Origin of the sequence: Planktothricoides sp. SR001 (assembly GCF_001276715.1) — a bacterium.
Lineage (GTDB): Bacteria > Cyanobacteriota > Cyanobacteriia > Cyanobacteriales > Laspinemataceae > Planktothricoides > Planktothricoides raciborskii.
The window spans coordinates 1-115,343 of sequence record NZ_LIUQ01000017.1; the positions used below are offsets into that span (position 1 = coordinate 1).

General features: G+C 43.2%; 104 protein-coding genes and 2 tRNA genes (1 of these 106 running past the window's edge). 57 read left to right on the forward strand and 49 right to left on the reverse strand.

Annotation, left to right across the window (positions count from 1 at the left end; all coding sequences use genetic code 11):
• Positions 1-785 precede the first annotated feature (785 nt).
• From AM228_RS11975 to AM228_RS11985, 4 genes are all read left to right on the forward strand, one after another.
• A complete protein-coding gene (locus AM228_RS11975) occupies positions 786-1,016 on the forward strand; it encodes a hypothetical protein (RefSeq protein ID WP_054466350.1) in 231 nt (76 codons plus the stop codon).
• A gap of 106 nt (positions 1,017-1,122) precedes the next feature.
• Positions 1,123-1,266, forward strand: a complete 144-nt coding sequence (locus tag AM228_RS34180) for a hypothetical protein (protein WP_190877992.1) — start codon at positions 1,123-1,125, stop codon at positions 1,264-1,266.
• Complete coding sequence (locus tag AM228_RS11980) at positions 1,266-1,718, forward strand: PIN domain-containing protein (RefSeq protein ID WP_054466431.1); 453 nt, start codon at positions 1,266-1,268, stop codon at positions 1,716-1,718. The genes AM228_RS34180 and AM228_RS11980 overlap by 1 nt, the downstream gene beginning before the upstream one ends.
• 13 nt (positions 1,719-1,731) lie before the next feature.
• A complete protein-coding gene (locus tag AM228_RS11985; protein ID WP_082348856.1) occupies positions 1,732-1,929 on the forward strand; it encodes a hypothetical protein in 198 nt (65 codons plus the stop codon).
• A gap of 132 nt (positions 1,930-2,061) precedes the next feature.
• Here the strand turns inward: AM228_RS11985 and AM228_RS11990 are convergent, their stop codons facing one another.
• Both AM228_RS11990 and AM228_RS11995 read right to left on the reverse strand, forming a co-directional pair.
• Complete coding sequence (locus AM228_RS11990) at positions 2,062-2,550, reverse strand: DUF3368 domain-containing protein (protein ID WP_054466352.1); 489 nt, start codon at positions 2,548-2,550, stop codon at positions 2,062-2,064.
• Complete coding sequence (locus AM228_RS11995) at positions 2,547-2,798, reverse strand: UPF0175 family protein (protein ID WP_054466432.1); 252 nt, start codon at positions 2,796-2,798, stop codon at positions 2,547-2,549. The genes AM228_RS11990 and AM228_RS11995 overlap by 4 nt, the downstream gene beginning before the upstream one ends.
• A gap of 213 nt (positions 2,799-3,011) precedes the next feature.
• Between AM228_RS11995 and AM228_RS35210 the strand changes: the two genes are divergently transcribed.
• From AM228_RS35210 to AM228_RS12020, 5 genes are all read left to right on the forward strand, one after another.
• Entirely contained in the window at positions 3,012-6,863 is a 3,852-nt protein-coding gene (locus AM228_RS35210; protein ID WP_231636763.1) for a CHAT domain-containing protein, read from the forward strand.
• Between the two features lie 27 nt (positions 6,864-6,890).
• Positions 6,891-7,241 carry a hypothetical protein gene (locus tag AM228_RS12005; RefSeq protein ID WP_054466353.1) on the forward strand — a complete coding sequence of 117 codons (351 nt, stop codon included), beginning with the start codon at positions 6,891-6,893 and terminating at the stop codon, positions 7,239-7,241.
• A 111-nt stretch (positions 7,242-7,352) separates the two neighbouring features.
• A complete protein-coding gene (locus AM228_RS12010) occupies positions 7,353-7,676 on the forward strand; it encodes a nucleotidyltransferase family protein (RefSeq protein ID WP_054466354.1) in 324 nt (107 codons plus the stop codon).
• Positions 7,673-8,050: a HEPN domain-containing protein gene (locus AM228_RS12015; protein WP_072160746.1), complete on the forward strand. Its 378-nt coding sequence runs from the start codon at positions 7,673-7,675 to the stop codon at positions 8,048-8,050. The genes AM228_RS12010 and AM228_RS12015 overlap by 4 nt, the downstream gene beginning before the upstream one ends.
• Positions 8,051-8,083: 33 nt before the next feature.
• Complete coding sequence (locus AM228_RS12020; RefSeq protein WP_369817716.1) at positions 8,084-9,628, forward strand: hypothetical protein; 1,545 nt, start codon at positions 8,084-8,086, stop codon at positions 9,626-9,628.
• A 280-nt stretch (positions 9,629-9,908) separates the two neighbouring features.
• Here the strand turns inward: AM228_RS12020 and AM228_RS12025 are convergent, their stop codons facing one another.
• Together AM228_RS12025 and AM228_RS12030 are read right to left on the reverse strand one after the other, a co-directional pair.
• Positions 9,909-10,394: a type II toxin-antitoxin system VapC family toxin gene (locus tag AM228_RS12025; RefSeq protein ID WP_054466356.1), complete on the reverse strand. Its 486-nt coding sequence runs from the start codon at positions 10,392-10,394 to the stop codon at positions 9,909-9,911.
• Positions 10,387-10,596, reverse strand: coding sequence for a hypothetical protein (locus AM228_RS12030; RefSeq protein WP_054466357.1), 210 nt, complete (start codon positions 10,594-10,596; stop codon positions 10,387-10,389). Before AM228_RS12030 ends, AM228_RS12025 begins: the two co-directional genes overlap by 8 nt.
• Positions 10,597-10,955: 359 nt before the next feature.
• Between AM228_RS12030 and AM228_RS12035 the strand changes: the two genes are divergently transcribed.
• Positions 10,956-11,171: a transcriptional regulator gene (locus AM228_RS12035; RefSeq protein WP_054466358.1), complete on the forward strand. Its 216-nt coding sequence runs from the start codon at positions 10,956-10,958 to the stop codon at positions 11,169-11,171.
• Positions 11,168-11,401: a hypothetical protein gene (locus AM228_RS35215; protein WP_231636764.1), complete on the forward strand. Its 234-nt coding sequence runs from the start codon at positions 11,168-11,170 to the stop codon at positions 11,399-11,401. Before AM228_RS12035 ends, AM228_RS35215 begins: the two co-directional genes overlap by 4 nt.
• 266 nt (positions 11,402-11,667) lie before the next feature.
• Here AM228_RS35215 and AM228_RS12045 read toward each other — a convergent pair whose 3' ends face one another.
• From AM228_RS12045 to AM228_RS12060, 3 genes are all read right to left on the reverse strand, one after another.
• Complete coding sequence (locus tag AM228_RS12045; RefSeq protein WP_054466359.1) at positions 11,668-13,395, reverse strand: succinate dehydrogenase/fumarate reductase flavoprotein subunit; 1,728 nt, start codon at positions 13,393-13,395, stop codon at positions 11,668-11,670.
• Positions 13,396-13,652: 257 nt separating this feature from the next.
• Positions 13,653-13,970 carry a hypothetical protein gene (locus AM228_RS12050; RefSeq protein WP_054466360.1) on the reverse strand — a complete coding sequence of 106 codons (318 nt, stop codon included), beginning with the start codon at positions 13,968-13,970 and terminating at the stop codon, positions 13,653-13,655.
• 298 nt (positions 13,971-14,268) lie between these two features.
• Positions 14,269-15,312, reverse strand: coding sequence for an NADP-dependent oxidoreductase (locus AM228_RS12060; RefSeq protein ID WP_054466362.1), 1,044 nt, complete (start codon positions 15,310-15,312; stop codon positions 14,269-14,271).
• A 440-nt stretch (positions 15,313-15,752) separates the two neighbouring features.
• Between AM228_RS12060 and AM228_RS12065 the strand changes: the two genes are divergently transcribed.
• Both AM228_RS12065 and AM228_RS12070 read left to right on the forward strand, forming a co-directional pair.
• Complete coding sequence (locus AM228_RS12065; protein ID WP_054466363.1) at positions 15,753-16,106, forward strand: hypothetical protein; 354 nt, start codon at positions 15,753-15,755, stop codon at positions 16,104-16,106.
• A 15-nt stretch (positions 16,107-16,121) separates the two neighbouring features.
• Complete coding sequence (locus tag AM228_RS12070; RefSeq protein WP_054466364.1) at positions 16,122-16,547, forward strand: HNH endonuclease; 426 nt, start codon at positions 16,122-16,124, stop codon at positions 16,545-16,547.
• A gap of 260 nt (positions 16,548-16,807) precedes the next feature.
• Here AM228_RS12070 and AM228_RS12075 read toward each other — a convergent pair whose 3' ends face one another.
• The gene (locus AM228_RS12075) at positions 16,808-19,720 is read right to left on the reverse strand and encodes a zinc-dependent metalloprotease (protein WP_054466365.1); all 2,913 of its coding nucleotides are present in this window, start codon (positions 19,718-19,720) and stop codon (positions 16,808-16,810) included.
• Between the two features lie 591 nt (positions 19,721-20,311).
• Between AM228_RS12075 and AM228_RS32430 the strand changes: the two genes are divergently transcribed.
• Both AM228_RS32430 and ftsH3 read left to right on the forward strand, forming a co-directional pair.
• Positions 20,312-20,458, forward strand: coding sequence for a hypothetical protein (locus AM228_RS32430; protein ID WP_156331714.1), 147 nt, complete (start codon positions 20,312-20,314; stop codon positions 20,456-20,458).
• Positions 20,459-20,691: 233 nt separating this feature from the next.
• Positions 20,692-22,539 (forward strand): ATP-dependent zinc metalloprotease FtsH3, encoded by a 1,848-nt coding sequence (ftsH3, locus tag AM228_RS12080; RefSeq protein ID WP_054466366.1) that lies wholly within the window; start codon positions 20,692-20,694, stop codon positions 22,537-22,539.
• 713 nt (positions 22,540-23,252) lie between these two features.
• On the opposite strand, the gene AM228_RS12085 is transcribed toward ftsH3, so the two are convergent.
• The gene (locus tag AM228_RS12085; protein WP_054466367.1) at positions 23,253-24,122 is read right to left on the reverse strand and encodes a fructosamine kinase family protein; all 870 of its coding nucleotides are present in this window, start codon (positions 24,120-24,122) and stop codon (positions 23,253-23,255) included.
• Positions 24,123-24,290: 168 nt separating this feature from the next.
• Complete coding sequence (leuB, locus tag AM228_RS12090; RefSeq protein WP_054466368.1) at positions 24,291-25,376, reverse strand: 3-isopropylmalate dehydrogenase; 1,086 nt, start codon at positions 25,374-25,376, stop codon at positions 24,291-24,293.
• A gap of 369 nt (positions 25,377-25,745) precedes the next feature.
• On the opposite strand from leuB, the gene AM228_RS12095 reads away from it, so the two are divergent.
• The 3 genes from AM228_RS12095 to AM228_RS12105 all read left to right on the forward strand — a co-directional run bounded on the left by AM228_RS12095 (position 25,746) and on the right by AM228_RS12105 (position 29,517).
• Positions 25,746-26,645 (forward strand): mechanosensitive ion channel family protein, encoded by a 900-nt coding sequence (locus tag AM228_RS12095; protein WP_054466369.1) that lies wholly within the window; start codon positions 25,746-25,748, stop codon positions 26,643-26,645.
• 397 nt (positions 26,646-27,042) lie between these two features.
• Positions 27,043-27,939 (forward strand): hypothetical protein, encoded by an 897-nt coding sequence (locus AM228_RS12100; RefSeq protein WP_054466370.1) that lies wholly within the window; start codon positions 27,043-27,045, stop codon positions 27,937-27,939.
• A 93-nt stretch (positions 27,940-28,032) separates the two neighbouring features.
• Positions 28,033-29,517: an asparagine synthetase B gene (locus tag AM228_RS12105; protein ID WP_231636765.1), complete on the forward strand. Its 1,485-nt coding sequence runs from the start codon at positions 28,033-28,035 to the stop codon at positions 29,515-29,517.
• Positions 29,518-29,763: 246 nt separating this feature from the next.
• On the opposite strand, the gene AM228_RS12110 is transcribed toward AM228_RS12105, so the two are convergent.
• The 3 genes from AM228_RS12110 to AM228_RS32435 form a co-directional block, all read right to left on the reverse strand.
• A complete protein-coding gene (locus AM228_RS12110) occupies positions 29,764-32,280 on the reverse strand; it encodes an NACHT domain-containing NTPase (RefSeq protein WP_054466372.1) in 2,517 nt (838 codons plus the stop codon).
• On the reverse strand, positions 32,267-32,389 hold the full coding sequence (locus AM228_RS36180) for a hypothetical protein (protein WP_255353190.1): 123 nt from the start codon (positions 32,387-32,389) through the stop codon (positions 32,267-32,269). The genes AM228_RS12110 and AM228_RS36180 overlap by 14 nt, the downstream gene beginning before the upstream one ends.
• A gap of 120 nt (positions 32,390-32,509) precedes the next feature.
• Entirely contained in the window at positions 32,510-32,677 is a 168-nt protein-coding gene (locus tag AM228_RS32435; protein WP_156331715.1) for a hypothetical protein, read from the reverse strand.
• A 47-nt stretch (positions 32,678-32,724) separates the two neighbouring features.
• Between AM228_RS32435 and AM228_RS12115 the strand changes: the two genes are divergently transcribed.
• The 11 genes from AM228_RS12115 (at position 32,725) to AM228_RS12165 (ending at position 50,764) form a co-directional block, all read left to right on the forward strand.
• Entirely contained in the window at positions 32,725-33,603 is an 879-nt protein-coding gene (locus tag AM228_RS12115) for an ABC transporter permease (RefSeq protein ID WP_231636766.1), read from the forward strand.
• Positions 33,604-33,669: 66 nt separating this feature from the next.
• Entirely contained in the window at positions 33,670-34,530 is an 861-nt protein-coding gene (locus AM228_RS12120) for an STM4011 family radical SAM protein (protein ID WP_054466373.1), read from the forward strand.
• A gap of 495 nt (positions 34,531-35,025) precedes the next feature.
• Positions 35,026-41,613: a PAS domain S-box protein gene (locus AM228_RS12125; protein WP_054466374.1), complete on the forward strand. Its 6,588-nt coding sequence runs from the start codon at positions 35,026-35,028 to the stop codon at positions 41,611-41,613.
• On the forward strand, positions 41,606-42,817 hold the full coding sequence (locus AM228_RS12130; protein WP_054466375.1) for a response regulator: 1,212 nt from the start codon (positions 41,606-41,608) through the stop codon (positions 42,815-42,817). Before AM228_RS12125 ends, AM228_RS12130 begins: the two co-directional genes overlap by 8 nt.
• A 211-nt stretch (positions 42,818-43,028) precedes the next feature.
• Positions 43,029-43,283 (forward strand): hypothetical protein, encoded by a 255-nt coding sequence (locus tag AM228_RS12135; RefSeq protein ID WP_156331716.1) that lies wholly within the window; start codon positions 43,029-43,031, stop codon positions 43,281-43,283.
• Positions 43,280-44,599 carry an AI-2E family transporter gene (locus AM228_RS12140; RefSeq protein ID WP_072160747.1) on the forward strand — a complete coding sequence of 440 codons (1,320 nt, stop codon included), beginning with the start codon at positions 43,280-43,282 and terminating at the stop codon, positions 44,597-44,599. The genes AM228_RS12135 and AM228_RS12140 overlap by 4 nt, the downstream gene beginning before the upstream one ends.
• A 64-nt stretch (positions 44,600-44,663) precedes the next feature.
• Positions 44,664-45,839 (forward strand): homocysteine biosynthesis protein, encoded by a 1,176-nt coding sequence (locus AM228_RS12145; RefSeq protein WP_054466377.1) that lies wholly within the window; start codon positions 44,664-44,666, stop codon positions 45,837-45,839.
• A gap of 118 nt (positions 45,840-45,957) precedes the next feature.
• Positions 45,958-47,052: an amino acid ABC transporter substrate-binding protein gene (locus AM228_RS12150; RefSeq protein ID WP_054466378.1), complete on the forward strand. Its 1,095-nt coding sequence runs from the start codon at positions 45,958-45,960 to the stop codon at positions 47,050-47,052.
• A gap of 297 nt (positions 47,053-47,349) precedes the next feature.
• Complete coding sequence (locus AM228_RS12155; protein ID WP_054466379.1) at positions 47,350-48,513, forward strand: amino acid ABC transporter permease; 1,164 nt, start codon at positions 47,350-47,352, stop codon at positions 48,511-48,513.
• A gap of 179 nt (positions 48,514-48,692) precedes the next feature.
• On the forward strand, positions 48,693-49,910 hold the full coding sequence (locus tag AM228_RS12160) for an amino acid ABC transporter permease (RefSeq protein ID WP_054466380.1): 1,218 nt from the start codon (positions 48,693-48,695) through the stop codon (positions 49,908-49,910).
• Positions 49,911-49,984: 74 nt separating this feature from the next.
• The gene (locus AM228_RS12165) at positions 49,985-50,764 is read left to right on the forward strand and encodes an amino acid ABC transporter ATP-binding protein (RefSeq protein WP_054466381.1); all 780 of its coding nucleotides are present in this window, start codon (positions 49,985-49,987) and stop codon (positions 50,762-50,764) included.
• Between the two features lie 559 nt (positions 50,765-51,323).
• Here AM228_RS12165 and AM228_RS12170 read toward each other — a convergent pair.
• Both AM228_RS12170 and AM228_RS32440 read right to left on the reverse strand, forming a co-directional pair.
• The gene (locus AM228_RS12170) at positions 51,324-52,391 is read right to left on the reverse strand and encodes a hypothetical protein (RefSeq protein WP_072160748.1); all 1,068 of its coding nucleotides are present in this window, start codon (positions 52,389-52,391) and stop codon (positions 51,324-51,326) included.
• A 63-nt stretch (positions 52,392-52,454) separates the two neighbouring features.
• Positions 52,455-52,673, reverse strand: coding sequence for a hypothetical protein (locus AM228_RS32440; protein WP_156331717.1), 219 nt, complete (start codon positions 52,671-52,673; stop codon positions 52,455-52,457).
• 777 nt (positions 52,674-53,450) lie between these two features.
• On the opposite strand from AM228_RS32440, the gene AM228_RS12180 reads away from it, so the two are divergent.
• A complete protein-coding gene (locus tag AM228_RS12180) occupies positions 53,451-54,386 on the forward strand; it encodes a lipopolysaccharide assembly protein LapB (RefSeq protein ID WP_054466384.1) in 936 nt (311 codons plus the stop codon).
• 397 nt (positions 54,387-54,783) lie between these two features.
• On the opposite strand, the gene AM228_RS12185 is transcribed toward AM228_RS12180, so the two are convergent.
• Entirely contained in the window at positions 54,784-55,599 is an 816-nt protein-coding gene (locus AM228_RS12185) for an alpha/beta hydrolase (protein WP_054466385.1), read from the reverse strand.
• Positions 55,600-55,872: 273 nt separating this feature from the next.
• Here AM228_RS12185 and gcvH point away from each other — a divergent pair, with 273 nt between their 5' ends.
• Positions 55,873-56,265, forward strand: a complete 393-nt coding sequence (gcvH, locus tag AM228_RS12190; protein WP_054466386.1) for a glycine cleavage system protein GcvH — start codon at positions 55,873-55,875, stop codon at positions 56,263-56,265.
• A 281-nt stretch (positions 56,266-56,546) separates the two neighbouring features.
• On the opposite strand, the gene AM228_RS12195 is transcribed toward gcvH, so the two are convergent.
• Positions 56,547-57,386, reverse strand: a complete 840-nt coding sequence (locus tag AM228_RS12195) for a prohibitin family protein (protein ID WP_054466436.1) — start codon at positions 57,384-57,386, stop codon at positions 56,547-56,549.
• A gap of 225 nt (positions 57,387-57,611) precedes the next feature.
• On the opposite strand from AM228_RS12195, the gene AM228_RS32445 reads away from it, so the two are divergent.
• On the forward strand, positions 57,612-57,824 hold the full coding sequence (locus AM228_RS32445) for a hypothetical protein (RefSeq protein ID WP_156331718.1): 213 nt from the start codon (positions 57,612-57,614) through the stop codon (positions 57,822-57,824).
• A 71-nt stretch (positions 57,825-57,895) separates the two neighbouring features.
• On the opposite strand, the gene guaA is transcribed toward AM228_RS32445, so the two are convergent.
• The gene (guaA, locus tag AM228_RS12200) at positions 57,896-59,527 is read right to left on the reverse strand and encodes a glutamine-hydrolyzing GMP synthase (RefSeq protein WP_369817717.1); all 1,632 of its coding nucleotides are present in this window, start codon (positions 59,525-59,527) and stop codon (positions 57,896-57,898) included.
• A 438-nt stretch (positions 59,528-59,965) separates the two neighbouring features.
• Positions 59,966-60,163, reverse strand: coding sequence for a hypothetical protein (locus AM228_RS12205; protein ID WP_054466388.1), 198 nt, complete (start codon positions 60,161-60,163; stop codon positions 59,966-59,968).
• Positions 60,164-60,413: 250 nt separating this feature from the next.
• Here AM228_RS12205 and AM228_RS12210 point away from each other — a divergent pair, with 250 nt between their 5' ends.
• A complete protein-coding gene (locus AM228_RS12210; protein ID WP_054466389.1) occupies positions 60,414-61,556 on the forward strand; it encodes a glycoside hydrolase family 10 protein in 1,143 nt (380 codons plus the stop codon).
• 37 nt (positions 61,557-61,593) lie between these two features.
• Here AM228_RS12210 and AM228_RS12215 read toward each other — a convergent pair whose 3' ends face one another.
• Entirely contained in the window at positions 61,594-62,670 is a 1,077-nt protein-coding gene (locus AM228_RS12215) for an acyltransferase (protein ID WP_054466390.1), read from the reverse strand.
• A gap of 146 nt (positions 62,671-62,816) precedes the next feature.
• Entirely contained in the window at positions 62,817-64,196 is a 1,380-nt protein-coding gene (locus AM228_RS12220; protein ID WP_054466391.1) for an ankyrin repeat domain-containing protein, read from the reverse strand.
• 320 nt (positions 64,197-64,516) lie between these two features.
• Between AM228_RS12220 and AM228_RS12225 the strand changes: the two genes are divergently transcribed.
• The gene (locus AM228_RS12225; RefSeq protein WP_054466392.1) at positions 64,517-64,993 is read left to right on the forward strand and encodes a DUF4079 domain-containing protein; all 477 of its coding nucleotides are present in this window, start codon (positions 64,517-64,519) and stop codon (positions 64,991-64,993) included.
• A gap of 207 nt (positions 64,994-65,200) precedes the next feature.
• Here AM228_RS12225 and AM228_RS12230 read toward each other — a convergent pair whose 3' ends face one another.
• Entirely contained in the window at positions 65,201-65,899 is a 699-nt protein-coding gene (locus AM228_RS12230) for a DUF1997 domain-containing protein (protein WP_231636767.1), read from the reverse strand.
• Positions 65,900-66,100: 201 nt separating this feature from the next.
• Here AM228_RS12230 and AM228_RS12235 point away from each other — a divergent pair, with 201 nt between their 5' ends.
• From AM228_RS12235 to AM228_RS12245, 4 genes are all read left to right on the forward strand, one after another.
• On the forward strand, positions 66,101-66,760 hold the full coding sequence (locus AM228_RS12235) for an SDR family oxidoreductase (protein WP_054466393.1): 660 nt from the start codon (positions 66,101-66,103) through the stop codon (positions 66,758-66,760).
• A 190-nt stretch (positions 66,761-66,950) separates the two neighbouring features.
• Positions 66,951-67,139, forward strand: coding sequence for a hypothetical protein (locus AM228_RS34185; protein WP_197285283.1), 189 nt, complete (start codon positions 66,951-66,953; stop codon positions 67,137-67,139).
• Between the two features lie 102 nt (positions 67,140-67,241).
• Complete coding sequence (locus AM228_RS12240) at positions 67,242-67,895, forward strand: glycoside hydrolase family protein (RefSeq protein WP_054466394.1); 654 nt, start codon at positions 67,242-67,244, stop codon at positions 67,893-67,895.
• A 147-nt stretch (positions 67,896-68,042) separates the two neighbouring features.
• Complete coding sequence (locus AM228_RS12245) at positions 68,043-69,110, forward strand: ABC transporter permease (RefSeq protein ID WP_054466395.1); 1,068 nt, start codon at positions 68,043-68,045, stop codon at positions 69,108-69,110.
• Positions 69,111-69,282: 172 nt separating this feature from the next.
• Here AM228_RS12245 and AM228_RS12250 read toward each other — a convergent pair whose 3' ends face one another.
• From AM228_RS12250 to AM228_RS12265, 4 genes are all read right to left on the reverse strand, one after another.
• Positions 69,283-69,825, reverse strand: a complete 543-nt coding sequence (locus AM228_RS12250) for a late competence development ComFB family protein (RefSeq protein ID WP_054466396.1) — start codon at positions 69,823-69,825, stop codon at positions 69,283-69,285.
• 154 nt (positions 69,826-69,979) lie between these two features.
• Positions 69,980-70,930, reverse strand: a complete 951-nt coding sequence (locus AM228_RS12255; RefSeq protein ID WP_231636768.1) for a M23 family metallopeptidase — start codon at positions 70,928-70,930, stop codon at positions 69,980-69,982.
• A gap of 519 nt (positions 70,931-71,449) precedes the next feature.
• Positions 71,450-72,634, reverse strand: coding sequence for a histidine kinase (locus AM228_RS12260; protein WP_054466397.1), 1,185 nt, complete (start codon positions 72,632-72,634; stop codon positions 71,450-71,452).
• Positions 72,635-72,925: 291 nt separating this feature from the next.
• On the reverse strand, positions 72,926-73,615 hold the full coding sequence (locus AM228_RS12265) for a vancomycin high temperature exclusion protein (RefSeq protein WP_054466398.1): 690 nt from the start codon (positions 73,613-73,615) through the stop codon (positions 72,926-72,928).
• 398 nt (positions 73,616-74,013) lie between these two features.
• On the opposite strand from AM228_RS12265, the gene AM228_RS12270 reads away from it, so the two are divergent.
• The 4 genes from AM228_RS12270 to AM228_RS12285 all read left to right on the forward strand — a co-directional run bounded on the left by AM228_RS12270 (position 74,014) and on the right by AM228_RS12285 (position 78,689).
• A complete protein-coding gene (locus AM228_RS12270) occupies positions 74,014-75,279 on the forward strand; it encodes an ATP/GTP-binding protein (protein ID WP_054466399.1) in 1,266 nt (421 codons plus the stop codon).
• Entirely contained in the window at positions 75,279-75,500 is a 222-nt protein-coding gene (locus tag AM228_RS12275) for an RloB domain-containing protein (protein ID WP_054466400.1), read from the forward strand. Before AM228_RS12270 ends, AM228_RS12275 begins: the two co-directional genes overlap by 1 nt.
• 220 nt (positions 75,501-75,720) lie before the next feature.
• Positions 75,721-76,608, forward strand: coding sequence for a glutaminyl-peptide cyclotransferase (locus AM228_RS12280; RefSeq protein ID WP_082348859.1), 888 nt, complete (start codon positions 75,721-75,723; stop codon positions 76,606-76,608).
• Positions 76,609-77,063: 455 nt separating this feature from the next.
• Positions 77,064-78,689, forward strand: a complete 1,626-nt coding sequence (locus AM228_RS12285) for an alpha-keto acid decarboxylase family protein (protein ID WP_054466401.1) — start codon at positions 77,064-77,066, stop codon at positions 78,687-78,689.
• Positions 78,690-78,989: 300 nt separating this feature from the next.
• Here AM228_RS12285 and AM228_RS12290 read toward each other — a convergent pair whose 3' ends face one another.
• The 10 genes from AM228_RS12290 to AM228_RS32460 form a co-directional block, all read right to left on the reverse strand.
• The gene (locus AM228_RS12290) at positions 78,990-79,445 is read right to left on the reverse strand and encodes an HNH endonuclease signature motif containing protein (RefSeq protein WP_054466402.1); all 456 of its coding nucleotides are present in this window, start codon (positions 79,443-79,445) and stop codon (positions 78,990-78,992) included.
• The gene (locus AM228_RS12295; RefSeq protein ID WP_054466403.1) at positions 79,442-79,678 is read right to left on the reverse strand and encodes a hypothetical protein; all 237 of its coding nucleotides are present in this window, start codon (positions 79,676-79,678) and stop codon (positions 79,442-79,444) included. The genes AM228_RS12290 and AM228_RS12295 overlap by 4 nt, the downstream gene beginning before the upstream one ends.
• 282 nt (positions 79,679-79,960) lie before the next feature.
• Positions 79,961-80,854, reverse strand: a complete 894-nt coding sequence (locus AM228_RS12300) for a hypothetical protein (protein WP_054466440.1) — start codon at positions 80,852-80,854, stop codon at positions 79,961-79,963.
• Between the two features lie 573 nt (positions 80,855-81,427).
• On the reverse strand, positions 81,428-81,838 hold the full coding sequence (locus AM228_RS12305; protein ID WP_054466404.1) for a hypothetical protein: 411 nt from the start codon (positions 81,836-81,838) through the stop codon (positions 81,428-81,430).
• A gap of 120 nt (positions 81,839-81,958) precedes the next feature.
• Positions 81,959-82,798, reverse strand: a complete 840-nt coding sequence (locus AM228_RS12310) for a hypothetical protein (RefSeq protein WP_054466405.1) — start codon at positions 82,796-82,798, stop codon at positions 81,959-81,961.
• A gap of 46 nt (positions 82,799-82,844) precedes the next feature.
• Positions 82,845-83,267 (reverse strand): glycosyltransferase family 9 protein, encoded by a 423-nt coding sequence (locus AM228_RS12315; protein WP_082348860.1) that lies wholly within the window; start codon positions 83,265-83,267, stop codon positions 82,845-82,847.
• 212 nt (positions 83,268-83,479) lie between these two features.
• Positions 83,480-84,724 (reverse strand): HEXXH motif-containing putative peptide modification protein, encoded by a 1,245-nt coding sequence (locus AM228_RS12320; RefSeq protein ID WP_054466407.1) that lies wholly within the window; start codon positions 84,722-84,724, stop codon positions 83,480-83,482.
• 12 nt (positions 84,725-84,736) lie between these two features.
• Positions 84,737-85,957: a radical SAM protein gene (locus AM228_RS12325; protein ID WP_054466408.1), complete on the reverse strand. Its 1,221-nt coding sequence runs from the start codon at positions 85,955-85,957 to the stop codon at positions 84,737-84,739.
• A 50-nt stretch (positions 85,958-86,007) separates the two neighbouring features.
• Positions 86,008-86,184 carry a hypothetical protein gene (locus AM228_RS32455; protein WP_156331719.1) on the reverse strand — a complete coding sequence of 59 codons (177 nt, stop codon included), beginning with the start codon at positions 86,182-86,184 and terminating at the stop codon, positions 86,008-86,010.
• A 167-nt stretch (positions 86,185-86,351) separates the two neighbouring features.
• On the reverse strand, positions 86,352-86,528 hold the full coding sequence (locus AM228_RS32460; protein WP_156331720.1) for a hypothetical protein: 177 nt from the start codon (positions 86,526-86,528) through the stop codon (positions 86,352-86,354).
• Positions 86,529-86,743: 215 nt separating this feature from the next.
• Here AM228_RS32460 and AM228_RS12330 point away from each other — a divergent pair, with 215 nt between their 5' ends.
• Positions 86,744-88,129, forward strand: a complete 1,386-nt coding sequence (locus AM228_RS12330) for an NB-ARC domain-containing protein (protein WP_197285285.1) — start codon at positions 86,744-86,746, stop codon at positions 88,127-88,129.
• 122 nt (positions 88,130-88,251) lie between these two features.
• Here AM228_RS12330 and AM228_RS12335 read toward each other — a convergent pair whose 3' ends face one another.
• The 3 genes from AM228_RS12335 to AM228_RS12345 all read right to left on the reverse strand — a co-directional run bounded on the left by AM228_RS12335 (position 88,252) and on the right by AM228_RS12345 (position 90,466).
• The gene (locus AM228_RS12335) at positions 88,252-88,668 is read right to left on the reverse strand and encodes a putative toxin-antitoxin system toxin component, PIN family (protein ID WP_054466409.1); all 417 of its coding nucleotides are present in this window, start codon (positions 88,666-88,668) and stop codon (positions 88,252-88,254) included.
• On the reverse strand, positions 88,665-89,030 hold the full coding sequence (locus tag AM228_RS12340; RefSeq protein ID WP_054466410.1) for a hypothetical protein: 366 nt from the start codon (positions 89,028-89,030) through the stop codon (positions 88,665-88,667). Before AM228_RS12340 ends, AM228_RS12335 begins: the two co-directional genes overlap by 4 nt.
• Before the next feature lie 410 nt (positions 89,031-89,440).
• A complete protein-coding gene (locus AM228_RS12345; RefSeq protein WP_054466411.1) occupies positions 89,441-90,466 on the reverse strand; it encodes an NAD(P)-dependent alcohol dehydrogenase in 1,026 nt (341 codons plus the stop codon).
• Positions 90,467-90,718: 252 nt separating this feature from the next.
• On the opposite strand from AM228_RS12345, the gene AM228_RS12350 reads away from it, so the two are divergent.
• Together AM228_RS12350 and AM228_RS12355 are read left to right on the forward strand one after the other, a co-directional pair.
• Positions 90,719-92,449, forward strand: a complete 1,731-nt coding sequence (locus AM228_RS12350) for a sialate O-acetylesterase (RefSeq protein ID WP_054466412.1) — start codon at positions 90,719-90,721, stop codon at positions 92,447-92,449.
• 164 nt (positions 92,450-92,613) lie between these two features.
• Positions 92,614-94,776 (forward strand): pentapeptide repeat-containing protein, encoded by a 2,163-nt coding sequence (locus tag AM228_RS12355; RefSeq protein ID WP_231636770.1) that lies wholly within the window; start codon positions 92,614-92,616, stop codon positions 94,774-94,776.
• A 562-nt stretch (positions 94,777-95,338) separates the two neighbouring features.
• Here AM228_RS12355 and AM228_RS12360 read toward each other — a convergent pair.
• Positions 95,339-96,841: an NAD(P)/FAD-dependent oxidoreductase gene (locus AM228_RS12360; RefSeq protein ID WP_054466413.1), complete on the reverse strand. Its 1,503-nt coding sequence runs from the start codon at positions 96,839-96,841 to the stop codon at positions 95,339-95,341.
• A gap of 1,055 nt (positions 96,842-97,896) precedes the next feature.
• Positions 97,897-98,553 carry a hypothetical protein gene (locus AM228_RS12370; RefSeq protein WP_231636771.1) on the reverse strand — a complete coding sequence of 219 codons (657 nt, stop codon included), beginning with the start codon at positions 98,551-98,553 and terminating at the stop codon, positions 97,897-97,899.
• A gap of 700 nt (positions 98,554-99,253) precedes the next feature.
• Between AM228_RS12370 and AM228_RS12375 the strand changes: the two genes are divergently transcribed.
• On the forward strand, positions 99,254-100,630 hold the full coding sequence (locus tag AM228_RS12375; protein ID WP_054466415.1) for a DUF4041 domain-containing protein: 1,377 nt from the start codon (positions 99,254-99,256) through the stop codon (positions 100,628-100,630).
• 563 nt (positions 100,631-101,193) lie between these two features.
• Here the strand turns inward: AM228_RS12375 and AM228_RS12380 are convergent.
• The 3 genes from AM228_RS12380 to AM228_RS12390 all read right to left on the reverse strand — a co-directional run bounded on the left by AM228_RS12380 (position 101,194) and on the right by AM228_RS12390 (position 103,575).
• Positions 101,194-101,724: a helix-turn-helix transcriptional regulator gene (locus tag AM228_RS12380; RefSeq protein WP_054466416.1), complete on the reverse strand. Its 531-nt coding sequence runs from the start codon at positions 101,722-101,724 to the stop codon at positions 101,194-101,196.
• Between the two features lie 37 nt (positions 101,725-101,761).
• Positions 101,762-102,172, reverse strand: a complete 411-nt coding sequence (locus tag AM228_RS12385) for a DUF6932 family protein (protein WP_231636772.1) — start codon at positions 102,170-102,172, stop codon at positions 101,762-101,764.
• A 659-nt stretch (positions 102,173-102,831) separates the two neighbouring features.
• Entirely contained in the window at positions 102,832-103,575 is a 744-nt protein-coding gene (locus AM228_RS12390; RefSeq protein ID WP_054466417.1) for a DUF3386 domain-containing protein, read from the reverse strand.
• A 65-nt stretch (positions 103,576-103,640) separates the two neighbouring features.
• On the opposite strand from AM228_RS12390, the gene AM228_RS12395 reads away from it, so the two are divergent.
• Positions 103,641-104,348 (forward strand): cyclase family protein, encoded by a 708-nt coding sequence (locus AM228_RS12395; protein WP_054466418.1) that lies wholly within the window; start codon positions 103,641-103,643, stop codon positions 104,346-104,348.
• Between the two features lie 245 nt (positions 104,349-104,593).
• On the opposite strand, the gene AM228_RS12400 is transcribed toward AM228_RS12395, so the two are convergent.
• Positions 104,594-104,794, reverse strand: a complete 201-nt coding sequence (locus AM228_RS12400) for a hypothetical protein (RefSeq protein WP_054466444.1) — start codon at positions 104,792-104,794, stop codon at positions 104,594-104,596.
• 149 nt (positions 104,795-104,943) lie between these two features.
• Positions 104,944-105,093 carry a hypothetical protein gene (locus AM228_RS32470; RefSeq protein ID WP_156331723.1) on the reverse strand — a complete coding sequence of 50 codons (150 nt, stop codon included), beginning with the start codon at positions 105,091-105,093 and terminating at the stop codon, positions 104,944-104,946.
• A 365-nt stretch (positions 105,094-105,458) separates the two neighbouring features.
• On the opposite strand from AM228_RS32470, the gene AM228_RS12405 reads away from it, so the two are divergent.
• Positions 105,459-106,850 (forward strand): malic enzyme-like NAD(P)-binding protein, encoded by a 1,392-nt coding sequence (locus AM228_RS12405; RefSeq protein ID WP_054466419.1) that lies wholly within the window; start codon positions 105,459-105,461, stop codon positions 106,848-106,850.
• Between the two features lie 247 nt (positions 106,851-107,097).
• Positions 107,098-107,170 (forward strand) — tRNA-Arg (locus tag AM228_RS12410).
• Positions 107,171-107,324: 154 nt separating this feature from the next.
• Here AM228_RS12410 and AM228_RS12415 read toward each other — a convergent pair.
• Positions 107,325-107,396: transfer RNA gene (locus AM228_RS12415), tRNA-Thr, on the reverse strand.
• Between the two features lie 231 nt (positions 107,397-107,627).
• Between AM228_RS12415 and folB the strand changes: the two genes are divergently transcribed.
• The 5 genes from folB (at position 107,628) to AM228_RS12440 (ending at position 112,115) form a co-directional block, all read left to right on the forward strand.
• Positions 107,628-107,996: a dihydroneopterin aldolase gene (gene folB / locus AM228_RS12420; RefSeq protein WP_054466445.1), complete on the forward strand. Its 369-nt coding sequence runs from the start codon at positions 107,628-107,630 to the stop codon at positions 107,994-107,996.
• Between the two features lie 222 nt (positions 107,997-108,218).
• Positions 108,219-108,968: a class I SAM-dependent methyltransferase gene (locus AM228_RS12425; RefSeq protein ID WP_054466420.1), complete on the forward strand. Its 750-nt coding sequence runs from the start codon at positions 108,219-108,221 to the stop codon at positions 108,966-108,968.
• A 36-nt stretch (positions 108,969-109,004) separates the two neighbouring features.
• On the forward strand, positions 109,005-110,105 hold the full coding sequence (locus AM228_RS12430) for an ABC transporter substrate-binding protein (RefSeq protein ID WP_054466421.1): 1,101 nt from the start codon (positions 109,005-109,007) through the stop codon (positions 110,103-110,105).
• Entirely contained in the window at positions 110,102-111,043 is a 942-nt protein-coding gene (locus AM228_RS12435) for a glycosyltransferase family 2 protein (RefSeq protein ID WP_197285286.1), read from the forward strand. Before AM228_RS12430 ends, AM228_RS12435 begins: the two co-directional genes overlap by 4 nt.
• A gap of 10 nt (positions 111,044-111,053) precedes the next feature.
• The gene (locus AM228_RS12440; protein WP_054466422.1) at positions 111,054-112,115 is read left to right on the forward strand and encodes a glycosyltransferase family 4 protein; all 1,062 of its coding nucleotides are present in this window, start codon (positions 111,054-111,056) and stop codon (positions 112,113-112,115) included.
• Positions 112,116-112,196: 81 nt separating this feature from the next.
• Here the strand turns inward: AM228_RS12440 and AM228_RS12445 are convergent, their stop codons facing one another.
• Positions 112,197-112,949, reverse strand: a complete 753-nt coding sequence (locus tag AM228_RS12445; RefSeq protein ID WP_054466423.1) for an SDR family oxidoreductase — start codon at positions 112,947-112,949, stop codon at positions 112,197-112,199.
• A 111-nt stretch (positions 112,950-113,060) separates the two neighbouring features.
• On the opposite strand from AM228_RS12445, the gene folK reads away from it, so the two are divergent.
• On the forward strand, positions 113,061-113,636 hold the full coding sequence (folK, locus tag AM228_RS12450) for a 2-amino-4-hydroxy-6-hydroxymethyldihydropteridine diphosphokinase (protein ID WP_082348863.1): 576 nt from the start codon (positions 113,061-113,063) through the stop codon (positions 113,634-113,636).
• Here folK and AM228_RS12455 read toward each other — a convergent pair.
• The gene (locus AM228_RS12455) at positions 113,566-113,997 is read right to left on the reverse strand and encodes an NUDIX domain-containing protein (RefSeq protein WP_054466424.1); all 432 of its coding nucleotides are present in this window, start codon (positions 113,995-113,997) and stop codon (positions 113,566-113,568) included. The two genes, folK and AM228_RS12455, sit on opposite strands and share 71 nt — an antisense overlap.
• A gap of 41 nt (positions 113,998-114,038) precedes the next feature.
• Here AM228_RS12455 and AM228_RS32475 point away from each other — a divergent pair, with 41 nt between their 5' ends.
• Together AM228_RS32475 and AM228_RS12460 are read left to right on the forward strand one after the other, a co-directional pair.
• The gene (locus tag AM228_RS32475; RefSeq protein WP_156331724.1) at positions 114,039-114,194 is read left to right on the forward strand and encodes a hypothetical protein; all 156 of its coding nucleotides are present in this window, start codon (positions 114,039-114,041) and stop codon (positions 114,192-114,194) included.
• A 272-nt stretch (positions 114,195-114,466) separates the two neighbouring features.
• On the forward strand, positions 114,467-115,343 hold the 5' portion of the coding sequence (locus AM228_RS12460; protein WP_054466425.1) for an ABC transporter substrate-binding protein. The gene runs 170 nt beyond the window's last position; 877 of the gene's 1,047 nt are visible here — the first part of the coding sequence; it begins with the start codon at positions 114,467-114,469; its stop codon lies beyond the right edge, outside the window.

Genomic DNA, 115,343 nt, shown 5'->3' on the forward strand with positions numbered 1-115,343 from the left:
AAACCCCTACAAGATTAGCTTGGCAAGGGGAGGGTTAGGGTGGGGTTCTTCTTCAGGTAAAATGTTGGGAGGACTCCGGTCCCCTCCCCTTGGCAAGGGGAGGGTTAGGGTGGGGTTCTTCTTCAGGTAAAATGTTGGGAGGACTCCGGTCCCCTCCCCTTAGCAAGACCCACTAGCAGCATCTCTATTGCTTCACAAACATTTAAGAAATCAACCCGGTTTCTGAGTCGGGGGGATGGGTAAAATCGGGATGGTGTTCCCAAGCCATCAAACAGGGAATGATGCAGGAATTATTAACCGGGAGAACTCGCCTAATATGAGCGATCGCCTCAGAATTTACTTAGATGCTTGCTGTCTCAATCGTCCATTTGATAATCAAAACCAGCCGAGAATCGCCTTAGAAACTCAAGCAATCCTCACTATTATAAACCAATGTGAATTAGGACAGTGGAAACTTATCGCTCCTTGCAGCCTTAGACGCAGAACTTGCTCAAACTCCCGATATTGAAAGACTGAAAAATATACAATCAATCCTGAGTCTTGCTAAAATTAGGGTAAACAGTAGCGAATTTATAGAAACCCGTTCTCAAGAACTTGTAAAAATAGGATTTTCTGGATATGATGCCACCCATATTGCTAGTGCAGAGCGAAGTAATGCCGATGTATTTTTATCCACAGACGATCGGCTAATAAACAGAGCAAACCGAAATCTTAAAACGATAAATGTTGCCATTAACAATCCCGTACAATGGCTAATGACTGTCAACCTAAAATAAAAAGCAATTATGAGCAAGACACAACAAGAAATCATCAAACAAGGCTATCAAGTCCTAATCAATTCCTTGGGAGTTGTTGATGCAATCCGGTTTATTCAATACTTTACTCCTGGTCAAGGCGACTATACCGAAGAACGCCATCAGTTTCTCGACCAAACATCCTTAGATGAGATTCTGCTGACCATGAAAAAACAGCCAACAGACAACAGCACCCAATACGACGAAATAATTGATAATTGATAATTGGGTGTTCTGGCAAAAGAAACCGGGTTTCTGGCAGCATCTCTGTTGCTTCACCAAAATTTAATAAATTAACCCCGTTTCTGAGTCTCTGGAATGGGGTAAAATGGGAGTGCTATACCCTACCCGGTGCGCGGCTATGGATGAAGAGCGATCGCAGGCTTATCTCTCCCTAATTCAAGAACTCCTTACCTCTCCTGGGGAGGCAAACAAATGCGAGTTGGTAGCGGCTCAGTTGCCGGGGGTGTGATGGTTGCGGTATATTTAGATGTGTGTTGTCTCAATCGCCCCTTTGATGACTGGGTGCAGGAGCGGGTTCGGCTAGAGGGAGACTCAGTTTTAAGTGTTTTGGAACGGGTTCGCACGGGAGAATGGCAACTGATTTCCAGTGAAGCCATTCTCGTAGAACTGGAAAAAATGCGGAATCTGGAGAAAAAAACCAGCATCTTTAATCTCTTGGCATTAGCAACACGAATGCAGGAAATTAATCAGGCAGTTGAGGACCGTTCACGACAACTAGAAGGTCTGGGGTTTGGGCTTTTTGATTCTTTTCATCTGGCTTGTGCAGAAGCGTCTGGGGCGGATATTTTTCTTTCTACGGACGATCGCCTGCTCAAGACGGCTCGCAGGCATGAACTACAATTAAAGGTGGCTATTAGTAATCCGGTGGTGTGGCTGATTTCGGTTTTACAGGAGCAGTAAAAAGGAGTCGTTGATGATGAACGCACTAGAGTTAAGAGACAAGGGTTATCAGATTTTAGTCAATCATTTGGGACAGTCTGATGCGATTCGCTTTTTGCAACAAATGGGTTGGGGACAGGGAGATTATACCCAGGAACGGCGCGAGGTTTTAGAGTCGGTGACGCGGGAGGAGTTTTTGGAGGAGTTACGCAAAGTTAGGAATCTTTATTAATCGGTTTTCTGGGTAGTCGGGCAAAAGAAACCGGGTTTCTAGCAGTCTCTCTATTGCTTCACAAAAATTTAACAAAGAAACCCGGTTTCTGAGGTTTGGGAATGGGGTGATGGGTGGAAAAAACCAGGCTTTTTATTCTTCTTTTGCCAAGGCCAAAATCTCCTGATAGAGTTGCGAACTAACTCGAAAATTCGCATCACGGATGAGGCTATTCATCACGGGTTTAACCTCTCCAATTAGTTGTCTTTGTTTAGCCCGGATTAAGATTCCCAGGATGCCAATGATAGGAATTCCTAATTTTTGGGCTTCTCTCCGTCCTAAACGCTCATCAATTAGCAAGGTATCGGCTTTCAGTTCAACCGCTAGGGCGATCGCATAAGATTCACCCGGATCGAGTCCTTGGGTGCGCTGTAATTGTTCGGCTAGAGAGGAATCCTGGAGGGATTTCTTTTGAATCCATTGCTGGGATAAAATATGGGTGATTCTGGAGTCAGGGGCGATCGCCAACTCGTCCGCCACAACCGGGGGAATGATTACCATCTGATAGAGTTGCGCTAACAGATTCAGATGGTTAACTAGGGCAAGATTACACAGAGATGATGTATCGCTAACGACAATCATAACCAACCCTGCTGGCGCAGATATTCGATGTCTTCCTGAAAGTCTTCAACATCGTAGTGAATACAGATGCCACGACTAGCAATTAGTTTTTGAAACTCTATCACATGAAGTCCAGCGATTTTGCTGGCGCGACCGAGGGAAATGCGTTCTTGTTGAAACAAAGCGATCGCAATTTCTCGCAACCAGTCCGATTCGGTAAACTGGCTAGTTTCCGTGAGGTCATCTGGAATCTCAAGGGTCAGTTGCATAAAGTAATGGGTTAGGCATGGATTTACCACCACCATTGTAGCGAGGTGCAAGTCACCCGGCTTCTCAATTTGAGTTGTGGCGGTTGGGGGCAAAAGAAACCGGGTTTTTGGCAGCATCTCGATTCCTTCACAAAGATTTAAGAAATTAACCCGGTTTCTGAGACTGGGACACGGGGTAAAATCGGGGTGCTATCCCCTACCCGGTGCTAGGTTATGGATGAACAACGAGTGCAGGCTTATTTATCCCTAATTCGAGAACTCCTCGACTGTCCCAGTGAGGCAAATGATATCCTCAACCGTCATCTGGAGTTGGTGGATGAGGGGTTTGTGCAGGTGTGTGAGTTGGTGGCAGCACAGTTGCAGGAAGCTGGACAAGACGACGAGGCGGAGTTTTTGCGGAATGTGACGCAGCAGGTGGGGGCATTTTTGGCGGAGCAGGGGACTGGGGAGAATCAGCAAGCGGTATTACTGGAATTTTGGCTACAACTACTGCAAGCGGAAATGCAGGGCGGCACAACAGCAGTGCATCAAGTGATGCGGCCATATATGGGGTTAATTGTTCCCACCTTGGGGGATACGATTGTCCAGTGGGTTCAGGGATTCCTCGCCCAACACCCCGACCAAGCTGAAGGGGTAGCAGGCTTAGTAGAAGATACCTGCACCAGTATCTGGCAATTCCCCTATGGCAGATATGCAGAAGTACAAGAAATTGCCATCCAGGGCTATGATGTGGTGCTGGAACTGCGGGCGGATAACCCCCCAAAACGGGCGCAAACCCTGACTAACCTCGGAATTGCCCGCAGCACCCAAGCCGAGATGGGCATCAACCCCACGGCCAATCTGGAAAGTGCCATCACTGCCTACGATGAAGCAGCAGGGATTATGCGGCGGTTGGAGTTAGACACAAACCTCTCCACTACCCTGACTAACCTCGGTTCTGCCCGCCTTACCCAAGCCCAGATGGGCATCAACCCGGCAGCCAATCTGGAAAGTGCGATCGCCGCCTACGATGAAGCCGCCCGGATTCGGCGGCAGTTGGGGTTAGACAAAGACCTCTCCGCTACCCTGAATAACCTGGGAGTTGCCCGCCTCACCCAAGCCCAGATGGGCATCAACCCCACGGCCAATCTGGAAAGTGCCATCACTGCCTACGATGAAGCAGCAGGGATTATGCGGCAGTTGAAGTTAGAAAAAGACCTCTCCCAAACCCTGAATAACCTCGGAGTTGCCCGCCAAACCCAAGCCTCTATGGGCATCAACCCCACGGCTAATCTGGAAAGTGCCATCACTGCCTACGATGAAGCCGCCGGGATTCGGCGGCGGTTAGGGTTAGACAAAGACCTCTCCGCTACCCTGACTAACCTGGGTTCTGCCCGCAACACCCAAGCCGAGATGGGCATCAACCCCACCGCCAATCTGGAAACTGCCATCACTGTCTTCAATGAAGCTGCCAGGATTATGCGGCAGTTGGGGTTAGACAAAGACCTCTCCGCTACCCTGAATAACCTCGGAGTTGCCCGCCTCACCCAAGCCCAGATGGGCATCAACCCCGCCGCCAATCTGGAAAGTGCGATCGCTGCCTACAATGAAGCCGCCGGGATGCGGCGGCAGTTGGGATTAGACAAAGACCTATCGGATACGCTGACGGGCCTCGGTTTTGCCCGCAGCACCCAAGCCCAGATGGGCATCAACCCCACCGCCAATCTGGAAAGTGCGATCGCCGCTTACGATGAAGCCGCCAGGATTCTGCGGCAGTTGGGGCTGGACAAAAACCTCTCCGATACCCTAACTAACCTCGGAGTTGCCCGCTTCACCCAAGCCCAGATGGGCATCAACCCCACGGCCAATCTGGAAAGTGCCATCGCCGCCTACGATGAAGCCGCCGGGATTCGGCGGCGGTTGGAGTTAGACAGAGACCTCTCCCAAGCCCTGGCTAACCTCGGTTCTGCCCGCAGCACCCAAGTCTCTATGGGTATCAACCCCACGGCCAATCTGGAAAGGGCAATTACTGCCTACGATGAAGCCGCCGGGATTATGCGGCAGTTGGAGTTAGACAAAGACCTCTCCGGAACCCTGAATAACCTCGGAGTTGCCCGCCTCACCCAAGCCTCTATGGGCATCAACCCCACCGCCAATCTCGAAAGTGCGATCGCTGCCTACGGTGAAGCAGCAGCGATTATGCGGCGGTTGGAGTTAGACAAAGACCTCTCTGGAACCCTGACTAACCTCGGAAATGCCCGCCTCACCCAAGCCTCTATGGGCATCAACCCCACGGCCAATCTCGAAAGTGCGATCGCCGCCTACGATGAAGCCGCCGGGATTCGGCGGCGGTTGGAGTTAGCCCGCGACTTAGCAACAACCCTGAATAACTTTGGTTTTGCCTACCAAGCTCAATCACGCCTCGCTGGGAACAGTTTCACCCAGACACAACAAGCCCTAGAAAATGCCTACCGTAGCTTCCAGGAAGCCCTAGACCAGGTGGAATATCTCCGGGGTGAAATTAAAGCCGATAGTGAGGGCTATAAACGCAACTTTAATGAAGAATGGAATAAAGTTCATCTCGGCATGGTGGAAGTGTGCCTAGAATTGGGCAGATATCAGGATGCCATTGAATATGCAGACCGCAGTAAAGCCCGCAACCTAACAGAACTCATCGCCACCCGTGACGCATACCCAGGGGGAGAACTCCCTGCCGAAGTCCGCCAACGGTTGCAAGAACTCCGTCAAGCGATTTCTGAAGAAGACCGCCGCCTGCAACAAGACCCCAACCCCGACTATACCCACATCAGTCAACTGCGGGAAGAATTTCAAGCCAAATATCCCTATAAACCCTTGAAATTCTCGGATATTCAATCTTTACTTGACGGTGAAACCGTCATCTTAGAATGGTATGTCCTGGATCACAAGTTCCTCACATTCACCCTCACTAAGCAAAACCTTCACCTCTGGACATCTTCGGAGGAAGACCGACAAAATCTCATCGACTGGACAGTTGCCTATATTGAATACTATATGGGCAACAGCAGCCAATGGCGAGATATTCTCCCCCAACACCTCGAACAACTCCCCAAAATCCTGCATTTGGATGAAATCCTGCAAAATCTGTGGAAACAATTCCCCAACTGCCAAAAACTCATCCTCATCCCTCACCGCTTCCTGCACTTGTTCCCCCTCCATGCCTTACCCGTTACCACAGAAGACGGTAAGACCTACCTACAAGACCTCTTCCCCAAAGGCGTGGGCTATGCCCCCAACTGCCAAGTCCTGCAACAAGCCCAAAACCGACAACGCCCCGACTTTAACCGCCTCTTCGCCATCCAAAACCCCACCCAAGACCTCCAATTCACGGATATGGAAGTGGAAGCTATCCAATCCCTGTTTAACCCCCACCAAGTCCTCAAACATGACCAAGCCGAAAAAGCCGCCATTGATGCGGAAACCCTGAAAAAAGCCCACTGTACCCACTTCTCCTGTCACGGCTACTTCAACTTTGAAGATGCCCTCAAATCCGCCCTCATCCTGGCTAAAAGCGAATTTACCCCCCCGCCGCCAACCGATGACCCCAGCCGCTATCTGCCCCTGAAAGACAACAAACTCCTGGACCTGCAAAAATGTCTCACCTTAGAGGATATCTTGCGCCTAGACCTGACCAACTGCCGTCTCGTCACCCTCTCCGCCTGCGAAACGGGTATCACCGACATCACCTCCACCAGTGATGAATATATCGGTTTACCCAGTGGCTTCATTTTCGCGGGTTCTCCCAATGTGGTCAGTACCCTTTGGGCGGTCGCGGATATCTCTACGGCCATTTTTATGATTCAGTTCTATCAAACTCTCCAGCAGTCTGACCTGTCCGTGGTTTTGGCGTTGCGACAGACTCAGACTTGGTTGCGGGAAGCCAGGGTGCAAGATTTGTTAAACTGGGTGGATAGCTGTGCGGTGATTAGTGAGGAACGGCGAGGGCAAATGAAATTTACCTTACAATGGGGGAAGACCGCCGAAAGTAAGCCCTTTTCATCTCCTTACTTCTGGGCTGCATTTTGCGCCATTGGACAGATAAATTGACCTGTATTGTATTAGGAAGAATCCCCAATGAATCCCCAAGATTTAATTGCTGCGTTTCTGGAAGTTTGGGACAGTAACCCGGATAATATTTGGCAAAGCTCAGGCGCTATCCAAGGCTTAGATCAGCTTAACGATAGTTTAGCAGCTTGTCAAGATAAGTCGGATTTGGAATTGGCGAATGAACTGGGGAAATGGTGTGCTTCCTATCCTCAACTGACTCAAAAAGTGATGGATAAGTTGGGGGAAAGGAAGCTAAAAGGTTCTGATAATGATTCCCCCAACACCGAGGACACGGCTTATAAAAATATCTATCCGAAAATTCCCGAAATTCTGCTAACCCGCGCTCCGAAAATGGGCAAAAAAGAGGAGAAATCTTGATGGTTGATTAACTGTAGGGGCGATGTTTTTTACTGGCGGCAGAGCCGCATAAAGGCGTGTCCCGGCAGAGCCGTGGCACGAGAGTAACGCAGTTTATTGCACATTAATAAAATGAAACATCAAAAACTACCAGAAATTATAGAATTAATTAAACATTGGTTTAAGACGCATTATTCTGAGCAAGTTGTGCAAATCATTTTATATGGCTCTCAAGCTAGGGCAGAAGCTAAAACAGATTCAGATATTGACTTCCTGATTGTAATGAAATCTGATTTTAATTATGCTGATGAAATTGAGAAAACCAGTGATTTTATTCAGGATTTGTCTTTAAAATATGATACGGTTATTTCCCGTGCTTTTGTCTCTGACCAGCGTTTCAATCAAGAAAAAAGTCCATTTATTTTGAATGTTCAACGAGAAGGAATTGTTCTATGATTGAGGAGCAAAAATTACTCCTAGAAAAAGCTAAACGTAGTCTAATCGGTGCAGATTTATTAGTCGAGAATAATTTAGCCGAACTAGCAATGTCCCGTGCTTACTATGCAATGTTTTATATTGCTTCTGCCTTTTTACTGGCAAAAAACTTAAGTTTTTCCAGCCATTCTGCTGTGATTGGTGCATTCGGTCGAGAATTTGCCAAGGATAATCAAAAATTCCGAGAATTTCACAAGGCTTTAATTGATGCACAGGATTTGCGAAACCGTAGTGACTATGATTTAGATGTTAATATTACCGCATCTGAAGCCAGAAAACAAATTGATATAGCGAAACAATTTATGAATTTTTGGGAAAATTATCAGGAAAATTAAATAGATGTCCTCCTCAATGGATTACAATCAGTTATGATGAACATTTTCGCCCCCAACCTCTATTTATGTGCTTATCATCTCCGGGAAGATGACACCGAGGGAGACAGTCACCCCCTGTGGAAAAATTGCGATCGCCTCCTATCTCCCCTCACCGACACCCGACTAATACCCCATCTTCACCACAGTAAAAATCGCATTCTCCTTCCCCCACCCCAAACGGAGATTTGCTTCAGCCTCCCCAACTTTTCAAATATGAAAGGCTTTATCCAACCTGTCCAAATTCCCGAAGACAGTTATGGGGTATTTTTCAACATTGGCTATGATGATAGCAACCCCGCGAACACTGTAGAAATTCCGGTTCTGGAACTGTTTAACACCCAGCAGATTTTACCCTTTGTCCCAAGCCAATATTTTCTCGGACAAACTCTGCTATTAACCCTCAATTTAACCCCAGAAAATCAAGACTTAAAAGGCGCTAAATTAACCGAACTTGCCAATCAATGCTATCAGGCTTTATTCAGTCAAAATAATTCCCCCTCTCGATTGGGAGAATTATTTGGTAGCCCGATTTTTGAATATGGCAACCCCCGCGACCCCGATAAGTCGCCCCATATTCTCATATGGCTATTCCGAGATAAAATAGCAGATATAAATCTAGGTAAATCTTTTCGACAAACCTTTGACCTATTTTTCTATCGCCATAAAATCACCAAAGCCTTTGAAGATAGCCGGGGAATTTCCCAGCAACTCAAACAATATTATCTCAGCCTCGACCCCACCTTAGACCAAATTCAAGCCCAAATTGACAACGCTCAACCTGACCCCCAAAATGACGACTATCTCCGGGCATTAAAAGAACAGTTAAAACAACTAGCGACTGATTCTTTAATTTACGATCGCCTCCTGCGGAAAATGAAAGATTTTTTCAACACAATTACCATAAATCTTAACAATTATAATGACACAATTGAAGGGATTTGTGCTATACTAGGAACCGATAAGGAAGAACTATACTTCTGGCGGTATTTCGGGGAACAAACCGCACCCCAATTCCGGAGTCAAATTGAAGCGGATTTAAGTTATTTTGAACAGGGAACGGGGTTAATTTCCCAGGCAGTAGCATCGATTCGCGCCATTGTGGAAATTGACCAAGCGCAGTGCGATCGCACCTGGCAACAACAAGAGAAAGAACAAGAAGAACAACTGCAAGAACAACTACGCCAACAAGAACATAATTTTTTAGAACAGCTACATCAACAAGACCAACAGTTTCAAAAACAAATGGAAGCTAATCGAGAACAAGAGGAAAAAGAAAATCAAGAGTTACAAGACCAAATTCAAGCCGTTGGTGTGGGAATTGCAGCAGGCGCAATTATGGCTTCCAGTTCCGGTTTAATTACTCAACCTTGGAGTTTTCCCAGTCGCGATCGCCTCTTACTTCCCCCTCATCCATTTATTATTGCTTTAGCGATTAGTTCTTTATTTTCTGTTGGGGCGTGGTGGCTGACCAAGAAAAAGATTGAAAGGAAAAGAAACCAGGATTCTTCTTTGCCGAAGTCAATTAACCCCAAAACCTAGGTCTACAAACCTGAAGCGATTAGAAACCGAGTCCCTAGAAACCGGGTTTCTTCTTTGCCGCAGATTACTAAACCACGATCGGGCGAAGCATTCCGGTCTTTAGATTAATATTCTAAGCAGTAGGGGCGTGATCTTTCCGGCAGTCAAGTTAATATTCTAAGCATCGAGCTTCTGCCGGAAAGATCACGCCCGTACACTGCCGGAATGCTTCGCCCCTACAGATATTTGTGGTTTACTCGCGGAGAAAATTGCTGTAATACCGCTGATTTCTACCCTGTAGTTAAATTCTCAATGAATCGTTCCCCGAAAAAACGGAGTCAGGACCGACAATTCTAATCCCATAGGGCTGAAATAACCGCCAATCTTCAGGATCGTATGTATAAACTTTATATACCCCCGCAGCTAAAGCGGTAGCAGCGTGTCTGGCATCGTGAATTCTACGGGCTGTAAGCTGTTGAGCAGCGGCAATTTCTAGCATTTTCATGCTGGCTGTAAAGTTAGTTTCTAAAACTACAATTTGAGAAGGTTCATCAACCAAAGGACGAACGGCTTCACTAGCGATTTTTGGGGTTTGAGGAGGTTGAGATCCAGTCCAAGTTAAAGCTGCATAAACTTCACTCAATACTCCAACAGAAGTACAGGCAAGCAGGGTTCCGCATCGCGCCGCTTCAACGATAGGACGAGCTTCTGAATGACGCGGATCTTGACTGAGCAAAGCCCCAATAAAAATTCCCGCATCCAAAAACACTAAATCTGTTTTACTCATGGTAGATAGCGTCTTTCCATCCTTGGGGTACATACCCATCAAGTTTCGGTAAAGGTAGCAGTTCTAAGCTGGCTTTAATTTTCACCACTTCACTGCTAGAAACTTGCACAACCAGAGTTTCTTTTTGTCTTAATAAGTTCAAAAAATCCTCAACAGAAAGGTTTTTGATAGTTTCGAGTGCGATTTGGCTTGTGGACTCCATTTAAGTGGCCTCACCTGAGTGGCGGCATAACTGGGGTTTCTCCGATTATAACATATAAATATTTTCCTCACCTAATTAATAAGCAAGAACCTAAAAAAACGGGTTTCTGCCTTAACTTTTGCCTAACCCCAGAAACCTGGTTTCTTGTCCCTGGGGTTCAAAAACCTGAAGCGGTTAGAAACCGGGTTGCTTTATTTTTTGCTTGAATGGCAAAAGTTAACCCAGAAACCCGGTTTCTTGTCCCTGGGGTTTATAAACCCTGTTCCTGACACCGGGTTTGTGAAAGTTTCTGTGTTATGATTAGGTTGTATTTTGGTCATCAGTTGATAAAATATTCTCTCATAATTGTCTCATAAATTATGTTAAACACTGAAACAGAAATATTAGAAATCATTAGAAAATTACCCCAACCTGCTCTAGCAGAAGTAAAAGTTTTCTTAGACTTCTTAACCTGGCGATATCAAGGAGAACAAACTCAATCCAAAGGAGTTACCCTCATTGCTGCCATGCGAGGCAAAGCAACTACAGACATGACCACTAATGAAATTCTCGACTTAACCAGGGGTGAAGAATGACAAATGTGTTAGTGGATAGCAATGTGATTCTGGATGTACTTACGGAAGATCCCCATTGGTTTGACTGGTCTGCTGCTCAATTGGCTGCCTGTGCCGAAACCGGAACATTACTGATTAATCCGATTATTTATGCAGAAATTTCCATTGGCTTTCAAGACCAAGCGGAACTTGATGCCGCCTTGCCCCCGGCTTTTTTTCAGCGTGAGGCATTGCCATTGCAGCATTTCTAGCGGGTAAAGCATTTCTACGCTATCGTCAAAGTGGTGGAGTGAGGCGATCGCCCTTGCCAGATTTCTATATCGGCGCTCATGCGATGGTTTGCGGCTATACCCTCCTCAGTCGAGATGCAACCCGCTACCAAACCTATTTTCCAGAGCTAAATTTGATTGTCCCTTAACCTCCTAAAAAACTACAAACCTGAAGCGGTTAGAAACCAGGTTTCTTTATTTTTTGCTTGGGTGGCAAAAGTTAACCCAGAAACCCGGTTTCTTGTCCCTTAATACTTCCGTTCCTGGGGTTCAAACATACCCATCGCTACGGAACGATAAGCAATATCAATCCCCATTGGCGAATAATAAGATAAGGTATGTTTGAGGAATTGCTCATCATTACGCTGGGGATAATCTTCGCGAGAATGTGCCCCCCGACTTTCCTTGCGGGTAATAGCTGAACCTAAAATTAACTTGGCAACTACAATCAGATTTCGCAATTCCAAAGCTTCGATAATTTCTGTATTCCAAAGCTTACCTTTGTCATCCAGATAAACCTCTTGATATTGTTCCTGAAATTGATCTAATTTGGTGAAGCCTTCTTGCATCACTTCTTCGGTGCGAAATACCCCACAATGTTCGCTCATGGCATCTTGTAATTGTTGACGCACTTCCCCAATGCGGTATTTTCCGGGTTTGTCCAGGAGGCTTTGAATCGAAGCGGCAGCTTCTTCTAAGTACCGTTGTTCATCTACTTCGGGCAGTTTGCGGTTTTGCACATAAGGCGCGATCGCAGCCCCGGTAATCTTGCCATAGACCACACATTCTAATAGGGAATTACTGCCCAAACGATTAGCCCCATGTACGGACACACAAGCGCATTCCCCGGCGGCAAAAAAGCCCTCGATCAACCCATCGGGGCCGCTGCGGACTTGGCCGTCGATATTCACCGGAATGCCTCCCATAGAATAGTGGGCCGTGGGTCGCACTGGCATCGGTTCTTCTACGGCATCGATACCTAACAAGCGGTGTGCCTCTTCCCAGCAGAAGGGAATCCGACTCATAATCTTATCTCGACCCAGATGGCGCAAATCCAAATGGACATAAGGCCCACCGGCTGTCCCATCAGGATGAATCCCCCGACCGGCGCGAATTTCCAAAGTAATCGCCCGAGAAGTAATATCGCGGGGGGCTAACTCCATTTTGCTGGGAGCATAATTAGCCATGAAGCGATCGCCCTCGCTATTGCGTAAATAAGCCCCTTCACCGCGAACTGCCTCGGAAATCAGCACTCCCACAGGATACAACCCGGTAGGATGGAACTGGACAAACTCCATATCTTGCAGGGGGACTCCTGCCAAAGCGGACAAAGCCAAGCCATCCCCCGTAGAAGCATAGTCATTGGACGTAGTATTAAACACCCGACCATAACCGCCCGTGGCAAACATCACCGCTTTTGCCCGCACCACTTGCAGATGACCATCTTTAATGCGATACATAACCACCCCTTTGGCGCATCCATCCTCCAGGATTAACCGCATCACATACCACTCATCGTAAATCGTCACCCCGTAACGGCGTAAATTATTCACCAGTTCGTGCAAAATCGCATGGCCGGTTTTATCTGCCGCATAGCAAGCGCGGTTGTGACTATGGCCGCCAAAAGCTCGCTGGGCAATCCGACCATCGGGTAAACGGGAGAACAACACTCCCATGTGTTCTAAATCAATCACCACATTAGGCGCTTCTTGGGTCAATCGGGCCACTGCATCTTGGTCAGCCAGATAGTCAGAACCTTTTACGGTGTCAAAAGCATGGGCTTCCCAGCTATCCGTAGAATCGACGTTTTTTAAAGTGGCAGCGATTCCTCCTTGAGCGGCGACGGAGTGAGAACGAATTGGATGAGTTTTCGCCACCACTGCCACATTTAATTTAGGATCAATTCGGCTAATTTCTACAGCAGCGCGGCAACCAGCTAAACCACCGCCAACGATGATCACGTCGTGTTCTAGCATATTTTTCCCTCTAATTTTCTGATATAGGGGCGAAACATGATGTTGTTTCCTCTCGCTCTCCTCGCGTTTTCCTCTGCCTGGGAATGCCAGTCTAGAGGCGGGGAATAATTTATGGTTGAAAACAAGAAATTTATCGATCCATCATGGTGCGCCCAATATCTATAGTCACCTAAAAAAAGATTCCCCACGAATTCGTAGGGAATTTCTTTAGAAAGATTCTAGATTTCCCCGCATGATGGGGAAAAACCATCACGGTTTTAGCCCGCTGCTTGCGCCGGTTTCTGGCCACTGGGCTTCTTGGCGCTGATGCTGCCTTTTTTCTCCGTGGCTGGGTCTACCTCGATCAGTTCGATATGGTTGAGCAGGGTGGTGACAAAGGCAAACAGCAGAAAAGGAATGGACAGCACTAGGATCAAACCCACGGTCATTAGGGCATAGATTTCGCGAGTGCTACTCCACAACGCCAGGGTTGATGCCAAGCTGATGAAAATAACGATTAACCAAATGATGATTTGTCCGTAAATATCTCCAAAGGTCAGAGTGCAGGCAAAGCGATATTTTTGGATGTTATTCATAGTCTTCCTTGATGATTTGGTTAAGAATGCAGATTATCGGTTTCTTTCAGTTTTAAACGATTTTTCAAGATTTTTAAAATATTTGCAATATCTTGTTACATTTGCTCCCGGTGAGTGTGGGGGAAATATGGGTAAAACAGGAAATATTACTTATTGGGCGATCGCTGAAGGTGTTAGGCGATTCGCTCATTATCTCGTTTCCAGGCCGGAAAATGGAATGTCAGTAAATTTAAATATACCTATTACTTCCATCCCGGCGCCGATCCCCCCAACCTTCCTTAAGACCGCGATCGCCTTTTTATCTCGGTTCTGGTGAAACTTTGACAATCAATTTGCCGGTATTGCTGCCATCAAATAGCTTCAATACTGCTTTAGGAGCATTTTCTAAGCCCTCGACAATATCTTCGGCATATTTAATTTGTCCAGATTTCATCCACTGAGCGATCGCGCTTATAGCTTCCGGTAATCGATTCACATAATCCGTGACAATAAAGCCTTGTACCCGCACCCGTTTCATTAGAATTTGACCATAATTATAAGGGCCAGGAACGGGTTCTGTGGCATTATACATGGAGATTAACCCACAAAGAGAAATCCGCGCAAACAAATTGACTTGGGTTAAAACCGCATCCAAAATCTGACCGCCAACATTATCAAAATAGAGGTCAATTCCGTTGGGACAAGCAGCGGCGATCGCCTCTACCAAGTTGGCAGTAGTTCGATAATTAATTGCCGCATCAAAGCCCAATTCTTCCGTAATCCAGCGGCATTTTTCGTCACTACCCGCAATGCCCACAACTCGACAACCTTTAATCTTAGCAATTTGTCCTACAATTGAGCCCACAGCCCCAGCCGCTGCGGAAACTACCACAGTTTCTCCGGCTTTAGGTTGTCCCACATCTAATAATCCAAAATAAGCAGTCCAACCTGTTAAACCCAACGGCCCAAGATAAGCAGAAAGAGGACATAAAAGAGGCTGAGGCAATTTATTTAAAACAATCCCGGTTTCTCCCTCCGCGATCGCATAATCTTGCCACCCCAATAATCCTGACACCAAATCTCCCGGTTGAAAACGAGGATTCTCGGATGCTTCCACCACTCCCAGATTAATTCCTCGCATCACTTCCCCAATTTTTACCGGGGGCATATATTGATCCATCTCACTCATCCAAATCCGGTTAGTCGGATCCAGAGAAAGATAAATCGTTCTAACTAAAACTTCCCCAGCTTTTGGGGTAGGAACGGGTTCTTCTCGGTATGCAAAATCGCTTGCTTTAATTTGACCTACGGGATGGGCAGCTAGGCGAAATTGTCGGTTAATTTTATCTGGTTTATCTGACATAAATTGTTTCTAGAGGTTCTGGACAAAGAAATGAGATGAGACAGAATTTTTATCAAGCAAAATATTAATATAAATTATTATAACTCATAAAAATGCTGTCCGTCAACCTACCGGCAATGATTATACCATTTTTTAAAAATATTGCTACAATTACCAGTAGGCTTTGGGCTCAAGCCGCCGCGACCTTATGAATTGCATTTCTAATGAGAAACGGTATTAATTGAGAGCCTCATACACCCTACCCGGTATCTAAAATAATGTAAAATGTTAGATACCTTGCGGTTATATTACCAATCTGTGATTTAGCAAAGTATTCAGATTAATAATTAATCGATCCCAAAAACGCACCCTACAGAAATGTAAAATAGTGTAAAATGGTAATTGAATAATTAATCGCCAAACAAGCAACACCCAATACCCAATATATTTTTACAATTGTTATGCAAATTACCTTCGATTTGCCGGATGAGATGGTAACTCAATTACAACCTTTCAGAGATAAAATACCACAAGTTTTAGAGTTGGGGTTACGAGAACTTAATGCCAATCCCAATGAATTTTCTGGTTTAACTGAAATCTTAGAATTTTTGGCCAGTCTGCCCACCCCCGAAGCGGTGATTGCCTTGCGTCCATCAAAAGCTTTCCAAGATAAAATATCTAACCTTTTGGATAAAAATCATACAATGGGTTTAACGGCTAATGAAGAACAGCTTTGGCAAAACTATCAATACCTAGAGCATATTGTCCGGATGGCAAAAGCGAGAGCGTTTTTGAAGCTTAAGGATAAAGCTTAAGAAGGTAAAAAATTAATGAGTAAAACTTACATTCCCGTGGCGACTATCAAACAAGTTCGCGATCGGGCAAAAAATTGCTGCGAGTATTGCTTGATGCCAGAAATTGCCACCTTTGCTTCTCACGAAGTCGATTATATTATTGCCAAAAAACATGGTGGTTTAACCCAAGCCGAAAACTTAGCTCTTTCATGTACCTTATGCAATAAATATAAAGGAAGCGATCTCACATCTATCGATCCCGAAACCGGGGAGATTGTCCCACTTTACCATCCTCGTCAAGATTCTTGGCCTGAGCATTTTTACCTCAAAGATGCTAAAATTAATCCCTTGACTGCTAAAGGTCGTGTTAAAGTTAGATTATTGCAATTAAATCGTCCTGAAAAAGTGCAAGAACGTCAGCTTTTAATAGAGGCTGGAATTTTGGCTCCTCCATCTAATTAAGAGTCAGCGGTAGCTATCGGTAGGGTGTTGTTCCGAGGGGGTGACACATCAATACCTCATATATATAGTCGTTGCGTAAGTCCTACCAATTTCAAGAATAGACAATTCTGGCTTTCATACCGTAGAAGATCCCCCCAACACCCTTAAAAAAGGGTGATTTAATTATTGCGACAATTACGAGATTAATTTGGGCAGTTGTAGGGGCTCCCCTAAGTGGTCGCCCCGCGCCCATAATATTGCATTTTCGAGTGGAAACGGTATTATTTCGCCGGTAATGGGGCTTCTAAAGCTTTGAGAATGCGATCGCTCACATCTTCTAAATGTGCCTTAGTCGCCGTATCCATTTGCTTATGATGACGCTTTAAAGTCCGGGAAATCTGCTGACCCAACTCACGCAGTTGATAACGAGCCAAAACTCTAGCATCTTCTGGGGCATCCAAAGTTTGCAAGGCCACAATAAAATCCAAAAAATTGGTAGCATTTCGCAAACTTTCAGGATTCCGCAACACCATATTAACTAAAATATTTAAATGCTGCCGTTGTAACCCTCGACGAATCGTAGATATCTCCAAAGACTTCCCATCTCGTTGAATAATCTCTGACCAAATGCCCAGATGTAAGGTATTAAATAATTCTGGCATGGTCAAACTTGCCTCTGCTCCATAAGTTATTTCCGCATCGCGGACTCGTTCCAATCGTTCCGAGGACAACAGATCGCTTAATATAATTCCTTGGACAAGGGAAATCTGATTATAAATCGGATAATCTAAGCGAAAAATTGGCAAATCAATCCCCCAATGGAACCACCGAGAAGGCGCTAACTTATTAATTAATTCTGGAGGGAAATCAAACGCATTCTCAGCAAAAATGTACTCTTGCAGTAAAGCCAAAGCTTGCCTTTGTTCTTCTAGCGGCACGATTTCAAAGGGTAAACGCGCACCGGGATCGGTTGGGCGATCGCGATAAAATCTTTGTCCACCAATATAGGTTGTGGCACTCATGGCATAGCCCATATAGTAGCCAAAAATCAGGTTAAAAGCATCGCGCAAATCTGCATAACCTTCCTGGGGCAACAGATAACTTGTATCGAGATTTCTCCAAGCCTCACGAGCATTGTTTAATTGTATTTGGGAATAGGCCAAGGGATTGGCACTCAAATCCCAAGGTTTCGCTTTCGGATCGAGCATCCCCCAGGCATCTTCATCAGTGGCATAAGCCAGTTCTATTTCTGGGGCTCGTTGGGCAATTTTTTTCAACTCCGGGATTTCTCCTTCAGGGGTCATGGCTGGAATCGGTTTATAAGCATAGGCGATCGCCCATTCATCGTAAACACCAATCTGCGTCGGATAATAATCGCCCTGGACTTGTCCGGGAGGTGCCAAGTTCACCGGAAGATAATCCATCACGGAACTGACTAACCCTTGATTTCGAGTAATATCAAGATTATTTAACTCTTCTGGCATCCGCAGATTACTGCCGCTAAAATTATGACGCAAACCCAGGGTATGCCCGACTTCGTGGGCAACCAAGTGGCGTAAAAACTGATGAATATAGATTTGCATTTCTTTGTCATTCAACCCGAAGTTCTGCCGTAAGGACAAAGACAACGCACCAAAAGCCGCTTTTCGGGCGGATCCAATCCCAAAGCATAACTCATCCTGTCGGATTAATTGGGATGATGCTTGCAGTTGATTTCGCAACGGATGGGTGGCACCCAGCAAATTTTGTAAAAATGTGTCCTGTTGAAAATCTGGCAATCTCACAGCGGGATTACACACCAAAGAGTTAGCCAGCAGAGAAGAAATCCCAGAGACTTCTCCATAAGAATTTTGGACGATAGTCCGATATTCTCGCTGCATGAAATTAATCATATTGGCGCTAATCAGCACATCCGCATCCAAAATTTGTCCGGTCAAGGGATGAGCCCGAAGTGGGCCCAATGCAAACCCCCCATCAAGAGAATTAAACCAGCGAATAGTGTTGTAGCGGACATCCGCCGGATCCCAAGTAGCATCATCGGGCATTTGTCGCACTTCGATCGCATTAATAAAGCCAGCTTTTTGAAACGCCGGATTCCACATTAATACCCCTTCGCGAATAGCATCTCGATATTCCAAAGGCACATTATTTTCAATCCAAAAAACAATCGGTTCTTTAGGTGGGGATAAAGGGGCATTCGGGTCTTGTTTTTCTAAATGCCAGCGGTTGAGATAGCGCACAAAAGTCTCTGAGGGGTCTTGACGAGATAAGTCTTGGTACGCAGTCAAGAAATGACCTACACGCTCGTCAGCTAAACGGGGGCGATAACCATTGTTAGTCGGTAGTTCCGATAAACTATAGCGCACGGTAAGGGAAAACCCGCGAGGATCTGCCAGGGTCTCTGGAGAAAACCAGGACATTCCAGTTCCCGATAAACCATAAACCCAATCAATCTCAAGATTTAACGGAAATGCTTTCAGGTTTTCCAGATAAGAAGTCCCTGAATTTAAGCTATATGATTCACCGATTAACCAAGGAAACGCTGATGCGAGTCCGGCAAAGTCAGTCATCAGCATTTCACTGATATCAACCAGCAATGTTTTTCTTTCCGGGTGAATACTTTTGACTGTCAGCGGGTAGATGGCTGAGTCACTGAAAGCGCGAGGGAGCGATCGCCCTTGGGGATCCCCCGGTTCAGTGCGGAAACGGGTGTTTGGCACCACCAAATCCACACGAGTTTTCTGCACCTGACGCAACTGAAACACAAAATCCTGAATCGGCATTCCCTGATACATTCCCCAAGCGCCAATCCCTCCAGAGAGAGTGGCCACCATAAAGAAATTGCGATTGAGTTGCTCTGGTTTAATTTCCAGATACACCGTATTTTCGTTTGGCTTCCGGTACAGGGTGAATAATCCTTCTAGCTTCTCAAAATTTTTGATCGCCTCATCAAAGGGTTCTAACTCCTCGGATTCTTCTTTATTTGCCTCATCTCTATTGGGTGCAGCGGGTGGCGAAGCTTGAGCCACAGACAATGGCTCCCCAGACTTAATTCGGGCAATATTTAAGTTAGTTTTTTTATTAATAAATCCTGAATCATCTTTTTGTTTAAAAACTAAATTCCCCGCTATGCCTGGAGAAATGCCTAAAAAAATGCAAAAAAAACCCAACAGACTGAGTGATAATCTTTTCATCGAACTAACCCATAGAGTATTTGACATCTGCCAAAGGATGATGATGGAGAAGTATGGTTGATTTCCGTCAATCGATTTGACTGACTGTATTTGCGGAGTTGAGCATCCGTTACCGCAGCGGGTCACGAGTTGACCGCATTGCTAAATTGTTCAGCTATTCAATATTTTAAGTCTAAAGTCAATTGAATGCATGATTTGCCATAAATTAATTTACAATTTTTGGTTTTTAATCTTTTATGGTTTAATTATACTACTTTTAGTTAAATTGTTCTTTAAAAATCGATAAAATCTGCTTTTTTTATATACAATATAGGCTGATAGCAGATATTTATTTCGGCGACAAACCCGATTAAACAATAAATAAACCAAGGCTAATTGATGGTCGAGCGCCTTTACTGGATCGCCAACCTGTCTATATTATAACAATAATATGGTAATTATAACGATAAATAAATATTGAATATGTCAAAAAAATCAATATTTTAAATTTTTAGTAACCTGAAATTTTTCGACTATTTCTGATTCAACTGGTTTTCTCTAAAGCAATACAGCACTTTCCTCTGCTATGGGGTACATCGCCAAGCGCTGTAATTGACCGATCCTGATACTTTCATCGGAGATTTTCCTCAACTGAACCCAGGAGGGGGCGATCGCGCATCGGTGGAAGCAGCGGCATTTTTCTGTCTTCCTGCCTTTCCCCGCCTTTCCATTAATAAATATCAAATATTAGATATCTGATAGCAAGCACTTTAATTTGTAAACCGGGGATCTTAAGTTCCCATCTGGATTGACAAAATTTATTAAAATTGGCTATAAGTAAAGCCAGCAGAGAATTTCAGGGCAATTATCTGACGGTATTTGGCGAAAATCGATTGACAATAGCTCGCCGAAATTCTCAGAATAGGTTAACATAAGTTTACACATAAAATGAAAATGTCTAAAAGCGCCCCATATCGGTTATCTGAGGAGGAATGCCGGTGAATAACAAAAAGTGGAGAAATGCCGGACTGTATGCCCTGCTGGCGATCGTTGTCATTGCTTTGGCAACGGCCTTTTTGGATCAGCCCCAGCAAAATAGGGAGACTTGGCGATATAGCAAGTTCATCCAGGAAGTGGAAAATCAAGGTGTGGCGAATGTGAGCATTAGCACCGATCGCACCAAAGCCCTGGTGACTGCTAAAGATGGCAGCAAAGTCCTGGTGAACCTGCCCAACGATCCGGCACTGATTGATACCTTAACCAACAATAAGGTCAATATTGAAGTATTACCTCAGAGTGATGATGGCTTCTGGGTAAAAGCTCTCAGTAGCCTATTTTTCCCCATTATTCTTTTGGTGGGTTTATTTTTCTTGCTGCGTCGAGCTCAAGCAGGTCCTGGTTCTCAAGCGATGAACTTTGGCAAATCCAAAGCCAGAGTACAAATGGAACCCCAAACTCAGGTAACATTTAGCGATGTTGCGGGGATTGAACAAGCCAAGCTGGAACTGAATGAAGTGGTGGATTTCTTGAAGAATGCCGATCGCTTCACCGCTGTGGGAGCCAAAATTCCTAAAGGGGTTCTACTCGTAGGCCCGCCGGGAACGGGTAAAACCCTTTTGGCGAAAGCCGTTGCGGGAGAAGCCGGAGTGCCTTTCTTCAGTATTTCCGGTTCTGAGTTCGTGGAAATGTTTGTCGGGGTTGGCGCTTCTCGCGTCCGGGACTTATTTGAACAAGCCAAGTCCAGTGCCCCTTGTATTGTATTTATTGATGAAATTGATGCCGTGGGTCGTCAGCGCGGTGCTGGTTTAGGTGGCGGCAATGATGAACGCGAACAAACTTTAAACCAGTTGCTCACTGAGATGGACGGGTTTGAAGGCAATACGGGGATTATTATTATTGCGGCGACGAACCGCCCGGATGTGTTGGATGCGGCGTTGATGCGTCCCGGTCGTTTTGACCGCCAGGTGGTGGTCGATCGCCCCGACTATACAGGTCGTCTGGAAGTGCTCAAAGTTCACGCCCGAGGCAAGAGTTTGTCCAAGGATGTGGATCTGGAGAAAATTGCTCGCCGGACTCCGGGTTTCACTGGTGCAGATTTGTCTAACCTGTTGAATGAATCGGCAATTTTGGCAGCGCGGCGCAATCTCACGGAAATTTCTATGGATGAAGTGAATGATGCGATCGACCGCGTGCTCGCAGGTCCTGAGAAGAAAGACCGGGTGATGAGTGAAAAGCGGAAGGCTTTGGTGGCTTATCACGAAGCCGGTCATGCTCTGGTCGGTGCCCTGATGCCTGATTATGACCCGGTGCAGAAAATTAGCATTATTCCTCGCGGTCGGGCCGGTGGTTTGACCTGGTTCACTCCCAGCGAAGAACGGATGGATTCTGGGTTGTATAGCCGCTCTTATCTGCAAAATCAGATGGCGGTTGCCCTGGGTGGTCGCATTGCTGAAGAAGTTGTTTTTGGTGATGAAGAAGTGACCACAGGCGCTTCCAGCGATTTGCAACAGGTGGCTCGCGTGGCTCGGCAAATGGTGACTCGCTTTGGTATGAGCGATCGCCTCGGTCCGGTGGCCTTGGGTCGTCAACAAGGGAATGTGTTCCTAGGTCGCGATATCATGGCGGAACGGGATTTCTCGGAAGAAACTGCCGCTGCCATTGATGATGAAGTCCGCAACTTAGTTGAGCAAGCTTACCGTCGCGCTAAAGATGTGCTGGTGAGTAATCGCTCGGTTCTGGATCAATTGGCCAAGATGCTGATTGAAAAAGAAACCGTGGATGCGGAAGAGTTGCAAGAACTGTTGATCGAAAGTGATGTCAAGATGGCGGCGATCGCCTAATTGATCCAGTCATAATTGGTTATTGGTTATTAAACAAGAAAGCAAAATAACTGCTCGATACGCCCAACCCCCCTTTTGAAGGGGGGTTTTTATAATTTTGCTTGATTATCTATTGGTTATTAGTTATTAATTATTAGTTTGTTGTTGGTTGTCATAACATAAATAACGAGTAACCAATAACTAATCAATTAAAAAAACCTGAAAAAAACTTGTTTGTAACAAAATGTAAAGCTTTGAGAATCTTCACAAGTTTTTCACAATCCCTGATTATCGTAATAATTAATAAAAGTCCACACCCGATAAATAGGCTGTTTAAAACCTGGTTTAAAAATCGCTGACCAGCATTTTAGTATTTAACTTGAAATGCTTTATTTAATAAGAAAAGCGCTGGTCAGCTTATAAAAACTCACTTATGCTGAACTGGAGGTCATTTCTGAGCGTCAAACCCTGTTAATAACCGTACTCAAATTTACCATTTTGATTTAGCCCGACTTGCACCAATTTTTCCTAACCACTACTTCTATCAATTTTAAACCTGATTTATTTTTCCATACCCTCTTTCAAAATCACTGGCCAAAACTCGGTTACACCGATCACATAAATAAAGGCCAGCATTAAAAAAACCCAGACCCACCCGGTCTGGGTTAATTATTTTATCCGGTGACTAGCATTTGTAGGGTGGGCAAGGTGTTGCCCACCCTACAGCTAACCGATTAAAGATTTAATAGTTTCTGGATGATATGTTTGGCTTGTCCGGCATAGCCACCACCAAACAGGTTGAAGTGATTCAGGATGTGGTAGAGATTGTAAAGAATTTTACGATGCTCGTAACCCGGTTCTAAAGGCCATGTAGCTTGATAGCCCTGGTAAAACGCGGGAGGAAACCCGCCAAAAAGTTCGGTCATGGCTAGATCCACTTCGCGATCGCCATAATAGGTAGCGGGATCAAAAATCACCGGTTCCCCACTGGGAGTCACCGAAGCATTTCCCCCCCATAAGTCCCCGTGAACTAAAGAAGGCTGAGGTTGATGACCGGCTAAAATTTCCGGAATTTTGGCGAGTAACTCGTCGGCTTCGGGAAAATAACCGCCTCGACGTTGGGCTAACTGAAGCTGATAACGGATCCGCTGTTCTACCCAAAACTCTGCCCAATCATCAGTCCAAGCATTCATCTGTGGTGTAGAACCAATGGTATTACTTCGCTCCCAGCCAAATTTATCCGCCACCCCAGTACGGTGCATTTCTGCTAATTTTCGCCCCATGTCTTGCCAGACGCCGGTGGTACTGGATCCTCCCAGGTCGAGCCATTCCAAGACAATATAAGCGTGATTTTCTACAGTGCCGGTACAAATGGGTTTGGGAACGCGAATGGTTTGGGTTTTCCAGATTTGCTCTAGCCCCAGGGCTTCTGCGGCAAACATTTCCACCAAGGAGGCTCTGTTCAGCTTCACGAAATAGTGATGCTCCTGAGAGTCTAAGCGATAACCTTGATTGATACAGCCACCGCCGATAGAACGGTGCCGATCCAGTTTGAAGGTTTCCCCTGTGACTTCGGCAATGTGCGAGGCAATTTTATCCCACATGATATCCCATCAGATAAATATTAGACAAATATCAGACAGCTTTGATTGACGTTTTAGATTGTTAATCTAACAATTGTGCTATCTAGCCCCAATCCAGAGAAAGTAGTCTAAGCGCTAAAGCGATAGCCAAGCTTCACTCACTCTGGTCTGGTTAGTAGGACTGTAAAATTAGGACTCTAAAATTTCGATTAATTTATCGCCCATTTCTCGACAGCCGACCAGTTTCATCCCCTGGGACATAATATCGCCGGTCCGATAGCCCGCATCAAGGACTTTGATCACTGCTTGCTCAATTTTATCTGCCGCTGCCGGTTGGTCTAAGCCATAGCGCAGCATCATCGCGGCGCTGAGAACCTGTGCCAAGGGGTTGGCTTTATCCTGTCCGGCAATGTCTGGGGCGGAACCGTGGACGGGTTCAAATAAGCCAGGGCCTGATGCGCCTAAACTGGCAGAGGGTAACATCCCAATGCTGCCGGTGAGCATGGCAGCGGCGTCGGAGAGAATATCCCCAAATAAGTTGCCGGTGACGATGGTGTCAAACTGTTTGGGCGATCGCACTAACTGCATCGCTGCATTATCTACATATAAATGTGAAAGCTCCACATCGGCATATTCCTGACTGAGGGCGGTGATGCCATCGCGCCAGAGTTGGGACACTTCCAGCACATTGGCTTTGTCCACAGAGCATAGCTTGCGACCCCGTTTGCGAGCGGTTTCAAAGGCTACTCGGCCAATGCGTGAAATCTCAGATTCCGTATAAGCCATTGTATTGACGCCGCGTTTTTCCCCGGTTTCGGTAGTAAAAATCCCTTTGGGTTGACCAAAATAAATTCCCCCCGTGAGTTCTCGCACCACCATAATATCTACACCGCTGACGATTTCCGGCTTGAGACTGGAGGCATCGACCAGTTGGGGTAGAATGGTCGCCGGTCGCAGATTGGCAAATAACCCCAATCCCGCACGAATGGCTAAGAGTCCGGTTTCCGGGCGTTGATGTCGCGGCAAGTTATCCCATTTGTAGCCACCAATGGCCGCTAAGAGTACCCCGTCACTTTCTCGGCTGATGTCTAAGGTTTCCTGGGGTAAGGGTTCCCCAGTGGCATCAATGGCAGCGCCCCCTAATAAGGCTTCTTTGAATTGAAAGGTGAGGTCGAATTGGTGACTAATCACTTTGAGCACATCTTGGGCGATCGCCATAATTTCTGGGCCGATGCCATCCCCGGGTAATAGGGTAATCCGGTATTTTTTAGTCATATAGATTTAAAATTTTTGGCGCGTTTAGCGTTGATTTTGTTTATGGCAACAATTTGCCAATCATTCATCATACAGGGGAAAGGGATTATATAGTTATTTGTTATTTGTCCGAAAGTCATTGGTTAATAGTCATTTGTCAATAGTCATTGGTCAATAGTCCTATCTCTATGCTCTTTTCAACACGACCAACAACCCCCCCAACCCGATGGCGGTCAAACGCCATCGGGCAACAAATAACAAATAATAAATAATAAATAATAAATAATAAATAATAAATCACAAATAACAAATAACAAGTAATATTAGCGAATATAACCAAAAATGGTTATAAATAAACGGTTTGCAGCTAGATTTATGAATTTTTGACAGATGACGGCTTTACTCACACAAATTCAAGAGAGTCTATTAGAGCTATTGGGTCAAACGATTACAGCAATTCCGGGGGTTGGCATCGCTCTGGCAGTATTATTCTGTACCCGCGTGGTGGCAAAGTTAGTCAAACGGGGAGCGGATCAATTAACCCAGCGAGCAATTAAAAGCCCTTCTCTACGGATGTTGACGATTCAAACGGCGTATGTAGCTACTTTGTCCGCAGGGGTTCTCGCTGCTTGTGTGATTGCTTTCCCGGATTTACGGTTGGGAGATATTATCGGCTTTTTAGGGTTGGGTTCTGTGGCGATCGGTTTTGCCTTTCAGGACATCTTTAAAAACTTTTTAGCCGGTATCTTGTTACTGTTACAAGAACCTTTTCAAATCGGCGATCAGATTTTAGTGGGAAAGTTTGAGGGAACTGTAGAAGAAATTTCGATTCGGTCTACCCAAATTCGCACTTATAAAGGAGAAAGGGTGGTCGTCCCCAATGCGATGGTGTTTACATCTCCGGTAGAAGTTAGAACCGCTTTTGCACAAAGACGCACGGATTTAGAAATTGGTTTAGATTACAATACGCCTTTGGCGGAAGCAAGAGAAGTTTTGCTCGAGGCAACCCAAGAAGTAGAGGGTGTGCTTTCACAACCGGCAGTGGAAGTAGATGTGGTGGGATTTGGCAGTAGTTCGATTAATTTGATGGTGCGTTATTGGACTTTTCCAGAAATTGCTCAGGTTCGTCGGACGAAAAGTCTCGTAATTATGGCTTTGAAAGCATTGTGCGATCGCGCTAATTACAATATTCCCTATCCTATTCGCACTTTGTATCACTTCGATCGGGAAAAATATAACGATTGTTATCCCATTGGGGCAAATGCGACTGATGGCGATCGCCCTCTTTAGTCTCCGGTGCGATCCTGGGCCAAAAGAATTTCTGCTAAAAAAATCAAAGAAACAGCTATATTTACTGATGCTAATTTTGCGAAAATTATGCAAATATCATTATTTTATTTAATTTTTTAGGGGCGATCGTAATATCGTAATAATTATGGAGTTTGAGGTTTGATCAATTTAATATTTTTATGGAAAAAGAAAAATATTCTGTAAACGAGTCAAGAGATTATCCGGCAATCAATTGGGAAAACTCTGTCTCTCTCAGAGAGGGGAAAAATAACCGTTGACAATACAAATTGCTCAAAATGTTATATATTAGATTGGTTCATATTTTGCGTTCGCGTAGCGGTGCGGTGTACTATCGCGTAGCGGTGCGGTGTACTTTCCCCGAAAACAGAGAAATACCATGAACCCAGAACCAAAGCAGCGAAATATCCGCCCCAGGGCGATCCAGTATAATCCCCTAGACTGGAGTAATTACCGTCAGCGAGTGCAGGAATTTTGCGATCGCCTGAATTCTGTTTCTGACTGCGAGCAGTTGCTGCTCCTCTCAGAGGATTTTATCAGAAATGAGAGCAAATACTATGCTTTAATTAGCGAAAAACAGTTTAAGAATTTTCAGCTAAGTTTAGCGGATTTGTCTAGTCTATTTCCCAAAAATCACACCGACCCAAATCGGTTAAAAATTTTGATGAAAATTCTCCTAGAACAGCAATTAGAAACCTGTTGGTATGATGAGTTTCCCCGCTATGTGAATGCTGAAGATATCAAAAATGATGTCAAACTATACGATCTGACCACATCCCCTTCTGCTTATCCAATCAAGTTTTCTTTTATTGTGCTGCGAGAAAACGGAATTCACCGGATTATTAGTCAGATCGAACGTCGGATTCGAGGGTGGCTGAATCATCCAGCGGGGGGAACAGTGGGGATGAAAACGATCCAATCTAAGCTAGAAATGATTGTATTATTAAATGAAATATGCGATCGCGTCGGCAAAGTTTACGGAAAAGAAGTTTCTCTCCAAATTAATAGTATAATTAGAACCATTGAACATCAAAAACATCTGGCGCATTTGGGGTATTGGGCGCCGCCAAACAGTAGCCATAGTACCGGCTATGCGGCGGATATCGAACGCCGCTGGTATTACGACAATAATCGGCCATTATTTACAATAATTGCACAAATTTTGCAGGATTATGAAAGTCGCTTGATTTTGAATGTCATTGACGAAGATCGAGTTTGGCATATTTGTCTAAATCCTGAGTGGATCGAGTTTTATCAAAAATTAATCAAAAGTTAATTCTGGAAAATTATCAAACTTGCTTATCTTATGTGTGGAATTGCGGTTATTTTTGGAGAAAACGCCGAGTGCCAACAGTCAGAACTGTTGCAGATGATTGCGAGAATGGAGTCTCGCGGCGAGGTGACAGAAACATTTATTCATCCCCAGGTGGTGACAGGAACTAGACGACTGAAAATTGTCGATCGCGAAGCTTCCCAACAGCCAATTTTTAACCCTAATCGGGATAAGCTAGTGGTGTTTAATGGGGAAATTTTCAATTTTGCCGAATTGCGTTCGCAGCTTGCGGAAAAGTACCCACTTAAAACTCATGGGGATACGGAAACTATTTTATATGCTTTTGAAGAATACGGGGAAAAGTGCGTTGATTTGTTTGAAGGTCAATTTGCCTTTGTCATCGTTGATTTAAAAGAAAATAAATTATTTTTTGCCCGCGACCCATTAGGAATTATCCCCCTCTATTTTGTCCGTGATTCCCAGTTTTTGTATATTGCCTCTACCATTAAAGCCTTAACTCATTTAAACCAACCTATCGAGGTTTTATCCCCCGGTTGCTATCAGTGGAGTGATCTCCCCCCTGTCCAGTATTTTCAACCACAAATTTCAAGTCAAACCGCTACCCTTGAGGAATTTTTACCCCAACTGAAAACAACTTTAGTCGGTGCAATTCAAAGACGCACTGAAACCGATCTACCCATTGGGGTAATTTATAGTGGGGGTTTAGACAGTTCAATTGTTTTAAGTCAAGCAATTAAATATCACCCCCAGGTGACGGCTTTTACTATTGGTTGTGAAGGCAGTGAAGACTTTGCCATTTCCCAGCGGTTTTGTCGCGATCGCGGCATTAAACAGGTGGTGATTTCTCTGCAACCGGAAGATTTCCGTCGCCACGATATTAAAGCCGCCATTCAAGAGTCTGAGTTAACGGAATATGGAGATATTATTAATGCGGCGATTAGTCTCAAATTGTTTGCCAAAATCCACGAAGCAGGGATTAAAGTGGTTTTGGGGGGAGATGGCAGTGATGAACTTTTTGGCGGTTATGAAATGTACGGTTTGGAAATGACGGACAGCAACCGACAAAATTTATTTTTTTATAAATTAATGAATCTGCACCGGACTGAATTGCAACGGGTAGATCGATGTAGTATGGCTTTTGGGGTAGAAACGAGAGTGCCGTTTTTAGCAAAACCCGTACTCGATCTGGCGTTAGCGACTCCCCAAACTTGGAAAATTAATGACGGTTTTGAAAAGTGGTGTTTGCGGCAAGCTTTTCAAGATGAACTGCCAGACTATATTATTAAACGTCACAAAAATCCCCTGTCTCACTCTAGCGGACTGCACGAATGGATTAGACGGTATAAATGGTGTTTTCGCCATGACTACGATCGCGAACAGTATCGATTACATGATTCGCTGAAAAAAGACTTTTCAGCGATTTTAAGAGAAAATAAATATTCGGTTGATCTGGCGCTTATGGCCACTAAATATTCCCAGGACTATAGCCGTTTTGACTTGCTGCTAGAAGGAATCAAAGCGTCAGTGAGAACGGCAATTTTTCAATGGCGATCGCGCTGACAAAAGGGAAGAGGCAACAGGGTGTAGGGTGTAGCCCTTCGGCAGGCTCAGGGTAAGAGGTGTAGGGTGTAGGGAAGAGTGAAGAGTGAAGAGTGAATAGTGATATTTTTTTTGTACGGGCGTCCTTGCGAAGCATAATCCGTCAGGCTATATGGCCATTCGCCTCTACGACTTTTCAATGCATCACTTTTCACTTCTCTCCCCCCTGCACCCCCGCACCCCCGCTCCGAAAGCTCCCCCGTTTGCTTATATTGCTTGTACCATGCGACCAGAAATTACTTCCCAAGTACCTGGGGTAATACTTCGGGCTACATCACGACATTTAACCAGCAAATAACAGGCGTAAAAATAATCAGTCAGGGCTTGTTTTTCCCCTGGGGTTAAGTCTAACAGTTGTGGATCGAGTTGAAAACTATTTAACCAAGTTTCCCAGAGCACTTGGCGAAATTGACAATGAACTTCAGAAGAGTCATTGTTTCCAGGAATACTCGTTTGTAGGGCATTTAATCCCTCCAGCAGGGGAGAAATATCGCCAAATACTGAGAAGGTTTGTAATTGTTGGGCGACAATTCCTAGAAAGGCTAAATCTCTGGCTCGATCTAAAGATATTTCCCCTTGATTGGTCAAGACTTCATCGAAACTTAAGGAAAGATAACGCGCTCGATCTTGGGCGAGTTTTCGAGCCAGATTGCGGGTTAAATTTCTGGATAATTTGTCAATATCTAAAGGATGAGATAAGGCAAAGGTAAGATTTTGCCGGAAATCATTGGTTAGTCCACGAGTGTTATGAATAATGTCCGTCAGATTCACCCCTAAGCTATTAGATAGTTTTAAGCTGTTAATTAAGAGGAGATCGTTGTTGAGGGTTAAATTTAATTCATTAATTAGCGGGTTTTCCTGCTGAAAAGTTTGCTGGAGGGCAAATACTGTAAATAGGGCTGCGGTTTTTTTAGCCGCAGGCAGGATGGTTTCTGAGTTGGTGTCACTGCTCCTCGTGGTGGCTTGCTCTGCCCACCGTAAGAGCGATCGCAGTTTGTTGGCATCGTTTTTGCTTTCCGAGTTGCCACCGTTTTGCTCATCCCGAACCGACGCCAGATATTCTTGGGCGCTGGCTTCAATTAACAATAGCAATTTATCCGCATTCGGAGTTTTCAAACCAGAGAAAAACAATAATACCTCTTGCCACCTCCAGACCGTTAGAGATTCTTTGACGATGTTGGCAATTAACCGATGTTCTATAATATATGCTGCGGCAAAAAACTCCTGAACCGTGGCATGAGAAAATGCCAATAAATCCCTACTAATCGCCGTTAAAATTCCTGTATTTATGGCGATTTCCTTCAAAATATCCTCTGAAGCTTCCTTAGTTGCTGACTCGCTAATTTGCCCCGGCATTTGACTGATTAAATCTGTCCGCAAAAAACAAAATCGTTCGGCAACTAACCCTTGATAGGCAATTTGGGATAGCCAAGATTTGAGCAAATGTTGATTCAGGTTGAGGGCTGTTTTCTCTAGGACAATTTCTAAAGCTTGCTCATACAGTAAAATTCTATTTCCTGGGATTATCTGATCTTGATGATAGACAAAACATAACAAATTTAAGCACAACGGCACTTGAGCTAATATTTTGGCGCTTTCATATTCTGGTTGTTGCAATGCTTGTAAAAACGATTTGGCTAAAAATGTGGCTTTTGAGGTAGCTTCTGAGGTAGCTTCTGATATATTAACCGGAGAATTACCGGGAGAATTACCCGGAGAATTACCGGGAGAATTACCGGGAGAATTACCGGGAGAATTACCGGGAGAATTACCCGGAGAATTACCGGGAGAATTACCGGGAGAATTACCCGGAGAATTACCCGGAGAATATAGATTGTTTTCCTGGTTTACTGCCACCGTAAACCAATGATGAATCAATTGGGCAATTTGCTGAGAAGAAAAATGGCTCAAAGCTACGGGCATAAACTTTTGCCACGGGTTAGGATGACCAATGCGATCGCTAACAATAAAATAGTTGTTGGGGTATTGTTCAATAAACCGTTCGATTTGGGCGATCGTTTTTGGGCGTTGTTCGCTGTCTAACTCATTCACCCCATCCAGCAAAATTAATAATCTTCCTTGTTCTAAGGCTTTTTTCGTCAGTTTTTCCGCCAGAGGAAACTCCGCACCGCGAAACAGATCCAGCAAACATTTTTCTAGATTCAGTTCTTGAAGTTTCAGGGTTTTACAAGAAATCAAAACTGGAAAATAAGTCCGAGGCAAAAATTTACCCAGCTTTTTGCCTTGAAGAGTATCCAGGCCAATTTTCCGCAACAAAGTAGACTTACCCGAACCCGCTACCCCAAACAGGACTAAATATTGATGTTCATTCACCATATCAATGGCTAATTCTTGGCGATGAATTTGATCCATCCAAGGCTCATAAGCTTTATTCAGTGATGAACTAGGGAGGTAACTTTCTGCCCTGGGGTTTTCTAGAGAATTCAGTAATTCTGGCTGAGGCGACAGCCAACAATACATCTCTGTATAAATATCATTCAATGGCACGGAAGAATCAATGCCAAAGAGATTGACTTGGCCGTATTTTTCCCAATATTGATGGGCATAAAGCGTCGCTGCCGTGGCGATCGCTTTTTCGGTTTTTTTGTCCAGACGTTTCTCAAAAATACCTAAAAATTTACCTTCCCCCTGATTCAGGGTTTCCAAGGTAATCTGACTAATATTTTTGGCCGCCTGAGAAATCAAGGTTTCAAGTCCAGTCATGGTGAAGTAGGGTTGCTGAAGGATGAGTCACTGTGGTTAACGGATGCAGATGTTCAGATTGTAGCAAGACTTTTCTGGCTGCAAGGCGATCGCTGCGCCCATTTGTCATCAATTCATCGCCAAAATTGCCCAAATTTTGGCGGATCTGAGGGGATACACCGGATGTAATCCCATAATTCTCAGCATTTACTTGATTAACTTGCTTTCTTTCTTTCTTTCTTTCTTTCGCCTACCTCTCGGTAAACCAGCCCGGAGAATAACTTTGAACCTTGATCCGGGCGAGTTTTTCCTGGGGAAGGGGTTTGCCGAAACCCAACAGAACGATCGCCGAATCCGCAAAAAATCTTAATTGCCGACTCAGGAATGAATTTATGTAAAAATTTTGAACTAGAATCATACAAACTTCTGTCCACTTTTGTGAAAAAAACAAGGTTTTTTGCTCTGATGTCCAATTTGATGAAGCGATGGCGCATCCGCGCCGCTTCGCGAACGGCCAAAGATTTGCCCAACAGATCGCCAAAACGCTATTTATCCCCCTCGGTCTTTTGGAGTATTCGCCAAGGGTTTCCCCAATGGCTGAAAATTATTTTAGCCATCACCGCTTTAGCGGTTCCATTATTTTTATGGGCGATTCTCACTTATAGTGGCTTAGTTGCCCCGATATTACTGCCTACCCCAACCGCAGTATTCACTGCGGGCATAGAAATGTTTTTTCAAGAAAACCTTTGGGTGGATATTGTCGCCAGTTTTGGCCGAGTTTTAGGGGGATTTGGAGCCGCAGCCATTGTCGGAATTCCTATTGGCATTGCTATGGGAACTTTTTACAGCATGGAAAGCCTATTGAGTCCGATTGTCGGGACGGTTCGTTATATGCCAGTGGCGGCATTTATTCCTCTAGTTATCTTATGGTTTGGCTTGGGAGAAATGGCCAAAGTGGTGATTATTTTTTTGGGCATTGTTTTTTACAATGCTATAATGATTGCCGATGCAGTCAAGTTTATTCCCAATGAATTATTGAACGCGGCTTATACTCTAGGGGCTAATCGCAAAGATATTTTATTTAAAGTGATATTACCCGCCTCATTTCCCAGTATTCTCGATACTTTGCGGGTGAATGTGGCCGGAGCTTGGAATTTTTTAGTTATTTCCGAATTAATTGCCGCCGATAAAGGATTGGGATTTAGAATTGTTAAAGCCCAGCGATATGTTCAAACCGATAAAGTTTTAGTGACTATTATCGTTATTGGCTTGATTGGCTTATTCTTAGATTATGGCTTTAAATTAATCGCCGAAAAATTAACTCCTTGGGCTGAACATAGATAGCCGCACTTAAAATAACCAGAAGCGGCTCAGAATTTTTTCATCAGGATTTAAGCAAACCAACCATGTATGCATCTCACCATTCTCTATCGCGGGCAGTTAAATAGCTGTAATTATGGCTGTGAATACTGTCCTTTTGCCAAACAATCCGCCAATGTTGAGCAATTAGCGGAAGATAAAAAAGTCTTAGAACGCTTTACCCATTGGATTGCTACCCAAACTGGCAAGGCATTTTCGATTTTTTTTACCCCCTGGGGAGAAGCATTGATTTATGATTGGTATCAAGAAGCTTTAACCGACTTGAGTCATAAGCCAAATGTGCAGAAAGTGGCAATTCAGACGAATTTATCCGGTGATTTAGGTTGGGTGAAATCAGCCAATCCTGAAACTTTGGCATTTTGGGCAACTTTTCACCCCGAATGGGTTTCTAGAGCCGATTTTTTGAGCCAATGTCGGATATTAGATGATTTTAAATTTAGGTTCAGTGTGGGAGTGGTTGGTTTTGTTAAATTTAAGGCAGAAATTGCGGCATTGCGGCAGGAACTTCCGCCACATATTTATCTGTGGATTAATGCGGTGAAGCGGGAGTTAACCACACTTGCTCTCGCAGACCGGCAATTTTTTGAGCAAATCGATCCGCTGTATTATTTGAATACTGAATATTATCCCTCATTGGGTTATTCTTGTCGAGCCGGAAGTTCGGTGATTTCTGTGGATGGGGATGGCACGATGCGCCGTTGTCATTTTATTAAAGAACCAATTGGTAATCTTTACGATCGCAATTTTGCCCAGGGGTTATTTGATCGTCCTTGTTCTAATGCCACTTGCCACTGTCATATTGGTTATGTTCACTTAGAATATTTACACCTCGATCGCGTGTTTGGAGACAGCATTCTGGAACGCATTCCCCAAAAGCAATTCTTGGATTGATACGCGATCGATTTTCGGTTTGATTCATTTAAGGCAATTGATTGGCTTCAGGGCATTTTCTCAAGTTATGCGGTTATTGAGTGCGGTTATTGAGTGCGGTTATTTGGTGCGGTTATTTGGTGCGGTGAAATTCAATCAGCGATCGCGATTATTTCCTCGTGAAATCACTGGATCGTGAAATCATTAGCTGGTGAAATCATTGATGAGATTTGATTTTCCCAAATCCTCGGTACGGATAAACCACACAATAGGTGACAATCAAGAACAACCCAGGTGACAATCTAAGACCGAAAATCCCAGGGATCTATCGGTAAAGATTTGCCAGAACAAAAGCACGAATCATCAAGAGGTAAGCTAAAGTAGAGATACGCCATCGTCCATGGCTGAAAAGCGTTTACTAGAAACCCGGGTTTGGGAAACTGCCAAAGGTGCAATCCACCAGCAGTTATTTCTAGGTTGAAGTCAGGGAGATTTAGGCCCGAGGTAGGTGATTTTATGCTAGTTCACTCATTGCGTCTCCTGCTGGTTGATAAGCAAGAAGAGTCTTTTTCACGGATTAAGCAGTTCCTCAGTGAAATTGAGCTATTCACCAGTTCACTAGACTGGCAAACCAGCGCTAGTGGCGCGATCGCCTCGATCGCCGCCCGACCTTATGATGCCTATTTGGTGGATGGGAAATTTGCGATCGCCAATGGTCATCAATTGTTCACAACGGTATTTACCCCCCAAAGCACTGCCCCAGTCTTATGGCTGGTTGAGAGTCTGGAGGATGGCATTGCGGCGTTAAAAGCTGGCGCGGCAGACTATTTGATTCGCCGTCAGTTAAGCGCTGGTTTACTGGAACATTCTTTGCGGTTAACGGTGGAAATGGCGCGGTCTAAAGCACAACTGAGTGCTTATCACACTTGCTATCAAACAGACCTGCAAAAATACCCTCAATGTTCGATCGTCAATTTCCCCCAACTGATTGTGACTAATTTTCCCGATCCGGTTTTTATTACGGATCTTGAAGGAAACTTTCAGTTTGTTTCTCCTTGTCCTGAACCGATTTTTGGCTATTCTTGCTCTGAAATTCAGGGGTTCGGGAATATTGCTCGACTTTTGAGTCCCAGACTTTTTGACCTCCAGGATCTACAAAACCAACGAGAAATTCCCCATATTGAAACCAAAATTATTGATAAATTTAATCAACTTCATCGTTTGTTAGTCACGGTTAAGTTAATTTTTGTTCCGGGAGAAGTGGCTACCGTGGCCAGCATTCTTTATATCTGCCATGAAATAAATCTACCCCAAGAGGAACCGGGCGATTTCAAAGGATCTAATCAATTATTGCCCCGAAACTCTGGAGAAGAATTGACTCCAGAAATTCAACAAATCCGAGATTTAGAAGAAGCATTGCAGCAAAGTGAAGAGCGGTTTCGCATTACCTTTGAACAGGTGGGGGTTGGTCTATGTCATTTATCAACCACGGGACAATGGTTGCGAGTGAATGACAAATTTTGCCAGATTGTTGGCTATTCGCGATCGGAACTTTTAGGTAAAACTTGGCCGGAGATTACTCAACCAGAGGATATTGAGTTAGAAAATAAGTTTTTGACTCAATTATTAGCAGGTAAAATGAATCACTGCTGTTTTGAAAAGCGGTTTATCTGTAAAGATTGCCGGGTGGTTTGGGTACAGATTACGACTACGGTATTACGGGACGGGCTGGGAGAGGCCGAATATTTGATTCAAGTGGTCGAAGATATTACCGAACGCCAAGAAAATCAACTTCAAATTCAAAAATTAGCCGAGCGATTATTCACAGTCATTGATGCGGTGGGAGAAGGGATTACCCTGAGCGACGCCTTTGGTAATTTTATAATTTTTAATCATAAAATGGAAGAAATCACGGGTTATAGTCCGTTGGAAGCGAATAATAGCCATGATTTTTTATCGTTAATTTATACGGAAAAAGAAGAAGAGTATAAAGCCAGAGAACATTTGTCGGAGTTATTGCAAAAAGGGCAAACCTATAATATTGAAACGACGATTCGGGCTAAAGATGGCTGCCGGAAAACTTTACTGGTTTCCAGTAATTTATTGCAACTGGGGGAGGAGCCTTGTTTTTTAAGTGCGTATCGAGATATTACCGAACGCCAAGCGGATCAAAAAGAACTCGCCAAACAAAAAGCCAATCTCGCGGAAGCCCAAAAAATTGCTCATTTGGGCAATTGGGAATTGGATGTGCAAACTTACAAACTTACTTGGTCAGAAGAGACATTTAGAATTTTTGGTTTTGATGCCCAACAAGCAGAACCCCCGTATGAAAGAATTTTGGCCTTAATTCATCCCGACGATCTCGAACAGTGGCAAGCGACCCAACGGCAGGCGATCGCCTATCAAAAATCTTATGAAGTGGAATTACGCATTTTTCGACCGGATGGTTGTTTGCGGCATTTAGTTAGCAAAGGCAATCCCATTGTTAATTCCCAGGGTCAGGTGACGAAGATATTCGCCACCATGTTTGATATTACCGAACGGCAACGCATGGAGGAAGAACTGCGTCAAAGCAAACTGTTTATTGAAGCGATCGCTGATGCTTCTCCAGCTATTTTATATGTTTACGATCTGCGAACCGGGCGGAATATTTATGTGAATCACCAAATTTATCAAATCTTGGGATATAAACCGGAGTATATTCAACAAAAAGGGTTTAATTTTTTATGGGAAACCATTCACCCGGACGACCAAAAATATCTCCAGGAATATTCTCACATATTCCCACATCTCCAACCGGGGGAAGTTTATGATATAGAATATCGCCAAGAACATATCAATGGTTCTTGGCATTGGTTCCGTTGTCGGTCGGTGGTATTTACTCGCGATGCGGACGGTAACCCGCAACAAATTATCGGCACCGCGATTGAGATTAGCGAAGAAAAGCGCATTCAAATGCAGTTGAAAGAAAGTGAAACTCGCTTAAATACGATTATCAACAGTATTTCTGATGGGATTTTAATTGTCGATCGCCACGGCATCATCCGGTTTGCCAATCCGGCAGCCACGAAAATATTTGGTCGCCCCCTTTCACAGCTAAAAAATCAAGATTTAGGATGGCCAATGGTGGTGGGCAATACCGCCGAATTGGGGATTATTTTACCCAATGGAGAAGTGAGTTTTGGGGAAATGACCGTTGCCGAAACGGAATGGGAAGGGGAATCGGTTTATGTGGTTTGTGTGCGGGATATCCATCAACGACGCAAAGCCGAAAAAGCCTTACGAGAAAGTGAAGAAAGATTTCGGCAATTAACGGAAAATATTGCAGTCTTGTTTTGGTTGATCGATGCTCAGACCCAGGAAATTCTTTATGTCAGTCCAGCTTATGAAAAAATCTCGGGACGGAGTTGCCAATCTTTATATGCGGATCCGAATAGTTGGATTGCCGCGATCGTCCCAGAGGATCGAGAAATGATTTTCACGCATCTGCCTAAACAGCGAGCGGGAGAATTGACCCAGATAGAATATCGGATTATGCGACCCGATGGGCAAATCCGGTGGATTGAAGCTCGGACTTTTCCGATTATCAATGAAGAAGGGGTGATCGTGCGGATTGCAGGAATTGCTGAGGATATTAGCGAGGGCAAATGGCAACAGCAGCAATTAGAAAAATACCGCCATCGGCTGGTAGAACTGGTGAAAGAACGCACCAGTCAACTGAAAACCGAAGTCAGCCAACGTCAGCAAGCGGAATCAGAAATTTATTTTCAAGCCCGTTTATTAGATGTGGTAAATCATGCGATTATTGCCACGGATTTATCCGGGGTGATTATTTATTGGAACCGATATGCGGAAATTCTCTATGGTTGGTCTGCCCAAGAAGCATTAGGCCGCAATATTACAGACACCCTCGCCATATGGGAAAATCGCCAACAAGGTTTAGAGATGTTAAACCAACTCCGGCAAGGGAAAAATTGGACTGGGGAATTCCTGGTGCGCCATAAGAATGGCAAGATATTTCCGGTGATGGTCAACAATGCTCCTTTTAGAAATAAAGCGGGTGAACTGGTTGGGACTGTGGGGGTTTCTTATGATATTTCTCAGCAAAAGCAGGCAGAAGAGGCGCTAAAAAAAGCCAATGCTTCCCTAGGGATTGCCGTGGAAGAACGCACGAAAGATTTAGCTGGGGCAATCCAACGGTTGCAAGAAGAAATTATCCAGCGCCAAGAGGCAGAAATTGCCTTGCGGGATAGTGAACAAAGGTTTCGGGGAATGTTTGAACAAAGTGCTGTGGGCATGGTGTTGGCCGATCGCACGGGAAAATGGCTGCGAGTGAATCAAAAATTTTGTGAATTTTTAGGCTATTCGGAGTCAGAGTTATTACACATGACATGGGCAGACATTACCTACTCAGAGGATATGCTCAAATCCACCGATCTGGTTAGGCAGTTATTTAAAGGTGAGATTGATAGCTTTACCCTGGAAAAGCGATATTTGTGTAAAAATGGTGATATTAAATGGGGTCATTTAAGCTTTTCTTATGTGCGATCGCCCGGAGGAGATCCGATTTATTGTTTAGGGGTGATTGAGGATATTTCCGAACGCAAGCAAGCGGAAACTCAGTTGCGCGATCGCCTCCACTTAGAAATGGCTTTAGCCGAAGTTTCTCGCGAGTTAGCCAATCAACAAGTAACCAATTTGTATCGGGTGCTGCAACTGCTGGGGATGGCGGTACAAGCCAACCTTGCTTATTTAATTGTCTTTGAGTTAGAAAGTAACCTGCTCAAGGAAGTCTATGATTGGTCTGATTTCGAGCGTCCGGAAAATCTTGATAAGTTCTTCAAAATCAATCGAGCATTATTACCCTGGTGGACCGAACAACTAAACCGGAAGCAAAACCTGGTGATTTCCCAGATCAAAAATTTGCCCCCTGAAGCCGAACTGGAGAAAAATATTCTTCAAGATTTGCGGGTTGGCTCGATGATTACCGTACCAATTCACAGCCCAGGGGGACAACTTTGGGCAGAAATTGGCTTTATTACCTTGGAAGATAACTTAAAAAATTGGTCTGAGCAAGACGCTCAGTTATTAAGAATAGTGGGCGAAATGCTTTCTAGTTATTGGACTAACCAGCGCGATCGCGAAAGATTGCGGAACTCAGAAGAACTCTATGCTGGCATCTTCCAACATTCCGCCGAAAGTATCTTTTTGTTAAAGCTGACTGATGATAATCGCTTTATTTATGAAACGATCAACCCTAGCTATGAAAAAAATTTTAAAGTTAAAAAAGAAGAAGTTTTTGGCAAGTATTTAGACGAAGTTTTACCCATAAATCTGGCCAAAAACTTCCATAAAAAATTTCACAACTATCTTAAAAAATCGGAAGCTATCAGCTATGAAGAAGTCGTAGATTTACCCGAAGAAACGAAAATATTACGCACGATTCTTTTGCCGATCAAGGATGAATCGGGCAAAATCATCAAACTACAAGGCAGTTCTAGGGATATTACTGAAGAAAAACAATTTCAAACGGAATTAGAACAAGCGAAACTGGCTGCCGAATCCGCCAACCGAGCCAAGAGTGAATTTTTGGCGAACATGAGCCATGAACTGCGAACGCCACTGAATGCCATTCTCGGATTTACCCAAATCATGCGACGGGATCTTAACCTGTTAGAAACCCACCGAGAACAATTATCGATTATTCATCGATCGGGAGAACATTTACTCTCATTAATTAATGATATTTTAGACTTGTCCAAAATTGAACTAGGTCGAATTTACCTGGAATTCCATAACTTTGACTTTTATCTGATGTTGGCAAGTCTCAAAGAAATGCTACAAGTTAAGGCGGATGCTAAAAATTTAGCCTTTCAGATTGAATGTTCTTCGGAAGTTCCTCAATATCTAGAAACCGATGATAAAAAATTACGCTCAACCTTAATTAACCTGGTTGGTAATGCCATTAAATTTACTGAATATGGCAGTGTTGTCTTACGAGTCAGTTTGGCAGACTATGGTTATTTTCCCCCAGCGGATGTCAGTAGCTTCCGCCTCAACCAGAAAAAGTTAAAACTGCATTTTGAAATTGAAGATACAGGCCCGGGGATTGCCTTTGAAGAAATGGATACGTTGTTTCAACCTTTTATTCAAACCAAAACCGGGGAAAAATCAGCGGAAGGCACTGGCTTAGGTCTAGCCATCAGCCAAAGATTTGTGCGACTAATGGGCGGAGAAATTACCGTCACTTCTAAAGTCGATATGGGTTCGATTTTTAAATTTGACATTCTCTGTGCAGAAGGCACTCAAATTAAATTAATCCCCCCAGAAGTCTCTCAACGGGCGATCGCTCTAGCCCCCAATCAACCTACCTATCGAATTCTGGTGGTCGAAGATCAATGGACTAACCTAAAACTGCTTACCAATATCCTGGAACCTGTGGGGTTTGCCGTCTGTGAAGCCCAAAATGGTTTGGAAGGCTTGGAGGTCTGGCAGCGTTGGCAACCGCACTTAATTTTTATGGATCTGAGAATGCCCGTCATGGATGGTTATCAAGCCACCCAACAAATTAGAATCCAAGAACAACAGCGCCGCCAAAAAAAATTCACCTTTAAAGGCAAAATTTTTGCTGGCCATAACTTGATGCGCTCATCATCAGTTAACGCCCAAGACCCGGTGGATCATACGGTGATTATTGCCTTAACTGCCAGTGCCTTTGAATCTAATCGCTCGGTGGTCTTAGACGTAGGCTGTGATGATTTTATTCCTAAGCCTTTTGAGGAAAATGTCCTCCTAGAAAAAATTGCACATCACTTGGGGGTACAGTATCTTTATGAAAGAACCGCTTATGGAGAATTTTTGCCTGATCGCTTTCCGCCACAAACCCAGGATCAACTGATTACCTCAGAAAGCTTAAGTGTGATGCCGAATGAATGGATTCTTGAACTCCGTTCCTCCGCCCTCGCTGCCCGAGAACAACGGATTTATAAATTGATTTCACAAATCCCGGAAGCCGATAAATGGCTGGCTGTGGGTCTAACTAATTTAGTAAAAAATCTTCTCTTCGATCAGATAGTTGACTTAACCCAACCCTATTATGAATAAGTTGAAATCATTGAATTATAATGGTGATATTTTGATTGTAGACGATCATGTAGAAAATCTACAAATATTGTTTTCCATGTTGACGGATTATGGCTATGAAGTCCGACGAGTCCTCAACGGGATTCAAGCTTTGAACGTGGTTAAATCTGAGCCTCCGGATCTGATTTTGTTAGATATTCTGATGCCGGAAATGGACGGCTATGAAGTATGCAGATATTTAAAAGCTGAAGCCAGTACCGCGAGTATTCCAGTGATTTTTTTGACCGCCTTAGATGATGAAGTGGATAAGTTAAAAGCCTTTGAAGTAGGGGGGATTGACTACATTACCAAACCCTTTCACATGAAGGAAGTCATGGCGCGGATTGAAAATCAATTAACTATCCAAAGGCAACGGCGGGCGATCGCCGAGCAAAACGAGCAACTCAAAGCCCAAAATATCCGCTTAGAGCAGTTAAATACTGAACTGATTAAATTAAACTCCAAACTAGAACAATCCAACCAAGACTTAGAACAATTTGCTTATATTGCCTCCCATGATTTGCGATCGCCATTGCAAACAATCATCGGCTTTGCCCAAATTTTAAACCAGAAATATCAGCAGTACCTAGACGAAAAAGGTAAGCATTATCTAGACAGGATTATTACCGGAGGCTATCGCATGAACAAATTGATTGGGGCGCTGTTAGAATATTCGCGGATCGACTGCAAACATCTAGAATTTAAACCCGTAGATGGAAACAAAATGCTGGCTCAGGTATTAGAATCGTTGCAAGCCGAAATTGAAAGCAGCCACGCGGTGATAGTCCGAGATAACCTGCCTAACTTTATTGGCGATGAAGTGCAAATTGAACAACTTTTTCAAAACCTAATTAGTAATGGGATTAAGTATCGTAATCCCCAGGTAAAACCGCAAATTAAAATCACCGTTGAACCCAGAATAAATTTTGAATACTTAATTGGCATCCATGACAATGGCATAGGCATATGTGCTGAGGATTTTCAGCGGATATTCCAAGTGTTTCAACGTTTACATAACTCAGAGCAATATCCGGGGACCGGCATTGGGTTAGCGGTCTGTCAAAAAATTATTGATAACCACGGGGGACGGCTCTGGGTTGAATCCGAAGAAAATCAAGGAACTAGCTTTTATTTTACCCTGCGCGGTCAAGAAATTCTGGCCACCCCAACGGTGGAGCAAAAATAATTGTCAAATTAATCAAAAAATTACAAAAACAAATAAAAAAAAATAATAAAATTTTCGGTGACTGATTACTTGCATCAGTATGCTTTATAATATTCCCTGACTGACCCTTTGTTTGCCGATCAAACCCGATAGGTAGGGGAAATTGATTCATGGCTCCTACCAGATCCCTCGGTAATGGGTGATGAATAACTCCAGACAGTGATACCTAGTAATGGATAGTATGGATAGTAATGTGGTTAAATTTTTGCTCAAAGTCATGGTGGCTTCTGCCTTAATTTCCCTAGGAATTAAGTATATTGGGCCTTTATTACCTATTCCCCCCGTGAGCGCGATCGCCCTCGGAGCGGTTTTACTGCCCCCTTTGTGCCTCGGTGGGTTCTTAACTTGGCGAATTAAAAAATCCCAATTGCTTCAAAACGAATTATTGCCGTTGTCACCCACCAATAATCAGGAGCGATCGCTGTGAATTTAGGTCAATCCATTGGTTTATTAGTTTTTATCCTATCGTTTTACATTCTCTGGCAAATTCGGCAGATATTATTACTGGTCTTCGCTGCGGTAATTTTAGCCACAGCCTTAAACCGATTCGCCAGATTTTTACAACAGTGGAAAAATTTAAAGCGATCGTGGGCGGTCTTTTTATCCATTAGCTTCTTGGTGTTCATCTTCACCATTGTGGTACTGATCATTGTGCCACCTTTTGTGGTTGAATTCCAACAACTGACCAACAGATTTCCCCAAGGAATTAATAAAGGCATCCAAACCTTAAATGATTGGGTGAACCAGCTTGAATATCGGTTTTCTGGAGAACTCGGCCAACGAGTTCTCGATTTATTCAAAATCGAAGACATCATCAGACAAGTACAAAATCTGATCAATCAAATAGCTGAAGGACTTGGGGCATTTCTGGGCGGAACTGTGGGCTTTGTCGGCGGCACCGTAGGGGTCTTCCTCAGCTTTTTGCTGGTAATGATTTTATCCATTATGATCCTAGCAGAACCCCTCGCCTACCGCAGAGCATTTGTCCGCTTATTTCCCTCCTTTTATCGGCGACGAGTGGAGTATATTTTAGACCGCTGTGATGTGGCATTGGGGGGATGGTTGGTTGGGATATTGCTGAACATGACCGCAATTACCGTATTAAGCTGGATCGGTTTATCGATTTTGGGGGTACGGTTAGCCCTCGCTCACGCAGTCTTAGCCGGTTTACTCACCTTTATTCCCAATATTGGGCCTGGTCTGAGTGTTCTCCCACCAATAGTCATTGCTGTTTTAGATGACCCTTGGAAATCCCTCGCGGTTTTAATTCTTTATATTTTAATTCAACAAGCGGAGAGTAATTTTCTCACCCCATTTGTGATGGCTCAACAGGTTTCACTTCTGCCTGCTATCACCTTATTAGCTCAACTATTTTTTGCTACATTTTTTGGTTTTTTAGGTTTATTTTTGGCTTTGCCATTGACCGTAGTCGCTCAAGTTTGGGTGCAGGAAATTTTAATGAAAGATGTTTTAGATAAATGGGATAAAAAACTGGAGAATATTTCAGAAAATATGGCTAATTTAAATCAAATAAGTCAATTCTTAGATCCAGAACCAGCGATTTGCTTAGTTTCCGCCAATCCACCGCCAGAAATTTTAGAAACCTCAGAAAACACTGATATAACCCCAACAAATTCTCCTTCTGGAGCCGTGACGCCGCAGGAAAACCTAGAAAATGCGGTGGAAAATATACCGGCATCAGAGGATGTATCTGAGGCTTCGGAAAACTCTCCCCAGGCTTAATCTATTGTTTGAATAGGGTTAGAGACTTTTTCATCCATTCCTGAGAATTGATTAAAGATTTAAAATGCGAACTATTGCGGAAATTAACGAAAAAATTAAAGAAAAACGTGCAGTTGTTTTAACTGTAGAAGAATTAAAAGCCCGAGTCGCCGAAACTAGCGTGGCTCAGATGGCGAAAGAAGTTGATGTGGTGACAACGGGCACGTTTGAACCCATGGAATCATCGGGAGCCATTATTAACTTAGGTCATACAGATCCACCAATTAAAATCCGCCGTTGCTGGTTAGATGGCGTCTTAGCTTATTCTGGCTTTGGGGCGGTAGATTTGTATTTAGGTGCCACGGAAGTCAGCGAAGATGGCGACGAAAGCAGAGAAATTGGCGGCGGTCATGTGATTGCCAATCTGATTGCGGGCAAACCTGTCCATTTGCGGGCGATCGGTCAAGAAACCGACTGCTATCCCCGGGCTTCTTTTGAAACCACGATTTCCCGCGATACGATTAATCAGTTTTATCTCTACAATCCTCGAAATCTTTACCAAAATTTTATTGTGGGAGTCAATGGAGGCGATCGCCCCCTTTATACCTACCTCGGCCCCTTACAACCGCGCCTCGGTAACGCCGTTTACTCCAACATCGGCGCCCTATCTCCCCTACTCAACGACCCAGAACTCAAACTGATCGGCATTGGTAGCCGCATTTTCCTGGGAGGTGGCATTGGCTATGTCGCCTGGGAAGGCACCCAGCATTTTCCCCTGCAAAAGCGCCTCCCCAACCAGACCCCCATCGGCCCTGCGGCCACCCTAGCCCTCATTGGCGACGCCAAACAAATGAATCCCAAATGGGTGCGCGGCTGCTACTTCAAAAACTATGGCCCTTCGATCATGCTCGGAGTTGGCGTTGCCTTCCCCGTCCTCAACGAAGCCGTAGTTCAATGCTGTGCCGTCTCCGACAAAGAAATCGTCGCCCCCGTGGTAGACTTCTCCATCCCGCGCCGAGTTCGCCCCACCTTTGGTTTAGTCAGCTACGCTCAACTCAAGACCGGACGCCTAAAAATCGAAGGCAAACCCGTGCGGGTTGCCCCATTAGCCAGCATCTACCTATCTCGTCAAGTCGCCTTAGAACTCAAACAATGGATTGCTCAAGGGGAATTCACCCTCACCGAGCCCGTCGCCCCCCTGGACATGAATCGATCTTTTCTGCCCCAAAATCTTTGGGGTTCTCAAATGACTTTGGACTAACCATAACACTTAAGGTAAGCTTAAAGCGTTTCAGGCAAATCATGGAGAGGTAATCACCTCAACCGCTTGAAAATCAACCTGCCCAGCCCATAAACAACCAACATAAAACCATAAAACTATGCACAAATGCGGTTCTTTGCTCATAGGAACACTGCTGTTAGTTGCCACACTCACAGCCTGTGAATCATCGAATACCACCAGCAGCACCACAAATTCCTCTGGGGCAAATTCCACCTCAACAACCAGCACCGGAACAGGTAAAAGTCGCCTCGATATTGTCAAACAGCGAGGCCAACTCATTTGTGGCGTTGATGGCAAAATCCCCGGATTTAGCTTTGTCAATGAAAGTGGTGAATATTCCGGCTTAGATGTGGATATTTGTAAAGCAGTAGCCGCAGCAGTTTTGGGGGATCCCAATGCAGTTGAATATCGCAATTTAGACTCGACAGAAAGATTTGAAGCCTTAAAAGCAGGAGAAGTGGATATACTTTCTCGCAATACCACTTGGACAATTAGCCGTGATACCTCCGTTGGCTTAGAATTTGCCCCAACCACATTCTACGATGGACAGGGGATGATGGTTGGCAAAGATAGCGGGATTACTAAATTAGAAGATTTACAAGGAAAAGCCGTTTGTGTGGAAGCAGGAACCACATCAGAACTCAATTTAACTGATGCCCTGCGTCAACGGAATGTCCAGTCTGAAACTGTTACTTTCCAACAAGCTGACCCAGCTTATGCGGCTTATGCAGAAGGTCGTTGTCAAGGAATCACTTCTGACAGGTCTCAACTGGTTGCCCGTCGCAGCACTCTCCCCAATCCGGATGAACATATTCTCCTGGATGTTACCATGTCCAAAGAGCCTCTAGGCCCGGTGACAGTAAATAATGATTCCGCTTGGTTTGATGTGGTCAAATGGACAACTTATGCCTTAATTGAAGCGGAAGAATTAGGGGTGACTCAAGCCAATATTGAGCAAATGAAAACCAATGCTAACCCCAATATTAAACGTTTATTAGGCACCGAAGGCGACCTGGGTAAAGGTCTAGGATTAAGTAATGATTTTGCCGCCAATGCAATTAAAGCCGTGGGAAATTATGGCGAAGTTTATGAAAGAAACCTGGGTCAAGGTTCCCAATTTAAACTGCCCCGTGGTCTGAATGCTCTGTGGACAACTCCCGGCGGTTTGATGTATTCTCCACCCTTCCGTTAATTGTAGTTAATTGTAGGTTGGACTCTGGGAACGAAACCCAACCTAGCAGAGAGGAGAGAGGAGAGAGGAGAGAGGATTTTACTATGCAACTCTTTCCTTAACCCTACCTACGAATAGGGCTGATAAATATCGATAAGGGCGAAGCATAAGTGAATTTCTGGTAAAAATCCGCAAATTGTCGCACTTATGCTTTGCCCCTACATCCTGATTTACATAATTAAGATGCTCTCGTTAACGGTCTGCCCAAAATCCGTAAACTTATCTGAAAATTCAGGCAAACTTACTCACTTTGCACCCATGACGCTCAACTCATATCAGAAAATTACCCTTTGGCGAGATGGCCGATTTTGGCGCATTGCCTTCCAGGTTTTAGTCATTGTCGTTGTGGTTAGTTTATTCGCACTTTTAGGACTTAACCTGACGCGAAATATCAGCCAAACCGGCAGTAATTTTGGCTTTGATTTTTTAAATACCTCCGCCGGATTTAGTATTCTGGATAGTTTAATTCCCTATACTCCGACCGATCCTTATCGTCGCGTTTTATTGGCAGGCTTATTAAATTCTCTCCGGGTCATGTTTTTTGGGATTATTCTCACAACTTTTTTAGGAATTTCTGTGGGAATTGCGCGGTTTTCCGATAATTGGCTGCTGCGTCAGTTAGCGTTTATTTATGTGGAAATTGTGCGGAATACTCCCCTATTATTACAGCTTGTGTTTTGGTATGGGGTGTTTGTCCAATTGCCTCCGGTTAAAGAAAGTTTGAGATTTTTGAACTCAGTTTTCTTGTCTAAACAAGGAATTTTTCTACCTTGGCCGTCAGGGATTCAAGGAATTATTGGCTTAGGGGTGTTAGTGATTTGCGCGATCGCTGCTGTCATCGTTTCACAACAGCGAACTAAAATTATGGTAGAACGGGGAGAGTCTGGCCAACCGCAATTAATTACCTTGGGCATCATTGGCATCATTGCTTTATTCACTTTAACCGTAGGATTAGGTTGGCAAAGGCCAATATTTAATCCCACCACCAATAATATTGAAGGCGGATTACGCCTGACGATTGAATTTACCACAATTTTAGTCAGTTTAGTAATTTATACAGCGGCTTATATTGCGGAAATTGTGCGTGCGGGGATTCAATCTGTCCCCAAAGGTCAATGGGAAGCTGCCCGATCTTTGGGATTAAAATCCGGTTTAGTTATGCAGTTAGTGGTATTTCCTCAAGCTTTGCGAGTGATTATTCCCCCGTTAAATAGTCAATATTTGAACTTAGCTAAAAACTCCAGTTTGGCGATCGCTGTAGCATATGCGGATATGTATAATGTCGCCAATACCACCTTTAACCAAACCGGACGGGCGATCGAAGTGATGTTAATTATCATGGCCACCTATCTTAGCATTAATTTATTCATTTCTTTAGGCATGAACCGATTAAACCGCATGGTGCAATTACGAGAACGATAAATTAGATGATTAACTTTTGTACCGGCGAAGCATTCGCGAAGTACCCGCGCATTTGCGCCTAAATTTGTTGGTGCTCCGTCAATATCAATGCGCGAATGCGCGGGCCACTGCTAACTGTTGACTAACAACCAACAAATCACCAATAACCACTAACCACGAACCACGAACATTGATTAACCATGAATTATATCCCATCAAATCCATCAAATCAACCGCCTGAAACCGCCGGTTTAACTGCCCAGGAATGGTTGCAAAAAAATCTATTTAATACCTGGTACAATAGTCTGATTACCATTGGGATTACTGCCCTGTTATTATCAATGTTAACCGGGTTTATCTCTTGGGCATTCACCACAGCGAAATGGAATGTAATTCCCGCTAACCTACCCCTATTTTTTGTCGGGCGATTTCCCGTCGATCAATATTGGCGATTGTGGGTAATCTTAGGCATGATTACCCTCCTGTCTGGGATTACCTGGGGATTTTTAGCCCGAAATTCCCGAATTCTATTTAGTAAAAATACTTTAATTGGTGCTGGGGGCGCCGGAGTCTTGGCGGTGCTGACTCCAGTAGCGATCGCCCCTCGTTTACTCTTAATCGGCATCCTATTATTGCTGTTAGCGGGGGCTTGGGGGGGAAAAATCCTGGGAAATACTCAACCAAAAATCGGCAAATGGTTGCCTTTTTCCTGGTTTCTCCTCTTGTTAATTTGTGTGTGGTTTATAGGCGGTGGACTCGGACTAAAATTAGTCTCCACGAACCTCTGGGGAGGACTAATGTTGACCTTACTCATGTCAATTAGCAGTATTTTATTATCCTTTCCCATTGGCGTATTATTAGCATTAGGACGACAAAGTAGTTTACCCGTAATCCGCATTTGCTCAACGGTTTATATCGAAGTGTTTCGGGGCTTACCCCTAATTACCATTCTCTTTATGGGGCAAGTTTTACTCCCCTTATTCCTGGCGGAAGGAATGCGACCAGACCGGGTATTACGGGCTATTATTGGATTAACGATGTTTAGTTCTGCCTACTTAGCGGAAAACATCCGATCCGGGCTACAAGCGATTCCCAGAGGTCAAATGGAAGCCGCCAAAGCATTAGGCTTAAATACCCCTTTAACCGTAGGTTTAATTATTTTACCCCAAGCCTTAAAAGTGGCGATTCCGGCGATTGTCGGTCAGTTTATTAGCTTATTTCAAGATACAACTTTACTCTCGATTGTGGGCTTAGTGGAATTATTAGGCATAAGCCGATCAATTCTCGCCAACCCGAAGTTTCTGGGACGCTACTTAGAAGTGTATATTTTTATTGGCATCCTGTACTGGGTATTTTCCTATGCTCTGTCGATCGCCAGCCAAAAATTAGAAGAACAGTTGAATACTGAACATCGATAAACCTGTGGTCAGAGACAGATATCCTATAATAGAAAACACCCTGAATCCATTGTTAATCAATCCAACTTAAAACCATGACACAGATACAATCTAACACTATTCCCATCGAAACCAGTTCAGAAGAATACGCCATTATTGCTACCGATGTCCATAAATGGTACAGCAATCATTTTCACGCCCTCAGAGGAGTCAGCCTTTCGGTCAAACGCGGGGAAGTGGTAGTGATTATGGGGCCATCGGGTTCGGGAAAATCCACCTTTATTAGAACATTTAATGCCTTAGAAGAAATTCAAAAAGGCAGTATTGTTATCGATGGCATTAAGTTATCCCATGATTTAAAAAATATTGAAGAAATTCATAAAGAAGTGGGGATGGTGTTTCAACAGTTTAATTTATTTCCCCATTTAACGATTTTACAGAATGTGACTTTAGCCCCGATTTGGGTGAGACGTTGGCCGAAAGCAAAAGCCGAAGAAGTGGCATTACAATTGTTAGAACGGGTGGGAATTTTAGAACAGGCGAATAAATATCCGGGGCAATTATCCGGGGGTCAACAGCAACGGGTGGCGATCGCACGAGCCCTAGCCATGCAGCCGAAAATCATGTTATTTGATGAGCCCACTTCTTCTTTAGACCCGGAAATGGTGCGAGAAGTTTTGGATGTAATGCGAACCTTGGCCAAATCAGGCATGACGATGGTCTGTGTCACCCATGAAGTTGGCTTTGCGCGAGAAGTAGCCGATCGCATTGTGTTCATGGCCGATGGAGTTTTAGTCGAACAAGCAACCCCAGAACAATTCTTTAACAATCCTCAAGAAGAACGAACTCAACAATTTCTCTCTCAAATTCTTTAATTTTGCCCAATTTGCCGCAATTTGCCGCGAAATCCCAGCCGGGGATTTATCCTGATGTTGATCCAGTGCGCCGATCGACCCTAATCCATAAGCCCCCCCTGAAATAGGGGGGGCTTATGGATTTATCTACTCGTTTAGATCAATCCCAAGGGCTTTCGCTCCGATAACCTCGGTTTCCTGTAGAGACATTGTATGCAACGTGCAGCATTTAACCGTCTCAAATCTGTTCATAGCTGAACAAAACTGAGAATAGTATGGCATCACCAACAATGGTGAAGGATGCTGCCATCAAAGCTAATCCTTAAAGAACTTAAAGAATTAGCCCGTTATTACCTTTCTTCTCCTTTTACAACAGAAGAATTGTTCTCAGAAGGGCAGTGCTGAGATCCCAGCTTACTTCACCGGGCAGCTAATTTACCGAAATGTTTCTGGGCATGAATTGTAACTTGATACATTTTACCAGATTTAGCAAAATATAGCAAGTAATGATGAGGATTTTGCTCACCTATTATCACCTCTTTAGAAGTATCCGAGGCTAGGGTTTACCGCAGATTTGGCATTAGGTTTCACTGTTGGGTTTTTGACGCTTCTTAATCGTGGGTTTGGGAACGGATCCAGACCGAGTTGGGGGTGAGAACTGAGCGGGCTTCTGATCGGGACGCTGAAAGCTTTTCTGATAACGAGGCGGTTTGCCTCCACCAGGTCGCCCACCACCGGGCTTGTTGCCTTTCTTGACCTTGGTTGGCCCCACCAGACCCAAATCATTTCCCTGCTCAATGATTAGATTTTGGCCTTGCCGGTGCAGATGCAAGTCCCAAAAATGACCCACCGCTTTTCCTGTAAGACTGCCTTGCAGTTTTAACTTGAAAAACTTCGGTTCATCAGAGGGTTGACGGGGATGCTGCTTAATTTTGATAATGATGTATGGTGGCTCCTGGTCTTCAAATGCTTCTGATTGATAAACCACTTCACCGCGAATGGAAAAATACCCATCGTCCAGGGGTGGATATTCCGAGGTTTCAACGGTTTTGGCATCTGATGGCGAGCTTTGGTCTGGGGTAGCCTCGGCACTCAGGTCACTACCCTCAATGGCTTTATGCTTAGGGCTGAGTTGTTCGGGTTCCCAAATTCCCACAATTTGTAAGTGCAACTCACCATTTTTTTGTCTAGTGCGAGGATAAACCACCCAAAGATGATTTTCTTTTAGGTCAATATGATTTTTTACTAAACTCATTACCCGTCCCAAGAGCACGGCATCAATTTCCGTGCCGTCGGTGGTGACGAGGTCACCTTTGGTAAATTGGTCGTCTGAGGCCCGGTAATGGCCATGAACTAACCCAATGGCACGATACTGCTTGGGTTCTGATGGCGGGGGAATGGGATGTTGCCGCGCAATGGATTCGATTTCTGAAGCATCGTCGCGATCGCTCTCGACAATTTCGTGGTTGGTTTCAGGATTAGTTAGAGCACTCACAGGCGGTGATGTTGGTATTTCTTCATGGTTTGGGGACCCAGGAGCACTAGGAACCGACGACGGTTTCTGTGCTTCAGGGACTTGAGTTGGCTTTGGTTGTGCGGATTTAGTAGATTTAGTTGACTGGATAAACTCATTCGGAGAGGAATTCATAAAACCTCCAGATTCAGCGGAGACACATCCCTATACGGGTATTTAGACGAGACGTTGCGATCTTTACCCTGTGCGGGACAGGGGCTTGAGCGATCGACGGCAAGATATTGAGAGCAAGAAAAATCGATTTCGATTTCTTTTCCTCTCATTTTCCCTGAATGGCGCTGTTTCTAAGTGCATCCGCACCGCTTCGCGAACGGCAGAAGCAGAACCATTCCGCAGATAAATATCACCGATGGACAACTCTATACAGAGAATACACTGATGATATAGGATACACATCTGCTTAAGTGTTTTCTCTGTCTTTGATTTGATTTACAGACTTTTTTAGCATCAGCCTGCTTATTTTACTCAATCCAAGGATGCTATACCAGAATCCGTACTATTTCTACTTTGACTGGCAAAAAAATCTTCGGTTTCTCCCGAAATCTGGTAGGTTTGACCGATCGCCTCTTTCTTGTCTGACCATTATTTTTGACGGATTCTCTTGATCGTAGTTCTCGATCGTAGTTCTCGATCGTAGTTCTCGATCGTAGTTCTCGATCCTCGATCCTAGTTTAGGCATTGATATCTTCTCTTGCTGATTTTCTAGGGATATCCCTAGTGCCATGCCTGTCATCGGATACATCAGCTTCAGACGGTTAACCCCTCCAAGCATTACACTTTACATTTTAGCTGATAAAAAAAGTCGCTTTTGTGATCTTCTGGATCCAAAACTTTTCAATTTGCTAAAAGCAGATCGGTATTAACTATTGATTTCACCGGCAAATTTTCGCGAATTTATCTATCAGAAACCATCTCATATTTGCAAAATTTAATCAGAAAGCTTGAAGGTTTTTAACTTTAAAAAAATTCAGCCGATCCCATTAGATGAAAATATCTAACCGACGGCTTGGTTCAATTCGGCAAGGGATGAGATGGAATGATTGGGCGAATTGGCGGCTACCTAGGGGCGATGAATGATTCAATTTTGGCTTGGGGCGATCGCCCTTGCAGTTAACAGGCAAGAATGTCAGGATAATATGTCAGGATAATACTAATAGAGTTCAATGTAATTCCGTGTCAGAAAATCGCAATCGCTGGGTAACGGTGCTCGTAATGAGCATTGGATTAATCTCTTTTCTTGGGCTAGGAATAGCTCCCTTTATCCAAGGGCTGATTGGTTCGGATCCGACCGCCAATCAGACAAAACCTGCTCAAACTCAAACTGTTAATACTTTGCCACGAGAAGAATTAGAAGCACAGGCACGAGGATATGAACTGGTTTTGCAGCGAGAGCCTGATAATGAAACCGCCCTGCAAGGACTATTGGAAGTTAAACTTCAATTGCAAGATTTACCGGGATCGATTGATGTCTTAGAAAAATTAGTCCGTCTGAAACCAGAGCAAACCAATTATGCGGTGTTATTGGCTCAAGCCAAGGAACAAACCGGCGATCGCGAGGCAGCCGCCCAAGTTTATCGTCAAATCCTCACCGCTCAACCGGGTAATGCCAATGCTCTGGATGGCATGGTGAAATTGTTGATTGCCGAAAATCGTCCAGAGGCGGCGATCGGATTGTTACAAGAAACCTTGAAAACCGCTCCTCAAGCAAATCAGATTTCTCCGAACACCATCGATGTGGTTTCCGTGCAAGTGATCTTGGGTCAGGTTTACGCCCAGGAAGAACGCTACGCTGAGGCGATCGCGGTTTACGATGAAGCCATGAAAGTGGATCAAAAAGATTTTCGCCCGATCCTGGGCAAAGCCCTCGTCCTGAAACGCCAAGGTAAAACCGATCAAGCCAGCCAACTGTTTAAAGTTGCCGGAGACTTGTCTCCCGCACAATATCGCGATCAAATTAAACAATTAGCGGCTCAACCGCCCGTTCCCGCAGCCCCTCCCGCAACTCCATCCGCAACTCCTCCCGCAACTCCTCCCGCAACTCCTCCCGCAACTCCTCCCGGAAATCTACCCGCGCCACCTTCGGCTCCAGAAAAGCCAGCGTCGCCGTAGAACGGGGGTGTGGGGAGCGGATGGTGCGGGGGAGCCGGGGAAAGAAAGGGTGTGGGGCCGCCATCGGCCGCCATCGGCCGCCATCGGGGGGAGAAGTGAAAAGTCGTAGGGGCTTTCTGGCCATATAGCCTGACGGATTATGCTTCGCAAGGACGCCCGTACAAGTGAAAAGTCGTAGGGGCTTTCTGGCCATTCGCCCGTACAAGTTAAAAGTCGTAGGGGCTTTCTGGCCATTCGCCCGTACAAAAGAAGTATCACTATTCACTATTCACTATTCACTATTCACTATTCACTTTTCCCTACACCTCTTACCCTGAGCCTGCCGAAGGGCTACGCCCTCATCCCCTCATCCCCTCCGCCCCTCCGCCCCTCCGCTCCTCTGCACCCCTGCTTCCCATTAGGGCAGTAATTCTACAAAGTCTCGCAAAGCGGCAGAATAGCGATCGCCTGCTACCCACATCACCTCATTATGGCCAGCCCCTTCGACCCATAAAGAAAGCTTGGGTTCTTTGGCAGCGGCAAACAATGCCTGTCCGTGCCAAAAGCGCACCACCTCGTCTTCCCTACCGTGCATCACCAAAACGGGGCAATTAACTTGTTTCATTTTGGCCAAATTTTCAAACTTATCAAAGGGATAAAGGGGGACTTGAGTTAAAGCCCGGAAAGCACTGACAAAAGCGCTCTCTAAAATCAAACCAGCTACGGGCTGACGGGCGGCCAGATCCACCGAAGGCCCGCCCCCCACGGAACGACCGTAGATAATAATTTGATTGGGGGAAATGCCTAAAGTCTGCGTCAAATAATGATAGGCCGCATCAATATCTTGATAACTCTTCGCTACGGTGGGCTGACCCCCCGAAGTACCATATCCTTGATAGTCATAAGAAAACACGGCAAATCCCATTGCTTGAATTTCTTGGAGCACTGGCAGGATATCCCCCAAGTCTTCCGCATTGCCGTGGCTGTAGAGGATCGTATATTTGGCTTCATCGTTGGGTAAATATACTGCTGAAATCAACTCCCCGTTGGCCGATTTGAGTTTGAGGATTTCCGAAGTGTCAGAATAAGTCGCGGGTTGAGGTTGAAAAATCAGGGAATTTGAGAAAAAATAACCCCAAAACCCAATGGCCACATAAACAAAGATGATGGAACGCACTAACCGTTGCCAGGAAAAGTCGCCGATCAGCAACTGGCGTAATTTTTTTTTGTTCATCTCTGGGCAACTTAGATTTAATTGTTTAGGCAATAATCTTTACGGGGATATCTTGGCAATTGTTTTGAGATGACGACAAAGGAAAACCATCCAGGATGATGTAGCAACATAACCGCTAAGTCACCGGCGAACATCTCAGCCCATTCACCCAACTTTTGGGTAAATTCTGTGTTGAGATAGTCTTTGTCGATCTGGATCTGGTTCTAGATGCGATCGCACAAAAAACTAATCCCCAATTAATCCCCAATTAATCATTATACAGAGGAAAAAAACATGGCTTTGGAATACCCAGAAGACCTGAAATACCTAGACACCCATGAATATGTCCGACTCGATGGCGAAATTGCCACCATTGGCATCAGTGCCTATGCCATTGACCAACTCGGTGACATTGTGTTTGTCGAGTTGCCGGAAGATGGTGATGCCATAAAAAAAGGTGAAAGCTTTGGCAGCATTGAGTCGGTGAAAGCGGTAGAAGAGATGTATGCCCCCATATCTGGGACGGTGATTTCTCGCAACCAAGCAGTGATTGATGGGCCGGAGATTTTTAGTGAAGATCCTTATGGAGAAGGTTGGTTACTCAAAGTTCGGATTACGAATGAAGATGAATTGCAAGATGCCTTAACTGCGAGTGAGTATAGAGAACAAGTAGAAGGGGAAGCATAAGTCCAGGAGTACCGGGCTGAGTGACGGTTTTTTTGGCCATCGCGCTACCAGTCGGTAGCGCGATTTTTGTTATTTGTTATTCGTTAGTGCGGTTTTTATTGGATGAAGTACAGAGGTTTTCAAAGATTCCCGCCTTTACCCCCGCGAAGGCGCGAAGCCTGCGCGAAGCGCGCTTAGGCCGCCATCGGCTGTTCGGGACAGGTTTTTTTGTACTTCATAACTCCGAAAATTGCTATATTCCCTCCCACCAACAAATAACAAACAACAAACAACAAATAACCTTAATTTTCCAGATCGTTGAGATTAAAGATAAATGGCACACTGCTGGATTTATCTCCCATAATCAAAACTTTCGGCATTTGAGCGCCCCCTTCCCGCCACGCTTGGATCGCTTCTTTCTGGAGTACCAATTGACCCCCTTGGGCTTTCAGGGTTTCAGCTAATAGTTTTTGCGCCTCAGCTTTTCCTTTGGCGCGATTAATTTCTGCTTGGGCTTCTTGTTCCGCCTCTTGAGCAATATACACCGCTCGTTGAGCTTGTTGCTCGGCAATTTGTTTTTCTTCAACAGCGCGAGCAAAGTCTTTGGAAAAATTTAAATCAACCACACTGGTATCCAGGACAATAATCCCATATTTATCTAACCGTGCTTCTAAGGCATTATCAAAATCTTGTTTCAGTTGGCTGCGTTGGGTAATCGATTCTTCGGCAGTCCGCAAAGCTGCGGCAATTTTAAAAGATTCCTGGGTTTGGGGAGCAATAATTTTGGCGACAATATTTTCTAAAGTCCCCTGAGTTCTTCTAATCGTCACTACTTTGTCTGGATCGAGCCGGAAGTTGATGGCAAATCTGGCGGTCAGTTCTTGCAGGTCTTTGGTAGAACTTTGGGCAGGAACTTCAAATTTTTGCACGGTGACATCATAAATATCGACGGTGGAAATAAACGGCGGTTTGAGGTGAATTCCTTCTAGTAACGCCCCATCTTGGGCTTTGCCTAAAATTCTGATCACTCCCGCTTCACCGGGGTCAATAATTACAAAAGAACTCAAACTAAGCAGAATTAATAATCCGGTAATCATTCCGGCTACTAATAAGGAGAAACTTTGGTTGTAAGAATTTTTCATGGAACGTTTTTTTCTGATAATTTTGCTGAGAATTAAGGCCAAAATTTTGGTAATGAACCATATGCTAAACAAGCTCCTCATAGAGGGAATCGCTCGCTCGCCCTGATTAGAAATGTTTGGGGTAAGTCTTGACTAATTTGAGCGATCGCACCATTGAAAACAAGGCACTTGATTTCACCTAGAAGTCACTGGTTAATAGGTTGCTGGTCATTTTGCCGGTGAGAAATGAATGGGGATGAGCGGCTGTTGCCGCTCGAAGTTTTCCACAGACGGGATGAATTTTCCACAGATTTTTTTGAGTTTTCCACAAAAGAGCAAAACCGACAAACCAGGAAAGAGCGATCGCCGAAATCATGCACCAAAATCGGCACCAAAATCATGCACCAAAATCATGCACCAAAATCATGCACCAAAATCATGGAGATGATTAAGGGTTAATACTCATCGCCTCAATGGAGATGAATTGAGGCGATCGCCCGCAACCCGTTGGCTGAGTCACTAATCAAGAATTATTCCCATTCAATCGTTCCCGGTGGCTTAGAGGTGATGTCATAAACCACCCGGTTGACCCCTGGAACTTCATTCACAATTCGGTTAGAAATAGTTTCCAAGAAATCATAAGGAACGCGAGACCAGTCAGCGGTCATGCCATCTTCACTGGAAACAAAGCGCAGCACAATGGGATAAGCATAAGTGCGCTGATCTCCCATCACACCCACACTGCGGATCGGCAGCAAAACCGCGAAGGCTTGCCAAAATTTGCTGTACATTCCTTGTCGGTTAATTTCTTGTCGGACAATGTGATCCGCATCCCGGAGAATTTCCAGTCGTTCTTCGGTGACTTCACCGAGGATCCGAATGGCCAATCCTGGGCCGGGGAAAGGATGACGGTTGATAATTTCTTCCGGTAAACCGATGGATTTGCCCACTTTCCGCACTTCATCTTTAAATAGTTTGCGTAAGGGTTCAATCAGCTTGAAGCGCAAATCTTTGGGTAAACCGCCGACATTATGGTGGCTTTTAATTTTTACCGCCACTCGTTCGCCGGTTTTGGGGTCAACATTGGTATCGGCAGATTCAATCACATCGGGATAGAGGGTTCCTTGGGCCAGATAGTCAAAGGGGCCAAGGCGTTTGGATTCTTCTTCAAAGACGCGGATAAACTCATGGCCAATGCGCTTGCGTTTTTCTTCGGGATCGGTGATTCCGGCAATTTTGACTAAGAAGCGATCGCGGGCTTTGACGTGAACCACGGGAATATGAAATTGTTCCTGAAACAATTTGACCAACCGTTCTGGTTCATTCTTCCGCATAAACCCTTGGTCAATAAACATACAAGTTAGCTGATCGCCGATCGCCTTATGCAGCAAAAAGGCCAAGGTACTGGAATCAACCCCTCCAGACAAGGCCAATAAAACCCGCTTGTCTCCGACTTTGGCGCGAATTTCCCGAGTCGCTTGCTCCACAAATGCGGCCATTGTCCAGGTGGGTTCGCATTCACAAATATGATAGACAAAGTTGCGGATCAAGGCTTGACCGCCAATAGAATGCACCACTTCAGGATGGAATTGAACCCCGTAGAGTTGTTTTTCGTGATGGGCGATCGCCGCACAAGGGGTATTTTCTGTATGAGCTAAAACCTCAAATCCTTCGGGCAGTTGCTTCACGGAGTCCGCATGACTCATCCACATCGTTGCCCCATCTTCCACATTGGTGAGCAAATCCGTAGGATCGTCAATTAACAAAGAGGCTTTACCATACTCACCTCTGTCTGCCCGTTCCACGATGCCCCCTAATTGTTGAACCATCAACTGCATCCCGTAGCAGACTCCCAGAATAGGAATCTCCAAGTCCCAAATCCCTGGATCGCACTGAGGGGCGTTGGCATCGTAAACGGAATTTGGCCCGCCAGACAGAATAATCCCTTGAGGATTTAGTTGTTTGATTTGTGAAACCGTAGTTCGGTAGGATAAAACTTCCGAATACACCTGTGTTTCCCGAATTCGTCGGGCAATTAACTCGGAATATTGAGAGCCAAAATCTAAAATCACCAGCATCTGGCGACTAAGTGATTCCAGGTCTGACTCGTTGACGATCGATTCCTGCTGAGGAGTTGGTTGAGTAGATGTTTGTGCAATCACGGCGAAATCCCTTAAAAAGACGGATTTGGATATTGTCGAGGGCAAAAATTTAGGCAAATTATCCGGCGCTAAAAATTTGCTAAACGATCAATGATGGATCGTGTTGGATCAAGTGGGTCAATGGTACGGTTGTGTTTTCGGTTTCGATTGACCAGGGGCAGAGTTGAGCAACCTCTATGAACGGCAATTCAGGAATTTGCCTAAGACCCTAAGATCCCTATGGCAACATTTCTGGATCCAACAATCTTTGCAGAAATTTTTCGGCCATCGATTCAGGCTTTTATCAGGCTTTTAGGGTCGAATTTCTGTAAAGATTGATGAAATTCCTGATAACTTCAACTTTCAATTTATGTTGCCTAGATTAGCATAGTTGTGGCGGTAATGCCTCTCATCTTTTGCTTTTAATTATAATTTGGCTCTAATTTGGCTCTAATTTAGCTATAATTTGGCGGCGAGGATGACGATTAAATCATAGGCAACCGGCTTGAACTTCCCCGTTGCTGTGGATGGGAATGTAATCGAGCGATCGCCCGACTCAACAATGGGGCGATCTCGCCGATCAGGGGCATGAAAATTGACCCCAATTTGATCAATTTCATCCAGCCCTCGATACAAATATTTAAAAATTGTTGACATTTTCTTAAATTAATGCTATTGCAATTCGACCGATTTGGCGATTGTGAGCGATCGCCCCGAATCGATGGTTGGCTGGTTATATCTCCGCTTAAATATCAGTTATGGTAACGCTGGGATCCAGTCGGGCGGTTCCTAAGCTGGGCAATTGCGGACAAGGGGATAAATCTTGTTATCTTAGCAGACAGAGGCTCATCAAATTTCCACCTGCGGATCGGCGGTCAGTTTCACCAAAATAGGAGCGAATCAAACAATGGAAATACGCGGCATTTGGCTAACGAATACCGACAGCCAAGTTCTCACCTCTAAAGATAAAATCACCGAAGCAATGGAATTCCTCGCGGAAACTGGATTTAATGTGGTATTTCCCGTGGTTTGGAACCAAGGATACACCCTCTATCCTTCCCAAATAATGCAGGAAGCTTTCGGCTACAAAATCTTACCAAAATTTCAAGATCGTGACCCCCTGGGGGAACTGTGCGAAGCCGCCAAAAAAGTAGGATTAGCAGTGATTCCTTGGTTTGAATATGGCTTTGCTTGTTCCTATCGGCAAAAAGGCGGCAAAATCTTGCAAGCAAAACCTCACTGGGCAGCCCGCGATCGCGACGGAAATCTCTTGAGCAAAAATGGCTTTGAATGGATGAATGCCTTTGACATCGAAGTGCAACATTTCCTCAGTTCATTAGTTTTAGAGGTGGCCAAGAATTATCCCATTGATGGCATCCAAGGAGATGATAGAATGCCAGCCCTCCCCAGTGCAGGAGGCTACGATCAAAACACCATTCAAGCCTATCGCCAAGTCTTCGACTGTGACCCCCCAGAAAATCCTTACGATGCTCGTTGGATCCAATGGAGATCGGATATTTTAACCAACTTTTTATCCAGGCTTTACCAAAATCTTAAACAAGTCAACCCTAATCTGATTGTTTCTTTATCCCCGAATATCTATAAATGGTGTTTAGATGAATATTTACAAGACTCGAAAACTTGGTTAAATCGTAACTTAGTCGATCTGATTCATCCCCAAGTTTATCGCCGAGATTTAGCCAGCTATAAACGCACCATCAGCTATATCACCAAATTAGAATATAAATCGGCACATTTGCCGAGGTTGTCGCCGGGAATTTTAATTAAAATCGGCAACTATCGCATTTCCGAATCAGACTTAATCGAAGCCATTGCCTTTAATCGATACTGTGGTGTCTCTGGAGAAGTCTTATTTTTCTATGAAGGCTTACGAGAAAATAATAATGCCTTAGCCAAAGCCCTGGGTTCAGGCCCCTACTTACATCCCGCGCAATTTCCCTCGATTAATGATTTAGAGAAATTGGTGCAGCAAAAACAGTCGCAATCAATCTTCAGCAAAGTCATAAATCATATGAAGGATTTGATTTAACGCTTTCATTGACCTTGACCAATTTTATTCTGTCCCATCAATTTGCCTTATAAGCTAATTTTTCCCCCAACCAATTAATCAATTTCGGCAGTTGAATTTCTGCGAGATAGGATAAAACAATCAAGGTCAGGAAGCTCAGGCATAAATCTGGCCAAGGCATTCGACCCTGGTCGTGAAAATTTCTCAGTCCCCACTGCACCAAGAGCGGATAATGTAAAACATATAAGCCATAAGAAATGGGGTAGACTTGGTTAAAGATACTCAGCAGGGGCTTAAAAAACCATTGCCAGTTGATTTTAAATGCCCCCATACTGATTAACAAGAAAATTAACCCTATCAAAAAATGCCGAAAAATCAAAAAAGGATAATGACCCAATTTAATGGTTGACCAGCTAAAAATTGGCAGTCCGGTGACGATGACCATCACGGCGATCGCGATTAAACAGTTTCGAGTATGATGCAGGGTTATTTTCTGATGTTTTAAATAAATAAATCCTAACTCAACCCCCAACCATTCTAAGATAAAATAAGTCAAGATTAAACATATTTGATTCGGATGTATTGAATAAATTACATAAGCAGATACGGAAATCAGCAACACCCAATAAATTCGCTTTTCATTTTTAGGCAATAACCGATACAATGGGTAAACTAACAGATAAAACCACCATTGATAAGAAAGTGACCATAAAGGCAAGTTGCCCAAAAATGGGTAAAACCAAGTTCCCGGTTTAACACTGCCGAAATCTTGCAATAAAAGTAAATTTCCTATCAAATGTTGCCAGGTAAAAAGCTTAGATAAACTGCCGGTAAAATAGCCGATAAAACCGGAAACCAGCAGTGAAAAAATGAAAGGAATGTAAATTCGCTGAAATCTTTTGATTAAAAATTCTTTAAAAGAAGCATATTTTTTTGCCAAAGAAAAAAATATTAAAAATCCACTCATTAAAAAAAAACCAATCACCACTTCTTGCCCCAATGAGGCGATCAGCTTGACCGGGAACGGCACGATGTCTAGATGATATAAATTAATTGTGAAATTATGAAAAACAATATAAACACAAAAAAAACCTCTAATTTGATTGAGGATTTGAAAATCAAATGATTTTTGCATAAGAATTAAGCATCTGTGAATTTGGCGATCTATTTGTCAACAAAAACACCACAAAGGCAGGACACAAAGAGAAATAAAGAGACATAAAGAAAAATAAAGATAATCTGTTGTGTGTTGTCTGGGTCTTTGTGGTGATTCCAGATTGACTACTCTTGCGCTCCTGCTTGTTGAAGGGTACGCAATATTTTTCTATAGCGGTTGAATTCAGCGATCGCTAATGCGGTATAACCTCCTTGGTTCTTTAAATTCAAGTCTGCCCCTGCGGAAATCAGCACTTTGACCGCCTCTTCACGACCCCGAGACGCCGCCCAAATTAAGGCGGTCGCCCCGGCATCATCTTGCTGGTTGAGATTGGCACCAGCTTCGATTAACGCCTGCATCACGGCAATATGATTTCTGTCAGCGGCTCTCATTAATGGGGTTTTCCCTTCGGACACGGTGGTATTGGGCGATGCCCCGGCATCGAGCAACACTTTCACGGTCTTGAGATGGCCGAATGTTGCTGCCAGGGTCAGGGGAGTTTCATTAAAGTTTTTCACATTAATATCGGCTCCTCTTTGTAGCAGCAAGGCCACAATATCCTGATGTCCTTGCAATGCGGCAACTAACAGCGGCGTATCGCCGAGTCGGTTGCGCTGCTGAAAGTCGGCACCGCGATCGAGCAGTACCTGCACCACATCCAGATATCCTTCCACAACCGCCAGATTTAAAGCGGTTTCATCATCCTTGTCTTTGGCATTAATCTGGGCGCCAGCATCTAATAAAATATGCACCAATTCCACATTGCCACTAGCCGCTGCTGCCATTAATGGGGTTTCCCCTTCTAAGTCTGGGGCATTGACATTGGCACCGGCATTTAATAACGCTTTGACAATGGAGGTTTTTTGATGCTCAACCGCTAACAACAATGGGGGTTCACTGTCTTCGTTGTGGCAATTGACCAACTCTGGCTTATATGACAGCAGGGTTTGAATCATGGCCAAATCCGCTTTGGTGACAGCGGTCAGGAAGGCGGCTATGGCGTCGGCTTCCTGGAGTTGGGCTTTGGCATGGAGTAAAATCTCTACCACATCGGCAAAGCTTAGGTTTAAGGCAATTTTCAGGGCAGTATCCCCATCTTGATCGGAGACATTGGGGTCAGCCCCGGCATCCAGTAGCATATGCACTAGGACGGCTTTGCCTTTCATGGCCGCCGCCATTAATGCGGTGCTGCCATCATCATTTCCATCATTAACATTCGCACCTCTCGATAGTAAAAATTTCACAACATCTAGCTGGTAGTTAGCACAAGCCAACATCAGAGCAGTGACGCCATATTTTTTTCTTCGAGCATTGACTTTGGCACCAGCATCAACCAAGATTCGCACGATTTCTGTGTAGCCTTGAGACGCGGCAAACATTAAAGCCGTTGTACCTTCTGGATCCGTGGTGTTCACATCAGCACCTTGGGCAATTAATGCTGAAATTGGAGTGATTTGGCCACTTCGGACTGCCTGTAGTAATAAAATATCTTGCTGAGAGGGCATACGGGAGCCTCTTGTCACCTAAAACAATTGGGCAATGTTGATCAGAGTAACCCATTGGTTATGGGTTTGAACCAGTGGTCTGAGTTGCTGCGCTAGAAAAGCCGTTAGCAAAGCTAAAGGGCTATGTTCAGCAACGGGAAAAACTCATCCTGGTTGCGATCGCTTCCGCTGGGTTAGTCTGGCTTTTTATTACCTCTAGATTAAAGTTAAACAATGAATTTGATCCGTGGATCCTAAATTTATGATAAGTTTTATGAAGATTTTCGCCTAACTATCGGCTAATTATCGGCTAACTATCGGCTAATTAATAGAGAATTACCATGCGAATTGAAGTTCTTCCCGAACCACTGCAAACTTATGTGCTGCCTTTCTTACATCCAGTTCTGATGTGGGTGATTTTTGCCCTGACGATCTACGCTCTGGTTCTGGGGATAAAAGCCAAGAAAACCAGACAAGCGACGGGGGAAGAGAAAAAAGAACTGATTAAAGGTAAATACAATACGAAACACTATCAAGTGGGTTCGATCCTGTTGGCGCTGATGGTGCTCGGCACCATTGGCGGGATGGCTGCTACTTATGTGAATAATGGCAAGTTGTTTGTGGGGCCGCATTTGTTGGTCGGTTTGGGTATGACTGCCATGATTGCGACTTCCGCTGCTTTGGCGCCTTTTATGCAGAAAGGTGCTGACTGGGCGCGATCGCTCCATGTGGGCTTGAATATGATTTTGGTGCTGCTATTTGCTTGGCAAGCCTTTAGCGGGGTCCAAATTGTCCAGAAAATTGTCAGCAGTCTGTAATATTTTTCTGCCTAATTCTGGATTGATCCTCCCAAGTTAAGGATCTGGGGCAAGATTTACCGGAAATTTTCTCGCCCCTACGATGGTCTCGTTCCCAGGCTGGAGCCTGGGAACGAGGGTAAAAAAGCCAAAAAAAGGAGGCGATCGCGCAAGATCGCCTCCTTTTTTTTTTGGGTTTTGTGGGTTTTGTGGCTTTTTTGTGCGGTTTTAGAGTGGGGGGTTAACTTGTTCGCAAACCCCACGACCTTTGGTTTGTTGCCAATGTTTTTTAAAGAGTTTCAGGGTGGCTTCTCCTTGACTGGTGTGAAAATCTTCCTGGACTTTATAGGTGAGACGATTAGAAACCAGTTTGACGATTTGAGCCAAAATGCGATCGCCGGTTTTTTGAATCACCGCTTCCGGTAATTTTTTAATAAATTGGGGAAAGCAGACGCCAACTTTGAGGTCTAACTGCCACTCCACACGAGTCATTTTACTTGGCAGAGTTGAACCATCTGCCGCTAATTCTTCTGAAGGCTCAAACGGAATTTCTACCAAGGTTTGTACCGCTTTAAAGTCCACTTCATACCCAGGGGGCGTATAGTTGGGTACGGGGATCGTTTCAATTCGATAAACCCCCTCATCTTGGGGCAACAAATGCAGGCCAATTTTGGGTTCCACCTGATAACCAAAAGAGCCAAACTTGCCAATGGTTAAAGCATAACCATTTGCGCCAATTGGTTTGGCTTTCATCGGATGAGCACAACGGATAAACCATCCTTGGTGAGCGTCAAAATATTCAGCGGCAGTTTTGGCATCAGCGAACATTTCCATACAGCCAATAAAGTGGGTTTGAAACCAAGTCGGTTCATTCGTTACGGATGCGTCGATTCCATCGGCATTTGTCGGAGTTGGCATTGCAGTCATAATTGGCTCATGCGTCAGTGGTTGCATCACCCGCTTTTCCTGAAAATAATCCGTTGAGTGAGATGGAGCAGACTGAGATGGAGCAGACTGAGATGGAGCCAGCAATTCAGGGCTGTTTGGTTCATCCTCAAAGGTTCAATTCTGTGCAAAACCGGCTATTAATAAAAGATAGTTCCAGAAATATTGGTTGATCGTCAACACATGAAAGCATTTGTAGCCGGAGCAACCGGGGAAACCGGACGCCGAATTGTCAAAGAACTCTTAAACCAACAGATTCCCGTCCGAGCTTTAGTGCGTAACCGGGAACTTGGTCAAGAAGTTCTGCCCCCAGAGGCGGAATTGGTCGTTGGAGATGTCCTGAAGCCAGAAACCATTCGTGAGGCGATCGCAGATTGCACCGTCTTACTTTGTGCCACCGGCGCCCGACCCAGTTTGGATCCTTTCGGTCCCTATCAAGTGGACTACGAAGGCACCAAAAACCTCGTCGATGTGGCCAAAAGCCAAGGAATCGAGCATTTTGTTTTCGTCTCATCGCTTTGTGTCTCTCAGCTATTCCATCCACTCAACCTGTTTTGGTTGATTTTGGTCTGGAAGAAAAGGGCAGAAGAATATCTGCAAAAAAGCGGGCTGAAATATACTATAGTCCGTCCGGGGGGTCTAAGGAACGATGAAAGTGGCGATCTCCTGATTATGTCCAATGCGGACACCCTGTTTGAAGGCAGTCTTCCCCGTACCAAGGTCGCCCAAGTTTGCGTCGCTGCCCTCTCCGAACCCACATCACACAATAAAGTTGTGGAAATTATCGCCAAACCTGACGCACCGGCTAAAACTTTTAGGGAATTATTTGCCAATGTTCGTTAATTCGTTGTTTGTTGTTTGTTGTTTGTTGTTTGTTGTTTGTTATTGGTTATGATAAATTTACTCTCAATGAGGCATCGCAAATAACTAATAACAACCAACAACCAACAAACAGGGAACAGGGAACAGGGAACAGAGGAGAGAGTGAAGAGTGAAGAGTGAAGAGTGAATAGTTAATAGTGAATAGTTAATAGTGATATTTCTTTTGTACGGGCGTCCTTGCGAAGCCCATGCCGTCAGGCTATATGGCCATTCGCCCCTACGACTTTTGTACGGGCGAATGGCCATTCGCCCCTACGACTTTCCCCGTTCCCTGAGAACTGTTCCCCTTTCTCCAACCAAAGAATCCCTACCCAAAGAATCCCTACCCAACAACAAATAACAAAAGAATCCCTACCCAACAACAAACAACAAACAACAAACAACAAACAACAAACAACAAACAACAAACAACAAACAACAAATACTTAGAGATATTTGATTAGTGACTTCATCATCAAAATTAGCCCAACCAAAATTATTCAACCGGATTGTTGCTGCCACTGCCGCCATTAGTTTGGTATTACTTCTGCAACATTGCCAAAGCAGAAAATCAGCCAACTTAGAGTTATCCGAAAGGGGTTATCAAGCCCCTTTAGTTATGCGCGGTGGCGACCCCTATATTCGCGCTTTAATGCGGACAATTTCCGCTAGTGAATCTAATGTATCTCGACCCTATTGGGTGATTTATGGGGGAAAATATGTCAAAAAACTCGATCGCCATCCCGATATTTGCGAACGAATTTCCGTTGGCTTAAATTATGGCAATTGCTCAACTGCTGCGGGACGTTATCAATTTATTACTACTACTTGGGAAGAAATGGCCGAACGCTATCACCCGAATCAGCACAAATTTTTGTTTTGGGAATCCTATAGTTTTGAACCGGAATATCAAGATAGGGTGATTTATGGTTGGTTAAGTGACCCAGAGGCTTGGGGAGTAGATATTCCTCAACTCTTGCGGGACGGGAAAATCGATGAAGTTTTATGGTTGCTTTCCGGGACTTGGACGAGTTTAGGTTATGGCATTGAAACTAATTCTATGAGTCGATATTTGCCCGATATTTATCAAGAAATTTTGCAAGAAGAACTGCAATAATTTATGGCAAAATAAATTAACATATAAAATAATCAGCTAGAAACCGGGTTTCTATGACAATTTTGGTGGGATTACAGAGATTTTTTAAAGAAACCCGGTTTCTATCCTAAAAATGCGATGTTTTGGTAAATTTCCAGGAGGGATGGTATGAATTGGTGGAAAAAACTGAAAAAAAATCCTTTAGCTCAATTAGGTGCGGTGTTATTGCTGGTTTTTTACCTAGCCGCGATCGCTGCTGATTTTGTGGCTCCTTACGATCCCTATTTTCAACAGGCGAATGGGTCATTGTTACCGCCAACCAAAATATATTGGAAAACTGAATCCGGGAATTGGATCGGTCCTCATGTTTATCCCACCACTCAGGGGGCAATTGACTTGGAAACAGGCGATCGCGAACTAATTGAAAACAAAGACCAACCCTCACCGATTCGTTTGTTTGTCAAAGGATCAACCTATAACATATTCGGATTGATTCCCGCTAATTTACATTTATTTGGCACCACAGGAGAAGGCACAATTAACCTCTTGGGAACCGACGATCAAGCCCGCGACCAATTCAGTCGCTTAATTCATGGGGCGAAAATTAGCTTATTTATTGGTCTAGTCGGCATTGCGATTTCTTTTCCCCTGGGCATGATTGTTGGCGGTATTTCTGGCTATTTTGGGGGCATCGCCGATACGATCATCATGCGCTTATTAGAAGTAATGATGACCATTCCTAGCATTTATTTGCTCGTAGCATTAGCTGCTGTCTTACCCCCAGGCATCAGTAGCACCCAGCGATTCTTATTAATTGTGGTGATTACTTCTTTTATTAGTTGGGCTGGACTAGCGCGGGTGATTCGTGGACAAGTTCTTTCTATTAAACAACAAGATTATGTTCAAGCTGCCCTGACAATGGGGGCGCAACCGTTCTACATTATTATTCGTCACGTCCTGCCCCAAACGGCGACTTATGTGATTATTTCTGCTACCCTGGCCGTCCCCGGATTTATTATCGCCGAATCAGTATTGAGTTTGATTGGGTTGGGCATCCAGCAACCGGATCCGTCCTGGGGCAATATGTTGTCTTTAGCCACTAATGCTTCGATTTTGGTGCTGCAACCTTGGTTAGTCTGGCCTCCAGCCTTGCTGATTATTCTCACGGTACTTTCATTTAATTTGCTCGGAGATGGACTACGGGATGCATTGGATCCTCGCAGTTGGCAACGTTAGTTATTTGTTGTTTGTTGTTGGTTGTTGGTTGTTGGTTGTTGGTTGTTGGTTGTTGGTTGTTAGTTGTTAGTTGTTAGTTGTTAGTTGTTTGTTGTTAGTTGTTAGTTGTTTGCTTGACCATCGATAACGAATAACGAACAACAAATAACAAACAACAAACAACAAATTTAGCTTAATTCCCCGATGTTTCAAATCGAGGGGCATAAGCTTCCAGCAGGCTGCTGACTTGAGACAAGGTTTCGCTGCCAGAAGTTTTACCCAAGACTTGACGTTCAGGATAAAATTCCGGTCTATCTAAGTAGCGTCCGATCGCCTCTTCCACCTGTTTACCAATCAACTCATCCAGTTCTTCTTTGGCTTTATTGCGTTGGAAATTGGCCCCTTCTTCCGTGGTGGCATAGAGGGGTGGAAGTCGGTTGAGGGCGTAGGCGGCAATGTCACCCACATCTAAGGTTTGATCGCTGGTAGCTTCGATTTCCGCCACACGGGCGATCGCCGCTGAAAGCACCAACTCTTCCATCACGTTAATAAATTGTTTGCGGGGGAGGACGACCACTTCACCCGTCAACAGAGATCCCATCAGGCGATCGAGGGCCATGTACTCTTCAATGGAGAGTTCGGACGCCGTATTACAAATGCGCCCTACTTCAGCTTCCATTGCTGGGGTTAAATAACCATCTTGAAGAGCTTGTTCAACAATTTTTTGGATACTCATAATTCCTCTGCTGTTTCACGGGACTTTTTGATATTGGTCAGCTTGCTTTGATTTTGCCAGACAATCGATTTAAAAATAAACCTCTAACCAAAAAAGGTTAGAGAATAGTTGGTTTTTTCTTGGGGATGTGGATGATGTTTCCGAGGGAGAAATCTTATTCAAATCCTTCATATCGCCAAGGAACTGGATCGACTGACTGTCCATTCACATAAAGACCCCAATGTAAATGTGGCCCGGTGGAAGCGCCAGTGTTTCCCACCGCACCGATCGCCTGACCCGCTTTGACCATATCTCCTTCCTGGACATAGATTTGACTCAGGTGGATCATAATGCTCACGACCCCCTGACCATGATCGATGCCAACGGTGTTGCCATGAATTTCAAATCCGTCTGATTCCCGTCCGACCAATGCCACTCGACCCGCAGCGGGGGCTAATACTGGGGAACCATAAGGGCCTGCATAATCCACACCCCGATGATAATAGTCGTCGGCAAAGACACCATTATAGTATCTTCGGACACCATAAATAGTGCTGATATATCCTTCATTGGGTTTAATAAACGGGCCATTCCAGAATTTTTGTGGCGTGACCAATGCTTTGAATGCATCGACTAAATCAAATTCATAGTCCGTTCCCAGATCCTCTTTATCCGGTGGTAGCCAAATTGATTGGGTGGGAAAGCTGCGATCGCTTATGGAGACGGCAATATTTCTTACCTCGTTAGCACCCATGACCCGGATTTCCCGTCTTCCCGGTCGATCCAGGGGAGTAGTCGGCAACAAAGCCCGATATTTATTTTCTCTGAGGGGAAAGACCGGATAAGTTTTGTCTAACATTGTCACCTCAGTCGGTGCCGCTTCTCCAGGATTTACGAGAATTTCTACCGATAGGGTATCCCCGATTTGGGGATTAGAAGGTTTGACAGTGACTTCTAGGGCGAGCAGTGGCGTGGCGATCGCCCAAAAAAAGGAACAAGTGATCAGTAACAGACTGGCTGTTTTTTGGCCAACAGGTGCCGCCTGTTGGGTTTGTTGCGAGGTTTGTTGCGGTGGTTGAGAACTTTCGGCGTTCCCACCCATTCTATTGAGCAGTTTCATCATCATCTATATTCTTGGTTTGATTGTACAAACTTGATTCATTTTATGGTTATACTCTGGATTTAGATGGGATTCCAGAAAATTTAGTTTCTCTTTAACCTTTAATTTATCATTATCTTAATCATCTTATCCAGATTTTGCTTTTTGAGTCGATCCGCCAAAAATTATTTATCCCCAGGATAATTTTTTCTGGTAATTATATCGCAGTAAAAAAACTGGCGATCGCTTTTATCAATACCTTAACATTTTCCGAATTACTCTAGCAATTATCTAACTCAAAAAAATTTTTTAAATTTTTTTTTGAGACCATTGTTTTCAGGCAATTGTTTTCAGCAAATTGTTTTCAGCAAATTGTTTTCAGCAAAGTTTTTTGAGGATGCATTCATTGCCAGAATAAACCCTCAGCAGTCAGCCATCGGCGATCGCTTATAGAGGTTTTTATTGGATTACAGAGGTTTTCTGGATTCCCGCGCGGGAATGACAGTTTTTTTTGTACTTCATAACTCCGCTGCTATAATGTCTTTCCTAGGCTTGATAAACCGGCAAAGTAAAGTGAAAAGTGCTGCCTTTTGATAGTTGGGAATCTACCCAAATCTGGCCATAGTGACTGCGGATTAACTGTCTACAAACCGATAAACCAATGCCATATCCTTTTTGGCCACGATCTCTTTGTAAACGAAAGTGATCTTTAAAAATCTCCTCCTGATTCTCTGGAGGTATTCCCTGTCCTTCATCAGAAATACTCACTTGAACTTTTTGGCTGGTACGGTGTAAAATGGATATGCGAATGTTGCCCCCTTCAGGGCTATATTTGCCAGCATTATCCAGAAGATTAATCATCACTTGTCGCACCCGTTCTGGATCTGCATAAACCGATGGAAGATCGTTGGGAATGTCTGTCACAAGTTTCAAGGATTTTTTCTCGAATTGATGAGAAAAATCCTCCAATATTTCTTGGCACAAACAGCCCAGGTTTATTTGTTGACGATGCAGATAAAATTGATCGCGATCGCCCCCTGCCGCTTGTAAGATATCTTCGATGAGTCGGTCAATGGCTGTGGCTTGGTTGCGAGCGTGTTGGATTAAGCGGTTGAATAAACTGGGGGCGATCGGGGTTTTTTTCCCATCCGCAGATGTGGTAGCTTTGGTTAAAGTTTCTAAAGCCAAGGAAACCGCCGTTAAAGGATTGCGAATATCGTGAGCTAACATGGCAATCATCTGGTCTTTAAATCGCAGTTGATCCAAGAGTTCTGCTTTTTCCTGTTTCAGCCGAAATACTTCATCGGATAAGCGGATCATTTCCGCTGAGTCTGCCACCGAGCTATTTGTCGCAATCTGAGTGGGTTCATGGTGCTTAACCACACAGTTAGACTCAGACAATTGAGTATTCAGATGCTCTTTTAATGTAGATTGCCAGCGCACCCACCATTTATCTAGTTGGGCGACAATATTATTGCCGGTGAGTACCTGCCTCGGTTCGGGATAAAGTTTCAGCAAGGTGGGGGTGGCAATTAATTTGTAGTGTTCCGCTAAATAGGGTTCTTCAACTACATTGATGATTTCCAGATTGTAGGGAAATTCCGTCCTCCACTGTTTTAGGTAATTGCGGATTTCTTGGATTTGTTCGGCTGAATGTGGACGGCTATCAACGAATAGCAGCAGTTGTAAGGCTAATTTTGTATTCGTGGTTTGATTAGGAATCACGTGCATTTAATCTCATCACAGCGCAGTGGCAGGACTAATTATGAAGATTTTTTAATAAAACGGAAAGGATATGAGTTCAGGTAACTTTGTTTCTTTTTTTTTATATTTTATCTAAATTTGACCCAGATCGATCTGCCAAGGGGTTTATTGTGGGACAAATGGGTTTGGCTGGCTATTCTAATCATCGGGTGATGCGATCGCCCCTTTAAGGATCGCCCCTGGGAAAGTGATTGATAAGATCGATCGTGAGAATTGACTGCTTGATGGGATGCGACTAAAACTGGACAGTCCCATTGCTCAAGAATTTTTTTCTCCCTGACCCAAACCGATGGGTCGAGGACGAGTGAGATGAACTTGCCAAAGCGCCTTGGCGGTGGCCACGATCTCGCGCAATGTATGATAGCTGATGGAGTCGATCCCGTACCATCCCCAGTCACGGGTGCCTAAACCGTTCGCCTGAATGCCCATCGCCCGACCAATATAGACTGCGCGGGGTAAGTGAAAATTTTGGGTGACGAATACCGCTTGGGTGATGCCAAAAATTTCTTTTGCCCGTCGGCAAGTTTCGTAAGTGTTAAAACCGGCGTAGTCTAAGATGATATCTGCCCTGGGGACGCCCAAGCTTTCGGCATAACTTTGCATGGCTGTGACTTCATCGTAATCAGACCCACGGCGATCGCCACTCATTAGCAGTTTTTTTACTTTTCCCCGTTGGTATAAGGCTACTGCCCCAGTCAGGCGATCTGCTAACATTGGGGTTGGGGTGCCATCGGCCCAAACCCCCGCCCCAAAAACAATTGCTACAGGAGTTTTTGGCACTTTCTCTGGGTCGCGTTCGCGAAGCGGCGCGGATGCGCTATCGCGAAATTTTTGGGTGGTCAAATAGACATAGCCACGGAGTGCTAAAGGAATCAAAATTAGGGCGATCGCTAAACTCAGCCAAGGCCAAATTTTTGACCAATTAAGTATTAACCAATGATTTATCATACATCTAGCCTACAAACTTATTTGGTTGTAGCGCAAATTCTGCTCATTTGGCGGCAGAGGGAATCATGGTTTTTCCTATAAGTAGATGTGCATCAATAAATTCACCACAGACCCCATTAGATGCATTGTCATTCCCGCTTCAGGCGGGAATCCACAGACTATCGGCGGGGAACGAAAAGTGCAATTAATTATGTTCACCTACTTAGTATCAGTAAAATGATATAGCCGTTATGATCCCGATGAAGTACAGAGGTATTCTGGATTCCCGCCTGCGCGGGAATGACAGAGTTTTTTTACTTCATAACTCTGCCAAGTGCTATATACTGAATCAGTCAATATCAGTCAATTTATCAACATTAGGCAAAATTACTTTTTGAAATTTATCCGGTGACTAAATCATGCTCATTGAATTTACAGTTGGCAATTATCGCTCTTTTAAAGAACCTGTTACTTTTAGTATGGTTGCTGCGGATTTGAATGCCACAGACGATCCCGCTAATCCCGCCTCGGTTTTCCCGGTAAATAGCCAACTCAAGTTACTGAAAAGTGCGGCAATTTATGGAGCAAATGCCAGCGGCAAAAGCAACCTAGCTCGCGCCCTGAAATTTATGCAATGGTTTATGATTAACTCTTCCAGGGCAACCCAAACGACTGATAAAATCAAAGTTGAACCCTTTAGATTAAGTCTTGAAACAGAAAACCAGCCGTCTTTTTTTGAAATTGTGATGATTCTCGATGGAAAACAATATCGATATGGATTTGAAGTAACTTCAGAACAAGTAATCTCAGAATGGTTGTTTTATGTTCCAAAAAAACAAGAAACTGAACTATTTAACCGGGTTAAAGATAAAATTATGATGAAAAAAAATCTCAAAGCCGATGGCATCGATAAGAGAACCCGACATAATTCTCTGTTTTTATCGGTTGCCGCTCAATTTAATGTGGCGATCGCCGAGAAAATTCTTCAGGGTTTTGACGAGAATGTACATATCATCTCTGGCTTAAACGATGGCAACCTATCCGCATATACCGTTGAATGTCTTTTCTCTGACATCAATCGACAAGCAATTGTAAATTTGATTAAAACTCTCGATTTCAATATCAGCAATATACAACTTAAGACTTTTGAACAAAAAGATATTCATTTTCCCGATGAGATTCCAAATTTTTTAAAAAATTACTTATTTAAAGATAGTGGTAATCAAATGGTTTTTGTGCAAACTTTACATAATAAATTTGATGCAGCGGGAAATATTATTGGTCAGGAAAAATTTGATTTACTTGAGCAAGAATCCGAAGGCACCCAGAAAGTTTTTGCCTTGTCCGGTTTGATTGTTGACGTTTTAAAACAGGGACAAACGATGATCGTGGATGAGTTTGACGCTAGACTTCATCCCCTGATTGGTAAAGCGATTATTCAATTATTTAATTCCCCCGAAACTAATCCCCACAATGCCCAAATCATTTTGATGACTCACGACACCAATTTATTGGATTATAAACTTTTTCGGCGCGATCAAATTTGGTTTACTGAAAAAAATCGCTATGGGGCTACTGATTTATATTCTTTAGCAGAATATAATGTTAAAAATGATGCGCCATTTGAACAGGATTATATCAAAGGTCGATATGGTGCTATTCCCTTTATCGGTAATTTAATTTGATGAAAAATATGAATTGCCAGAAAAAATTAGACTCTCTGCTAGGAGATTCCTATCAAAAAAATAGTGATAATATGTATGAAAGGCTACAGAAAAACCAAGCTACAGCGATTAAAAATGCGGAGAAATTGCTTAAGGAGTATGATATTATCGATCCCACTAATAATAATCCTTCGACAACGGTACATTTGCTGGTACAAGAGTTAAATCAGTATATTGTGTAGAATTGTGTAGAGATTTATTTAGGTTAATCTAGGCGTTCGCGAAGCGGCGCGGATGCGCTATCGCGAAGCGGCGCGGATGCGCGATCGGGCAACTTTTTTCCTAATGAGACTATCTTTTAAAGTAAATGTTTAACATGGTTAGCTGGGGAAAATTTTTCGCTCCTGACAAATAACCAATAACCAATAACCAATCACACCGATTCACCATTAATGGCTACAAATGGCTACAAACTCTCTCTTAACCTCTATTCTCGTGTTTTTTATTGCCCTAACCAGTTCTAGTTGTCTAAAACAAGCACCAAAGACTTCCCAAATTTCAGCGGGAAATGTAGCGGAGATCAATCAAGTTGTTGCCGAAAATACGGTTCAATTGCCGAACCAAACTCCTGATAATCAAAGTCCCAAAATCCCAGTTCAAGGATATAAAATTATCAACACTTATCCCCATGACCCCAAAGCTTTTACCCAAGGATTAGTTTATCATCAAGGGGTTCTTTATGAGGGGACGGGTTTAGAGGGACAATCTTCTTTACGCAAAGTTGAGTTAGAAACCGGCAAGGTTTTACAAATTCATCGTTTAGCGGATCAATATTTTGGGGAAGGGATTGTCATTTGGCAAGATAAAATTATTCAGCTTACCTGGACTTCTCAAGTAGGTTTTGTCTACGATTTAGAAACTTTTGAGCAAGTTGGTGAGTTTACTTATCCCACAGAAGGCTGGGGGATTACCCATGATGGGGAAAAATTAATTATGAGTGATGGTACGGATACTCTCTATTTTTTAGATCCAGAAACTTTTGAGGAAATTGGCCAGGTTAAAGTAAAATATGGCAATCAGCCAGTGAACCGATTGAATGAGTTAGAATATATTAATGGGGAAGTTTTTGCTAATGTTTGGATGACCGATTGGATTGTGCGAATCGATCCGAAAACAGGTCAAATTGTCGGAATAATTGATTTATCAGGGTTACATCACGCATCTGGGCAAAAAATGCAAGGAAATGATGTCCTTAATGGTATTGCTTACGATCCAGAAGGCGATCGCCTTTTTGTCACTGGCAAACTTTGGCCAAATTTATATGAAATTGAGTTAGTGCCAAAACCCTAAACCATGAGTGGGCATAAATGGGCGATCGCTCCTAGGGGGAAAGATATTTTTACTTTTTATCTTTCCCTCAAAAAAGATTTAGTATTAGTTATTTGTTATGGGTTATTTGTTATTAGTTATTTGTGGTTGGTTGTTTGTTGTTTTAATCCGATCAAGAATAGCGAATAACCAATAACGGTCAACCGTCAACAGCCAATCATTCTTGACGATTGTAACTGAAATTTTTTTCGGTTTTGATCGCGGGATATCGCCACGATCCGATTAATTCAAGATATAATGTATAAAGGATAACTTTTTTATTGACTCATTAGACTTTTTGCATTAATCAAAGTTTTTCCTCCGATAATGGGGGGAATTGGGAGGGTTCCTTTTTGAAAAGGGACTGGGGGGATCTTTGTTTCATTATGCACTCTTGTCTATGAAGAATTTATGATTAATCAGGATGTTGATTCACTATGCCTAAACTGGGCGAATATATATTTCAAGTATTACACCAATATGGCGTTCAACACGCCTTTGGTATCCCTGGAGATTATGTTTTAAGTTTGTTCGATGTTTTGACTGAAAGCGAGATTCAACCGATTGTGATGACTCACGAGCCTTCTGTGGGTTTTGCCGCAGATGTTTACGCTCGGATTCGAGGTTTGGGGGTGGCTGTAGTCACCTACGGAGTCGGTGGTCTGAATATGATTAATCCGATCGCGGGCGCTTATGCGGAAAAGTCTCCCGTAGTGGTTTTGAGCGGTAGTCCGGGAGTCGGAGAAAGACAAAAGCGAGATTTGCTCCACCACAAGGTCAAAACCTTTGATTCTCAGCGACGGATCTATGAAGAGGTCACGCTTTATGCGGTTACTCTGGACGATCCATTTACGGCAGCCAGAGAAATTCACAAGGCGATCGACTATGCCCTGAAATTTAAACGTCCGGTCTATTTAGAAATACCTCGCGATCGCGTTTATGCAGAAATTGAGCCGATATCCATTCAGCCGCAGCCAATCAAACAAACCGATCCAGAAACTTTGGATGAAGCGATCGCGGAAACCATTGCGATGGTAAATCAGGCCAAATCACCAGTCATTTTGGCTGGGGTTGAACTGCATCGATTCAACTTACAAGAACAATTGCTGATCTTGGCCGAAAAGCTAGGGTGTCCGGTGGTGACAACCGTGCTCGGTAAGAGTGTTTTTCCAGAAGCACATCCGCAGTATCTGGGGATTTACAACGGGGTTTCTAGCAGTCACTTAGTCCAATCTTTAGTGGAAGAATCAGACTGTTTGCTGATGTTGGGTACTTTTCTCACAGATATTAACTTAGGGCTATTCACAGCGCACCTGGATGTAGCCAATGCGATTTCGGTAAATTCTGAAATTATTACGATTAAGCACCACGAATATCACCATATTCTGTTTGAGGATTTTATTCAAAGTTTGTGTCATCGGGAGGATTTGCCCCATTCCCAACAGACTTTAGTCAAAGAAATTCGCGATCGGGTGTTCCCAACCACAGAAAAAATTTCTATGGGCGGTCTGATTTACGAACTCAATCAATTCATCGATGAAAATACGGTGTTTTTAGCAGATCCCGGAGACTGTTTGTTTGCCGCTGATGATATCTGGATGCAGGAAGGAACTTCGTTTTTCTGTCCGGCTTATTATGCCAGTATGGGGTTTGCCATTCCAGGGGCGATCGGTGCTTATTTTGCTGACCCATTTCGTCGCCCGATCGCCCTTGTGGGGGACGGTTCATTTCAGATGACCGGCATGGAACTTCTCACCGCCAAGCATTTAGGAATTAATCCGATTGTGATTGTGACAAATAATGCTTCATTTGCCACCCTAAGAGCAATGGGACACCAAGAAGCCAAGTATGTCAATATCCCCACATTAGACTATGCTAAATTAGCTGAATTGATGGGGGGCAATGGTTTTGCGATTGAAACGCGATCGCAGTTCCGAACAGCGTTGCATCAAGCAAAAAAACGGGATAATTTTAGCATTCTTGATGTTCGTTTATCCCCGGAAGATATCTCTCCTGGGTTACAAAAATTATGCAATGTATTTGCTAAAACCTTGAAGGGTTGATCTGGTGTTCAATAATCCGCATTCCGCGAATGCAAGGTTTACCACTTCGTTTACCGGGTGCGATCGTGATGATTTCTTGATAGTTCATCGTCATGCTTACCTCTCGTTTAAATATTAGACAAGAGTGCAAAATAAATATCTCGATCCCCCCAACCCCCCTTAAAAAAGGGGGCTTTTAAGAATTTTACATTCTTGTCTATCGTTTCACACAAGCCATTGTAACCACTGCACCAATATGGATGTTGTCACAGTATTTTCAACAGCGTAAGTAGCCCTTAATTCATGGTACAAATAAACTGACTACTCAAGCTGCCGGGGATCCGCTGAGGGGGGATGCCAACCAGCCTGAACCCATAGCGCACGGGCTTCTTGGATAGAACGTTCTCCTGTATAGCGTTCATCGTTGAGGTCAAGACGCTCGCAAGTGGCTCTACCTATGGGAGTTGTGCCAACAATCTTTGTGCCGTCTGCGTTCCAGATGAAGTGGTCAGACCATTGTTGTTGACGGGGATTAAATAAGGGCAGAATTGCTGAGGTTTCTACATCCCGACCCACAATAAAGTTATAACGACGCTGATTACAGCGGCTGCAAGCCAGAGCTAGGTTATCAGAATTGTCAGAGTCCCCCAGCGATCGCGGTTGGATGTGATCGATGGTGAAACGAGAGGTGCTGATTAGTTCTGGAGAGTGGCAATATTCGCACAGGTAGCCAGCGCGTTTTCGCACCAGTTGTTTGGTCAATTCATTAATAGTCATTGCTGGGCAATCAAGAGAGAATTGAGGTAGGTAAAGATGCGGTCAAGTTCCCCGATGGCATTGAGTTCTGCCTCTTCTTCTAGGGTCAAGTAACCTGTTTTGTTCTTTTCTAGTAGGTCTTCGAGGCGAGATTGTAATTCGTCAGTAAATTTGAAGAGTAGAAGGCGATCGATCTTCTCAACTTTAATGCCCGTTTCCAGCAAGGATGGTGGGCTAATCATTACTTGAATCATAATTTTGCTATTTTAGTACAATCCACTAGGTTAACTCTAGCAAATTCTGTAAAGGGCTATGGCCATTTAATTAACCCCTGAGTGCTGATCCTGCCCAATTTTGAGAAAAAAAGAAAGCCTTAGAGACTTTCCCATCAGGTGAATATCACAAATTTTTACTGATTTGCTCGCATAATGACAAATTTGCCTTTGGTGACAAAGCCTTTATTAATAGCATATCTAGCTGCCCCCCAGAAAACACTATATTGCTCTTAAAATACTTTTAACGCCCCGACAAGATAATTACTCGAATGCTTCGCCCTTACTAATATGAGACGATCCCCCAGATTCTCTTAGGGCTTGCACAAGTAAATCTGTTAACTTTAATCTTTTCCCCCATTCTTGAAGATAGTCAAAATCGAGTTTTTTCCCTTGTAATTTTAAGACACCCAAGATATCTCGCCACTGTTTTTGGGATTCGCTGTTAGCCATCCGAAACCAGAGAAGTTTTTGCAGTATTGTATCTTCCGGTGTGCAGAGATAAAAAGATTTACTCATATCTCCATCAGGACAGTGAAGTACACGACGAGACATTTGGGAAAGGGAAAATTCATCGTCTTTCATCACAAAAATGTCTGCTTTTTCGGTTGTAGTCAAATGGATAACATTAAAGGATGAAGTCTTTCTATTCACAGCTTCTTCTACAGCGATATCGCTGATATAAAATTGATCGGCGATCGCCTTAATTAGTGACTGAATCTGACTAGCTTGGATGTTGACTACTAAATTTAAATCCTGTGTAAGTCTCACTTCCCCTTGGAGAGAACTAGCAACTGAGCCTCCTACATAATAAGGGATGTCCAATGAATTCAAGATAGATGCTAACTCAAATGCTAACCAAATTGGATCTTCTATGATTAAATCTCCCTGATATGTTAAACCAGATAAAAATTTAGCCCATTTCTCTCCTAAACGCTTTCTGATATAGTGTTGTCTGATTGTATCTGTTGAAGCGTTAGGAAACTGATTTTTAATCCCTGCTAATGCCAATATAGCCCCTCGTTTTGCTATTCGCTTAAACAGAGATTCTTTTTGGCTGGGAGTCATTTTTCGCCAGAGGTTAAACTGTACTTGTTCAGCTTCAATCGAAGTATCTATAGATTGTGTTCGGTAGTTAATCCGGTTGATAACTGTCATAGTTAGCCTCGGTAAAGCCATCAGTTAGGTGTTTAATTCTCACCCTTGAGCCTATGGGTTAGTCTAACATAAGGAATTGATTTTGCCCAAGAGAAAAAAAGAAAGTCTTAGAGACTTTCCCATCAGGTGAATATCACAAATTTTTACTGATTTGCTCGCGTAATGGCAAATTTGCCTTTGGTGACAAAGCCTGCGATCGCTCACTTTAATTGATCGGCATTACTTACCAATACTAGCCAGAACATCAGCCCCTATTTGAGCAATAATGCCCTCCTCGCAAGCAAAGAAACCAGGTTGCTTCACAAATATCTGGTTAATCAGATAAAAGTTATCACAGAAACCCGGTTTCTCCTCTCAGAGGCGATTCCACCCAGCGAATCCCGACGCGGGAATCGCACCTCAAGCAAAAGAAACCGGATTTTTTCAAAAACATAGGATTTACAACTTCTGCTATAGATACTGATTTGCTAGACGTTTTCCCAAAACGAGTCCATTCAAAATTATCTAAAGGTCTCAAAACAATCAAGCACAATAAAAATCTTAAGCAAGTCAGCCATATTCTAATGATTTTATTTATATATCAGGCCGATCTATGATTTGTTTTAAAGCATTAAGAAATTTACCATTAATATTCATAAAATCCTCCCACTTAAAGCCGCCAAACTCATCTCCCCAACCATGTGGAAGAAATACTTGATGATCGTCTAGCTTGAACCATTCTGCCGCCTCATGAAGTTCAAAACTTGCCACAAGGTTCGCAAAAGCGTGTAAGGCATCTGATGATGTTATGATAGCTGACAATTTTACTGTGTTATTAATTGTTAAACCAGCCTCTTCACCCTTTTCTTGAGAATTAGGTAACGATGGACATCTAAGTGAAATAAAAGCTTTTTCGTTATCTATTCGACGGATTGAAAAGGTGTACCCTGGCTTATACGATATTCTTTTTGCTAACTCACTTAATATCAGAAAATTTTCTTCCATGATCTTCACTATGTTGTTTGCTTAGTAATTAGACCAGCATTAACTGGCTTATTGCAATGTTCCTGTCTACTTATTTAGGTTTCGCGTAATCTAGTAAGAGGGATTGAGTGGGGGATCGCACTACATAACAACACTTTGCTGTACTCTACCCTGGTAATCAAAAATAGATCGCAAGGTGAAAAATACATCAAGACTATTTGTTCCCTCCGTACACCCATCATGAGTAATATGTTCTGTAGGAGCTATATAAGCCTCTCCTGGTTCTACTTTTAATTTAACAACAGGATAATTTGGGAAACGCTGCATAAATGCCCTGCAAATTCTTGAACTACCCGAAGTTTCACTAACTAGATTACCATCAACTTTAACAACCAATCTATAAAGCTGCTGAATTGATAGATTGATGAATAAAAAATAGCGGGGTTCAGAGCCAAGATTGATTAAGATTCGATCGAGCGATGAACCACGCGGATTATCAATGTGGAGACCAACTCGGCAATCTCTATTGCCAACAGTTACAGTCATCTGGTTAGGGGCATTCCACCCAATTCCATATTTAGTTAGGTCTGCACTTTGAAGACGGAAGGTTTCAATATGATCCTGAATTAGACTGATCCCTTTCTTAACCCGATATTTTTGTAAAAAATAGTTCAAGTTTTTCTGGTTTTTGACACTACTTATCTCATTAAAATGACCTAAAATATTTTGAGGAATACTGAAAACACTTACATAAAGATTTGATGAATTATCAAGTTGACTGCTGAAAAGTATTTGTTGTTCTAACTCGGTAAGTTTTCGCCACGGTAATCGAGGGATAATTGCATCCCGACAGTAAGGAGTAGAACATCGATCTGTTGAAACACTAGCTTCCTCTGTTCCTGAACTTAATAAAACTCGCTCTGACAAAATTATGTTATTATAACTCGGAAATATTTTTACCCCTTCAATAAGTTGATACATATATTATTTACTTCTAGATAGTATAAACTCAAAATTTGCTGGTAAACTAACATAAGCACATCAGAGCGTCAAAGACCTGTTGTGATGTAATAGATGTAATAGAATCAGAAGTAATATGTTTATGGGGGGCAAACCGAAAACCCCATTTTTGGGTATTAGTTGGTCCAAAAATACCTACTCCTGGTACACGAAATAAGTCCGCAGCATGAAGCATACAGGAGTCAACACCCAGGAAAAGGTCAGCAACACTTAATAAAGCAAATGATAATTCTAGAGGAATGCCAGATACATCAAAAATTCGATTTTTATAATATGCCAATTCCAAAGGTAAGTTGTGATGCATACCTAAAATAATAACTATGTAGTCATTCTGAACTGACAAAAATTTATCTATTGTCCTTATGAATTTGTCGGCTGACCATATTTTTCTTGGCTTAGTATCTGTGTGTACAATGAATGAGTAGTTTATTTTTTTTCATAGACACTTTTAAATCTTGAACTAGCGTTAAATATTTTTTTACATAGGTAAAATTACTAAAATATTCAATGTTAATTTGAGAAATGATAATCGACCTGAGAAGATGTTATAAAGCGCACGAACAGCTGGTAATGCGATAAGGTCATCGCCAATACCATTAGCAAAAAAACCTACTGGCTGCTTAAAATTTTTAGGATATAGCATCAGCTATTTTTACCTTCTTTAACTACAGAATGTAAATTATCAACACAAGCACTAACTAAAAGCTTGCCTGCATCAGTCAACGCTTCAGACTTTATTAAACCTTGATAAGCTACATCGGCAAAACTAAGTGTTTCAACCCAGTAACTCTCAGCTTGCGAGTACAAATTTCCCGATGAAAAACAAGGAGAAGATAAAAGTTTAGTCCATACAGCCGCTCCTGCTGAAAAGGTCATTAGAGCATGAATAACCTGTCTGAGGGGACGGTTTCTGTTTTTCCAGGGAGAGAAGACCTCTGGTGAATTCCCGTCTGTTGTGTAAAGGCGCACATTTTTTTCTACCAGATTAACTTTAGTATGGAAAAACTCATGCACCATTTGTACGCATAAGTGGCATCTTTCTTCGAGCCGATCGATTTCAGAATCGAAGTCCTGCCAAGCCCAACCAGGCAACGATGATACAGAACCAGCTTTGCGTATAGTAGGAGAGTAACGAGGCAAAACAGTGTAAACCTTCATCGCCCGACTCATACTTACACCAAGCCCCATATCTAAGAATGGAAGTATGTCTAAGCAGAGCCGGATCTCATTATGCCTAGTGTTGACAACTGTGATACTATCAACATAGTTTTTTTCAATAAAGTTAAACTCATTTCCCGCTGCGGCTGGTTGAGTTATCGCTGTGGAAATACGAATTCCTGACCGCGTAAAGCTGTCTGGCAGCCAAGTTATGCAATCAGATCGATCGTCAAACAGTAGGTTAATCATTTGTTCTGTAATTTCTCCTAGATCGCTATCTCGCTTTACAGCCGCAACGCCAGCTAAGGTAGGAAAGCAAACAAGAGAGCCAACAGTGACCTTTACTTTTTTGAGAGGTTCTAACCCTAAACTAAAGCCTCCACTCAGCGGTGAAAACAAAGCATAGAAATCGATTAGGCAATCGTTAATACTATCAGTTTCACTGTTCACATAAGCTTGGAAAAGTGAGCCAGATTTTGCTTCAAGTTCCCTATATTGCAGAAATAAACCGCTCAATATATTCACGTCTTCACTTTGCTTGAGAAGCGCCGCCGCTAACTCATAACCTTGATTGCTAAGAATATGCAGCATAGCTAGGTGTCGAGTAGCTGACTGATCGGCATATTCAATTAAAGCATTTTGATAGAACAGTTGAGTGTCATCTAACTTACAGGTCAATTCCAAGTCAACAGTCCCAATTTTAGTTTCTTGCTTTGGACAAATGCTCATAACTTAATGTTTTTATGAGATAGCTGAAAGTTCAGTGGATAAGTAATTTCTGATATGCTCGATGAGAATCATCATATCTTCGCAATAAACTGATTCCCTATTAAAGCCATTTTGGGAACTATAACGATGAGGAAGATATCCGCCACCACAAATTTCAAATAATTGACAATCAAAACACTTCTGAGGTGCAGAAAAACGTTTTATAGATAGTGCTTTGACGAGAGGCAAAGACTCTAAAGTCTCAATCGGATCGGATTCCAGCGACATCCCTGTTTTGGTTGCGCCATGATAGGCTGTTTTGAGAACATCTAGCCCGTGATAAGTGCCATCGGTTTCAACTATGATTACTCCATTACTTAATGCCCCATAGGAATCAAATCCTCTCTGTCCACCCATTAAAAGCTTCATTAGAGTTCTGAATATACGAACTTCCATACTGGTTTCTGAAGCTATCCAATAATCGAAAAGAGAGGATAGCCATCGACCAAAAGTTCCTGGGGGATACTTATCGTATGGAAAAGTATCATAGTTAAAGTCGGGTAGAAGAAAATCTATAGAAGTGGTGTTGAATTTTTCAAAAAATGTCAATAGATCATAAGGATCTATTTCTGGATTGGCAACGGTGAGAAAACCTCCAAACACAGACGCGCCAGACTTGGGATTACGCAACTTTTCTACACCAGCTATAACTTGAGAAAAGCTTCCATTTCCTTTTGCGTCAACTCGCATACGATCGTTCCATTCTTGCGGTCCATCAATACTTACACCCGCACGAACATTAAAGTCTTGGAGTACCTGCACAATGTCATCGTCTACCAGCGTTGCATTCGTTTGAAGTCCGAATCCGAACTTTACATCCGCTTCAATATCATGAAAATTATTCGACAAAATTGTGAAGAACTCTCTAAGTCTAGCGGCTCCGAGTAGAAGAGGCTCACCACCATGAAAGACCACAAGAATCTGTTTTAACTCACGAATACGAACATAGCTGCTGAGACGATCTGCTAGAAGCTGGATCGTCTCAGCAGTCATAAAGACTGGCTGATCTCGCCAAGTTTGATCTGGGTGTTCGTACATATAGCAATAAGAACACTTGAGATTGCAACGACTCACGACTTTAACTACAAAAGTTGTTATCGGTCGCACTTCGTAAAACTCAGTTCTCTGGGGTAGAAGCAACTCAAGTGACATAAATCTTTCCTTTAAAGCTACATTATTGAAAAACCAAATCATTTTTGGCTAAAAGCCTTTTAAGCCAAGCACTTTCTCTGTAAAAAGCAAACTCAATCTTTATTGTGGCTACTGAAATCACGCCAAGCAATTGGCTCTTTGCCCATCCGTTCCGCTTGAATCGCTTGAATTGCGGCTACAACTTTTGGGTTTATTTTCTGTAGCTGTTCTTCTTTCAACTCATTAACTGCAAGTTTAGTAACAGGTTTATTTCCTTGATAAACGGTCATTTATTTTCCTCACTCATTAATTAAATGGATGTACAAATCAGTTTTCCGGGAGATCAGCAACTCAAGTGACATAAGTATTTCGTGTTTCGTCGAAGCTGCTCTGAAAAACAAAATAATTTTTGGCTAAAAGCCTTTGAAGCCAAGCACTTTCTTTGGAAAAAGCCGACTCAACTTTGATTGTGACTACTGAAATCACGCCAAGCAATTGGCTCTTTGCCCATCCGTTCCGCTTGAATCGCTTGAATTGCGGCTACAACTTTTGGATTTATTTGCTGTAGCTGTTCATCTTTAAAATCGCTCCATGTCAGTTGAGCAACAGGTTGAGAACTCTGATAAACAGTCATTTATCTTCCTTTAGATTTGATTGATTGAGTTGAGGACTCCCCCATTTTCCTTGCTAATGAAATCTTTGTCTAGTCTCAAAATGTCCTATTTTGCCGCCAACTTTTTCCTGCTTTTATTCTCTTTCAATCTACTTTTGTATTAAAATATCTCAAAATATACTAAAATGTCTAACACTGTGCTATAATACACAAAATGCTCGCACCTACCTGACCCAATGAATATTAAAGAAATGTTACATATAGCTGATAAGGTAGTCTTGGAGAAAACCGGTCAACACCTTGACGATTTACAAGAAGCGATACTGCGCGGAACTCTACAACGTAAAACATATAAGCAAATAGCTAAAGATTTTGACTGTTCAGAAAGTCGTGTTAGGAATGCAGGTTCGCAATTATGGCAGATACTTTCAGAAGAATTGGGAGAAGATGTTAGTAAAACCAATTTTCGAGCGGCAATTGAAAGGTTACAAAACTATAATGTTGTGAACTTTGCACAAAGAGTGACACAAAACGTGAGTGGTAGTTTTAACATATGTGGCGAAACTAGACACCTACCCGATATACCAAACTCACATCGACCTAATGAAGAAACAACTAACACAAAACAAACTAAAACATCGCATCACGATTTAAGCGAGATGCCGGAGTTGGGTGCTTTCTACTCACGCACTCCCGAACTCGACACTCTCACCTCCTGGATGATACAACAACGCTGTCGCCTCATAGCCCTCACGGGTATCTGCGGCATCGGCAAAACATCTCTAGCAGTACAACTCGTACAGCAGATAAAAGATGAGTTTGAGTATGTAATTTGGCGCACTATAGACGCATCGCACACCCTCGACGAATTTGAACACGAACTAATTCAGTTTTTCTTGCAGTCAGAAAAGCTGGATTCTTCTGCAACTAATCCCAAACGCTTACCTCTGATTAAATATTTACAAAAATATCGCTGTTTAATTATCTTAGATGACGTTCACCACCTTTTCTGTAGTGGCGAATTGGCAGGACAGTATAAGCCTGAATATGAAGAATATAGAGCGTTCTTGAAACAGATAGAAAAATTATCTCATCGAAGTTGCTTTCTGCTCATCGGTTGGGAACAACCGAGGGAATTTCCTCAAATTACCAGTAAAAATAGCCCGATTCAAACTTTACAACTCATGGGTTTAGATGTTGAAGCTAGTGCTGAAATTATCAAAGATCATGGATTAGGACAAATTGACCACTACTCAAGACTTATTCATGACTATCAAGGCAACCCTTTATGGTTAAAAAGCGTGGCGACTATCATTCAAGAGTTGGGAGTAAGTATGACTGATTTACTACCAGATGATACTCTATTGTTACCAGAAGATTTGAAGGATGTTTTACAGCAACAATTTAGTCGCTTATCGGCCAGAGAAAACGTAGTAATGTCTTTATTAGCAACAGTAAGAGAACCAATTAATCTGGCAATGTTAGCAGAAAATAGTGAAGTTATGTTGTCAGATTTATTTAATGTCCTACATTCTTTATCGCGCCGTTGCTTGATACAGCAGGAAGGTAGTTGTTATCTTTTACAACCCGTATTGAGAGAATATATCAAAACCGAATTATAATATCTGGGCAGTCAGACAAAAGTTATCACAGAAACCCGGTTTCTCCTTGAACTCAACTAATTCGCGCTAACAGTACCTCAGTTGAACTTGGTAATATTCTGGATTAATATTGTTACTCATATCTACTTATCCTTATCAATAAATAAAGTTTTGAATAAAGATACAGAAATAATTAAAGTATTTCCGATTTCTTGAATTTCCTCAAAATCTCGATCGCCAGTAATTAAAAAGTCAGCGTCAGCAGCAATTGCACATTCAATGAGTTTAGCATCTTTGGGATCTCGCTCAAAATGAACCTTTTGCTCAAGATTAACTAAGATAGTTACCTGATCGATTAAATCTAGCCATCTTTGTTTTTGTTGTGAATTTAACTTAAGTTTAGGACGATTTAACACCTGGACGTATTCATCTAAAATAGATGGAGAGACAATCCATTCATAATCAGAAGAAGCAATAATAAAATTAATCACTTCTTCTGGTTTTCTCCCTGATATTGCCGCCGATATTAAGATATTAGTATCAATAATAACTTTTTTCATTCTCCTCTCCGATAAGCATTAATTTCTTCTTGAATTTCTGCATCGGTGAGAGGACGATCGGCGTGTAAAGCTTGAGTTTCTTTACATAACTGTGTAAATTCTTGGGCTAACTCCTGTCTTTGAGGATCGGAAGTTTGATTTTGATTGTTGACTCTCTCTCTACTTAATTGTTCAAGTTTTTGGTTTAATAATTTTTGAGCAGATTCACTTCCTCTAATTTCTAATATCTCTTGAGATTTTTCTTGTTTAACTAAAGCTTCAAAAGCTTTAGAAATTAGCTCCTGATAATTTTTATATTTACCTGTTTTAATTTGCTCTTCTAAAAACTTTTCTTGTTCATTGGTTAAAGTAATTGTAACCATTTAAACCTCCTTATCTGTTGAATAATATTGTAGTCTATATTAGATTACATGAGTTAATGAGTCTCAAAATATTGACGATATAATTGACAGCTTACAATCACTGAGCGATCGCCCCACCCAAAGTAAAGGCGAGAATAATTATCAAAAATAGCCTGAATCCTTTCGGAGCATTGTAGCATTTTTTCTATCAGCCATTAAATTTGGCAATAATAATTTACAGAATGCCCTAATAGCCATGTCCTGAATTGCGACTTTCGCAACAATAAAATTGTTTTTAGTCGGAAAAGCGAACCGTGTGCGATCGCACCTCAAGCAAAGAAACCGGGTTGCTTATGACAGAAACCCGGTTGCTCCTCTTGTTAACAAATATCTGGGTAGTCAGATAAAACTTATGACAAAAATCCGGTTTTTCATCCGTCAGATAACAACACAATCCGATAACGGGCTTTATTTGCTGCTACCTTATCCATTGCCTCATTCACCTGACTTAAAGGCATGGTTTCTATCATCGGTTTAATTTGATTAATCGCCGCAAACTCTAACATTTCCCGCATAAACCGGCGACCACCAACCACGCTACCTACTACAGATTTTTGGCCAAAAATTAAGGGAATTAATGGCACATTTAGACTGGAAACGGGAATGCCTACAAAACACAACACGCCATTATTAGCTAATAAACTAAAAGCTAAATCCCAGTCTGTTTCGGCGGAAATAGTACAAACTACTAAATCCAAAGTGCCGGCGATCGCTTTCATCTCCTCAGCGGTGCCCCATTTTTGATAATGATGGGCACCAAATTCTTTGGCTTGAGCTTCTTTATCCGCAGAGGTAGAAAATGCGGTCACTTCTGCTCCCATTGCCCGGGCAAATTTAATGGCTAAATGTCCCAGTCCACCAATTCCCATTACCCCAACTTTCGTCCCCGGATGTTTAATATAGGTGCGTAAGGGAGTGTAAACGGTAATTCCCGCACATAATAACGGTGCAGCACTGGCAGAGTCTAAAGCATCGGGAATTTTATAAGTGAAATCTGCGGTCACTCGGAGGCGATCGGCAAATCCGCCATAATTGCCCACAATTAGACCTGTATAGCCTTGACGACAGATATTTTCTTCCCCTTGCAAGCAGTGGTCGCAAGTCCGGCAGGAGTTACGGATCCAGCCCACCCCTACGCGATCGCCTTTTTGGAGATGGGTAACTTTTTCTCCCACTTCCGTCACGACTCCCACAACTTCATGCCCTGCGACTAGGGGAAATTGAGTCACTCCCCAGTCATTATCTCTCATGTGAATATCCGTATGGCACAGACCATTATGAGTCACGCGAATTTCTATTTCATTGACTTGTAAGGGGGCGGGTTCATATTCCCAAGGTTGTAGCTTTTCCCCGGCGTTTAAGACGGCATAAGCCTTGAACTTTGTAGCTTCGGTCATAGTAATTTTTCCCGAAATTGTCTTAAATATATACTAGATATTTTATCAACTATTTTCGGGTAAATACTTAAAATTTAATTAAATCTACAGAAACAGGATGCAAATATGAGATGCTGCCAACATTAATCGATCCGCTATTTTGCCAGAGGTCTTTTGAACTGGTTAAGCTTTGATTAATTGTCTAAAATTATGCTACGGCTCGGCTTTTTGTCGGGGTACTCAGACTAATCTCGTCATTTATGTTATTGGATTATGAAAATTACGGTTATCTTCCTGGGACTGCTATTCTTTTTTCTGATGACTTTTTATTTATCTGGGGACACGAACCAAGGTTTTGTCACCCTAACTTTACCTTCGATTTTTAGCGATCGCATGGTGCTCCAGCAACAGAGGAATGTGTCGATTTGGGGGTGGGACAAACCGGGGACGGCGATCGCGGTGACATTTCGGGGGCAAAAAATCTTGACCCAAGCGGAATTGGACGGCAAATGGATCGCCTCGGTAAACACGGGGGCGGCAGGTGGGCCATTTACCCTGCTGATTTCAGGGACAAAACAGCAAAAGCTGGAGGATGTGCTGGTCGGAGAAGTTTGGGTGGCTGGGGGTCAGAGTAATATGTGGTGGCCCGTCAGTCGCAGCCTGCCCATAGACCCGGTTTCTGACTCTGATTTGGGGGATTCAGAAACCCGATTGCCTTGTCCGTCCTGCGATCCAGAGATTCGGGTTTGGGATGCGAATACGGCCCCGAACAGTGAGGGTTGGCGGGCAAGGCAGCCCCAGAAGACTGTCCAGGCAGAATGGAAAATCACCACACCGGAAACTGTGGGGAATTTTCCCGCTACAGCTTATTTTTTTGCCAGGGAATTGCACCAAACTTTAAAGGTGCCAATCGGGATTGTTCACTTGGCTGTACCGGGGCAAAAAATTGAGACATTTTTTAGTAATGAGTTTATTCAAGTAAACCTGCCGCATTTGGTGAATAATTCAGGGGATAAAAACCAGCCGAATTATGAGGGTAAAGCCGCAGAGTTGTTTAATGGTATGGTTTATCCGGCTGCCCCCTATTCTGCACGAGGTTTTATTTGGTGGCAAGGGGAATCGAATGCAGGGGAGTTTTTGACATACCGGGTTTTGTTTCCGGCTTTAATCCAGGAGTGGCGGCGGTGGTGGCACAACGAGAATGCCCCTTTTTTATTTGTGGAGTTGGCCAATTTCCTGGAAAAACAAACTTATCCGGTGGAAGAAGATCCTTGGCCCAGTTTGCGCGATGCCCAGAAAGAAGGATTAAAATTGCCTAATACGGCGATGATTTCTACTATCGATATTCTGCCGGATACAGCGAATCCTAACGAGATTCATCCGCCGAATAAACAGTTGGCAGGGCATCGTCTTTATATGGCCGCGATCGCCAATGTTTATGGTCAAAAAGATATCTCGTGGAGTGGTCCGCAATATCAGTCGGTACAGTTTGAAGATGGCAAAGCGATCGTCACTTTTAATTATGTAGGGGCAGGACTGATGGTGGCAAATGGTGGTGAACTAAAAGGGTTTGCCCTCGCAGGAAGCGATCGCCGTTTTTTCTGGGCCGATGCCAAGATTCAAAATAATCAAGTGATTCTGACCAGTAAAGCAGTACCAAACCCGGTGGCGGTGCGTTATGGTTGGGCGAATAATCCCATCGGCAATTTGTACAATCAAGCGGGATTACCTGCTTTTCCCTTTCGCAGCGATCGTTGGACATTGGGGTTGAATAAAGCGGAGTGGAAAAATATGGAAATGGTGGAATTAGCAGCTTATATTCAGAGAGAATTAATGCCGCAAAACCCGCAACAAAAATTAATTTGGCAGCAGATATATCAGGCGATCGCGTCATCTCAGAAATCTAAGGCAAAACAACTGATTGTCACCTTAAGGCAGCAACCAATTGCCGAGGCTAATTTAGACCGAAATTTGCAAATTTTGGATAGTAAAATTAAGTCTTAATTAAATAGACATATGCCAAAACACCGGATTGATTTACCCCAACCTCCCTTAAAACCGCTATCGGCTTTAGATAAAGAATAGATTACCCCAACTTTCCTTAAAAATGGGGTATTTAGATAATTTGGCAACCAGTCTAATGTAGGATGAGAATTACCCACTTATTTGTGTCTCAATTGGTTTTTATGATCGCTCTTTTGATTGGTTTAATTTTTTGGTTACTCCAGCAAATAGTCATAGCACCAGCATGGGCAGCGACGATTCCCCAAACTCCCCCAATGCTGACGAGAGAAGTTTTGCAAGAACGAGTCAAAAATCCGGAATTTACTGAAGGGATGCGCCGGATTAATTTAAGCAATTTTACTATTGATTTACGCAGTGATAATGCGGAGTTTAAAAGCCAGTTTTATCGGCAGGTTAAACTTTATTTAAATCGTCCCGGAAATCCCGTAGGTTTAGACGTTTCTAATTCGGTGATTTTGGGGGCATTTAATGGTAATAATTTGGGGCTACAAGTGCCCCTTTATGCGGAGTCTTTGTCCCCAATGTTTACGGAAGATGAGTTGTTACAAATTAAGCGCGATCGCCGTCGGTTATCGCAGCTTACCCAGTTGTCGCGATCGCTCTTAGGAACTCCCGCTTCTGAGGTGCAAATTTCGATTTTACGAGGTCCGATTAAAATGGCGCAAACTCGGTTTGAGGGAACGGTAAATTTTAATAATACCTTTTTCTTAAATACCTTAGATGCGATCGGGGCAGAATTTATCGGCAATACGGAATGGTCAGAAACTCGTTTTAGTCTTATGGCTAAATTTAATAGTGCTAAGTTTAAGGCTGTAACCCAATTTCGCGGCAGTATTTTTTACCAAAAAGCAACTTTTAATCGGGCGGAATTTCAAGACTCGGTAAATTTTACCGGCAGTACCTTTGCCAATAGTGGCAGTTTTCATCAAACCCAGTGGCAAAAACTGGCTAACTTTAGTCGGGTGCAATGGCTGAGTAATGCGGATTTTAGCCAAGGTCAATTTGGCGATCGCCTTTTATTTACTAACGATAAATTTAGCCAATCCCTATTTTTAAATGGGGCAAATTTTGCTCAATTAGCGAGTTTCCGCGAGGCACAATTTGCCCAGCCGGTGAACTTAAGGGGCGCCAGTATTCTCAATCAAGCGGATTTTAGTGATGCTGACTTTACCCCAGATGCTTATGTGAATGTGGCAGAACTAACTTTTGATTCAGAACAGGCAAAAATTGCCGGAGATACCGGCAGAATTGGGCGGAAACTTTCGGTTCCCAGTTTACAAGGAAATGAAACAGTGTTGCGAAATTTAGTGAGAAATTTTCGCTCCTCAGAACAAATTCCTGATGCCAATCAAGTGGAGTATTTACGGGCTAAATTGCAATTCCGAGAATTGGGCAAACGTTTACACAATGTAAATGTGAATACTGCTACAGCAGCGGAATTGAAAAGTTTAGGTTTTTCTAATCAACAGGTTAAGGCAATTATTGATAGTCGCCAACTGCATTTTTTTAGAAATTTAAATGAACTTTTATCCCTAGAAGAAATTGATTTAGCTACCTATGTCAAAGTCAGCGATCGCATCTTTTGTAGTCCGCGATCGGGTATTTTTGCCTCCGTATTAGATACCTTACAATGGTTAGGCTTAAGTTTGCTACTTTTATTGAGTGCTTATGGCACCAGTTCAGAGTTAGTTTTTGGGGTAGGAATGGTGGCGATCGCCTATTTTGGGGTCTTATTTTGGTTAATAGATCGGTATCGTCGGCTAGTCCCTCAACCCATTGTGCCCAACTTAGGAGAAACTATCTCAGTATTGATTAGTTTTATCTGCTTTACCGGGATTGGTTTATTTGCGATTTTTAATAGTCCAGAAAATTCTTGGCTGACTTTAGGCTGTCTGGCAATTTTTCTGCTGCCATTACCTGTATTATTGGTTACAATTATTTATTGGCGCGGTCGCTATCATCAGTTATTAAATGTCAGTTATTTTGTCGAAGATGGGAGTATGCGGCAACTGCGTTTAACTATTGGTCGATTGCCGATTATTCCTAAGTTTCCCTTATTCCGCGATCGCTATTATCCAATTCTTTGGGATCGGCGCTGGAGTTGGTTAAACTATTATGATTTTAGTTTGAATAATCTATTTAAATTTGGCTTTAATGATATCCGCGTCCGAGACGAACACCTCCCCGGATTAATTAATACCTTAGTGTGGTATCAATGGAGTCTGGGAATTTTATATCTGACTCTATTACTCTGGACGCTTTCCCGCACCATCCCCGGTCTGAACTTATTGATTTATTTAAAATAAGTCGCCGTCATGTATATAATTTATATCGTTCCCAGCCCTACCCTGGAAACGATATAAATTTGGATAATAATTTAATATAATATGTTCACCCAGGGCGGCGTTGTATAGCGTTTATTTGAAAAATGCTGTATAAAGAGAGAATGTAGAGAGAAATCAGTCATCATAAAAATTCGGAGGATATCTCATGTCAACCCATGACTTATTAATGTTAGTCTTGTTACTCTCACCGGGTCTGTTATTGTCTGCCTTAATTATGGGCGCTTTTGCCGCTGGGGGCTAAGTTAAAAGATCCCCCCAACCCCCCTTAAAACCGCCTGCTCCGCACCGCAGCATAGCTGCGAACGGCTTTAGATATCTATCTCAGAATAAAATCGGGGCAACCACCGCCATCGGATTGCCCCTACGAATTATTTTGATGGGTAAGGATTAAGTAGGTGAACATAATTAATTGCTTCCTTAACCGCCGATAGGCTTTGGATTCCCGCCCGAAGCGGGAATGACAGTTTTTTTCTGATATGGTATGTGGTGCATTTATTTCTGCCCGTAAACTTAATTTAATTTATTAATTTATCAACAATTCCTGAGTTTGCTGTGGGGAAACCAAGGTATTAGCGCAAAGAATACCAGAGGCAGCCACCGCAGGAACCCCAATTCCCGGCATGGTACTATCTCCAACGCGATATAACCCAGCGATCGGGGTTTGAAAATTGGGAAATGTGCTTTTTCCAGCCGCGATCGCCGGGCCATAAGTGCCTTGATAGCGACGCAAATATCGCGCATGGGTTAAGGGTGTGCCAATTAACTCAATTTTAATGCGAGAACGTAAATCAGGAATCACTTTTTCTATAGCCTGAAATAGCGGTTCTGCTTTTTGCCGTTTTTTCTGGGGATAATCGGCATCTCGCTGCCAACCGGCGTAAGATTCTAAGGTATAAGCATGGATCAGATGATGTCCTGGGGGCGCAAGTGACGCATCCCAAACTGAAGGAATAGAAATCATGCAAGTATTGCCCGGTTCTGTGATATCTTGCTCGGTGTGATGGACAACTACATGATGTCCTGTCAACCCTTCTATTCCCTCCGCTGTAATGCCGAGATGCAGGTGCATAAAGCTTTCCACAGCGGGGGTTTCTAATGCTTGTTGACGATAATTTGCGGGCAAGTCTTCGGGTTTCAAAAGTTTGCTGTAAGTATCCCAAACTGTGGCATTAGAAATAACAATGGGGGCAGTAATGATTTCCCCATTCCGCAATTTTACCCCTTCAACTTTGTTTGCTTTGACGACAATTTGCTCAACATGGGTACTAAGTCGCAATTCCCCGCCCCAACGTTTTAATCCCCGAACTAAAGCATCAACGATCGCCCCACTCCCACCAAGGGGATAATCAATAGGAGTGCGATCGCGTTCTCCGATCATAAATGCTACTTCTGGGGTCACGGTTCCATCAGCTTTTAACCCCGATAAAAGAAAACATTCTAAATCAATTAACCGTCTCACCCAGGAGTCTTGGATATATTCATCCATAATTTGACCCACGGCAGAATTAATTGACCCAATTTGCGGCAGCAATTTCAACAGAGAACGCCAATATTTCAGAAATACAGAAATCACCTGCCAGTCTGACCGTAACTCTATGGTGGGAATTTCTTTTAATCCGTCATATAAGGCTAACATCCGTTGTTCAAATCGGCGGAATTCTTCAGCCCCAGTGGGAGTAATTTGCGCGATCGCCTCTCGATAGCGTTGAGAATTGCCATAAACCGGAAATGTCACATCGGGAAAATGATAATGACCCAGAGGATCGTAAGCAACCGTGGGCAAAGTTTCGCCCAAAACGGTCAAAACTTGGCGCAACGGATTACAACTATTTGCGTCAGCTAAACCGCAATAAAACGAAGGCCCTGAATCAAAATGAAAACCATCTCTAGAAAAACTATGGGCAGCCCCTCCGGGAATATTGTGACTTTCGCAAACTAACACCCGCTGACCATAACGGGCTAATAGTCCAGCGGCAACCAATCCCCCAATCCCACTCCCAATCGTAATTACATCCCAATCTGCCATAGTTTCACCAATCGTTTTTTTCACAAATATACAGATAATACCAGCCTATAATCAAAAGATATTTTATCGGTTAATTTGATGCCATAACCTATTTTTCTGCGATCGCTGTTTTATTATAGCAATTTGTGAATGATTAGGCAAGGGTAAATCCGCGATTCCGCAAAGCAGATCGCTCACGGGAATCGCATATTTTTGATTTTGAGGAAATTAGGGAAGGTGCGATCGCTATTTGAGTAATAGACAATTCTGGCAAAATTCGTGCAAAGCCTTTCGCGGCCTACGCCGCGGTGCGGAGCACCTTGGCGGTTTTAATGGGGGTGGATCAATGTGGGAACCCATGACCAACTGTAGGGGCGTGATCTTTCCGGCAGTAGGGGCGAATGGCCATTCGCCCCTACAATGCTTAAAATATTAATGTACGGGCGTGATCTTTCCGACAGATAACCTATTGCTGAAAATATTAATGTACGGGCGTGATCTTTCCGGCAGTAGGGGCGAATGGCCATTCGCCCCTACAATGCTTCGCCCTAGCCATCATTCCCTATCAAGTTAACGCAGATTCAATTCAACCAATCACCATTCATGCAACCAGTCGTCAACAAATAAAATTTCGTTTAAAAACCGGGAGGTTTATCATCGAATGAATTCCACAAAAATGATCTATTTTGAACAAGAAGATATTTTACATTTAACTCTAGCTGATGAACCGGAAGTTATATTGAACTCAGTCCTAATATTACCGCTTGAACGATAAAGGAGAGTTAATTGGCTTGGAAATAACAAAAGCTAGTAGCTTTATCCGAGATTCGATTCTAGAAACCGCTCAATTAAAGCTACTCCAATTATCATCGTAAATCAAAGACATCACGCTCAAGATAATTCCTGTGGGGCGTTGCATTCGCGTGAATAAATTTGCTGTTTTTTATATTTATCCGCGAATGCAACGCCGTCCTTACGGTGAAAATCAGTTTTGGCTGCCAGCAAGTCAAACATCACTAGATGCAGTATGGAATAACGTTGAGGATGATAAATACTAAAATAATATTTCAGCCGATTCACTCATCAAAGTTTATTTGCTTAACGACATCTAAAGGGATATCTAATGCTTCGGCAATTTGCTCATCGCTTAAGCCAAACATTCTTAATTTATCAATTGTGTTAATCTTAGCTTTATTTTGGGAGTTATGCGGTAATTCAGTGATTACAGGCTGAATTTTATTTGGCGAATCACCTGCGGGAGTAGGGCAATTGTTAATAGTCCCTATGCCGATAATATTTTTATGTCGGGCATTTTTATTACCAAAATTTATCCTGACATGAATTTGCCGTTCCAATACAGATTCGAGATTACCTTTCTTAACTTTTTCGCCAAAAACATCAGATAAAATGTGTAAAAGATCGTGGCTGACTTTTTTTACATGATCGGCGCTATAACCATAGTTTTTTGACACTTCCGCATACTTTTGCCCCTTGAGTATTCCCGTAATAATCTTTCGTTGCAAGTCATTGAGATGTTTGTCTGTCTTAGCGTAAACAGCTTCATCAACAAATTCCAATATTTGAGGAATATCCATAGGTAGGCAGATGACACAACTATGGCTATTATACCCAACTTTTTGCCACTTTTTGCCACTTTTTGCTACTTTTTCCCACTTTTTGCCACTTTTTTCCCTGTGACACTCTAATTTGAGAAAGATCCCACTTTTTCCCACTTTTTTGACTTTTCAAATTAGGTGCGATCGGTATATCGTTATAAAACGCTCTACTGTATATGAGGTGATAAATCAAGGTTATTCACAGGGAGTGCGATCAGCATTGGATCCATAGGACGGGTACATCAACCATAAATATACTATTATATGCATATATAATAGTATATTAGGGCGACTAAATCCTAGATTTGCCTAAATCCTGATTCTGAATCAAGTGGAATTCCAAAAGTTTTGCTAAATATTATTATTCATCAGATGAATATGCTAAAAACGCTTTAGTCTACTGTTCGCTCAGGAAAGATTGAACTAATAGAATCAGGATAACTCACAGAAGAAACAACAGTCTCAGTAAGGCTACTCCCTGATGATGAAACTGAGTTTTAACTGCAAGCGAGCCAAATATCATTGGATGCAGTATGGAATAACTTGGATGGCGCGAGATCGAGATGAGAGAGGGTGAGGGAGGATTGGACGGATGAAATTCTAATAAAATCCTTAAATGGTTTAATATAGGGAAAAAATACAGCTAATATATAGTTATATCTCTGGATATCTTGGCTTGAGGGATACTTAGAGATTTTGTTTGAGCCACTTAGTCAATTAGCAGCTTTCTTTCAGCATAAACTGAGAAATAGAGGAATCTTGCAGTGAGAGGGTGCAAGTTTGAACAACCGATAGTAGATAATTGCAATTTCTTTTTATGATATTCCTGTTTTTATTATTCCTTGGGTTAACTACCGCCTTTGTTCTGGTATTTAAGCAGCTACAACAAAGCAAGAATGATTATGCGATCGCGCAACAGCGTCTTCAAGAGGCGGATAGGCGACTACAGGAAGCCGATCGGAAATATGGTGGGCTGATTTCTAAGGAAGATACTGCTAGAGAGCTAGACGCACAAATTATTGTTCTGAGCAATCGGCTTAGACAGCTAGATAGTCAAGCACAGGCAGAAGAACGTGAACTTTCTATTAAGATTGGAACACTAAAGTCAAAACTTAAAGAACTTGAAGAACAAGAAATTGTCGAAGCTTTTGGCTTTTATGAGTCTAAATACGATTTTCAAGAATCTGAAGAGTATAAGCATCGATTGGATAAAATTCGGTCTCAGCAGAAACAGATGATCAAGGACAAGCAAGCTGCTGTTTGTCGCACTGAATGGTCAGTTAATGGCAGTGTAAAAGAAGGAAAGAAGATGACTGATGATTTTATTAAGTTAGTTCTTCGTGCCTTTAACGGTGAATGTGATGCTGCGGTTATAAAAGTTAAGTATAATAACGTTCAAACAATGGAGAATCGAATTAGGAAAGCTTATACAGAACTAAATAAACTTTCTCAGACAACACACTGCGAAATCGTTTCACAATTTTTAGAGCTAAAATTACAGGAGCTTTGGCTGACTCACGAATATCAAGAGAAGAAGTATCAAGAGCAAGAAGAACAACGCATTATTCGAGATCAGATGCGTGAAGAGGCCAAGGCTTTGCGCGAATGGGAAAAAGCTAAAGAGGATGCTGAAAAAGAAGAACGCCTTTATCAGGAAGCTTTGGAAAAAGCTCGCAGAGATGCAGAGTCAGCCACCGGCAAAATTCAGGAAAAACTTTTTAGTCAAATTCAAGAATTGCAAAAGCGGCTTGCCGAAGCTGAAGCAAATAAGCAGAGAGCTATTTCTCAAGCACAACTTACTAAATCTGGATATGTCTATATTATTTCAAATATTGGTTCATTCGGCGAGGATATATATAAAATTGGTATGACAAGACGCTTAGAGCCAATGGATCGGGTTAAAGAACTAAGTAGCGCTTCGGTTCCGTTTCCTTTTGATGTTCATGCCATGATTTTTTGTGAAAATGCACCAGAACTTGAATCCCGTCTTCACAGATATTTTGATAATACAAGAATGAATAAGGCAAACGAAAAGAAGGAATTTTTTCGCGTTTCATTGCAGGAAATCGTTGACGCTGTACGAGAGATAGACAAGGAGCTTCATATCTGTAAATCAGAAGTCAAATTTACTAAAGTTGCCGAAGCTGCTGATTATCGAAAGACTCTGGCAAAAGAGCGCACTGAGATTAGCTAACTTTGGTTTCAAGAAGGGGTTGCACCCAGGGATCTCGTTTCTCATTTGACGATCTTTGAAACCAGCAAATTGTCAGCGGATATAAATTGGTCAAACTTCCAATCAAGCGCGGGTCTAACCAATAACTGCACCCAATCCCATGATATAATTTTTGTTATACCTCAAGGAGATCAAGGGTTATCGATCTCAACCGTTAGACTTCTGCCGCAGGCAAAGATTTGGCGGTAGGTAATACCAATTGTAAAAAATTTTGCTACATACAGCTATTCCATGCTGGAGCCTGGGATTGCTGTATGTACGGGTTTCCCTCAGTGGTAGCCCCGCGACCCTACTGTTGTATGAATTTTTGTAAATGGTATTAAATATAGATTTAATAGATTTAGGATATAGAAATATGTGATAAAATGGTATAAGGGCGAAGCATACTCTTCGAGAAGGCTTCGCCTACGGGGAATAAATTTGTCCTTAGATCCTATAGATTTTTTGCCCGAATGCTTCGCCCCTACAAAAGCGATCGCGCTTTTTTTAATTATTCGATTAAACTTGGGACTAAACTGGCGAAATCATTGCTCGATCGCCACGCGATCGCTGTCAGTTTTCCGTCGGTCACCCAATAATTCTTCCTTAGTAACCGGGGTTCTTCTCAGAGTATCTAAAGGGACTAGAAACTCAGCTTTTTGCACTCTAATATCCAGGGCATCTAGGACAAATTTTACCTCCAAAAAGCTGGCATCTTGGTAATCATTATCCTCATAACGGCAAATTTTTTCTTCCGTCAGACCAGACAAATCTGCCAACTCTTTTTGGCTTAACTTTGCGGCCATCCGCGCCTTAATCAAAATTTGAGATAAGTCATCAATATCATCCAGAGTTAACACAATTGGCTGGAGGCGATCGTGGGATGTCAGCCGTTCATATTCGGCAATTTCCGACCTTAACTTATCAAGGTGACATTTTAAAGACCCTCTGATAATTTCCCACCCATCAGGGTCGTTTATTTTTCTATTTTCATCTCTATCCATTGCCGCAATAGATTTTTCAAATTCGCTGGCAATCTGCTGACTAAATTTATACTGGTTTTCATCTTTAATCATGGGTTCCACCTTAATAAATCAATAGCAATAATGCCTTTTATATTGTATTGTGTTTTCTATCCTCTTGAAACAAATCAAAAGAGTTTTTTCCATAATTGCCTACAGGTTGATCTGAGGCAAATAATTCCCCTTTGTATTTAGCTTTTTGTCCGGATCTGTCATAATACTTTAACAATTGAGGAGCTTCCCTTCTGAGATAGTCTATATCAACATCTTCTCGATCCCAACAGGCATCAAAATCTCCGGGGTCAGACTTACTGGTGACAAAGCTACCGTTAATATAAATTGTCCGACAACCCGCTGCTTTAAGCTGCTGCATTGCCATTTGCAGTCCGCGCATTAAACGCAATCTTAGATCGGTGGTGCCAAATCGATCTACAAACTCCTCCCATTCGCAAAAATGAACCCCAGGCGGTAAGTTGCCATTTTCATCAAATTCTGGAATCACTTCCTCACACTCACGTCTTCAATTGATGATTCAGCCATCAAGCTTACCATATTTTGTTTATAGCTCAGGCGCACTTATTTTGACCATAACCACCATATCAAATATAGAGTGAAAATATAGAAGTCTGTGATAAAATACCATGAGGGCGAAGCATACTCTTCGAGAAGGCTTCGCCTACGGGGAAGAAAATTGTCATTGGATCCTATAGATTTTTTGCCCGGTAAGCGAAGCTATGCCGCTAGGCTATATGCTTCGCCCCTACGAAAATGCCTCTCATCAGCTACTCATCCGCTGCCAATAGTGTATAGAAATATGTGATAAAATACCATGAGGGCGAAGCATACTCTTCGAGAAGGCTTCGCCTACGGGGAATAAATTTGTCCTTAGATCCTATAGATTTTTTGCCCGGTAAGCGAAGCTATGCCGCTGGGCTATATGCTTCGCCCCTACAAAAATGCCTCTCATCATACCTCTTGCAAAATACCTATCTCGATCCCCCCAAACCCCCTTAAAAAGGGGGGCTTTTTGGCTTGGGAAAGCAATAAGTCTACTAACCACTCATCCGTTGCCAAATCCGTTATCCCATCCGCTGCCACATCCGCTGCTAATTCCTCTAGTCGGGTGGGGATTTCCCACCCGATCGCTTCCCGAAAAAGCCCCTAAGAAAGTAACTGAATATTGCTCAGATTAATCTCAACAGTGCTTTCTTCTCCTGCCTCAATATGGCGAATAACTTGACGATTAGGAATATAGTAATTCCCCACTTTTTCGTAAGTATCTTCAAAATCCGCCTCAGCGATCGCCTCACCCGTATCTGGGGTCTTGAAAAAAGCGTGATAGCGAGTCCCCAAATAACCCATCGGAGTTGGTTCCGACTCTAACAAATCAACCGTCACACCCCCGGTAGGCATTAACCGATTCACCTGAGTAATTTTGCCATCCTGAACTAAATAAAATGACGGAGTTTCACCCCCTGCTTGGTCAATTTCTACCGCCCCATTTTCTAGGACTGGGCCAAAGCTAAAAGTATGCTCTTTGTGGAGCAAATCAAAGGGCACAGAACGGCGGTGAATTACTAACATTTGTAACCCAGAATACACCGATTGATAGGCATCTTCATCATCAATCCCCACCACGGTAATTTCTAAATTAGAATCAATTTCCATTTCGCCTTTATAAGTTGCCCCATCTTCGGTCACTTCTACCGTTGCCGAAAACCCTGGAAAATCACTATCCCAGAAATAGCGGCTATCATAAGCATCGCGAAATACTTCTAAAGCCGATGGAGTGGTTGCATTTGCCAGGGTTTCAGCCCGGACTGGGGTAGCCACAATCCAGCCAGCTAAGGTTAAAATTACCGTGAAACTCCAGAGGAAAATTTTACGAGTGAGTCGGTTTTGCATGATTTCTTTAAAAGTCCTGAACAATATTATCCTTAACATAACTTAACAAATATCCCGGAAATTTTATGGCAGCGTATCCCACCCAAAAGGCGATCGCCTACTCCCGAATCATTCATCTGAGTCACATCATCCACCCCCAAATCCCCCAATGGCCGGGAGATCCAGCCGTAGAACTGGAAAAAGTCGCCGATATCGACCCAGACGGCTATTACCTGCGGCGGTTTTCCCTGGGGGAACATAGCGCCACCCATATCAACGCCCCAAATAGTTTTTTTCCCAACAGTCCGGGAATTGATGCCTACCCTGCGGAGTCCCTAGTCGTTCCCGCCATAGCGATCGATATTGTCAACTTAGCCGCTACAAATCCTGATTATTTGCTCACCTTAGATGATGTATTTTCTTGGGAGGAAACCTACGGCAGAATTCCCCCAGAAACGGTGGTTCTGCTATACACAGGTTGGCAGCAAAAATGGGCAAAACCGGATGATTTTATCAATCAACAACATTTTCCCGGATTTGGGGCAGAGGCCACAAAATTTTTGCTCGATGAGCGACAAATCGCGGGGGTGGGCATTGACACTCACGGGGTAGATTCTGGTCAAGATATGACTTTTGCCACCAATAAACAAGTATTATCCCAGGGTGGAATTGTTCTGGAAAATCTGACTAATTTAGACCAGTTGCCGCCGGTTGGGACAACCTTGGCGATCGGGATTTTGCGATTACAAAATGGCTCCGGTTCTCCCGCAGGGGTCATGGCATTTATCCCATAAATAGGTTGATTTAAAATTAGCCTTAATTTATTGCTTCACCTATAATTCAAATATAAATTTGTCCACAGATTAAAAAACTTGGCAAGAATCCCACCAAGCTTAATATTTTATAGATTTTATGATTTTTTTTATGCAGGCGATCGCCTGATCGCAAATTATCGCAAATTAAAGTGATTTACCGAATTTTTCATCGATATATGACAGTAAAGTTATAGTTTATTTTCTGTCTATTCGACCCTCAAAATCTATTCGGCAATTTGTAACCAACCCCGCCGAACCGCATAGAGCAAGCGGTTAATCGCTGTTTGCTCTTCCTCGCTGATATTTTCCTTTAATAAGGTTGCTCTCAGGTGTTGTCTGTGACTGTGTTCAATTTTACCTTGTTGATAGACCTGAAAAAAGACTTCCGCTAAGGTGAGTTCGGAATTGCCTAATTTTGTGTTCATCGATCTTACCTTGAGTTCTTTATCTTTAATATGAAGCTTATTTAAAGAAAAGAGTGTGATTGTCAACTTCATATAAAGTGATATTTATCATAGTTTACTGTGACACAGAACCCATGATATTTGTGACACAAACACCAAAATAGTGTGATTTAAATCACACTATTTTTTTGGGAATTTTTGCCAGAAAAATCCATCAAACCATCGGGAAGATTAGCAATCCCAGCCATTGTCTTGGTAAGGGTTAGAGCAAAAATTAGCAGAATATGAAAAAAATCTGAGTTGATGCCGTCTGAACTCATCTCCTAGGAATGAAGCCCGGTTGAAGCGTGAAAAATATTTTTGGCGATTCGCGATCGCGATCCGCTCTGGCGGAATCGCACCCGGATTAAAGGAATTTCCGGCAGATTATGGGGAACAATTAAAGAAAAATCAACTAAGGAAAATTAACTATTGAGACGATCTCAGGCATGATCCGGGATCCGAAATGGCTTTTCTCCAGTTTCTTGAGGCGGGAACAGCCAAGGGTCTGCGGTGAATATTTTTTCTGTACAAGAACGATCGGAAAAGATGTAGGATCTGAAATCTCTGTTCAACTCAGAACAAGAATTACCGACGTAACACTTGTCTCTATTTTTAAACCGCCTTGTAGGAGAAACATCACCTTATGGTCAATTTGACCCCAAATTCTAGTTTTAGTTTAACTATGCGCTTACAGCTTCCCAATCGCACGGGTATGCTGGCTCAAGTCACTCAGGCGATCGCTTCAGTCGGGGGCAGCCTGGGTCAAATAGACTTAATTTCCCAAGACCGATCGAGCATCATCCGGGATGTCACCGTAGATGCGGCAAGCTGCGAGCACGCCCAACAAATTACTCAAGCAGTCAAGAACCTACCTAATATTAAAGTTATCAATATATACGATCGCACCTTTAATATGCATCGTGGGGGCAAAATCCGGATGGAAAACAAAATTCCTCTAGCGACCCAAGCGGACTTGGCCATGGCGTACACCCCAGGAGTAGGGCGAATTTGTCTAGAAATCAAGGAAAATCCCGAACAAGTAAACAATCTCACCATCAAAAACAATACAGTGGCGATCATCAGCGATGGCTCGGCAGTGTTGGGATTGGGCAACCTCGGCCCTGCAGCCGCTTTGCCTGTGATGGAAGGCAAAGCCATGCTGTTTAAAGCCTTTGCCGGAATCGATGCCTTTCCCATTTGTCTGGACACCCAAGATACAGATCAAATAGTCCAAACAGTGAAAAATATCGTCCCCGTATTTGGTGGGGTCAACCTAGAAGATATTAGTGCCCCTCGGTGTTTTGAGATTGAAGCCAGATTACGCCAGGAACTAGATATTCCCGTGTTTCACGATGACCAACATGGCACGGCCATTGTCTCTTTGGCGGCTTTAATTAATGCCTTGAAAGTTGTCAATAAATCAATGGACAAAGTGCGGATTGTGATGAATGGCGCAGGAGCGGCAGGAGTGTCCGTTGCCCGGATACTGCGTACATCTGGAGCCAAATATATCTCTATGTGCGATTCCAAGGGAATAATTGCCCGCGATCGCCCCAATTTAACCGAGGAAAAACGGGAATTTGCCGCAGAAAAAGGCGGCAGTCTAGCCGATGCCCTAGTCGGTGCCGATGTCTTTATTGGCTTAAGTGCGCCTGGAGTTCTCACCCCAGAAATGGTCGGAACAATGGCCAAAAACCCCATCATCTTTGCGATGGCCAACCCCATTCCGGAAATTCAGCCCGAATTAGTTGCCGACAAGGTGGCCGTCATCGCTACCGGACGCAGTGACTACCCCAATCAAATTAACAATGTCTTAGCCTTTCCGGGAATTTTTCGCGGCGCCCTCGACTGTCGAGCCACCACAATTACTGACTCTATGTATCTAAGCGCCGCTGAGGCGATCGCCGCTTTAGTCTCTCCGGCGGAATTAGATTCTGAGCATATCATTCCCTCGGTATTCGATCGCCGAGTAGTCCCTGCCGTCTCTGCCGCTGTCCAACAAGCCGCCCGTCAAGAAGGCATCGCTCGCGCTTAATCCCAGCTATCACTTATCATCTATCATTTATTAGCTAATAGCTATTAGCTATTAGCTATTAGTCATTAGCCAATAACCTTCTTACCGCACGATATACGGCTCCCCGCCCCGGGGAGCCGCTGCTCCTCCGTCCCGGAAATATTCCGCCCCAGAACACCCCACACCCTAGTCAAATCGGCGATCGGCAAAAAAAGTTCCCTCAAAACTAGCAATTCGAGCAAAACCATGTTATAGTAGAAATCTGTGAGGGCATGTAGCTCAGTGGATAGAGCATCAGATTCCGGTTCTGAGGGTCGGGGGTTCAAATCCCTCCATGCTCGTTTTAAATAAATCCTTATAACTTAAGGCTTATAGGGATTGATTGACTATATATCTGATATAAAGTAACTCAGTTTTNNAAAACTGAGTTACTTTATATCAAATTTAGCTTGAGTAAACCCCTAAAATCCTGAGTCTATAAGGGAATAGGTATAAAGCTGGTGAACGGATTTGAACCGATGGCCGCCCGCTTACAAGGCGGGTGCTCTACCACTGAGCTACACCAGCAACGTTTTTTATTATAACAAATAATCGGTGTGATTGGCAAGGGGGTATCGAAGGATCTTCACCCAGTGGCAGATTTCCCGACCCTGGTAAAAATTCCCCCCACTTGGTTTATGATATTCTGTTGGCGCATCACTGAATGGGGTTGACTGTGAAAAACCTGCATAGTTTGAACCACAGTCATAGAAATCACGATCGCCCTTGGAGCAAAATCAAGCAAGCTTTGGCAAAAAAATGGACGCGATCGAAATTACCGGGCTGCGGTATTACGGATATGTTGGGTACTTTCCCGAAGAACAGGTACTTGGTCAATGGTTTGAAGTCGATTTGACCTTATGGTTGGATTTGTCGGTGGTGGGTCAAAACGATCGCCTGGAAGATACTTTAAATTACGCTGATGTGGTGGAACAAGTCCGGCAACTGATGGAAACGGCAAAATTCAAGACCGTGGAACGGTTGAATACCGCGATTATTGAAGCGATGCTTAACTTTGAAAAGGTGCAAAAAGTGCGATCGCGCTTGGTGAAAGTTTCTCCACCGATTCCCGGTTTCCCTGGACATATTGTGATCGAAATGATTCGCGACAAAGATCGAGTTTCTTAACCGCGCGATCTCTAGCCTCTATCTGCTGTATTATATAATAATGGTCTATTCGGCCATGAGGCGATCAATTTGAGACAGAGCGAATTACAGAGCGAATTCCTGACCAATTCCCAAAAAAATCTAGAAATTTCTGGATTTTCTCGATATATTTAACCCCTTTGGCGATCGTCTTAAGTCAAATCAAGCCACCAAATTACGGCTAAGTTGTAATCGGAGAAAAATATGGCAGTTTATGATCCCATAGCAACCCAATACAAACAATTTCGGCAGCAAAATATCTACAGCATCTACTTATATGTTGAGACTTATACTTATTTGCACAAATTGGGGGATCTTTCGGGTAAATCAATTCTCGATCTCGGTTGTGGAGAAGGGATACACAGCCGAAACTTTAAAAAAAATGGTGCAGTCCGAGTAGTCGGGGTAGATATCTCTCCCAAAATGATAGAGTTGGCCAGAGAACAAGAAGCCAAAGAATCCCTGGGAATAGAATATATCGTTAGTGATATGTGCGAACTGGGGACAATAGATAGTTTCGATCTGGTTGGCGCAGCTTTCTCTATCAATCACGCTCAAACCAAAGACCAACTGCGCCAAATGTGCCAAACCATCTATGACAACTTGAAACCGGGTGGCCGATTTGTGGCACTCAATAATAATGTTGCCTTATCTTCAGAGTCGTATAAGCGAATCGAAAAATACGGATATTATAGAAATACTAATCTTTCTAATTTTCAGGATGGAATGGCAATTCCTAGCTTTGCTTTCGATGTGAATGGAGAACAGATCGTAATTGATGACTATTATTTGAGTCAAGAAACTTATGAATGGGCTTTCAAAGAAGTCGGGTTTAAGACAGTCAACTGGTACAAACCCATGATTTCTCCTGAAGGAATTGAAAAATTTGGTCAGGACTATTGGCAAGATTTATTAGATAATCCACCGATGCGATTAATCGAGTGCCAGAAATAATATCAGCTAAATTCCTTCACTATCTAGGCCAAAGTTATGAATTCTCTAACCAATCATTTAATCAATCGCCGCACGTTACTGAAGTACGGTTCTATCTGCATGAGTAGTCTGATAGCTGCCTGTACTCAAAAGAGTCAACTGTCAGGGGGGAATTCTGGCAGCGATCGAGTGACATTAGCTGCAGATTGGACCGCAGTTGCAGAACACGGTGGATTTTATCAAGCTTTGGCAACAGGAATTTACCAAAACCACGGTTTAGATGTCACGATTAGAATGGGTGGGCCTCAAGCAAATGGGACTCAATTACTGATGGGAGGTCTGATTGACTTTAATATGGGGAACCCGATTGACGCAATCAAGGCTGTAGCAGAAGGAATTCCTAAAATCACCGTCGCTGCTATTTTTCAGAAAGATCCCCAATGTTTAATCGCTCATCCTAACCCAGACATTAAAACCTTGGCAGACCTTAAGGGAAAACCTATTTATGTTTCTTCCGCAGCCAATGTCACCTACTGGCCTTTTTTAAAAGCTAAATATGGTTTTACCGATGACCAAAAACGGCCTTATAACTTTAATCCAGTTCCTTTTATCGTGGATAAAAATTCAGCCCAACAAGGTTATATTACCCATGAACCATTAATGATTGAAAAACAGGGGGGATTTAAGCCTTTAGTCTTTTTGTTAGCAGATTATGGTTACTTATCCTATGCTGCTACCATTGAAACCAGAAAAGAACTGGTAGAAAAAAATCCCGATCTAGTCCAACGATTTGTTGATGCGTCTATTCAGGGGTGGTACAGCTATTTACAGAATCCAGATCCGGGTAATAGTCTGATTAAAAAGGAGAATCCAAAAATCACAGATGAAGAACTAGCTTACGGATTAGCAAAGTTCAAAGAGTATGAGATGATTCTTTCGTCAGAGGCTCAAAAGCAAGGGATCGGGACTATGAGTAAGGATCGCTGGAAATTATTGTTTGAAAGTATGGCAGAACTGGGAATTTATGCACGGAATTTGAATTATCAAGATGCGTTTACAGTGCAATTTGTCAATAAGGGAGTGGATTACTATTTAGCAGAGTCTAGTCCCAATTTAATCAGCCAAAAAAACGGGAAAAATCAGCAGCATATCAATTGACTAAAGTATATATTTACTTATATATTTACTTATATATTTACTTATTTACTATGTGCAACGGTGTTGCCCCCTTAGTTAGTATTCTGATTCCAGCCTACCAAGCCGAAAACACGATCGCTGAAACTGTCAAAAGCCTCCTAAACCAGACTTATACAAACTGGGAAGCAGCGATCGGTTCGGACGACGGGGTAGACTATTTATCCGTGCTATCTCGCCACGGCATTGAAGACGGGCGATTGAAACAATCTTACACGGGGGGCTGTGGTAGTGGAGAAGCCCCCGCCCGCAATGCGGCAATGGCCATTTCTACTGGCGAGGTCATCGCCAACCTCGATGCTGACGATGCTTTCCAACCCAACCGTCTGGCAGAACTGCTTCCCCTGGCGATGGAATACGGTGCGGCGATCGACAATACGGGCGTATATAACACAGACTTGATGCTGTATAAGCGTCCCTTCGGCGATCGCACCACCGTTACCTTTGCCACAGCGGATGATATTCTCAAGCCCCGTGTCCCATTCTTCCCCGTCTTCCGTCGGGAATTTTTTGGTCGGGGTTGGACAAAAGTCCCCTTTGCTGCCGATGTCCTGTTCAATCTCGAACTATTAAGCCGAGTAGGGAAAATAGCCATTCACCCTCAGCCCCTTTATCGCTACTACAAGCGAGACAACTCCATCACTCAGTCCGCCAACGCCTTTGAAACCGCCGAACGCTCCTATCAACAAATCCTCACCTTATTAGAAGCAGGAAAACTCGATCTCACCCCAGAAATTCGGCAAATAGCCTACGAAGAATTTTCTCAAAACTTACTCCTCAATCGACTCTTTCGCCGGTATATGGAATCCGGACGATGCCAAAATCTAGAACAATTCCTCGACCAGACCGAAAATGGTCATGCGGATTGGTTAAAACCCGAATTAGAATCAGTTACCCCTTAGATTTTTGAAGATGAAATTACTTTTTGTCTCTAGTCCTGTCAGTTCCTTAAACTCCGGTCGTCTGGGAGGAGTCGCCCTAAATCTCAAGACCATCGCCACAGAAATGATCCAACGAGGGCATCAAATCCAAATCGTTGCCCCTACAGATTCCGCAGTAGCATCTCTACCCGTCAAAGAAATTCCTGGAGAACTGCAACCCTTAATCCCCGAACCCACCTATAACGACCCCGTAATTATTCCCCATAACTCAGTTTTGGCCAATATGTGGCATTATGCCCATCAAGTCCAGGCTGATTATGACCTAATTATTGATTTTGGTTACGAATGGTTGCCCTTTTACTTATCACCCTTCTTTAAATGCCCCGTTCTTCACTATGTCTGTATCGGTTCCTGGACTGGTGTGATGGATCGGGCGATTGAAAGGGTAGCACACCTCTGTCCAGGAACTCTGGGGGCCCATACCAAAGCTCAAGCTGCTACCTACTCAGTCGCCGAATCCTTTAGAATTTTAGGGGGTGCTATTGACCTAACTCAATATCAATTTTGCCCAGAACCTGGAAATGGTTTAGCTTGGGCAGGGCGAATATCAGCAGAAAAGGGACTCGAAGATGCAGTTGCTGCTGCTCAAAAAACTGGTATTCATCTACAAGTATTTGGCTATCTTCAAGATCCAGAATATTGGCAACAGATCTGCCGGGACTATCCCCAGGCTTCCATAGAGTATATGGGCTTTTTACCCACCAAAGAATTTCAAAGCGCATTAGGAAAATGTCAAGCTTTACTGATGACCCATAAGTGGGTAGAAGCTTTAGGTAGGGTAGCACTGGAAGCCCTTGCTTGCGGGGTTCCGGTGATTTCCTATCGTCGCGGTGGCCCCTCAGAAATTGTGGTAGATGGTCGAACGGGTTGGTTAGTAGAACCTGATAACCTAGATGAATTAATTGCAGCCATCAAGGGGATTAACCAAATCGATCGCCATATCTGTCGCCAACGGGCAGAGATGGAATATTCTTTATCAATCTTTGGAGATAGATTAGAGCAATGGTTTCAAGATGTTTTGCCACAGAAATAACCGAAACATCCCTATAAATCTAGCTCTTGTCGTCGAATTTTACAGGCAAAATCAATATGTTTAAACCTAATTTATGGTAATTTAGGCAAGAGGTCTAATATATTCACCCCCATCCAGAGTGATTGTGCTACCCGTCAAAAAATCTTGTTCGAGTAAAAACAGCACGCTATCTGTCACAACCTTAGTATTACCAGGAATTTTTAATGGAATATGCTGCTGTGCATAATCTTCCATAAACTTTTTAGGGTCTGGGGCCATCGGGTCTTCAAGAATTTGTCCGAGTGCGACAGCATTTACGGTAATCCGGGGAGCTAATTCTAAAGCCATCATTTGTGTCATATCCCACAAGCCCCGTTTGGTCAAACGATAGGCAAAATGGTCTGTATTGGGGTGGGGAATGCGAGCATCATTAATATTGATGATTTTTCCTTGACTGTCTGGGGGAATTTGCTTGGCAAAGACTTGAGAAAGTTGAAATGGCGCACGCAGGTTAATCGCCAAAATTTTATCCCACAAAGCAACGTCAATCTGGTTAAATCTATCTTCTTCTGGGAAAATAGAAGCACTATTAATCAGGATATCAACTTGACCAAAGGCTTCAACAGCTTTGGGCATTACCATATCCGTGGCAGAGGGGTCTGCCAAATCTGCGGAGTAGGTAATTCCACGCCGTCCCAAGGATTCTACTTGGGCTTTAACTTCTGCTGCCGCATCCGCAGAGTTGCCGTAATGAATAAAGACGTCGCACCCAGCTTTAGCTAGAGCAATCACCAGCGCACGTCCTATCCGAATGCCACCCCCTGTAACCAGGGCGACTTTTCTATTTAAATCCATTGTCTTTTTTAGATGATGTCTATTAATCTACCAAACCAGAAAATGAGCTTTTTGACAAATCTCGATACAATAAAATTATGTGGTCAATTTAGCTGCTTTATTTTTGAGTTTATGGTTGATCACACTGAAAAATTGGACACAGAACCTATGCTTAGTGCGATCGCCCTTGGCAGCAACCTGGGTGACTCTCTAGTGATACTAGAATCCGCCCTGAAAAATCTTGATCAAACTCCTGGGATTACCGTTAAAGCCAAATCCAGTTGGTATCAAACCGCTCCCGTTGGGCCGCCACAACCGGATTATCTCAATGGTTGTGCTATTTTAGAAGTGCAGCTAACTCCAGAAGAATTGCTAGAAACTTTACTGGGAATTGAACGTCAGTTTGGGAGAGTTCGCCTAGAGCATTGGGGACCCCGAACTTTAGACTTAGATTTATTACTATTTGATCAATTAATTCTGGAAAGTCCAACGTTGCAGATCCCCCATCCCCGCATGACTCAGAGAGATTTTGTTTTGAGGCCATTAGCGGAAATTGCTCCGCATTGGATCGAACCCGTTTCCGGTATGGCGATCGCGCAACTTTTAGAGCAATTAAACTCTGCTGAAGGTAATCGATCTAATTCAGATATAACTGAGCAATATTTTGATGGAGATAGTCCTCAATTAAAATCCGAGTATAAGTATTAAGAGGATACTCCATTGCTTCTTGGGGAGTCACCCAAGCCCATGCTTCGATTTCTTCATTGGGAATAATCGTTTCCTGGGTCGAAAGTGCATAATAGTTCACCATGATAAAATGGGCTTCTTTAAAAAACTGTGGATCGAGAACCGCTTCTTGTAACAAGGCAAAGCGGACTTGGGTCAACTCTAGACCCACTTCCTCTTGGAATTCTCGAATCACAGCGTCAATCAGACTTTCCCCCCATTCTACTTTCCCTCCTGGGACTCCCCAGGTGCCGCGCCACTTCGTAGTTCTGACAATCAAAATTTGTCCGCGAGAATTCACGACGAGTGCGCCTACAGTCGTCAATGGAAAATGTTTTTGCATTGATGTTTTTACATTGATGATTTTGCAATTGTGGTTAGATTTTGACCGTTCACAACGGACATTCACCGAGCGATCGCGAATTAAGATTAAATTTAGTCATCGGATTGTACTCAGAAGAATTAAAATTCCGAAATCCTCATCAATCAATCCTAATCAAGAGTTTTGCTGATGATTGGTCGAGGCGATCGCCCCGGTAATTCTTCAAGATACATAAGATATTTAACTATACAATTCAACGGGGGATCGCCAAAAATTAACATATCTTTACATTAACCTAAATATACTAAATATATATGCTTCATATATGGTTCTGAACCCTCTGAGCAAACACTAATTACCTGAATCAGGGAATTTAATTATGAGCAAGCCATGAAATTACCGAGTTGGCTATTGCCAAAACGACCCTAAACCATTAACAATAGTTATAGTTGTATAAATCCGTGAAAACTTATGGGAGCCAAGCCCCACTATGAACAAATCGTATCCAATCAAACGTCGCCAATTCATAAAACTGAGTTCTTTAGCTTTAGGCAGTAGCCTTTTCACCGCTTGTACTCAGTCAAATTCTCCATCCTCCAGTTCAGAATCAACCGAAAAACTGGATAAAATTAAATTTCTGCTTTCTTGGAAAGCCGAAGCAGAATATGGCGGCTTTTATCAAGCATTAGCAACGGGAATTTATCGCCAACATGGACTAGATGTCACCATTCAACCGGGGAGTCCGCAAACTAATACAACCCAGTTGTTGATGGGAGGGGTGATTGATTTTACGATCGGAGGTGGTATTGATGCTATTAAAGCAGTACAAGAAGGGATTCCGAAAATAACAGTGGCGGCTATTTTTCAAAAAGAAATCCAAGTTCTTTTAACTCATCCCGGAGTCGGCAATGATTCTTTTGAGCAATTAAAAGGAAAACCAATTTATCTGACTATTGGCGCTTATTATTGGCAGATACTCAAAACTAAGTATGGGTTAAGTGATGACCAAAAACGCCCTTACAATTTTAATGTAAGCCCGTTCTTAGTGGATAAAAACTCCGCCCAACAAGGTCTTTTAACTTCTGAACCTTATACCATTGAAAAAGAAGGCGGATTTAAACCCAATATCTTACTTTTAGCCGATGCGGGATATAATCCTTATGCCTTTACCATAGAAACCACCAAAAAATTAGTCGAAACCAATCCAGATTTAGTGCAACGCTTTGTTGATGCCTCAATTAAAGGATGGTATAGTTATCTGGAAAATCCTCAACCCGCAAATGAACTGATTAAAAAAGATAACCCGGAAATGACCGACGATTTGATCGATTATGGACTCAATAAGTTAAAAGAATATGAGGTAATTA

Excerpts from the sequence above, each read along its gene's own strand:
- AM228_RS11975 (WP_054466350.1), top strand. The coding sequence starts at position 786 with ATGAGCAAGACACAACAAGAAATCATCAAACAAGGCTATCAAGTCCTA.
- AM228_RS34180 (WP_190877992.1), top strand. The coding sequence starts at position 1,123 with ATGGGAGTGCTATACCCTACCCGGTGCGCGGCTATGGATGAAGAGCGA.
- AM228_RS11980 (WP_054466431.1), top strand. The coding sequence starts at position 1,266 with ATGGTTGCGGTATATTTAGATGTGTGTTGTCTCAATCGCCCCTTTGAT.
- AM228_RS11985 (WP_082348856.1), top strand. The coding sequence starts at position 1,732 with ATGATGAACGCACTAGAGTTAAGAGACAAGGGTTATCAGATTTTAGTC.
- AM228_RS11990 (WP_054466352.1), bottom strand. The coding sequence starts at position 2,550 with ATGATTGTCGTTAGCGATACATCATCTCTGTGTAATCTTGCCCTAGTT.
- AM228_RS11995 (WP_054466432.1), bottom strand. The coding sequence starts at position 2,798 with ATGCAACTGACCCTTGAGATTCCAGATGACCTCACGGAAACTAGCCAG.
- AM228_RS35210 (WP_231636763.1), top strand. The coding sequence starts at position 3,012 with ATGGATGAACAACGAGTGCAGGCTTATTTATCCCTAATTCGAGAACTC.
- AM228_RS12005 (WP_054466353.1), top strand. The coding sequence starts at position 6,891 with ATGAATCCCCAAGATTTAATTGCTGCGTTTCTGGAAGTTTGGGACAGT.
- AM228_RS12010 (WP_054466354.1), top strand. The coding sequence starts at position 7,353 with ATGAAACATCAAAAACTACCAGAAATTATAGAATTAATTAAACATTGG.
- AM228_RS12015 (WP_072160746.1), top strand. The coding sequence starts at position 7,673 with ATGATTGAGGAGCAAAAATTACTCCTAGAAAAAGCTAAACGTAGTCTA.
- AM228_RS12020 (WP_369817716.1), top strand. The coding sequence starts at position 8,084 with ATGATGAACATTTTCGCCCCCAACCTCTATTTATGTGCTTATCATCTC.
- AM228_RS12025 (WP_054466356.1), bottom strand. The coding sequence starts at position 10,394 with ATGAGTAAAACAGATTTAGTGTTTTTGGATGCGGGAATTTTTATTGGG.
- AM228_RS12030 (WP_054466357.1), bottom strand. The coding sequence starts at position 10,596 with ATGGAGTCCACAAGCCAAATCGCACTCGAAACTATCAAAAACCTTTCT.
- AM228_RS12035 (WP_054466358.1), top strand. The coding sequence starts at position 10,956 with ATGTTAAACACTGAAACAGAAATATTAGAAATCATTAGAAAATTACCC.
- AM228_RS35215 (WP_231636764.1), top strand. The coding sequence starts at position 11,168 with ATGACAAATGTGTTAGTGGATAGCAATGTGATTCTGGATGTACTTACG.
- AM228_RS12045 (WP_054466359.1), bottom strand. The coding sequence starts at position 13,395 with ATGCTAGAACACGACGTGATCATCGTTGGCGGTGGTTTAGCTGGTTGC.
- AM228_RS12050 (WP_054466360.1), bottom strand. The coding sequence starts at position 13,970 with ATGAATAACATCCAAAAATATCGCTTTGCCTGCACTCTGACCTTTGGA.
- AM228_RS12060 (WP_054466362.1), bottom strand. The coding sequence starts at position 15,312 with ATGTCAGATAAACCAGATAAAATTAACCGACAATTTCGCCTAGCTGCC.
- AM228_RS12065 (WP_054466363.1), top strand. The coding sequence starts at position 15,753 with ATGCAAATTACCTTCGATTTGCCGGATGAGATGGTAACTCAATTACAA.
- AM228_RS12070 (WP_054466364.1), top strand. The coding sequence starts at position 16,122 with ATGAGTAAAACTTACATTCCCGTGGCGACTATCAAACAAGTTCGCGAT.
- AM228_RS12075 (WP_054466365.1), bottom strand. The coding sequence starts at position 19,720 with ATGAAAAGATTATCACTCAGTCTGTTGGGTTTTTTTTGCATTTTTTTA.
- ftsH3 (WP_054466366.1), top strand. The coding sequence starts at position 20,692 with ATGCCGGTGAATAACAAAAAGTGGAGAAATGCCGGACTGTATGCCCTG.
- AM228_RS12085 (WP_054466367.1), bottom strand. The coding sequence starts at position 24,122 with ATGTGGGATAAAATTGCCTCGCACATTGCCGAAGTCACAGGGGAAACC.
- leuB (WP_054466368.1), bottom strand. The coding sequence starts at position 25,376 with ATGACTAAAAAATACCGGATTACCCTATTACCCGGGGATGGCATCGGC.
- AM228_RS12095 (WP_054466369.1), top strand. The coding sequence starts at position 25,746 with ATGACGGCTTTACTCACACAAATTCAAGAGAGTCTATTAGAGCTATTG.
- AM228_RS12100 (WP_054466370.1), top strand. The coding sequence starts at position 27,043 with ATGAACCCAGAACCAAAGCAGCGAAATATCCGCCCCAGGGCGATCCAG.
- AM228_RS12105 (WP_231636765.1), top strand. The coding sequence starts at position 28,033 with ATGATTGCGAGAATGGAGTCTCGCGGCGAGGTGACAGAAACATTTATT.
- AM228_RS12110 (WP_054466372.1), bottom strand. The coding sequence starts at position 32,280 with ATGACTGGACTTGAAACCTTGATTTCTCAGGCGGCCAAAAATATTAGT.
- AM228_RS36180 (WP_255353190.1), bottom strand. The coding sequence starts at position 32,389 with ATGACAAATGGGCGCAGCGATCGCCTTGCAGCCAGAAAAGTCTTGCTA.
- AM228_RS32435 (WP_156331715.1), bottom strand. The coding sequence starts at position 32,677 with ATGATTCTAGTTCAAAATTTTTACATAAATTCATTCCTGAGTCGGCAA.
- AM228_RS12115 (WP_231636766.1), top strand. The coding sequence starts at position 32,725 with ATGTCCAATTTGATGAAGCGATGGCGCATCCGCGCCGCTTCGCGAACG.
- AM228_RS12120 (WP_054466373.1), top strand. The coding sequence starts at position 33,670 with ATGCATCTCACCATTCTCTATCGCGGGCAGTTAAATAGCTGTAATTAT.
- AM228_RS12125 (WP_054466374.1), top strand. The coding sequence starts at position 35,026 with ATGCTAGTTCACTCATTGCGTCTCCTGCTGGTTGATAAGCAAGAAGAG.
- AM228_RS12130 (WP_054466375.1), top strand. The coding sequence starts at position 41,606 with ATGAATAAGTTGAAATCATTGAATTATAATGGTGATATTTTGATTGTA.
- AM228_RS12135 (WP_156331716.1), top strand. The coding sequence starts at position 43,029 with ATGGATAGTATGGATAGTAATGTGGTTAAATTTTTGCTCAAAGTCATG.
- AM228_RS12145 (WP_054466377.1), top strand. The coding sequence starts at position 44,664 with ATGCGAACTATTGCGGAAATTAACGAAAAAATTAAAGAAAAACGTGCA.
- AM228_RS12150 (WP_054466378.1), top strand. The coding sequence starts at position 45,958 with ATGCACAAATGCGGTTCTTTGCTCATAGGAACACTGCTGTTAGTTGCC.
- AM228_RS12155 (WP_054466379.1), top strand. The coding sequence starts at position 47,350 with ATGACGCTCAACTCATATCAGAAAATTACCCTTTGGCGAGATGGCCGA.
- AM228_RS12160 (WP_054466380.1), top strand. The coding sequence starts at position 48,693 with ATGAATTATATCCCATCAAATCCATCAAATCAACCGCCTGAAACCGCC.
- AM228_RS12165 (WP_054466381.1), top strand. The coding sequence starts at position 49,985 with ATGACACAGATACAATCTAACACTATTCCCATCGAAACCAGTTCAGAA.
- AM228_RS12170 (WP_072160748.1), bottom strand. The coding sequence starts at position 52,391 with ATGAATTCCTCTCCGAATGAGTTTATCCAGTCAACTAAATCTACTAAA.
- AM228_RS32440 (WP_156331717.1), bottom strand. The coding sequence starts at position 52,673 with ATGTGTATCCTATATCATCAGTGTATTCTCTGTATAGAGTTGTCCATC.
- AM228_RS12185 (WP_054466385.1), bottom strand. The coding sequence starts at position 55,599 with ATGAACAAAAAAAAATTACGCCAGTTGCTGATCGGCGACTTTTCCTGG.
- gcvH (WP_054466386.1), top strand. The coding sequence starts at position 55,873 with ATGGCTTTGGAATACCCAGAAGACCTGAAATACCTAGACACCCATGAA.
- AM228_RS12195 (WP_054466436.1), bottom strand. The coding sequence starts at position 57,386 with ATGAAAAATTCTTACAACCAAAGTTTCTCCTTATTAGTAGCCGGAATG.
- AM228_RS32445 (WP_156331718.1), top strand. The coding sequence starts at position 57,612 with ATGAATGGGGATGAGCGGCTGTTGCCGCTCGAAGTTTTCCACAGACGG.
- AM228_RS12205 (WP_054466388.1), bottom strand. The coding sequence starts at position 60,163 with ATGTCAACAATTTTTAAATATTTGTATCGAGGGCTGGATGAAATTGAT.
- AM228_RS12210 (WP_054466389.1), top strand. The coding sequence starts at position 60,414 with ATGGAAATACGCGGCATTTGGCTAACGAATACCGACAGCCAAGTTCTC.
- AM228_RS12215 (WP_054466390.1), bottom strand. The coding sequence starts at position 62,670 with ATGCAAAAATCATTTGATTTTCAAATCCTCAATCAAATTAGAGGTTTT.
- AM228_RS12220 (WP_054466391.1), bottom strand. The coding sequence starts at position 64,196 with ATGCCCTCTCAGCAAGATATTTTATTACTACAGGCAGTCCGAAGTGGC.
- AM228_RS12225 (WP_054466392.1), top strand. The coding sequence starts at position 64,517 with ATGCGAATTGAAGTTCTTCCCGAACCACTGCAAACTTATGTGCTGCCT.
- AM228_RS12230 (WP_231636767.1), bottom strand. The coding sequence starts at position 65,899 with ATGACTGCAATGCCAACTCCGACAAATGCCGATGGAATCGACGCATCC.
- AM228_RS12235 (WP_054466393.1), top strand. The coding sequence starts at position 66,101 with ATGAAAGCATTTGTAGCCGGAGCAACCGGGGAAACCGGACGCCGAATT.
- AM228_RS12245 (WP_054466395.1), top strand. The coding sequence starts at position 68,043 with ATGAATTGGTGGAAAAAACTGAAAAAAAATCCTTTAGCTCAATTAGGT.
- AM228_RS12250 (WP_054466396.1), bottom strand. The coding sequence starts at position 69,825 with ATGAGTATCCAAAAAATTGTTGAACAAGCTCTTCAAGATGGTTATTTA.
- AM228_RS12255 (WP_231636768.1), bottom strand. The coding sequence starts at position 70,930 with ATGATGATGAAACTGCTCAATAGAATGGGTGGGAACGCCGAAAGTTCT.
- AM228_RS12260 (WP_054466397.1), bottom strand. The coding sequence starts at position 72,634 with ATGCACGTGATTCCTAATCAAACCACGAATACAAAATTAGCCTTACAA.
- AM228_RS12265 (WP_054466398.1), bottom strand. The coding sequence starts at position 73,615 with ATGATAAATCATTGGTTAATACTTAATTGGTCAAAAATTTGGCCTTGG.
- AM228_RS12270 (WP_054466399.1), top strand. The coding sequence starts at position 74,014 with ATGCTCATTGAATTTACAGTTGGCAATTATCGCTCTTTTAAAGAACCT.
- AM228_RS12275 (WP_054466400.1), top strand. The coding sequence starts at position 75,279 with ATGAAAAATATGAATTGCCAGAAAAAATTAGACTCTCTGCTAGGAGAT.
- AM228_RS12280 (WP_082348859.1), top strand. The coding sequence starts at position 75,721 with ATGGCTACAAACTCTCTCTTAACCTCTATTCTCGTGTTTTTTATTGCC.
- AM228_RS12285 (WP_054466401.1), top strand. The coding sequence starts at position 77,064 with ATGCCTAAACTGGGCGAATATATATTTCAAGTATTACACCAATATGGC.
- AM228_RS12290 (WP_054466402.1), bottom strand. The coding sequence starts at position 79,445 with ATGACTATTAATGAATTGACCAAACAACTGGTGCGAAAACGCGCTGGC.
- AM228_RS12295 (WP_054466403.1), bottom strand. The coding sequence starts at position 79,678 with ATGATTCAAGTAATGATTAGCCCACCATCCTTGCTGGAAACGGGCATT.
- AM228_RS12300 (WP_054466440.1), bottom strand. The coding sequence starts at position 80,854 with ATGACAGTTATCAACCGGATTAACTACCGAACACAATCTATAGATACT.
- AM228_RS12305 (WP_054466404.1), bottom strand. The coding sequence starts at position 81,838 with ATGGAAGAAAATTTTCTGATATTAAGTGAGTTAGCAAAAAGAATATCG.
- AM228_RS12310 (WP_054466405.1), bottom strand. The coding sequence starts at position 82,798 with ATGTATCAACTTATTGAAGGGGTAAAAATATTTCCGAGTTATAATAAC.
- AM228_RS12320 (WP_054466407.1), bottom strand. The coding sequence starts at position 84,724 with ATGAGCATTTGTCCAAAGCAAGAAACTAAAATTGGGACTGTTGACTTG.
- AM228_RS12325 (WP_054466408.1), bottom strand. The coding sequence starts at position 85,957 with ATGATTTGGTTTTTCAATAATGTAGCTTTAAAGGAAAGATTTATGTCA.
- AM228_RS32455 (WP_156331719.1), bottom strand. The coding sequence starts at position 86,184 with ATGACCGTTTATCAAGGAAATAAACCTGTTACTAAACTTGCAGTTAAT.
- AM228_RS32460 (WP_156331720.1), bottom strand. The coding sequence starts at position 86,528 with ATGACTGTTTATCAGAGTTCTCAACCTGTTGCTCAACTGACATGGAGC.
- AM228_RS12330 (WP_197285285.1), top strand. The coding sequence starts at position 86,744 with ATGAATATTAAAGAAATGTTACATATAGCTGATAAGGTAGTCTTGGAG.
- AM228_RS12335 (WP_054466409.1), bottom strand. The coding sequence starts at position 88,668 with ATGAAAAAAGTTATTATTGATACTAATATCTTAATATCGGCGGCAATA.
- AM228_RS12340 (WP_054466410.1), bottom strand. The coding sequence starts at position 89,030 with ATGGTTACAATTACTTTAACCAATGAACAAGAAAAGTTTTTAGAAGAG.
- AM228_RS12345 (WP_054466411.1), bottom strand. The coding sequence starts at position 90,466 with ATGACCGAAGCTACAAAGTTCAAGGCTTATGCCGTCTTAAACGCCGGG.
- AM228_RS12350 (WP_054466412.1), top strand. The coding sequence starts at position 90,719 with ATGAAAATTACGGTTATCTTCCTGGGACTGCTATTCTTTTTTCTGATG.
- AM228_RS12360 (WP_054466413.1), bottom strand. The coding sequence starts at position 96,841 with ATGGCAGATTGGGATGTAATTACGATTGGGAGTGGGATTGGGGGATTG.
- AM228_RS12375 (WP_054466415.1), top strand. The coding sequence starts at position 99,254 with ATGATATTCCTGTTTTTATTATTCCTTGGGTTAACTACCGCCTTTGTT.
- AM228_RS12380 (WP_054466416.1), bottom strand. The coding sequence starts at position 101,724 with ATGATTAAAGATGAAAACCAGTATAAATTTAGTCAGCAGATTGCCAGC.
- AM228_RS12390 (WP_054466417.1), bottom strand. The coding sequence starts at position 103,575 with ATGCAAAACCGACTCACTCGTAAAATTTTCCTCTGGAGTTTCACGGTA.
- AM228_RS12395 (WP_054466418.1), top strand. The coding sequence starts at position 103,641 with ATGGCAGCGTATCCCACCCAAAAGGCGATCGCCTACTCCCGAATCATT.
- AM228_RS12400 (WP_054466444.1), bottom strand. The coding sequence starts at position 104,794 with ATGAACACAAAATTAGGCAATTCCGAACTCACCTTAGCGGAAGTCTTT.
- AM228_RS32470 (WP_156331723.1), bottom strand. The coding sequence starts at position 105,093 with ATGAGTTCAGACGGCATCAACTCAGATTTTTTTCATATTCTGCTAATT.
- AM228_RS12405 (WP_054466419.1), top strand. The coding sequence starts at position 105,459 with ATGGTCAATTTGACCCCAAATTCTAGTTTTAGTTTAACTATGCGCTTA.
- folB (WP_054466445.1), top strand. The coding sequence starts at position 107,628 with ATGGACGCGATCGAAATTACCGGGCTGCGGTATTACGGATATGTTGGG.
- AM228_RS12425 (WP_054466420.1), top strand. The coding sequence starts at position 108,219 with ATGGCAGTTTATGATCCCATAGCAACCCAATACAAACAATTTCGGCAG.
- AM228_RS12430 (WP_054466421.1), top strand. The coding sequence starts at position 109,005 with ATGAATTCTCTAACCAATCATTTAATCAATCGCCGCACGTTACTGAAG.
- AM228_RS12440 (WP_054466422.1), top strand. The coding sequence starts at position 111,054 with ATGAAATTACTTTTTGTCTCTAGTCCTGTCAGTTCCTTAAACTCCGGT.
- AM228_RS12445 (WP_054466423.1), bottom strand. The coding sequence starts at position 112,949 with ATGGATTTAAATAGAAAAGTCGCCCTGGTTACAGGGGGTGGCATTCGG.
- folK (WP_082348863.1), top strand. The coding sequence starts at position 113,061 with ATGGTTGATCACACTGAAAAATTGGACACAGAACCTATGCTTAGTGCG.
- AM228_RS12455 (WP_054466424.1), bottom strand. The coding sequence starts at position 113,997 with ATGCAAAAACATTTTCCATTGACGACTGTAGGCGCACTCGTCGTGAAT.